This window comes from Alcaligenes sp. RM2 (genome assembly GCF_052931795.1).
In genome coordinates this window covers 401,661-514,758 of record NZ_JBRFIO010000002.1, presented here as the reverse complement: position 1 = coordinate 514,758, position 113,098 = coordinate 401,661, and the positions used below count along the sequence as shown (strand labels likewise).

Sequence of the window (113,098 nt, the reverse complement as noted above, 5' to 3'; positions counted from 1 at the left end):
TGCCTGGTTTTGCTTGTAAATGACAGTAACCGTTGCGGAGATCAACAACAGCCAGACCAACAGCACCCAAATCAGCAAAGCACTCAAACTGATTCGTCTTTGTGCATCCACTGGAACAGGCAGAGGTGATGATATGCACTGCTTTGCTGACATAGCGCCATTAAATAAAAAAATGCAGGCTAAGTGAGGGGCCTACAAAACGTAATTATTGCAGGTGAAATGTTACTCAACGAAGCATACCATCATTAGATTACAGAGCAGCGCAAATTTCTCACAAACCCTGCATTTATGCGCTTAAGAAGGGAATTAGACGATCCTGAAAGGGACAAAAAAACGACGCTAATAATTGAAAGCATTTCCTTCTATTGAGCCATAAATGAAATGTTATGACACAAAGAAGATACAAAACCCCGTATAAAACAAAAAGATACACGCCCATTTCAGGCACGCCCTTAGCCCTGTTTTCGGCTTCCGCACGCCGGGGGTATCGCCTCCTCTGCCTGCCCCCTGCCCCCCTCTGGCAGCCCCTCTGAAGTTTTTTCACTTTATTTTGGTTTTTTTCTTCAAAAGACTTGCACAAAGATAAAAACACCTTCATAATCTCAATTCTTCGTTGGTGGTCGACAAAAAGAACGCCGAAATGGGGGTATAGCTCAGCTGGGAGAGCGCTTGCATGGCATGCAAGAGGTCAGCGGTTCGATCCCGCTTACCTCCACCAAAAAACGAAGATTAGCTGTAGAGTCCTGTCCCCTTCGTCTAGAGGCCTAGGACACCACCCTTTCACGGTGGGTACAGGGGTTCGAATCCCCTAGGGGACGCCAAGATTCTTGGCAACCGCTGCGGAGCGGTAGTTCAGTTGGTTAGAATACCGGCCTGTCACGCCGGGGGTCGCGGGTTCGAGTCCCGTCCGCTCCGCCAAAAAATTTAAAAATCAGTCCTGGACTGGTTTTAGCAGTTTGAAGTGGCAAGCCTCGTCAAGCCTGACACTTATTTCGATACTTTGGTTTTTTGACGCAGTTAAAAAACGAAGTAAAGAAAATTGGGGGTATAGCTCAGCTGGGAGAGCGCTTGCATGGCATGCAAGAGGTCAGCGGTTCGATCCCGCTTACCTCCACCAAAACGACGATTTAGTTGTAAGTCCTGTCCCCTTCGTCTAGAGGCCTAGGACACCACCCTTTCACGGTGGGTACAGGGGTTCGAATCCCCTAGGGGACGCCAAGATTCTTGGCACCGCTGCGGAGCGGTAGTTCAGTTGGTTAGAATACCGGCCTGTCACGCCGGGGGTCGCGGGTTCGAGCCCCGTCCGCTCCGCCAAAAAATTCAAAAAGCCTGATAGATTTCGATCTGTCAGGCTTTTTTCATTGGTGGACTCCCGGCCTGCAAGCATGCGCACCAGAACACCTCTCTCAGCCTCTGGTGCCTATCGCTCGTCTACGAATACCGTGCAAAGAAAAACCGATAAGCACTAATGCCCCTCCAAACAGGCATACCGCATGCCACCCACCCAGACGCCAGGCAATACCAGCCCGACCAGCAAAACCACCGCCTGCCCCAGAATCAATTTTCTACGGTCAATCCGGTCTCCAAGAGGGACCAGAAAAAACAGGCCGCAAACAAACCCCAACTGGGTCGCCATCGGGGCCAGATTAATCAGCCCTCTTTCCTGCGAGAATGCCTGTTGCAACAGTTCCAGAAGCGGCTGGTTGTAATAGACATTCGAGACAAATACGCCGCAGGCAATGAGGCATCTCCCATCCGAACAACCATACGCATCAGCCACCTTGCAAAAAGCGCTATCCCTGGCACGCTCTCAACAAGCCAAAGCCCGGAAGGTCAGACTCAAAGCATGATCCCATCCTGCGGATGCCCTGCTGCCTGCTCAAGCCATCGGCTGATCTAAAAGGTTTGCCTGTCAAGAAGAGTCCCATCAAGCAAAAAAACGGGATATGTGGCCTCAATTTACTTGCCGCGGCTTAACAAGGAAGTTAATGTATTGCGTTATCGTTACTTCAACATTCAACTTCTATGCCAGCCAGTACCCTGGGCCAGCGTGGTCCGACCGAGCATCATCGCCGCGAACAGATCATTGAGCAGGCCAATACGCATTTCCGGCTCTACGGGTATCGCAAGACCTCTGTTGCCAGCCTGGCCAAATCCATAGGCGTGTCCAGCGCTTATCTCTATCGTTTTTTCGACTCCAAGCAGGCTATCGGCCAGGCGATCTGCCACTCTGTGCTCAAAGGCATGCACGTGCAGCTGCAACAGATTGTAGAGGGCGACTTGCCCCCTATCGAACGTCTGCGCCACTTCATTGAAACCGCCTGCACGCTAAGCCTGGAGCTGTTCTTGCAGGAAGGCCGCATGCAAGAAGTGGTCATTGAAGCGCTGCAAAACAATTGGGCAACAGTGGACCAGCACAGAGAAGATTTGCTGACCCAAATCACCGCCCTGGTGCGCGCGGGCCGTGAAAGCGGCGACTTTGAACGCCGCACGCCCTTGGACGAGGTGGTTCAAGGCATCCTGTTTGCCTTGACCGCCTGTCTACACCCTGTCTTGCTGGAAATACATCCGCCTGAAAAAACCCGCCAAGGTTTGCTGGTGGTCACGCAGCTTATCCTGCGTAGCCTGATGCCTTGAACGTCACGCCCCAAGTTACAGTTCATCCAACTATTCACCTACCCGGAGTCCTGCATGGCTCTTTTTCGCTCTCTTAGCCCTGTCTTGAGTTTGTCCGCCGCCCTTGTACTGATGGGGTGCAGCCAGCAGACACAGGAGGCCGACCCTCGCACTCAGGCTCCTTTGGTCATTCAAAGCGTGATTCAGCCCAAGGCCGATCAGCAACGACGTTTCCTGGGGCTGGTCAGCGCACGGGTGGAAAGCCCACTGGCATTTCGGGTAGGTGGCAAGATTGATACGCGCAAAGTTCAAAACGGCGAGCACGTTGAAAAAGGCCAACTCTTGATGACGCTGGACCCCAAGGATCTGCAACTGGATTACCGCGCCCGTCTGGCTGCCGTGCAGGCCGCCCAGGCTCAGGCCGAACAAGCCCAGTCAGATTACAAACGCTTGTCCCTGCTGGTGGAGCAAGGCGGTGTTTCCCGTCAGGCGCATGAACAAAGCCAGAAGGGACTGCGTAGCGCACAGGCAAATCTGAAGTCCGCCCAAGCACAAGCTGAAATAGCCCGCAACGCCGACCAATACAGTTCCCTGAAAGCAGAAGCCAGCGGCATCATTACCGCCCAGATTGCGGATGTTGGCCAAGTTGTCAGCCCGGGGCAAGCCGTGCTGCGCCTGGCCCAGGACGGCCCACGTGATGTCATTGTCAGCCTGCCCGAACAATGGGATATCCCGCTGGGTACTCGCGCCACCATTGAACTAACGGACTCCCAGGAAAGCCTGCCCGCCCAACTGCGCGAGTTGGCCCAATCCTCTGACCCTGCAACCCGCAGCTATCAGGCCCGCTTTTCCTTCGAGGGCGAGAATGTCACCGCAAGACTGGGTTCCAGCGCCATTGTGCATTTGACGCCCCCGGATGCAGACGCCTTGAATCAAGTGCCGCTGACTGCAATTTACGATGCGGGTAAAGGGCCCGGTGTGTGGGTAATTGATGATCAGAAAACCGTGCACTGGCAGCCCGTGACCATTGCCAAGCTTGCCCAGGAACACGCTTACCTGTCCCAAGGCCCTGAAGCCGGTACGGCCATCGTGGCGTTGGGCGCTAACCTTTTGCATGAAGGCCAGGAAGTTCGTCCTGAAACACGCGAGGTCAAGCAATGACAGGCCGCTTCAATCTTTCCGCTCTGGCGGTGCGTGAACGGGCCATCACGCTGTTTCTGATCATTGCTCTGGCAGCGTCCGGCATTTACTCCTTCGTGAAACTGGGTCGAGCCGAAGACCCGGCTTTTACCGTGAAAGTGCTGACCGTCACTGCCATGTGGCCCGGAGCCACCGCCCAGGAAATGCAGGATCTGGTGGCCGAGCCCATGGAAAAGCGCATGCAGGAACTGCGCTGGTTTGACAAGGTAGAGACGGTTACTCGTCCCGGCACAGCCTTGATGGTGGTGACCCTGAAAGACACCATGCCGCCCGCGGACGTTCAGAGCGAGTTCTATCAGCTCCGCAAGAAGCTGCAGGATCAGGCTCCGCGCTTGCCCAAAGGCGTGCAGGGGCCGTTTGTGAACGACGAATACTCGGACGTGTCCTTCAGCCTGTTCGCGCTGCAAGCCCCCGGTCTGCCACCGCGCCTGCTGACTCGCGAGGCCGAGAAAGTACGCAGTCAGCTACTGCAAGTCCCCGGCGTCAAGAAGGTGAATATTCTGGGCGAGCAAAGCGAGCGTATTTTTGTCGATCTGGACGAAGCCAAGCTGCACAATCTGCAGCTCAATCCTCAACAGATTCTGGAAGCCTTGTCCAAGCGCAGTGCCATGACAGCCAGTGGTGCCATCAGCACCGATGGCCCGCGTATTCACATGCGCCTTAGCGCCGGGCTGGAGGATGTGGAGGCCATCAGCAATACCTATATCTACGTGCAGGGTCATAATCTGCGCTTGGGCGACATTGCCACTATCAGCCGTGGTTACGAGGACCCACCCAGCTTCGAGATTCACCACAACGCACAATTTGCCATGTTGCTGGATGTGGTGATGCAGGAGGGCTACAACGGCCTGTATCTGGGCAAGGATCTGGAAAAGGCACGGGAAGATATTGCCGCTGCCCTGCCCCTGGGCTTCTCCCTGGAGACCGTCACCAACCAGTCGGTGAACATTGCCTCCGCCGTAGGCGAGTTCATGTTCAAGTTCTTCGCGGCGCTAAGCGTCGTGCTGCTGGTGTGTCTGGTCAGCATGGGCTGGCGGGTCGGGATTGTAGTGGCTGCCGCTGTGCCCCTGACGCTGGCCATGGTGTTCGTCATCATGATGATGACAGGCAAGGTGTTTGATCGGGTAACGCTGGGCGCGCTGATTATCTCGCTGGGCCTGCTGGTGGACGACGCCATTATTGCGATCGAGATCATGATCGTGAAAATGGAAGAAGGCATGGACCGCCTGAAAGCCGCCGCCTATGCCTGGAACCATACGGCAGCCCCCATGCTGTCCGGCACCCTGGTGACGATTATCGGCTTTCTGCCGGTGGGTTTTGCCCGTTCCTCTGCCGGGGAGTACGCCGGCAATATCTTCTGGATTCTGGCCGCTGCCCTGCTGACCTCCTGGCTGGTTGCGGTGGCCTTCACTCCCTATATGGGCGTGAAATTGCTGCCCGCCATTCCAGCCCGTCCCGGCGGCCATCAGGCCATTTACGACACCCCCAATTACATGCGCCTGCGCCGCATGATTGCCTGGTCGGTACACCACAAGTTTCTGGTGGCCGGAATTGTGGTGGCGGCCTTCGTGCTGGCGGTTGTAGGCATGGGTTTCGTCAAACAGCAATTCTTCCCCACCTCCGACCGACCCGAGCTGCTGGTAGAAGTGCAGTTACCCGAGGGCAGCAGTATTCAGTCCACGCAAGCCGTTACTCGCAAGGTGGAGAGCTGGTTGCGCGAGCAGCCCGAAACCAAGCTGGTCACCAGCTATGCCGGGCAAGGCGCACCGCGCTTTTTCCTGTCCTACAACCCTGAACTGCCTGATCCCTCCTTTGCTCGTCTGGTGGTGCTGACGGCTGATCACCACGACCGCGATGCGCTGCTGCAACGCTTCCGCCAAGTGGTGGCCGATGGCCTGACACCAGAAGCGCGTGTCCGTGCCACTCAGCTAGTGTTCGGGCCATCCACCAAATACCCGGTGGAGTTCCTGGTACGTGGCCCTGATCTGGACAAGCTACGTGATATTTCCGAGCAGGCCATGGCGGTGATGCGGGCCGACAAGGACATGCGTCAGGTGAACGTGGACTGGGGTTCGCGCGTACCCGTCCTGAAGCTGGACGTAGACCCACAACGTCTGCAAGCCTTGGGTTTGAATCGCCAGAGTCTGGCCGAACAAATCCAGTTGCAGCTGGATGGCACAACCGTTGCGGAATACCGCGAGGACCTGCGTAATGTGCTGGTTGTGGCGCGCAGCTCGGCCAGCAACCGCCATGACCCAACTCGCCTGTCCGGCCTGACCGTCATGAATGATCAGGGCCAGAACCTGCCCTTGGAGCAAGTCGGCAAGCTGGAAATCATGCAGGAAGAACCCAAGCTGGCCCGTCGCAACCGCCTGCCCACCATGACCGTGCGAGGGGATATTGCTCCGCACGTGCAACCGGCAGAAGTGGCCAACCGGGTGATGAAGGAGTTTGCCTCCTTGCAGGCTTCCCTGCCCCCTGGCTACCTGATCGAGATGAGCGGCATCACCGCCGAGGCCAAGAAGTCCAATGACGCGCTGCTGCCCGTCTTCCCGGTCATGATTGCCTTGATGCTGCTGGTCATCGTGATTCAGGTACGTTCGCTCTCGAACATGATCATGGTGTTCCTGACCGCCCCCTTGGGCTTGATTGGCAGCGTGCCCGCCTTGCTGATTTTCCAGCAACCCTTTGGTTTTACCGCGATTCTGGGGCTGATTGGTCTGGCGGGGATCCTGATGCGCAATACCTTGATTCTGATTGAGCAGATCAAGACCAACCGGGCTGAAGGTGCCTCGCCCTACGATGCCGTGATTGAAGCCACTGTGCAGCGTGCCCGCCCCGTCATTCTGACGGCGCTGGCGGCGGTACTGGCCTTCATTCCGCTGTCCTTCTCCGTGTTCTGGGGCTCCATGGCCCTGACGCTGATCGGCGGTACAGCCATTGGCACCATCCTGACGCTCTTGTTCTTGCCCAGCTTGTATTCGATCTGGAATCGAATCCAGGATCCACGCGCCTCATAACTTGCTTGAAGGCTGAAACTGTGTAAATAATGGATGCATGGTTTGAACACCAACAAACCATGCATCCCACTGCCAGTCTTGTGGGTCCGGAGAACAGAACGACGCAAGATAGCTTATGTCTACACAGAAAGACCTGCCCGCCGCCCTGTCTCACGCTTTCGAGAAGGCGATCTACCGTATACACAGCCCAAAGGGCGATATGGACGTGCGCATCGGCCAGCTCAACCGCCCTCTGAATCAATTACTGGAACAAGAAAACAGCCGTGGGGCGGCAATTTTGACCGCCTGCAATCCAGGCGCGCAAATTTGCAGCCGTGCCTTTAACGATGCGGTTCAGGAAAGCTTGCTGCGCGATTTGCAGAAACTGGATCTGCGCTGGTGGCCCGCCGTGAATCTGGACCCCAAGGGCAAATGGCCGGATGAACCCAGCCTGCTGGTGCTGGACATCAGCCTGCAACAGGCACGCTGGCAAGCACGCCTGTTCAAGCAATTGGCTTTTGTCTATATACCGCTCAATGGCAAGCCGCAGCTGCATCAAGTGCAGCAGCGCCTGCCGGTGTCTGATCAGGCCGCTTCAAACAGCCCCGTTCCCTTCTAAGCGCTGACGAAAGTCTTCAGCAATGGCGGCACCTTTCAGCCGCCCTTCCGGCAAGACCTGCGCCCAGGCGCGCCACTCGTGGCCGGTTGCTACCAGCACACCGTCCATATTGAAGACTTGATATTCAAGCTTGAAGCGCCGCTCCAGCCATTGAGCCACCTGCACGCAAACGCGAATCTCGCGATCATAGGTAACGGGTGCGCGGAAGTTGGCACCGACATCCACCAAGGGCGTTACCGCATCATATTCCTGGCGCAAGATACGCTGACTCAAGCCTGCTTGCCGCAGCCACGCCTGATACGTGCAGTCAAACCAATAAAAATAATTGGGATAGAAAACAATCCCGGCCTCATCGCAATCACCCCATTCCACGGTGATGCGGCGCTCGAACACGTGCATGTTTATCCTTTTGCAAAATCGCCTGCCAGTTTACCCCGGATAAAAAGATGGAAACCACGGTAATCAAGCACTGAATCAGCCGCTGAAACATTTTGCAAATACTGCCTTTGAAATAGTTTGTATCCCTCACAATAATTGAAATTAAGCGAAGTTAGCGACAATTTCGTCTAAAAATCACTGAAATAGGCCCCATAGCGAGACAAGCCTCCGGAGCCTGCCAGCCCCAGGAGTCGTCTTTCACAGGCAGAAAACCTAGCATAGCTGCGTCACTGAATAAGGTAGCCTGCCATGTCTGTAAATACCCCCGCACCCTGGACGATTCGTCGCATCATGGAGCTTTACGAGCTGCCCTTTATGGACCTCGTGTTCCAGGCGCAGACCGTACATAGACAGCACCACCCGGCCAATCAAATCCAGCTCTCCAGCCTGCTCTCCATCAAGACAGGCGCCTGTCCCGAAGATTGCTCCTACTGCCCGCAATCGTCCAAATACCAGACCGAGCTGGAACCTGAACCCTTGATGCCCCTGGAACAGGTATTGGAAGCGGCCCGCGCCGCCCAGGCACAGGGTGCTCAGCGTTTTTGCATGGGTGCCGCCTGGCGCTCTCCTACCGAAAAACAATTGGACCAGGTAGTTGAGATGGTCAGCGCCGTCAAAGCGATGGGGCTGGAAACCTGTGTCACCTTGGGCATGCTCAAAGACGGTCAGGCGCAACGCCTGAAAGATGCCGGGCTGGACTACTACAACCACAATCTGGACACTTCCCCCGAGTTCTATGGCCAGATCATCAGCACGCGCACGTACCAGGACCGCCTGGACACGCTGGAACGCGTACGCGCAGCCGGTTTGAACAGTTGCTGCGGCGGGATTATCGGCATGGGTGAAAGCCGTCGCGAGCGTGCTGGTCTGCTGGCTCAGCTGGCCAATATGCGCCCTTACCCCGAGTCCGTGCCTATCAACCAATTGGTGAAAGTACCGGGCACACCGCTGGATCAGGTCGATGATCTGGACCCCTTCGAGTTTGTACGCACAATTGCCATTGCTCGTATCCTGATGCCCACCAGCGCCGTGCGCTTGTCGGCGGGTCGCGAAACCATGGATGACAGCACCCAGGCCCTGTGCTTTATGGCCGGTGCCAACTCCATTTTCTATGGTGAGCAATTGCTGACTACCGGCAACCCGCAGTTTGTGGCGGACCAGGATCTGTTTACCCGCCTGCAACTGGAAGCGGCCAAAACCACGCTGTCCGAACCCCCTTTGTCATTGGAACAAACCCGTCCACGCGCTATGGTCGAGGCCCTCTAACATGCTCACTCTGATCGCCAGCATTCTGTGCAGTGTTGCCGTTTCCATTCTGCTGAAAGTCGCTCGCCAGCGGCAGATCGATGTCGCCCAGGCCATCATGGTTAACTACGGCGTGGCAGTCACCTTGAGTCTGGTATTGCTGCAACCGCATCCCAGCAGCCTGCTGAATCCTGCTACCCCCTGGTGGATTCTGATTGCCTTGGGTGTGCTCTTGCCCAGCGTCTTTCTGTTCATGGCGGCGGCAGTGCGGCAAGCCGGGATTGTGCTGAGCGATGCTGCCCAGCGCCTGTCCCTGTTCATTCCCTTGTTGGCGGCCTTTCTCTTGTTTGGCGAGCAACTGGCTGGTCAGAAACTGCTGGGCATCGCCCTGGCCCTGATTGCCTTGCTGTGCCTGCTGATACGTCCGCGGCAGGCCAGTAGCCAGGAAGCAGGCTGCGGGCATCCTGCCCTGATGCTGCTGGCTGTGTGGCTAGGCTATGGCGTGATCGACATCATGTTCAAGCAGCTCTCCAGAGCCGGTGCAGCTTTCTCCAGCAGTCTGGTGGTGTCCTTCTCGCTGGCCGGTGTGCTGATGCTGTGCTGGCTGCTGGCCAAGCGCACCAGCTGGCATAAAGGCAGCCTTTTAGCCGGTCTGGTGCTGGGCCTGCTGAACTTCGGGAATATTTTCTTTTATATCCGCGCCCACCAGATCTTCCCGGAGAACCCCACTCTGGTGTTCTCGGCCATGAATATTGGCGTGATTGCCATGGGTGCCGTCATCGGCGCGGGCTTCTTCAAGGAAAAGCTCAGCGCGCTCAATATGGTGGGGGTTGCCCTGGCCATTGGCGCTATCGTGGCCCTGATTCCGCGGTGAACAATATCGGGCATGTCTCATACATGCCCGCGTAAACGCACTATACGAGAATTCTTATATTTGACATTTAAAACTTCAGGAACCGCGGCTTTTCATCTCCTGTAGATTAGAAAAAAACGATTTTTACCGACGCCCACGTCGGAGACTACACAGGAGACATGATCATGACCGGATTTACCCGTCGACAGTTACTGCTGGCCGCCGCTTCCGCTGGAGCCGGCGCACTGGCTGCCCCTTGGCTTGGCCGCAGTGTGCTGGCGGCCAACAAACCCGTCGTTGCCGCCCTGTTCTGCGGCCACATTGATGACAACGGCTTCATGCAAGCTGGTTATCAGGGCTTCAAGAAGGCCATGGACCAGTTGCCCATTACCGGCCACTACAAAGATCAGGTGGCTAACGAAACCCAGGCGCAAATTGCCGCTCTGCGCGAACTGGCAACACGATACAAACCGGCCTTGCTGATCGCCCACGGCGGTCAGAACACCGATGCTGCCCTGGCCGTTGCCAAGGAGTTTCCGGATACCCGCTTTGTGATCACGCAAGGTGCCGTCACTGCCAGCAATCTGAGCAGCTATGACGTGCGTCAGGAAGAGTCAGCCTGGCTGGCCGGTGCCTATGCCGCCCTGATGACCAAGACCGGCGTGGTGGCCCACCAGTCCGGCATACGCGTGCCCCCTGGTTTGCGCGCCCGCGCTTCCTATGCCGCTGGCGTCAAGCATGCCAATCCGGATGTGAAGCTGCTGACAAACTTCTCCGGCAACCAGGATGATATTGAGCTGGCCGCGCGGGTCACCCAGGCACAGGCCAAAGCTGGTGCAGACATCATCTACACCATGCTGAACAAAGGCCGTAGCGGCACAACGCAGGCCTGCCGTGAACTGGGCATCAAAGAAATTGGTAATGTGATCGACTGGGTCGCCCGTGAGCCCGACGTATTCGTCGGTTCCGCCTGGGCCGATGTAGGCATTGGCGTATTTGAAGCTTGCAAGGATCTGAGCGAAAACAAGTTCGAGTCCGGCAAGATCTTCAAGGTTGGCCTGCAGCAACCGGATGCGGTGCGCCTGATCATGGCCCCGGACACACCGGATGCCGTGCGCCAGCGTATTGCAGCGCTACAGCAGGATATTCTGGCTGGCAAGATTGAGGTTGAGGCCGAATTCAACGGGCCTGAGTTCCAGACTTAAGATCCGGGCAGAAATAAAAAACCCAGGCTTGGCCTGGGTTTTTTTATGAGTGAATCATGCTCGTAAACCGCTATGAGAACATGCTCGATTCTGGCGGCGACCTAAGGGGCTGGATCTGAGGGTTTACGTGCTTTCTCTGCGTCTTTCTCAGCGCTCGAGCTTTCCACATCTGCCGCGCTCCCAAAAGCGTCCAAGCCTTCAGAATTCACAGAGCTTCCCGAGCTTCCCGAGCTTCCCGAGCTTCCCGAGCTTCCCGAGCTTCCAACAACAGGATCAGCCCGTTTGTCGTCCTCGGCAAGTGTCGCCTCTGCAGCCTCATCTTCCGCCTTGCGCTCCGCAGCCGTGCTTTCCGTCGTTGCGGGCACCCGCTCTTCAACTGGCGGCAGATCTTCGAAAACCGGATCATGCGACACGTCAGAGCTGATATCCACCCGTGGGTCCAGTGCCACCGCCGCAGCCGAGCTTTGCAAGCTGTCTGGCATAGGCACAAAGGTAGTAGGCGCATCCTGGCTCAAGTGATCACCCAGTACCTTTTGCGGGCGGACCAGCAGAACCAAAGCCAAGCCACAGGCTGCCACGAAGATGTAGTACAGATTGCTGCCAATATAAGACATCAGGCCGCCGGCAAGCAGCGGCCCCAGACAGGCCCCCAAGCCATAGACCATATACAAAATGGCGCTCAAGCCAACTCGCCGCTCCGGATCCACGTTGTCATTGGCGAAAGCCGCGCCCAAGGGGTACAGCGTAAATTGCAGAATCCCGAACAACGCCGAAAAAATCAGCAGAAACCAGAACGGGGCCTCAAACCAGCCCCACAAAGGAATGGCCAAGGCCAGCAAACAGATCGCGTTAATGCGGATCAGTTTGACGCGATTCATGCGGTCCGCCAGCCAACCCACCGGCCATTGGGCCAGCACACCGGCGGCCACAGACACGGCGACAAACAAGGCAGCCTGCTCATTGCTTAGATGAACGCGCACCGCATACACGGGCGCCAGACCATAAAAGGCCCCGGTCAACATACCGGCGACCAGCAGCACCATCATGGACAAGGGCACGCGGTCCAGGTAATAGCGTGCGTTAATGGGCGCGGGTACTTGCAAGGGTGGGTGACTGCGACGGGTAATCGCCACCGGCACCAGACTGAAGGCCGAACAGATCGCCACAAATACCAGCGGCTCGTAATTCAGATGCGGAAACAGAGTCAGCGACAACTGCCCCAGCACGGTGCCCAGGCTGGAGAACACCATGTAAAAGGCAAAAATGGTGCCGCGTTGACTATTGTCGCTTTGCTCGTTCAGCCAGCTTTCAATCCCCATGAACTGCACCACCATGGCCGCACCCGCCAAAAAGCGCAGCAGCAGCCAGACGTACATGGAATCAACCAGAATCTGAACCAGCACACAGATGGTGACAATAGCAGCACTGGCGGCGTACGCCCGAATATGACCCACGCCCATGATCAGGCGGTGACCCATACGAGCACCAAATACCAGGCCCAGGTAATACACCGCAATCAGCCCGCCAATCCATACCTCTGACACCGAGATGGCCGTCAGGCGCACCCCCATGAAGGTATTGAACAGGCCCGAGCTGAGCAAGAGCATCAGGGTCGCAAAGTACAGGGACGAAAACGCACCCACCGATGACAGCATCCAGACATCCTAAAAAAACCGCGGCACCGGCCCCCAACTCTCGCTACCATCCAGATTCCGGCCTGGGTTTTGCGACAGGAGCACGGTAAAAAAAAGCGCCAGCTTGCCGCCAGCGCCTTGTAATCCTTCTATCCCTCGCCACGCCGGACTGGCGGGGGATCAGATACTTACGACTTTACCTGTTTCAACAGGGTGTCTGCATCTGATGTGTGCAGGCCGCCGTCGTTATCAATGTTCAATTGTTTGACAACACCGTCTTCCAGCAAGGCAGAGAAACGCTTGGAGCGCACACCCAGGCCTTTGGACGTCAGGTCAAATTCCAGACCCAATGCTTTGGTCCAGACAGCACTGCCATCGGCCAGCAGACGTACTTTGCCATTGACGTTCAGGGACTTGCCCCAAGCGCCCATTACGAAAGGATCGTTCACTGCCACGCACCAGATCTCGTCTACGCCGGCAGCCTTGAACTCGTCTGCCTTGGCAATAAAGCCAGGCAAGTGCTGCTCGGAGCAGGTGGGGGTGAAAGCGCCAGGAACGGCGAACACGGCAATTTTCTTGCCTTTAACCAGATCAGCCACCTGAAAGTTGTTGGGGCCCATAGGGCAGCTTTCTGTGGCGGTTTCAATGTACTCGCTAAGGGTCGCGTCTGGAACGCGCGCACCGACTGAAATGGACATAAGGTCTCCGTATGAATAAATACCGCCAGTATGGCGGCCCGAACTACCTATGATACTAATAGACTGGCCTGTCTTAGCAAATAACACTTATCAGTACGTTTCACAGGGCTACAAAACCGCGCGGGGTCTGGACACAAAAAAAGCCCCCACGCTACGCCTTCGGCTTGCTGCCCCCCGAGGGGGAGTTTTTTGTCTTGGGACGGCCCAGCGACAAAAAAAGCCCCCACGCTACGCCTTTTGCTTGCCGCCCCCCGAGGGGGAGTGTTTGCCTTGGGACGGCCCAGCGACAAAAAAAAGGCCGGGCTTTTTGCCCGGCCTTCAAGGTGATTCACGTCTTGCGCAGCTTGCATCAAGCCGTACTGCCACATCAGGGGCTCACCTTGCCCTGCTCGCGGATAGCGATCAGGACTACTACAGCCATCCCATCATGCGGGGCAGCCAAAGCGTAATTTCAGGTACGAAGGTAATCATCAACAGGAAGGCCAAACCAGTCAGCAACCAAGGCAATGTGGACTTGGTAACTTCGGTCAGGCCCAACTTCGATATGCTGGACGCCACATACAGGTTCAAGCCCACTGGTGGTGTCGCCAGCCCAATCTCCATGTTCACCACCAGCATGATGCCAAAGTGAACCGGGTCCATGCCCAGCTTCATGGCGACAGGAAACAGGATGGGAGCCATGATCAGAATCAGTCCCGAGGGCTCCATCACCATACCGATCACCAGCAACAGGACGTTCACGAACAGCAGGAAGGCGATCAGGCCCATGCCTTGCGACACAATCCATTCCGCAATGGCTTGTGGAATCTGCTCGGAGGTCAGAATGAAGGCGAACATGACCGCGTTGGTGATGATGTACAGCAGCATGGCACTCATGGCTGCCGATTCCAGCACGATACGTTTGACCTCGCGCAGCTTCACATCCTTGTAGACCCAGACCGCAATCACAAAGGCGTAAACCGCACTGATAGCTGCTGCTTCGGTAGGCGTGAACACACCGGAGTAAATCCCGCCCATCACGATAACGATCAACATCAGCCCCCAGATGGAGTCCATGAAGGCGCGCCAGCGTTCTTTGTAGGAAGCACGCGGCATACGGGGGTAGCCCAGTTTCCAGGCGCGGAACATGGTCGTGGCACCCAGGAGAAACGCCAGGATTAAACCCGGAACCACACCGGCAATAAACAGCTGACCGATAGAAGCCGTGCCAACTTTGACCCCATCCGGACCTTCAACCATCATGCCGCTGGTTGCCACGGCATACATCACCATCACAATCGAGGGTGGCAGCAAGATGCCCAGACCGCCGGAGGTCGCCACAATCCCGGTCCCGAATTGCACGGGGTAGCCTTGTTTGACCATGGCCGGAATCATGATTGAACCAATGGCCGCCACCGTGGCAGGCGAGGAACCACTGATAGACGCAAACAGGGCGCAAGCCAGCACCGCAGCCAGACCCATACCGCCGGGCAAGTGGCCGACCATGGAAGCGGCAAAGCGAATCATGCGTTGTGCGACCCCGCCATGCGTGAGGAAGCTACCGGCCAGGATGAAGAACGGAATCGCCATGATCTCGAACTTCTCGATCCCGGTGAACAGCTTGAGCGCAATACTGTCCATAGGAACTTCGGTCATGGTGAACAGGAACCCCATCACCGTCAGACCCAGGGCAATCGATACCGGCATGCCTGTCAGCAACAGGATAGCCAGCAAGGCAAAAATAATCAGGGCGGTCATGCGCGCGCTCCTTCGGATTCAGACACACCGCGCTCTGTTTCAGCGATCAGATCCGCCGCAGGCTCGTGATGAGGCAAATGGCCCGTCTGGATAAAGTTCATCAAGGCTTGCAGGAAGCGGAAGCACATCAGCAAGGAGCCCGCAGGTACCGCCAGATACACAATCCACACTGGCACTTCCAGGTCAGCCGACACCTGGGCTGTCTGGGCAATGCCGTAGACAAAGCGGCCACCAATCCAGGCAACAATGGCTGTGAACAAGGCACCGGCGAACAGGGAAATCACCACCAGCAGATGACGCCAGCGTGGGCCCACAGCGTTCACCAGCACGTCCACACCCACGTGGATACCAACACGAACGCCGTAAGCGGCGCCGAATTTGGCCATCCAGACAAACAGGTAAATGCACAGTTCCTGTGCCCAGAGCAAGTTGACGCCGGCCACGCTTCGATAGGTAGAACGGGCCATGGCGGTAATGGACTCATAACCCTGAGCCCGCGACCAGGACACCAGATCCGCCAGCAGGCTGACCGAGTAGCGCTGGCAGACCGCTACAAAAATAATCACTACGGCCGCCACCATCAGAAATGAGATGAACATTTCCTCAAAGCGGTCCAGAAATCGTAAAAACATGGGTAGCTCCAGACTACAGTCTGCCCGCCCGGGGGCCGGGCAGACACAAGCATGTAGCGGGAAGAAAAGAAGAACAGGTCTGAATCAGACCTGTACAAGACAATCAGATGAAGCAGGCTTTATTCGGTAGCCTTGTAGAAGGCGTCGATCACGTCCTGGCCGATACGCGAAGCCATTTCCTTGTGCACGGGACGCAGCTGCTTGACCCATTCCTGACGCTCGGCATCGCTCAGTTGGTAGAACTGGGTCTTGCCGGACTCTTCCATAGCCTTCATGGAGTCGTTGTTCTCTTGCTCAGCAATGTCGTTGGCGTAAACCGTGGCTTCTTCCATGGCTTTTTCCATGCCTTGGCGAATATCGTCAGGCAGACCTTCCCAGAACTTCTTGTTTACGATCACGGCATAACCCAGGTAACCGTGGTTGGACACGGTGGCGTGCTTTTGCACTTCGTGCATTTTCTGGGTGTACATGTTCGATGGCGGGTTCTCGGTGCCGTCGACCACACCTGTTTGCAGAGCCTGGTATACCTCGGAGAAGGCCATCACCTGAGGCACAGCGTCCAGTGCCTTGAACTGGGCTTCCAGAACCTTGGAGGACTGGATGCGCATCTTCAGACCCAGGAAATCATCCACGCTTTTCAGGGGCGTGTTGGCGCTCATGACCTTGAAGCCGTTATCCCAGTAGGACAGACCCTTGATGCCCTTGGGCTCCAGCTTGTCCAGCAACATGCGGCCTACAGGACCTTCGGTCACCTTACGCAGGTCCTCACGGTTCTGAAAAATGAAAGGCAGGTCGAACACTTCAAATTCGCGTACGCCCAGAGGGCCAAACTTGGCCAGCGACGGAGCCAGCATGTGCACGGCGCCCAGTTGCAGGGCTTCCAGTTCTTCCTTGTCCTTGTACAGTTGCGAGTTCGGGTAGACCTCGACAACCACCTTGCCCTCGGTGTACTTTTCGGCCAGTTCCTTAAAGCGCACGGCGCCCTTGCCCTTAGGTGTATCTGGCGATACAACGTGGCTGAACTTGATGATCATGGGGTTAGCCAGAACAGGCGCGGACAAGAATACGGACGCCAGCAAGCTGGCCACAAGGGTCTTTTTCATGTTTGCCTCCGGTCGGTTAAGAGCCGACACGTTTTATTGATTGATGTGCTTGAAAGCGTGTAGCTTAAAAAAGCGGCCCCGAATTATCTATTGTGGAAATCCGAAACCTTTTGTCATGATGCGTCTTGCCCGTCCGTCCGGATTCATACGCCAAGCGGCCTCGCGCACTCTGGCGGCCTACCCGATCAGCACCTATGTGCCTATTTTGGCCATCCTGATTATTGTGCTGCTGATGGGCGTGTTTGCCTGGGCGGTCAATAAGGAACGGGATGAGGAGCAGTCCAACGAGCTGATACGCAATGCTTTGTGGGTGGAGCAATCCCTGTCCTTTCAGCTGCGCTCGCACGAGAACAATTTAAGCCGCATTGCCAGCGAAATTGAAGTCCAGTCCCAGCCCGTCACGACCCAGACCGCGCTGACGCAATTACAGCACTTCAAGACCATCCACCCGGATCTGCTGAAAGTGGCCGTGCAGGATCGATTTGGCACCACCTTGCTGGTGCGCCCGCCCGGTGCTGATACCCGGATTGCAGCCCACGTCAGCACGCCGCGCACGTCCACCTGGCTACCGGCCTACTACTCCAATGAACACCAGGAAAGCGTGCTGGACCTGGTGGTTCCGATCTACGAAGACAACGATATTGTCGGCACCTTGCGCGCCACCTTTTCGCTGGCCACCATCCTGATGGAAAACGTGCCCTGGTGGATTGCCGAGCAATATCACGTCTCCCTGATCGACCAAAGCGACCAGACGCTGGCCACACGCTCCAAAGGCGAGCCGGGCGAAAGCCAGTTGCGCTACGCCATGTCGGTAGACCCGCCCTTGCATGGTGTGCGTTTACTGATGACGCCTTACCCGCAAAAGAACATCCCCACCTTCACCTTGCTACTGACCGTGATTGCGGGCCTGGCCCTGCTGGCTGTGGTGAACCTGGCCATGCAACATCACTACGCCCGCAAGCGCCGTGAAGCCGAGCTGGCCCTGATGCAGGAGCAGGCCTTTCGCAGCGCAATCGAAAACTCCATGGTGACTGGCATGCGCGCCCGCGATCTGGACGGCAAGGTGCTGTATGTGAACCCGGCGTTTTGCGAACTGGTGGGCCGCAGCAGCGAAGAAATTATTGGTCTGGCCCCACCCATGCCCTGGTGGGTGCCGGAAATGATGGATGAAACACTGGAGCGTCGAGATCGACTGAAATCCTCCCGCTCGGTGCAAGTTTTTGACACCCTGTTCCAGCGCCCGGACGGCTCACGTGTCGATGTGCAGGTCTTTGAATCCCCGCTGATTGACGCGCAAAAACGGCACGTGGGCTGGATCAGTTCCATCATCGATATCAGCTCGCGCAAGCAGGCCGAAGCCCTGGCCAGTTCCCAATCCGAACAGCTACACCACACGGCCAAGCTCATTACCATGGGTGAAATGGCCTCCACACTGGCCCACGAGCTGAACCAGCCGCTCTCGGCCATTGCCAGCTATGCGGCTGGTTCCCTGAACCTGCTGGGTAATGAACCGCTGGACCCGAAACAGCTGCGTCGCGGTCTGGAAAGCCTGGCGGAACAAACCCGCCGCGCAGGGCAAATCATCCACCGCATTCACGACTTTGTGCGCAAGCGCGATCCGCAGCTTAGCCCTCTGAATTTGCCCGATGCCTTGCAAGGCGCCTTGGCCATGGCCAAGGCAGGTCTGCGCCATCACCAGATTCAATTGATTGTGCCCTCCCACCCCGAAAGCCTGCCCGTAATGGGCGACAAGGTACTGCTGGAACAACTGATTTTCAACCTGCTGCGCAATGCCGCCGAAGCCATGTCGGGCCTGGAGCCAGAACGCCGGGTACTGGAAGTGACCATGCAGGCCAGCAATGGTGTCGTGCTGGTGATGGTGGCCGACCAGGGCCCCGGCGTGGCAGCAACGATCATGGCAGAAGTGTTCCAGGCCTTTACCACCACCAAAGCCCAAGGTCTGGGTATTGGCTTGAATATTTGCCGCTCCATCGTGGAGTTGCACCATGGCAAACTCTGGTTTGAAAACGGGGTTCCCCACGGTGCCACTTTCCTGTTTTCCCTACCCTTGATCGAACATGACTAAGCGCGCTCCTTTGGTCCACATCGTGGACGACGACCCGGCCATCCGCGATGCCTTATCCTGGCTGTTCTCCACCCGTCAGGTCAACACCGAACTCTGGGACAGCGGCGAGGCTTTTCTAAATGCCCTGAGCCCCGAAACGCAGGGCTGCATCCTGCTCGACATACGTATGGATGGTCTGTCCGGCCTGGAAGTGTTCGAGCAATTGCGCGAGCGCCAATCCCGTCTGCCCGTTATTTTCCTGACCGGCCACGGCGACCTGCCGCTGGCCGTGACCGCGCTGAAACAAGGCGCGGCGGATTTCATCGAAAAGCCCTTTAACGATAACGATCTGGTGGACCGGGTACTGGATGTGCTGCGCAGCTACGAGGCCAGTCAGGAAGAACGGGACAACGAACAGGCACTGGAAGAGCGGCTGGACACCCTGTCGCAGCGCGAGCGCGAAGTGCTGGCCCTGGCCCTGGAGGGACGGCTGAACAAGCAGATTGCCCAGGACCTGAGCATCACCATGCGCACTGTGGAAGTGCACCGCGCTCGGGCACTGGAAAAAATGCAGGCTCGCACCCTGATCGAACTGGCCCGACTGCTGAACCCGGCCCGCTTGCGGGAAGACCGCAACCCGCCGGGGCCTTAGCCAGAGCCACCGCGCCGGGTGTATATAATGCAACCATAAACAATTAGAACCGCGCACTAGGCCCGGTCCCGGAGCGATCATGAGCACCACTACCGAAAACACAGATTTGCACCTTTCCCATCTGGATGAAGATGGGAAAGTTCAAATGGTCGATGTCAGCCACAAATCCGCCACCTCCCGCTCGGCCACGGCCCGCGCCGTGGTGCGTTTGAGTCCCGCTGCTTACCAGTTGCTGTCGGCTCAGCACAATGCCAAGGGCGAAGTGCTGAACACCGCACGCGTGGCCGGTGTGCTGGCCGCCAAGCGCTGTGCCGAGCTGATTCCCATGTGCCACAGCCTGCCCCTGGATTTTGTCGGCATTGATTTTGAAAGCGACGCCGCAGCAGGCACCATTGCCGTGCTGGCCACCTGCCGCACCCGCTACACCACCGGCGTAGAAATGGAAGCCATGACGGCCTGCTCCATTGCCGCCCTGACCATTTACGATATGTGCAAAGCGGCCGACAAAGGCATTGTGATCGAACAGACCCGTTTGCTGGAGAAAACCGGCGGCAAAAGCGGGACCTGGACTGCCCAGCTCTAAGCCCTTTCACGGAGATAGCATGACAAGCCCTTTGACATTGCGCGTCCTGTACTTCGCCCAAGTGGCCGAACGCACAGGCCAGCGCCAGGAAAACTGGGAATGGCCCCAGGAAGGCACCGTTCAGCAATGGACCGAGGCCCTGCTGCAACGCCACCCGAATTTAAGCGATATGGCCGGCCGCCTGCATGTGGCCGTCAACCAGTTTCACGCCAAGCCTACCGACCCTGTCCGCCCCGGCGATGAAGTGGCTGTGTTCGAGCCCGTCACCGGAGGTTGAGATGATTCGTATCCAGACTGAAGATTTTGATGTTGCCGCCCTGAATGCCGAGCTGCGCGCCACGGCTGGCGGCAAGGCTGGTGCCATGGTGACGTTTACCGGCTACGTGCGCGATCAGGCCGATGGCACCGCCACCGAATCCCTGTTCCTGGAACACTACCCCGGCATGTGCGAGCGCGAGATTGAAGCGGTTTGCGACCAGGCCCGTCAACGCTGGCCCATACTGGATACGCTGGTCGTGCACCGCGTGGGCGAGTTGCACCTGACCGAGCAGATTGTGTATGTTGGCGTCACCAGTGCCCACCGTGGCGACGCTTTTCGCGCCTGCGAATTCATCATGGACGTGCTGAAAACCCGCGCCCCTTTCTGGAAGCGCGAAACCCTGGCTGACGGCAAGCGTTTCTGGGTACAGCAGCGCGACAGCGACGCCCAGAAAACCGATTCCTGGAATACCTCTTCGGACACCGACAAGCATGTCTAAAGCCAAGACCGACCGCCCCGCCGCACGTTTGAACGCGGCTGTTCTGACGATTTCAGACCGCCGGGGCCCCGACGAGGACAGCTCGGGTGATTACCTGGCCGCCAGCTTGACGGAAAGCGGTCACCATTGCGTACAGCGCGCCATCAGCAAGGACAATATTTACGCTATCCGTGCGCTCTTGAGCCAATGGATTGTGGATCCTGACATTCACGTCATCATCTGCAATGGCGGCACCGGCTTCAGCCACAAGAAATCCACGATTGCGGCCGTCACCCCCTTGCTGGATCAGGTCATTACCGGCTTTGGAGAACAATTCCGCTACTTGTCCTATCAGGACATTGGCTCCTCGGCGCTGCAGTCCGATGCGCTGGCAGGAACGGCCAACCGTACCTTGCTGTTCTGCATTCCCGGTTCGGGCGGCGCCTGCAAGCTGGCCTGGGAAAAGATCCTGAAAGAGCAGCTGGACAGCCGACATCGGCCCTGCAATTTTGCCTCGGAATATCTGGAGCCACCCGCCCCTTCAGCCCAGGCTTGACCCCACATGCAACGGTACAGAGCAGCTTGCACGCACGGTGACGACCACACGGCCATCACTCGCTCCAAACCAGAACCCAGTTTTATCGAGTTTCCCCAAACCTATGATCGAATTTGACGTAGCTCAGCAGCGACTGGCCCAGGCAGGGCAAGTCCCCACCCAAACCGAAACCTGCGACTTGTCGCAAGCTTTGGGACGCATTCTGGCCCAGGATATTCAAGCGCAATTGGACATGCCGCCCGCCGACAATAGCGCCATGGACGGCTATGCTCTGCGCCTGGCTGACATTGCCGACGGCAAGGTACTGCCCATTCAGCAGCGCTGCTATGCCGGCGATATTCCTGAAACGCTGAAAGAGAACATGGCGATCCGTATCTTTACCGGCAGCATGTTGCCACCCGGGGCGGATACCGTGGTTATTCAGGAAAACTGCCAGGAAGACGAAGCAGGTGTGCGCATTCTGGAAATGCCCGAGGCTGGTGTGAACATCCGCCGCCGAGGCGAGGACATGCGCATTGGTGAAGTGCTGATCACCACAGGCACCAAGCTGACGGCGGCCCATATTGCCCAACTGGCTGCGCAAGGCCACGCTCAGCTGCAGGTCTACCCGCTGCTGACCGTCGGTATTCTGACCACCGGCGACGAGCTGACCCCTGCCGGCCAGCCTTTGAAAGCCGGCCAGATCTACAACTCCAACGCCCCCATGCTGCGTGCACAACTGCAAGCGCTAGGGGTTGAAACAGTCCACGCGGTTCATGCCAAGGACACGCTGGAAGCCATTCAGGACGCCCTGAAAGAGCTGCTGCAACGCTGCGACCTAGTGCTGACCGTAGGCGGTGTCTCGGTCGGTGAAAAAGACTTTGTGAAACCTGCCATCGAAGGCATAGGCGGCCAGCTGGATCTGTGGAAAGTGCGCATGAAACCCGGCAAGCCGCTGGCGCTGGCCTACATTGCCGACAAGCCTCTGGTCTGCCTGCCCGGCAATCCGGTATCTTCTTACGCCGTGTTTTCCTTGATGGTTTCGCCGCTGATTCGTCGTCTGCAAGGTCGCCAACACGTGCTGCCGACCACACGTTACGGCGTCCTGCAAGGTGAACGCCACTTTGAAGGTGACCGCGAAGAATTCATCCGCGTACAAGTAGACAACGACGAGCAAGGCCGCCTGTTGGTGCGCCCCTTCGACAATCAGGGTTCGGGCGTCATCAGCTCCTTGCCTTGGGCACAAGCGCTGGCACGTATCCCTGCTGACTCTCATATCGCCCCCGGCGATGTGGTGCGTCTGTACGAATACAGCCAGTGGCAGGCATAAGCTCGGACGCTTATTCACGCTTTGGCCTTGCCATACAAAAACCGCCCTGATCAGGGCGGTTTTTTTTTTGTGTTGTTTGTTTTGGTTTGGAGCTATTTAAAGGTACTTCACGTAAAGACAGCCTACTGCTCAGGAGGGCCGCATAACGGAACGCTCACGCACGAACAGCCAACCCCGCCTCTGTTTTCCTCTGCTCATCAATACTTGCCCAGCAAAGCCACTGCAACAGACTTACCAGCTTTGCGCCTGATCCAGATCCTGCGGCGTGTTGATATTGAAAAAAGCATGTTCAGGCGCATCGCGGAAATCCACTTCCACCGCACCTATGCTCTCCAGCCAGCTCATGACACGGCGCTCGCCGCTAAGCAGATAGTCTTTCAGGCCCGCAGCCTGATCGGTGCGCAGTAACAGGCATAAAGGGTGGCTACGCTCTGCCTGCGCGTAGGCAGCCACAGCGCCCTGCTCCTCAACGGCCTTGATCAAACGCTTGCCCAGATCCACTGGCACAAAAGGCAAATCCACCGGGCAGGACAAGGCCCACGGCGTACTGATCTGATCCAGCACACTGGCCAAACCGGCCAGCGGACCCAGATAGCCCTCCAGCTCCAAGACATCAGGAACCACACGTCCCCAATGGACATACTGCTCGGGATTGCGATTGGCACTGATCAGGATAGTCCCCACCTGCGGACGCAGGCGACGTACCAGATGCTGCACCAAAGGCTGACCCTGCAAGAGCAGCAAGCCTTTATCGATCTGGCCCGACAAATCAAAACGGCGGGCTCGTCCGCCCGCCAGCACAATACCGCTGATGTCCTGTGTGCTTATCATCCGCCGATATAACTCATTTCGATACGGTCACGACTCGTGGTTTGCTCACCCCGAATCTCGGAATATCGGTCCTGCCGTCCCGTCCAGACGCCGTGCATATAGGCAGCTAACTGTTCGTCGGACGCACCCGAGCGCAATTGCGCCCGCACATCATAACCCTGGGAAGCAAACAGGCACAGAAACAGGCGTCCTTCGGGCGAAAGACGCATGCGCGAACAGTCTCCACAGAAGGGTTGAGTGACGCTGGTGATCACGCCAACTTCGCCCGTCCCATCCTTGAAGCGCCAGCGGCTGGCGACTTCGCCACGGTATTGGGCGGCCACTGGCTCCAACTCGAAACGGGACTGGATACGTTCCACAATCTCCGCACCGCTGAGCACTTCTTGCAGATTCCAGCCATTGCTGGTGCCCACGTCCATATATTCAATAAAACGCAGAATCTGGCCCGAGCCTTTGAAGTGCTCCACCATGGGCAAGATCTGATCATCGTTCAGCCCTTTGCGCACCACCATATTGACCTTTACCGGGCTCAAACCCACGGCCTGTGCCTTGGCAATGCCATCCAGTACGGTGGAGACTGACACGCCGCTATCACTCAATTGAGTAAAACGGGCATCGTCCAAGGCGTCCAAGCTGACGGTGACACGATTCAGCCCCGCGTCTTTCAAGGCCTGAGCCTTGCGACCCAGCAAGGTGCCATTGGTGGTCAAAGTCAGCTCCACCGCATCACCTTCCGGTGTACGCAGCTTGGCCAACATGGCAATCAGCACTTCAATATTTCGACGCAATAGCGGTTCGCCACCCGTCAGGCGCAGCTTGCGCACGCCCAGAGCAACGGCCTGCCGTGCTACGCGCTCAATCTCTTCAAAACTGAGCAGGGAAGAATGAGGCAGGAACTCGTAGTCCGTGCCAAAGACTTCCCGCGGCATACAGTAGGTACAGCGGAAATTGCACTTGTCAGTCAGGGAAATGCGCAGGTCACGAAATGGGCGGTGACGCTTGTCCAAAGGTTGCCCTGACACAGCGGCAATCCGCACGGTCGGGCGGCGTGCAAGCTCTGCAGCACCCGCTTGCGCCCCCTGCTCGATGCCGGACGGCATAACTCCCGCTCCAGCAGGCTGCGGGTCACTCGGCTCCAAGGGCCGGGCCTCGGAACCTGGGGGAGCTGCTTCTTGATATGGCCTGTACTGAACCTGGTCTACAGACACCGGTTCACGTTTTGGCCCATGCTCATCGCTCATGGTGTTCTCTTTTTCAAGGACAGGGTTCGTCCCCGTCTCATGGTGTGTGTTTTCGTCATGCAATGGGGTCTAACGCCAGAGCATGTCGGCAGCCTGCCCGAATGCCTGTTCCAGCGTCATGATCTGTCCCAAACCCCGTGGGTCGTAACCCACCAGACCTTCCATGAATTGACTATACGCGGAACCGCCAATCACGTTCATCAGTTCCTGCATAGGAGCCTTATCCAGCGCTTCTTGCTCGACCGCAATGAAATAACGCTCCTGGGCCAGGGGAATGAACTCCAGCCCGCATCGACTGGCCGCTGTTTCCACACCCAGGCCGGTATCGGCCATGCCACTGGCAACGTGAGCCGCCACCGCCATATGTGTCAATTCTGTTGTTTCAAAGCCCAGCACCGCATTCGTGTTTACCCCTAACTGCCCCAGCAGCAAGGTCGCAAGAAAGCGGGTACTGGACCCCATCTGACGGTTCACAAAGCGCACATCGGGCCGCAACAAGTCGGCCATGCCGGTGATGTTCTTGGGATTGCCCTTCTCCACAAACAAGCCGGTCCGGCGAGTGGAAAGGAAAATCAGCCTGTGACGCGCCGGAGACAGCCACTGCCCATAACGGCGCATGGCAGCCACCTCGAACTCACCCACCGGAACCTGGAAACCGGCCAGATCGCAATCCCCGCGCTCCAGCGAAGCCAGCGCTTCAATGGCTGTGCGGTAGCGCAGCTCCAGCGGCAGACCATCGTGCTCATTGGCAAAACGCATCAGGCCTTCAATCGCAAATCCGTGACTGGCCTGAAAGCGCAAACGGTCCAGAGGCTGCGCATACAAGCGGCCCAGCTCCTCTTCCAGCTCGGAAGCCATGCTCTCCAGGGTCGGCGTCAGACGCGCATCCAGTCGCCGATTCGCCCACAGCAAACGCTGGGCGAACTCGGTCAGCTTGGTACCTTTGCGCCGGGAGGTTTCCAGCAAGGCCGCATCAAACTGTTTTTCGGCATTACGCAACAAGCCCCAGGCATGTCTGTAGGAAAACTGGCATTCCTTGCTGGCTCCCGCCAAGTGCCCCAGTCGCTCGATGGCACCCAACAAACGCAACACATCCCCCATGGGGAGGTCCACGCCATCTGCATTTTCCAGAATCCATTCAGAGCGCAGCCGGGCTTTGAATTTCTGTTTGGTCATGTGTTTTTGAAGACCTGTGTGTTTTCGTATTTATGTTCTGTGCTGCATGTACCAAACATTATATATGCGAAATATTGCTTATTGAAGTTATGGACTTAAGTGGTTAGATTACAAGGGAAAACACTGTCAAATAATATGCACGGCTGTGCATAAAAAATATGGAGGCGCAGGCACCCTATTCGGGCACCGCGCACACAGGACATGCAAACAACCCCTCATCACCAGGAGCAGGACCTGTCCGGTCTGACTCCTGAAGAGGTCGCCTTGCAGGCCGTGCAGGAGCACGCCGGCCAGAAAGGTAACCTGTTGCCTATTTTGCACACGATTCAGGACCGGATTGCCTGTATTCCCGAGTCCGTGGTGCCGGTGCTGGCCGAGCAGCTGGCGCTGTCCCGTGCGGAAATCCATGGCGTTATCTCTTTTTACGCCCATTTCCGCACCCAGCCCCACGCGACTCATACCCTGGAAATCTGCCGGGCTGAAGCCTGTCAGGCGCGGGGCGGACTGGAGCTGACGGCTCATGCCCGTCGCCGTCTGAACTGCGACTTCCATGAAAACAGCGACGACGGCCAGTACACACTGGAGCCCGTCTACTGTCTGGGTCTGTGCGCCCAATCCCCCGCTGTCATGCTGGACGGCGTACCCCATGCACGCGTCACCCCCGAAAAACTGGATGCCCTGCTAAGCAGCCAGGAGGCCCAGTCATGAGCACCATTACCGTTTACGTTCCGCGCGACACCGCAGCGGTCGCCATGGGCGCCCATGAGATTGCCCAGCAACTGGCGGCCCAGGCTCAGGAGCGCGGTCTGGATGTGCAGATTGTGCGCAATGGCTCGCGTGGTTTGCTATGGCTGGAGCCCATGGTGGAAGTGCAAACAGCTGAAGGCCGTGTCGCTTACGGCCCTGTCCAGACTGAAGATCTGCCCGGTCTGTTCGACGCTGGTTTTCTGCAAGGCGGTGCACATAAGTTGTGCCACGGTCTGACGGACGCCATCCCTTACCTGAAGAATCAGGAACGCCTGACTTTTGCCCGTGTGGGGATTATTGATCCGGTCAGCGTGGCCGATTACCAATCCTGTGGTGGCTTCGAAGGTTTGCGCAAGGCGCTGAGCATGGAACCGGCCGCCATTGTGAAAGAAGTGACCGACTCCGGCCTGCGTGGCCGTGGCGGTGCGGCTTTCCCGACCGGCATCAAATGGAACACGGTACTGAACACCCCGGCACAGCAGAAATACATTGTCTGTAATGCCGACGAAGGCGACTCGGGCACCTTCTCTGACCGCATGCTGATGGAAGGCGATCCACTGTGCCTGGTTGAAGGCATGGCAATTGCCGGGCTGGCTGTAGGTGCGACCTATGGCTACATCTACGTGCGTTCCGAATACCCGCTGGCTGTACAAGCGTTGAACGAAGCCATTGTGGCGGCGCGCGCCGCAGGCTGGCTAGGCAAGAGCATTCAAGGCAGCGGCTACGAGTTCGATCTGGAAGTACGCAAAGCAGCCGGCGCCTACATCTGTGGCGAAGAAACCGCCCTGCTCGACAGTCTGGAAGGCAAGCGCGGCATGGTGCGTGTGAAACCGCCTCTGCCCGCCATCAAAGGCCTGTTTGGTCAGCCTACAGTCATCAATAACGTGGTGTCCCTGGCTTCCGTGCCGGTGATTCTGGCCAAGGGCGGTGCTTACTACCAGAACTACGGCATGGGTCGCTCGCGTGGCACACTGGCATTCCAGTTGACCGGCAATCTGCAAAACGGCGGCCTGGTAGAAAAAGCCTTTGGCGTCACCCTGCGCGAATTGCTGTACGACTACGGTGGCGGTAGCGCCAGCGGTCGTCCCTTGCGTGCAGTGCAAGTCGGTGGCCCCTTGGGCGCCTATCTGCCCGAGCACCATTGGGATGTCCCGCTGGACTATGAGGCCTACATGAAGATCAATGCCATGGTCGGTCACGGCGGTCTGGTGGCCTTTGACGACACAGTAGACATGGCCCACATGGCGCAGTACGCCATGGAATTCTGTGCCATCGAATCCTGTGGCAAATGCACACCCTGTCGCATCGGCTCTACGCGTGGCGTAGAGACCATCCAGAAGATCCGTCGCCGCGAAGACATGGACAACCATGTCGAGCTGTTGCGCGACCTGTGCGACACCATGTTCTCCGGGTCCTTGTGCGCCTTGGGCGGCATGACCCCTTATCCCGTCCTGTCCGCGCTGGAACACTTCCCCCAGGATTTTGGACTGGCCCCGCAAACCGAGCAGGACCTGGCCAAGGTCTAAGACGGAGATCACCATGAAAGAAACAGTCGCCGTACGCGAACGTGACCTGGGCACCCCAGCCTCGACCCAGACCGAGATGGTCAACCTGACCATCGATGGCAAATTGATTGAAGTGCCCGTCGGCACTTCCGTGATGCACGCAGCCGCCTTGGCCGGCATCAATATTCCCAAGCTGTGCGCCACCGATTCGCTGGAGGCCTTTGGCTCCTGCCGTCTGTGCCTGGTGGACATTGAAGGCCGTCGCGGCCACCCTGCTTCCTGCACCACCCTGGTGGAAGAAGGCATGGTCGTCCAAACCGAAAACGACACCCTGCACAAGCTGCGCCGCAACGTGATGGAGCTGTACATCTCCGATCACCCGCTGGACTGCCTGACCTGTCCTGCCAACGGCAATTGCGAACTGCAAGACATGGCCGGTGTGGTGGGCCTGCGCAGCGTGCGCTATGGCTTTGATGGTGCCAACCACCTGGACGATACTACCGATAATTCCAACCCTTACTTTGCCTACGACTCCAGCAAATGCATTGTCTGCAATCGCTGCGTGCGCGCCTGTGAGGAAGTTCAGGGCACCTTTGCACTAACCATCGACAAGCGTGGTTTTGAATCGCGCGTCACCGCCGGTCAGAACGATGGCTTCCTGGGCAGCGATTGCGTGTCCTGTGGCGCTTGCGTTCAAGCCTGCCCGACCTCTTCCCTGATGGAGAAATCCGTCATCGATCTGGGGCAACCCGAGCACGCCGTCATCACTACTTGCGCCTATTGCGGTGTAGGTTGCGGCTTCAAGGCCGAAATGAAGGGCGACAAGGTCATTCGCATGACACCCTGGAAAGACGGCAAGGCCAACCGTGGCCACGCCTGCGTGAAAGGTCGTTTCGCCTGGGGTTACGCCACGCACCAGGACCGTATCCTGAGTCCCATGATACGCAAGAGCATTACGGACCCCTGGCAGGAAGTGTCGTGGGACGAGGCCATCAATTACGCCGCCTCCGAGTTCCGTCGCATTCAGGATCAGCACGGTCGTGACGCTGTGGGCGGTATCACTTCCTCGCGTTGCACCAACGAAGAAACCTATCTGGTGCAAAAACTGGTTCGTGCCGCCTTTGGTACCAATAACGTGGACACCTGCGCCCGCGTGTGTCACTCCCCGACCGGCTACGGCCTGAAGATGACCCTGGGTGAGTCCGCCGGTACGCAAACCTTTGACTCGGTGATGCACACCGACGTGGTGATCGTGATGGGTGCCAACCCCAGCGCCGCTCACCCCGTGTTTGCATCGCGCCTGAAACGTCGCCTGCGCCAAGGTGCCCGCCTGATCGTGATCGACCCGCGCCAGACCGAACTGGTCAGCTCGCCGCACATCCAGGCCGACTACCACCTGCCCCTGCGTCCAGGCACCAACACCGCCATACTGACCGCCATGGCCCACGTTATCGTCACTGAAAATCTGGTGAACGAGGCCTATGTGGCCGAGCGCTGCGATACCGCTGCCTTCAATGAATGGCGTAGCTTTGTCAGCCAGCCCCAGAACTCGCCAGAAGCCATGGCCGAGATCTGCGGTGTATCCGCCGACGACATCCGTGGCGCAGCCCGTCTGTACGCTACCGGCGGCAACGGTTCGATTTACTACGGTCTGGGTGTGACAGAACACAGCCAGGGCTCCACCACCGTAATGGCCATTGCCAACCTGGCCATGGCCACCGGCAACGTAGGCCGCGAAGGTGTGGGTGTGAACCCGCTGCGTGGTCAGAACAACGTGCAAGGCTCCTGCGATATGGGCTCTTTCCCGCACGAGTTCCCCGGCTACCGTCACGTCTCCGACACCAGCGTACGTCAGCAGTTTGAACAGGCCTGGGGCGTGTCCCTGCAATCTGAACCCGGTCTGCGCATTCCCAATATGTTTGATGCCGCCTTGAGTGGCAGCTTCAAGGGACTGTACTGCCAGGGTGAAGACATTGTTCAGTCCGACCCGAACACCCAACACGTAGCTGCTGCCATGGCCGCCATGGAGTGTGTGGTGGTGCAGGATCTGTTCCTGAACGAAACCGCCAAGTACGCCCATGTGTTCCTGCCCGGTTCGTCCTTCCTGGAAAAAGACGGCACCTTCACCAACGCCGAGCGCCGCATTTCGCGCGTACGCAAAGTGATGGAGCCCAAGGCGGGCATGGCCGACTGGGAAGTCACCTGCGCCCTGGCCCGTGCTTTGGGCTACCCCATGAACTACGAGCATCCCGGCCAGATCATGGACGAGATCGCCCGTCTGACACCGACCTTTGCTGGCGTGTCTTACGATCGCATCCAGGAACTGGGTGGCAGCGTGCAATGGCCTTGCAACGAACAGGCACCTGAAGGCACCCCCACCATGCACATCGACGAGTTCGTGCGTGGCAAGGGCCGCTTCATGCTGACTCAGTACGTACCCACCGAAGAGCGCAGCAGCCGCAAGTTCCCCTTGCTGCTGACCACCGGCCGTATCCTGTCGCAATACAACGTGGGCGCACAAACCCGCCGTACCGACAACGTGGCCTGGCATGCAGAGGACTTGCTGGAAATTCACCCGGTGGATGCCGAAGATCGCGGCATTCGCAGTGGCGACAAAGTCTCGGTCAAGAGCCGTGCGGGAGAGACCGCCCTGCGCGCGACGGTGACCGAACGAGTGCAGCCAGGGGTGGTCTATACTACTTTCCACTTTCCCGAGTCGGGCGCCAACGTGGTCACCACCAACAACTCGGACTGGGCAACCAACTGCCCCGAGTACAAGGTGACGGCCGTGCAAATTCAGCGCGTGACCTCCGAGTCGGCCTGGCAAAATCGCTGGAACCGTTTCCACGATATTCAGCAGCGTCTCCTGCAAGGCGAGACCGTCCCGGCCGAGGATTTGGCCCAGGCGGATCACAGCCATTCGCATGAGCATGCCGAGGCCGTCGCGAAAGTATGATGCGTCCCAACAGGCCCTAAGGAGTTGCCCACGTGAGCCAGGCAGATTTTCGTGATGCTAGCGCCCCTGCCACCGTATGGCGGCAGGCGCGTACCCCAGCTGAAACACAAGCTGACACCCTGCCCCAAGAGGATCAGGATGCGCTGGCGCGCGAACAAGCCGTGGCTCTGGAGTTCAATGGCATCAGCCATAGTGCCTTGTTGTGCAGCCCCAGTGATCTGGAAGATCTGGCCTACGGATTCTCCATGACCGAGGGCATTATTCGTACCGCTGACGATATACGCGGCGTGGATGTGCTGGAAGGCGAGCGCGGCAGCCTGCTGCAAATCGAGATTGCCAGTGCCTGCCAGCATCAACTCAAGGCGCGTCGCCGTCAGCTGGCTGGCCGTACAGGCTGTGGCCTGTGTGGTCTGGAAAGTCTGGACGAGGTACGCCGACAGCTACCCCGTCTGGACGCTCCCGAGCACCGCCCCGATGCTGCCGCCATCTTCCAGGCCCTGGATGCCTTGCGCTCCAGCCAACCCTTGCATCGTCTGACGGGCGCTACCCATGCGGCGGCCTGGTGCAATCTGCAAGGTGATATCCTGGCCGTGCGCGAGGATGTAGGTCGCCATAATGCGCTGGACAAGCTGCTGGGCCACATGCTGCGCAACGATATTGATCCCCGCTCTGGCATGGTGCTGATCTCCAGCCGTGCCAGCTTCGAGATGGTCCAGAAGGCCGCTGCCATGGGCATCAACTTTGTGGTGGCCGTATCCGCCCCCACCGCCTATGCCGTGCAGATTGCCGATGAACTGGGTGTCATGCTGGCCGCCTTTGCCCGTGACCGCAGCTTCACGCTGTACAGCCATCCCCACTATCTGAATTCTGCCGAGTCACGCTCGGCCACATCACCATGAACATTGTTCCTTTGATTCCCATGGCCAACCAGATCGGTCAGTTCTTTGAAATCCTGAGCAATCGGGAGCAAGGACTGCGCGAGATTGCGGAACATATCCAGAAATTCTGGGACCCGCGCATGCGCCGCTCCCTGCTGGATTTTGTGGAACAAAATCCCAGCGGTAAAAGCGAAGATGGCGAGCTGCTGCCTATTGTTTTGCAGGCAGTCGTGACCCATAAACAGCAGCTGGAGCCACGCAGCCAATAAGACGTGCCGCAGACACAGAAAAGCCCGCCTAGGCGGGCTTTTTCTTTGGGCTGAAAACGATTAATCGCTTTCTTTGACGCGGTACACCAGCACGGTATTCTTGGCCATATTCAGCACCTTGATGGTCACGCTACCCAGCAACAGGCGGGAAAGACCACTGCGGCCGTGGCTACCGATAAAGATCAGGTCGCAGCCTTCCTGCTCAGCGACCTGCACAATCCCATCGGCCACATTGAAATTCGATACGGATCTACCAGTGGCCTTGACGCCAGCGGTCTCGGCACGGTCCAGAATCTGCTGCAAGTACTTCTGCGACTGTTCCTTGGCAGTCTTGTCGTAGTCCTCGTCGGTGATGGCGTAGGCAGCAGCCATACCATCAAAACCAACGGTGGCAGCAAATGGCTGCGTCACGTGCAAAGCCAGAACCTCGGCACCAATTTGGCGGGCAAAGGTCACGCCTTTGTTGGCTGCTTGGGAGGAGAGCTCGGAACCGTCAGTTGGAATCAGAATTTTCTTGAACATGGCATAACCCCTTTGAATGGAGACAGATAGCTTACCGCTGCATACCGACACAGGACAAGCTAGTACAGACCTGAACCTTGAGCCAGGTCAGGATTCGTTCAATGCGCGGAACAATACGGCACAGCGAGTACCCGTGCGGCAGTAGGCCAAAGTCGGGCCTGGCAAGGCTTCAAGCAATTGACCAAAACGAGCAACATCAGCAGAAGTAATAGCGCTACCCACTACTGGCTGATATTCCACCTGCAAGCCTGCCGCCTGGGCGGCCTTCATCACGTCTGCCGACAAGGGCTGGTCGGGACCGCCTTCCATATCGGGACGGTTGATGATGACACTTTTAAAACCGGCATCGGCCACGGCTTGCATGTCCTCTCCCGATAATTGAGGGGCGACGGCCAATTGCTCGGTCAAAAACTGGTGCGGGAAGGACATAGAAACTCCTGAAATCGGGATAAACTAAATCAGTTCAAAGGAAAAATAGTATGTTCCCCCCCGATAGTACGCAAGTCCCTTTCTCTGCCTCCCTGCCGCAAGGCAATCACGCCAGTGCCTTGCTGATACGTCAGGCCACGTTGGACGATATGGCAGCGGTGCAAAACATCTATGCTTATCACGTACTGCACAGCACGGCGACCTTTGAACAACGCCCACCGGACGAACAGGAAATGCGTGCCCGCTTCACGCAAGTGCGCGAGCAGAATTTGCCCTGGCTGGTCGCAGAGCTGGACGGGCAGATCGTGGGCTATGCCTACGCAGGAACATATCGCTCCCGCCCGGCCTATCGCTTCACGATAGAAGACTCCATCTATCTGGCTCAAGGTCAGATTGGCAAAGGTCTGGGCAAAGCCTTGCTGGAACAATTGCTGCTGGAGTGTGAGAAAGGCCCGTGGCGGCAAATGGTGGCCATCATCTCCGGCCATGACAGCCGGGGCTCGATTGCCCTGCACCGTTCGCTGGGCTTTGCCCATGTAGGTACTCAGCCAGCCGTGGGCTATAAGTTCCAGCAGTGGATTGATGTGGTCATCATGCAGCGCAGTCTGGGTGACGGCAGCCAAAGCCAGCCAGCCCAGACGCCCTGATCTTCCTTCTCAGGCAATGCGCAGGCTGTATTGATCCAGCCATTGCTGCATCTCATCGCCAGCCAGCACCTCGTACTCTGCCTGACGTTGCAAGCCCACAGGATCGTCCTGCACGCTGCTCAAGGAGGGATGGCACATCATGCTGTCCCCGTGCTGCATCACCGCCAGCCAGGCTTTGACCAAGGCGCTGTAACGCTCCTTGCCACCCTGAAAGTCGTACACGCCGGTGAAGCCGGTATTCAAGGTGACGCCTTTGGCTCTGGCCAGGCGCAGCAAATCCTTGGAACCCAGCCCGGCAATAATCTGCGCCTTGAATCTGTCTTTAAACGCGAAACTCGTAGCCAGACGCTGGGCGCCGGTATAACGCAGCCAAGGCATGGAAGCGGCATAACGGCGCTCCATTTCTGCCAGCAAGGCCTCGCGTATCATGGGTAGCTGATGCACGTGCTGATGCCCGTCGATATAGTCCGGGCCCTGCCCCATCACCTCCTCAAAACGATCCAGCTGGCGAGCCACGCTATCCTTGACCTTCTGGGCATCCAGACGATGCAGCAGGCTGCGGATAATCACCTGCTTGAGCGGCATGGCATACACGCCCGCTTGGGAAGCAAACTCGGTAAAATTCAGGTGCAAACCTTTTTGCAGCGTGCTCTGGTGCAGTGCTGGTGCATTTTGCACAAAGCTGTCCCCATCGACCAGGCAGGATGTTCCTGTCAGGCGCCGGGCCTGGGCCAATTTCAGTATGGCCTCGTCCACGGCGGGGGCCATGCCAAAATCATCCGCGCATATACTGATCTGCCTGTCCTTGGCCACTGCTCGCTCCGCTTTATGTCTCGTCAAATCATTCTGTTCATACTGGTCGGCACTTTGGCCGCCTTCACGCACTGGGGCATTGTAATCGCCCTGGTGCAAACGCTGAGCCTGTCTCCGCTGCTGGCCAATCTTTTTGGCTGGCTGATTGCGTTCCTGGTGTCCTTTGGTGGCCACTACTGGCTGACATTCCGCTCCCAGAATGCCCGCTTTCTGCCGGCTCTGACACGTTTTTTTCTGGTGTCTGCCGCTGGCTTCGCCGTCAACGAAGCCAGCTATGCGTTTTTACTGAATCATTCCGGTCTGCGCTACGACTTGCTGCTGGGCCTGATTCTTATCGGTTTGGCTGTGCTGACGTTTCTGGCTGGGCGGCTTTGGGCGTTCCGCCGCACATAAGCTCGTACTCGTCGTGATCAAAGCGCCATAGAGCAATACGCTGATCTTCATACAGGCGCTGAGCATGGTTAAGCACCTGGCTTTGGCGCACGGCATCTGGCGAGCCGATCAACCAGACGACCGCCTTGCTGTCCCGACATAACTGCTGACGAAGGGTTGCCCGATCTATCAAGGTCAGCGCCCCACGTTGCGGCTCAAAGCGAGCTGCCTCCAGCAGCTCCTTGCGCCAACTATCGGTGCGCATGATTTCCGGATCATCCCAGCGCCCCATCACGCTGATGTTCTTCAGGCCCGGAACATAGAAGCCCAGGTCATAACGGTAATTATTCAGAAAGACGACACGGTCACCCTTTTGGTATTCACTGGCCAGTACACGGCCCAAGGCCTGACTGTTGACCTGTGGGCGCAGCATCATCGTCGCCACGGCAAACGCACAAATCGCAACACAAACACCCAGGCTCCAGACCGCAAAGCGCTCTACCTTTGCTTCTCCATCCCGCTGACTGCGGCGAATCACCACATCCGCCAGAAAAAAAGCCCAAGGGCCAATCGCAGGCAGGACATAGCCCACCAGCTTGGACGAAGGAATGGAAAAGAAAACCAGCACAGTCAGCAATGCCGACAGCATCAAGCCCCGTATCGCTCCCAAACCGTCGGAAGCATTAACAGAACCACGAAAGCGCTTGAACAAGAATGGCGTCCAACCCAAGGTGGCAACAGGCATCAGGGCAAAGTAGAACCAGAAAGGCTGAGGGTTGTTAAAGCCGGCTTCCAGAAAACGCTGGAAGTGCTGATAGACGATGTAATAGTCAAAAAAACCGGGGTAGCGCGCTTGCATGGCCCACATCCAGGGCGTGGCAACCAGCAGCAAAACCCCCAGGCCTGTCACAGAAAACAGACGCAACAAAGTACGCCACTGGCCTCGACCCAGCAGCCAGAACACCAAGATACCGCCGGGGATCAAAATCCCGATCAAGCCTTTTGCCAGAAAAGCCAGGCCTGCGGTGGCATACAGCCCCATCAAGGCCCAACGATAGGAGCGCCCTTGCTCCATCTGCAAGGCAGCATGACCACCCAAGAGCACACAGCTACTGATCAAGGCAGCAACCGTCATGTCCAGATTGGCGTAATGGGAAGCACCGAAAAGCAGGGGGCTGCTGACCAGAATCAAAGCCGTCCAGCCCGCATGTTGCTGGCTGGCATGACGCTTCAAGAACGCGTGCATACCGGCAATCAACAAGGCCGCCATCAAGGCAGGTACCAGACGAGCAGCCACAAAATTCACCCCCAACACTTTCAGGCTCAGGGCAGTCAGCCAATAATGCAAGGGGGGTTTATGGAAAAACGGCAGGCCGTCCAGACGCGGCACCAGATAATCACCGGATTCCAGCATGGACAGGGCCACGCCGACATAACGCCCCTCATCCGGAATCAATAAGGGGTACGCCCCCAGGGTCAGCGCAAACCACAGCAGTGCCAGCAGCCCCACGGACACACTAGAGAGCGTACCCAGGCGCTGGACGCCGCAACGTAAGCAATAGGCCGGTCCACGCGCTTGTCCAAGCGGTAGTGTTGCACCGGAAGAGGAAAAGGAATTATCGATACTCATCGCTCAAAGCCAAACCAATAGGGGTAGGCAGCTACTTGCGTAGCTGTCGAAGCGATTCAGAGTATCGATGTAGCGTTCAATTACAAATGAGAGCAGTTCGCCAATTAAACGATCCGGCCTGCCTTCAAAACCAGGCTTGCCTTCAGCCTTGCTGCGGGTCCTGATCGGGGGTCGCTAACTGCTTCTGGTCAGGTGCCGGTTCAGAGGCCTGAGCCAGTCCCTGCCCACGGCGACGATGCACCAGATACAAGGGCCGGTGCTTGACCTCGGCAAAGATGCTGGCGACATACTCGCCCACCACACCCAGCGAGAGCATATTCACCCCCGCGAAAAACAGTACCACCGTAATCAAGGTTGTCCAGCCCCGAACGGCATCCCCATACAACAAGTGCTTGAAGATAATGAACAAGCCGTAGCTGAAAGACAGCATGGCCAACACTGCACCTAACAAGCTTAACAAACGCAGTGGCCAGGTGGTGAATGCCGTCAAACCATCCACCGCAAAGCGCAATAGTTTAGTGGGACGGAATCGGCTGACACCATGCAAGCGTTCGGCAGGCGAGTAGTAAATGGGCTCGGACGGAAAACCCACCCAGGCAAACAAGCCTTTCATAAAGCGGCTGCGTTCGGGCAAGGCCATCAAGGCATCAACGACGCAGCGATCCATCAGGCGAAAATCGCCTGCATCACGCGGCACACGCAAACCGTTAGAGGTGCGCATCAGCTTGTAAAACAAACTGGTGCCCGCCCGCTTCATCCAGGTCTCGTCGTCACGGGTTTCCCGCACGGCATAGACCATTTCCAGGCCTGTAGACCAGCGCTCCAGCATAGCTTCGATCAAGGCAGGGGGATGCTGCAAATCCGCATCCATGCACACGACTACCTGCCCGCGGCTGGCCTCCAGCCCTGCCGTCAACGCTGCCTCTTTGCCAAAGTTGCGCGATAACTGCAAATAGACCAGTTGAGGGTAGGTTTGACGCAATTGCTCAATAACCAAAGGCGTTGCGTCTGTGCTGCCATCGTCAACGAAAATGATTTCAAAGTCCGGAACCAGTTCGCGCAACTTTGCCACCAAAACCGGCAGCAATGCGGGCAGGTTTTCTGCTTCATTCAAACCAGGGATAACGCAAGAAAGCGTTTGGGCCTGTCGTTTTGTAATCATTATTCCTTGAGCACCGTGCTGTAACAAAACCAAGGTCTAGCGAACAAAAAGTAATCGTAGCCCGCCAGACCGCCTAGTGCAATTTACCTTCGGTGATACTTGTCTTTCTTAAAGAGCACCGTTCAAGACTTGTACAGCCCTTGCAAGCCGGCCAGACTGGCCAAACACCGCAAACGCAACATCCATACGCTGAAACGTGCAAGCAGTGTAGGAAAGCAAGCGTTGAATCAGCGTGAAATCCGGCGTGAAAATGTTCCGTTCCCAAGCGTTTTCTTTCCGGCTTGACCCCGATGAGTCATACCAATAAGATAGATAAAATATATATCTTTAAATTCAAAATATTATGGCTCTCAACCCTTTGTGTACCCGCCAGGAAATTCATGACCTGGTCTGGGACTTTTACGATCGTATCCGCATGGACGATGTCCTTGGCCCCATTTTCTCCGAGCGCATCAAGGATTGGGATACGCATCTGGGCGTAATGGAAGAGTTCTGGTCATCTCTATTACTCAAGACCGATGGCTTCAATGGCAATCCCATGGCCAAGCATTTGTCGCTCAAGCATATTCAGGCCAGCCACTTTGAACAATGGCTACGCCTGTTCAAGGAAACCTGCCAGGAGCGTGAAAACCAGGCCATGGCCGCGCTGGCATTGGAATATGCCCAGCGCATCGCCCGCAGCTTCTGGTTTGGCTACCAGTTCCAGCACAACCCCACTCAAGTGGCCAGCGAGCTGCAACTGCCCTGATCATGCGTCTGACCAACCTTACCGACTACGCCCTGCGTCAATTGATGTATCTGGGTCAGAACGAAGACAGGCTCTGTACCATCGCGGAAATTGCCCAGTACCACCAGATTTCCCAAGCCCATCTGATGAAAGTCACCCACCTGCTCGCCAAGGGCGGATGGATTCAGACACAGCGCGGGAAAAACGGCGGAATGCGGCTGGCCCGTGCGCCGGAAGACATCAATCTGGGCGAGCTGGTGCGCTATACCGAAACCGATCTGGCGGTGGTGGAGTGCCTGGGCAGCGGCACCCACTGCATCCTGAGCGGTCGCTGCAACCTGAGCAACATCCTTAAACAGGCGCTGGTCCAGTTCCTGAGTTATCTGGATAACTACACCTTGCGCGACATTATTGTGCCCGGCAGCAGCCCGGAACAGACGATTGCCTGGCCCACCAAGTCCATGCACTCGGCCTGATAGCAGACGGACGGATAGCAGACGAGCAGACGGCCCCGGACTCAAAAGAATCCGGGGCCGTTTGTTTAGGGTCCGACTACCGCTTCAAGCCGGGAAAATCAGATCGCTCCGTACAGTACCAGGATGGGCACGCACAGCTTCCAGCAAACCCTGCTCGGGCACACGATCCAGATCCGTCATGGCATAACCCAACTCGCCTTGCGTTTGCAGCTGCTGGCGGGTGATGTTGATACCGTGCTGGGCCAGAATATTGTTCAAGCTACCCATCGCGCCGGGAACGTTGCGATGAACATGCAGCAGACGCACAGCACCCTGGATGTCGTAGTAAGACACTTCGGGGAAGTTCACCGCGCCCTTGGTAGCGCCGCTACGCAAGTAGCTAACCAGTTTCTCGGCCACTTCACGGCCAATGTTTTCCTGGGATTCCTGAGTACTACCGCCAATATGCGGCGTCAGGATCACATTAGGCATACCGATCAAGGGGCTCTTCAACGGTTCGTCCACGCTTTTCGGTTCGGTTGGGAACACGTCCAGCGCAGCACCCGCCAGATGACCGCTGACCAAGGCTTGGTGCAAGGCATCAATATCCACCACCGTACCGCGCGAAGCATTGATCAGGATGGAGCCGGGTTTCATGGCCGCAATCGTCTCGGCATTCATGATGTTATGCGTGCCCTGCCCGCCTGGTACGTGCAAGGTGACCACATCGGACTCGGCCAGCATCTGCTTCAGGCTGCCATAGACACGGGCATTGCTCAGCGGCAGTTTGGATTCCACATCATGGTAGAGCACACGCATACCCAGCGCTTCGGCCAGAGTACCGACTTGGGAACCAATATTGCCGTAACCAATCACGCCCAAAGTCTTGCCACGGATCTCGAAAGCGCCATCGGCACTTTTGTCCCAGAAACCCTGGTGTACGCGCAGGTTCTTCTCGGGGATACGACGTAGCAACAAGATGGCCTCACCCAGCACCAGCTCGGCAACGGAGCGGGTATTGGAGAACGGCGCATTAAAGACCGGTACACCATAGTTCTGGGCTTGATCCAGATCCACCTGGTTGGTACCAATACAAAAGCATCCCAGCACTTTGAGCTGGTCTGCGTGCTCCAGCACCCGCCTGTCAAACTGGGTACGGGAACGAATTCCGACAACTTCGGCGCCTTTGACAGCGTCCAGCAGCTCCTGACCCGACAAGGCTCCCTTGTAGGTCTGAATATCGGTCAAACCCGCAGCCTCAAAAACTTCACGGGCGCTAGGATGAATGTTCTCAAACAGGACAATGCGACTCATGATGGTTCCAGTCATTGAAATAGTATCTAAATGGTACTATTTTTTTAGCCCGCCTGATCGAGCATCAACAATAACAGCAGGGGATTCTTGTCTTGAACGCCAAGCAAGGCCATGAATCCACAGCCAAATACAAAAACCCAGGCCAGGAAAATAAAAAATCCAGGACCTGGGTCACTTCAAGGCGGCCTAGCTCATGAAAAGCCGCCTGAATAGCCTGCTATCAAGAACCAAATGGCACCGGACGTGGTGTGTTGTCACGCGAAGGTGGCAGGATTGGCAGCACGATTTCAGGCTGTTTGCCCGTCAGCGTTTTCAGGAACGCGACGATCTGGGCATTTTCCTCTGCAGAGAAACTGCGACCCAACTGCAGACGACCCATTGTATCCACGGCTTCAGTCAAGGTATTGACGGCACCATCGTGGAAGTAAGGGTAGGTCAGCTCGACGTTACGCAAGGTAGGAACCTTGAAGTTGAAACGGTCAGCATCCTTACCCGTCACAGCCGCACGGCCTTCAGCCGGGTTGGTGGTTTGGTACGGCTCGATCAGACCCATTTTCTGGAAGGAGGTACCGCCCAGATTAGGACCGTTGTGGCAGGCCACACAACCACTATTCTTGAACAGTTGATAGCCAGCCAGCTCCTGATCGGTAATGGCTTTCTTGTCGCCCTTCAGCCAAAGGTCAAAGCGCGAATCAGGCGTCACCAAGGTTTCTTCAAAGGCGGCAATTGCGGAGGTGACTTCATCAATGCCGAAGTCGGCCTTGCCAAAGACTTGCTTGAACTCGGCCTTGTACTCGGGGATGGAGCTCAGGAACTCCATGGCCAGCTCGTGTGTGAACGCCATTTCCTTGGGGTTGGCAATCGGGCCACCGGCCTGCTCTTTCAGGTCGCTGGCACGGCCGTCCCAGAACTGGGCCACGTTCAGGCTGGAGTTCAGGACGGTAGGCGAGTTGATGGGGCCTTCCTGCCAGCGATCCCCGATGGAGGTACGGATATTGTCCGTGCCACCCATGCTCAGGTTATGACAGGAGTTACAGGAGATGAAACCAGAACGGGACAGGCGAGGTTCAAACCACAGTTTCTTGCCCAGTTCAACGCGTGCCGGATCAGTGACAACTGCGGCGGGAATCGGCTGTACAGGCTCATTTTCCTGAGCTTGCGCGGCACTGCCGAGCAGTAGACCGGCGGCCAGAGCAGAGAGAGTGAACAGGCGTAATTTCATAACAACTTCCTTATGGGATGACAGAGCTTCCTGCCAGTGAGTGGTCCGGATAGGACCCATAACCCTGCTGGCCTTATGGACATCGTAAGGAATGCCATTTCATTACACATTGATACATCGCAAGGAAATAATCTTTCCAGAGATGCTTAGGGAACTTTCAGAAGAAAGTGCAACTCCTCCGCCACAATCCCCTATAGCGCCTTGACGATAAGCATAAAAAATGCCGCCTGCAATCAAGCAGGCGGCATCTTGGGATTGTTGCAGTTTGTTTTTTTTACACGCCCAGATAGCGCGTCCACAAGGTGCGATCAGCCCCCAATGCTTCGGAGTTCCCCTGCCAGACCAATTTGCCACGTTCCAGAATAATGTGGTGATCCGACAAGGCCATCAGCCGCTCGACATATTTGTCGATCAGCAAGATGGTTTGCCCTTCTTCACGCAAGACGGCCAGACAGTTCCAGATTTCTTCACGCACCTTGGGCGCCAGTCCCTCGGAGGCTTCATCCAGAATCAGCAGCTTGGGGTTGGTGACCAGCGCACGGCCAATGGCTAGCATTTGCTGTTCACCGCCCGAGAGCTGGTTGCCCATATTGGACGCACGCTCACGCAAGCGCGGAAAAAAGTCATAGACACGCTCGGGCGTCCAGGTCTTGTTGGCTTTGGGGTTGCGGTTGCAAGCAAAGGCCGTCAAGTGCTCGGCCACGGTCAGGTTGGGAAAGCACTGACGCCCTTCGGGCACAATGGCAATCCCGGCACGGGCAATACGGTCCGGATTCCAGCCCGCAATGGACTGGCCGTCGAACTTCACATCGCCGCCGCGCACCGGCAACTGGCCCAGAATGGTTTTCAGCAAGGTGGTCTTGCCCATGCCATTACGGCCCAGCACAGTCACAACCTGCCCGCTACGAATGGACAGATCTACCCCGAACAGCACCTGGCTGGCGCCATAGCCGCTTTGTAATTGAGTCGTTTCAAGCATGGCTTTCCACCTTGGTTGGAACTGGCGTGTCGTCGTCGCCCAGATAAGCTTGACGCACAGCCTCGTTATCGCGGATTTCGGCAGCCGTGCCGGTAGCAATAATGTGCCCCGCCACCAGCACAGAAATCCGGTCAGCCAGACGGAAAACGGCTTCCATATCATGCTCGACCAGCAACATGGTGGCTTTGCCACGCATGGTTTCGATCAATTCAGTCAGGCGCAGCGTTTCGTCCGGCCCCATCCCGGCCATAGGCTCATCCAGCAGCAGAACTTGCGGACGGCTGGCCAAAGCCAGGGCGAATTCCACCTTGCGCTGCTCGCCATGCGGCAACACACCGGCCTGGGTATGCAGCAAGGACGCATCAATGGCACATTCGGCAGCCAAAGCACGGGCTTGCTCGTACAGCTCGGTTTCCGCCTGGCGCGCACGCCAGAAGCGGAAGCTGCTGCCACTGCATGCCTGCAAAGCCAGCACCAGGTTATCCAGCACCGTGTAGTTCTTGAAGATGTTGGTGATCTGGAACGAACGAGCCAGACCGGCAGCCACACGCTGGTGACCCGACAAGGAAGTCACATCCCGGCCACCCAGCAAGAGCTGGCCCGAATCCGGGGTCAAGGTGCCCGACAGCAAGTGAATCAGAGTCGATTTACCTGCGCCGTTCGGGCCGATCAAACCATGAATTTCACCGGGCACCAGGTCCAGGGACACATCATTGGTAGCCTGCAAAGCACCAAAGCGCTTCATCAGACCACGCGCTTGCAAAGCGGCCGAGCCGCTGCCCGCCTTGGAGGCGGTTGCTATCGTGTTCGTCATGCTTGCTCCTTGGCGGTAGTAGCGGGATCAGCGGCCGAGCGGATACGCACCAGTCCGGCCAGCCCCTTGGGTGCAAAAAACACCACCAGCAGCAACAAGATACCCAAAGGCATGTGCCAGTACTCGGTCCAGTTGCGCAGCAACTCTTCCAGCACCAACATCACGAACGCGCCCAGAGCACCGCCATACAGCAAGCCAATCCCCCCCACCAGCACCATGATGATCAGGTCAGCCGACTGGGTCCAGTTCATCAGGCTAGGCGAGACAAACAGGTTGTGGTTAGCCAGCAAGGCACCGGCCAGACCCATGATGGCTCCGCTCAAGGTGTAAGCCGTCAGGCGAATGCGGTAGACGGGGTAACCCAAGGTTGTCATGCGGCTTTCGTTTTCACGCGTGCCCATCAAGGCCTGCCCGAAACGGGCTTTAACCAGACGATTGAACAGGAACAGCACCGCCACCAGAATAGCCAGAACCAGGTAGTAAAAGCTCAGCTCATTGCTCAGATCAATCCCGGGCAAGGAGGAATGGCTGTACATGTTCAGGCCGTCCTCGCCACCGTACTGGCGCAAGGAAATGAACAGATAAAAGATCATCTGGGCAAACGCCAGCGTGATCATGATGAAGTACACACCACGAGTACGCAGCGACACGGCACCGGTCAGGAAAGCCAGCAAGCCGGAGATCACCATGGCGGCAGGCCAGGCAATCAGGCCGCTTTGCACGCCTTCGGTAGCCAGGATACCCACGGTGTAGGCCCCTGCCCCGAAAAACGCGGCATGGCCCAGGGCCACCATCCCGCCATAACCCAGCACCAGATTCAAGGCGCTAGCAGCCAGGGCATAGATGAAGATACGGCGTACAAACGAAATGTAGAACTCAAGTCCGTACATCGGTGCAATCAAGGGGAAAGCCAATAAGGCCACCAGCACCAGGGCGGAAAAAATACGCGAAGTAGACATACATTAACCTCGCGCCGGGAACAGGCCCGAAGGACGGAAAACAAGAACAACCGCCATCAGGACATAGATCGAAATGGCAGCAATCGTAGGACCGACGCTGGAAGCCACATCTGCCGGGAAAACGTTACGCAGCAACATGGGCAGGAATGCACGGCCAGCGGTATCAACCATACCCACCAGCAAGGCCCCTACAAACGCGCCACGAATCGAGCCAATCCCGCCAATCACGATGCAGACCAGAACCAGGATCAGAATGTCCTCGCCCATACCGATCTGAACCGCGGTAATCGGACCCAACAAGGCACCGGCCAGCGCAGCCAGAGCGGCTCCCAGAGTGAACACACCCAGGAACAGAATAGGCACACGCACCCCCATCAGGGTGGCCATTTGTCGATTGGAGGCTCCTGCACGCACCAGCACCCCAGCCCGTGTTTTGGTCACGAAGGCATACAGGGCCAGCGCCATCACCAGACCGACCGCAATAATCATCAGACGGAAGGCGGGATAGAGAAAGTCAGGCAAGAGTTCTACCGGCCCGGACAACAAGGCAGGCATATTCAACATAACGGGGGTTGGGCCCCAAATCATTTTGACCACATCATTGGCGATCAAAATAACGGCATAGGTTCCCAGTACCTGAGCCAGGTGATCACGAGTGACCAGCTTGCGCAGAATGAGAATTTCCAAGGCAATACCGACCAGGGCTGTCACCGCCACCGCCACCACAATGGCGGCGGTAAAAGACCCTGTACGCTGCATGGTTTCCGCGGCCACATAGGCTCCCGCCATATAGAGGGAGCCGTGGGCCAGGTTCATGATATCCATAATGCCGAAGACCAACGTCAGGCCCGCGGCAATCAGAAACAACATCAAACCAAACTGCAAACCATTCAGCAATTGCTCGCTAATCAGAATGAGCGACATGCTTTTACCACCTGTGAATCTTAATTAAGTTTGCATTCTTTGGCGTAGACGTCCTGGTAGGAGTCAAACACCTTGCTGACCATACGGTTCACAAGACGTCCGTCCTGATCCTTGACCACTTCACGCAAGTAGTAAGCCTGCACGGGGAAGTTGTTGTTGCCGTAGGTAAATGGGCCACGAACCGAGTTGTAGTCGGCGGCTTTCAGTGCCTTGAGCACCGCTTCGCGGTCGGATACCTTGCCATCAACCTGTTTGACGGCGGCGTCAATAGCCAGAATCACGTCATAGGCCTGAGCAGCGTAAACCGATGGATAGCGGCCGTCGTAGGCTTTGCGGAACTCTTCCACAAAGGTCTTGTTGGCAGGAACATCCAGGTCAGGCGACCACTGAGCCGTGTTCAACATGCCCAGGATAGGCTCGCCCACGGCGGGGATGATGTCCTCGTCACCCGAGAAGGCTGGGCCCAGCAACACCACATCTTTATTCAGGCCAGCGGCCACGAACTGTTTGATGAAGTTGATGCCCATGGCACCGGGCAGGAAGAAGAACACGGCCTGGGGCTTGGCCGCACGGATCTGTGCCAGTTCAGCCGAGTAGTCAATCTGGCCCAGCTTGGTGTAGAGCTCGTCGTTGACGGGTTTGCCGTAACCACGCTTGAAGCCGTTCAGGTGATCCTTGCCGGCCGGATAGTCAGGGGCAATGATGAACATTTTTTCGTAGTTGCGATCCGCAGCCACTTTACCGGCGGCCTCGTCAAAGGCGTCGTTCTGGTAGGACACACCAAAGAAGTACGGATTACAACCGGCACCGGCCAGTTGGCTGGGGCCCGGGTTGCTGGTCAGGTAAGGCACTTTGGCCGAGAACAGGGCGGGAGCCACTGCCAGTGCCACGTTGGAACCCACGGGGCCGGTAAAGAAGTCGATCTTGTCGCGCTGCACGAAGCGATTGACCAATTGGCGGGCCTGGTCGGGGTTACCGGCCATATCCTGTTGAATGAACTCGGCCGGGAAACCGCCCAGCTTGCCGTCCAGTTGTTTGATGGCCAGATTAAAGCCATCACGAACTTCACCACCAACGGCAGCGAACGGACCGGATGTGTCCATTGCCATCCCCACTTTGATGGTATCGGCATGAGCCAAAGAACCGCCAAAAGCCGCCGCCAGAGCTACGGTCAATGCAATACGTTTCATGTTATCTCCTTGCGCCACCGCGCTTATAGGCTGTCTTTAAATAAGATGCACAGCAGATCGAACTACAAATTCAACTATGCCAACCATTCATTTATAAATAGTTTAGTTATGAAACAATTTTGCTGGCAAGCTGTGGTTTTTACCTACACCCCTCAAATGCCCTGGTAATTCGACAGGAAACAAAGCCCCGTGCCAATCCCATGGACGGATAAGCACTATAACGACTGTAGGGATAGCCGTTTATGCAGGTTTTCCTTGATTTTGTTAACAATCCCGCACTAAGCGCGCTGCTAAACTGAAGGCTCGCCTCATTATTGGAGATCCCATGCGTATTTCCCATTCTCTGTGCCGCCTTGTCCTTGGCAGCGCCCTGCTCGCCCCTTTCCTGAGCAATGCACAGTCCTCGGAATCCGTTTATCTGGCTGACCTGGCCAAGTCCAACAAGCAAGTGGCCCAGCAGTATCAGAGCCTGATGCAGGACGTCGCCAAAAACGCCAGCTGGGTTAAAGATTTCGGTACGGCTTCGCCGGGCGAAACCGTTTCTCTGGATGGCCACGACTACCAGGTTTTCCAGGGCTGCAAACCCCATGACTGCACCAGCTCCAGCTACGTAGTGCTACTGGACACTCAAAAGCAGACCATCTCCTACGGTGCTTTTGTGGAAAACAAGGAATCAGGCCCAGGTTTGGCCAGCAGCCAGATTCAATGGCTGGGCAATCCCGAGTTTGATCAGATCCGCCTGATGTCACCGGCCCTGTTTTAAAAAAAACAGCACTTGACCTTGCCCCCGTGGCAAGCCTTAAGCTGACTCCATTGTTTTTATCAAAGGAGTCAGCTATGTCCACCTTCTCCGTACCCGACATGACCTGCGGCCACTGTGTACGCAGCATCACTGAAGCCATTCAGGCTGTTGCCCCTCAAGCCACCGTCAGCACGGATCTGGAAAAACACCAGGTTACCGTTCAAGGTCTGGATGGCGCACAAGCCCTGAAAGTGATTGAAGAAGCGGGTTACACCCCCAGCGCCCTGTAAGCACAATGCGCCTTTCAAGGTGCCAGCGCTTCAGAGCCAATAAAAAGGCCGGTTGATACCGGCCTTTTTTTCATGCTGCTTCGTTTAGCACGCACATACCGTCAACAACTGACAGGCTCTTGTGTGGTGTCAGCCGGGTCTGTCAATATTGACCGCAAGAATCGGAGTGCTTGCGATGAAAGACCCGCGTATTCTGGCTTCGTAATTGATGATGTCAGGATCCCTGCCCTATGACTACGAACTCTGCTTACAAAACCGACGATCAGCGCTGGGCGGCTGTGCAGGCACGAGACCCCGCTGCCGATGGCCAGTTCGTCTATGCGGTGCGTACCACAGGCGTGTACTGCCAACCCAGCTCAACAACACGCTTGCCCAAGCGCGAGAATGTCGAATTTTTCGATTCGCCCCAGAACGCTGAAGCAGCAGGCTATCGTTATAGCCGTAGGGCCCATGGCTCTCAAACCAGCGCCGCAGCCGAACGGGCCGCCATCGTGGCTCGTGCCTGCCGCCTGATCGAAACCTCGGAGACGCCGCCATCGCTGGACACGCTGGCAGCCGCGGTGGGCAAAAGCCCCTTCCATTTTCATCGGCTGTTTAAAGCCGAAACAGGTCTGACGCCCAAGGCATACAGCTCGGCCTATCGTGCTCGCAGACTGCGCGAGGAACTGAGCAGTCCGGATACGACCATCACCAATGCGATCTACGACAGCGGATTCAACTCCAACAGCCGATTCTACGAAGCCTCTGAACAGCTGTTAGGCATGCGTGCACGGGACTACCGGGCTGGAGGGGCCGGTGCTGTCATCCGTTTCGCTGTAGGTCAGTGCTCTCTAGGAGCGATTCTGGTAGCCCAAAGCCAACGCGGCATCTGCGCCATCTTGCTGGGCGACGATCCCGATCAACTGGTTCGTGACCTGCAAGATCAGTTTCCCAAAGCCGAAATCATCGGCTGCGACGGGGAGTTCGAGCAATTGATCGCTCAAGTCGTGGGCTTCATCGAAACGCCCTCTATTGGCTTGCACCTGCCACTGGATGTACAAGGAACGGCCTTCCAGGAACGAGTCTGGCGCGCGCTCTGTGAGATCCCGCCAGGCGTCACCGTCAGCTACACCGACATCGCCGAACGCATAGGCTCGCCCAAAGCTGTGCGTGCCGTGGCCCAGGCTTGCGCCAACAACCACATTGCCGTGGCCATCCCATGCCACCGCGTCGTACGACGCGATGGCGATCTGGCCGGTTACCGCTGGGGGATAGACCGAAAACGTGAACTGCTACGCCGCGAAGTACAAGACTGATAGTCGGCTGCCTGCCCAATCATCAAGAACGAGTTTTGAAGGCAAGAAACGGAGTTCCCCGTCAGGCCAGGACACATACGATGTGAGCTCCCAATAGAAATACAGGAGATTTCACTCATGGCTTTGCTTGATGGAAAGGTTGCCCTTGTTACCGGCGCATCCTCTGGTATTGGACGCGCCATCGCATTGAAGTTTGCTGAGCAGGGAGCGGCACTTGTTCTTACGGCAAGGCGTAGCGCATTGCTTGATGCCGTCGCCAAGGAGATCCGGCAGTCTGGCGGCCGTGCCGAGTTTGTGACGGGGGACATTACGCAGGCTGAAACCCATGAGCAACTGATCGAAGCCGCGAACAGCAGATTCGGTGGGCTGGATATTGCGATCAATAACGCCGGTATTGTCGGTGCCCTCAAGCCGCTGGCCGAGATGTCACTGGAAGAATGGCAAACAACACTGGATACCAATCTTGAGGCAGCCTTTCTGGGTGCCCGTAGCCAGATTCCAGCCATGCTCCATCGCGGTGGCGGTTCGATTGTTTTCACCTCGAGCTTTGTGGGCACCAGTGTCGGCCTACCCGGGATGAGCGCTTATGGTGCCGCCAAAGCGGCACTCATGGGACTGGTCAAAGGCATCACTGCAGACTATGCGGCGCAAGGAATACGAGCTAACGCTCTATTGCCTGGCGGAACTGACACAGACATTGCCGGGGATCAGAGCACCAAGGATTGGGCGGCGGGGCTGCACGCCATGAAGCGAATCGCCCAACCTGAAGAAATTGCGTCCGCAGCGCTCTTTCTGGCCAGCTCCATGTCCAGTTTTGTGACCGGATCAGCCCTGTTCGCCGATGGCGGCAATGCTGCCGTGAAGTGATAGACGACGGTTCAGCCCAGTTGTCCTAACACCGGGAATGTCTTGAGCACCCAGATCGCAAACCGCGCCAGCTCGCCGGTTGCCATGGCCCAACCCATCACAATCAGCACCAGACCCGCCCCCCAGCGCACATAGCGCCCGATCTTCCTGATCTGGGTCATGCGCTGCAAGAAGGGGGTCAGGAAGCAGGCGGCCAGGATGAAAGGTACGCCCAGACCCAAAGCGTAGACGGACAACAGGATACTGGCCTTGCCCGCACTGGCCGTGCTGGCTCCCATCATCAAAATGCCCGCCAGAATCGGGCCGATGCAGGGAGTCCAGCCAAAGCCGAACGCCAGCCCCATTACCGTTGCCCCGCCAGGGCCTGCCGCTTTGCCGGATTCAAAGCGATAGTAGCGTTGCAGGCTCATGGGCATGCGCAGCACCCCCATCACACTCAAGCCCGCCAAAGCCACCATGACACCTGCCGCCACATTCAACTCATAGCGATAGGCCATCAACAGCTGACCAAGGTAAGAGAGGCTGGCTCCCAAGGCGATAAAAACCAGCGAAAAGCCAGCCACAAAACAAACGCTGCGGCCCAGTAGCTGGCTGCGCTTGACCTGCGTATACACCTGCCCGTCCCCGGCCAGATAAGACAGATAGCCGGGAACCAAGGGCAAGACGCAGGGGGAGAGAAACGAAGCCATCCCCGCCAGAAACGCCGTTATCAGGGCGATCAGGCCCAAATCCAAAGACACTATTTCCATATCAAGGGGCCGTGGCAGGTTCCGCTGCAGGGGCGGCCGGCATACGCATACGTTCGCGCGCCAGTTGCAAGCCCTGGTTCACGACCTTGGCGGTTTCCGAATCGGGTGGAAACTGCGCCAGCAAACGCTGCCAGTAGTCGATCGCAGCCGGATACTCCTCTTTATGCAAAGCGGCAGCGCCGGCCAGCATCAAGCCCAATGGCTCTTCGGGATACAGCTCCAGCGATCGCTTGACCAAACGACCCGGCAAACCGTCCAAGGTATCGACACCGGCCAGCAGCATGGATTCCGCATACTCAGCCAATGCCGTCGGGTCTCCATCCACCACGGCCATGGCCTTGGCATACGCCTGTGTCGCTTCCTGATGGCGGCCGTAATAGCGATGTGAACGGGCCATCATCAACCAGGCGCCCGGATCGTCCGGGTTTTCTTTCAGACGCTGCTCCAGACGGGCCACCATGGCCTCAATATCCACGGGCTGTGCGTTGGCTTGCTGCTGCACGGCGGCAGGATCGAGCATGGCCGGATTGCCCAGATAAAAGTACAAGGCGATAGCCGCGACCGGAATGCTGACCATCAAGGTCCAGGCCAGCTTCGGTGCGCCTGCTTGCTGCACAGATTCCGTTTTCAGCCCTTCGTTTTCTTCCAGCACACGCTGGCGCAAATCCATCTGCGCCTGTTCAAAGTCCTGGGCAGACAAGACACCGGCCTGCTTGTCCCGTTCGATTTCCTTGAGCTGCTCACGCAAAATCGCCAGATTGGCCTGCTTGTGTTCAACCACACGCTGCACGGCGGGCTTGCGCTTGACGCTCAACATCAAATACACCGCGCACAGCAGCACCAGTAGCGCGGCCACAATATAAAAAACAATAGTCACGATTGTTCATCCCGAGAAGAGCCCTGCAAGAGAGCATCGGCTTGACGACGTTGTTCCTCGGTCAAGGCCGTGTCATCACCCGCGCGGCGTCGACGGCGCAGCGTAAAGGCATAGACCAGAAAGCCAGTCAGCAATAACAGAGCTGGCCCGAACCAGAGCAGCAAGGTGGTGGATTTAAAGGGCGGGCGATACAAAATGAAGTCGCCATAGCGATCCACCATATACGTGCGAATCTGATCGGGGCTGCGCCCCTGCCCCAACTGCTCCATGATCTGCTGACGCAAGTCCACCGCCAGCTCGGCACGCGATGCCGCAATGGATTCGTTCTGGCACACCAGACAACGCAGCTCGGCCGCAATTTCCAGCATCACCGATTCCTGGGCGCCCTGTTCCCCCGACTGGGCCTGCGCCGCCGGCACCAGAAACCACACACTGGCCATCAAGGCCACCATCCATTGACGCATCATCATGGCTGCTGCTCCAAACGACGGATCAAAGGCAACAAGGTTTCCTCCATGGATTCACGCGACACGGGGCCTATGTGCTTGAAGCGCACAATGCCCTGCTTGTCGATCACAAAGGTTTCCGGCACACCGTACACACCGAAATCAATGCCCACACGACCGTCCCTGTCCATGACAGAGACTTCATAAGAATTGCCATTGCGTAGCAGCCACTCGCGGCTTTCTTCAGGTACGTCCTTGTAGTTCAAGCCCACAATCGGCACCTTGTGCTTGGTGGACAGCTCTTTGATGAAAGCATGTTCGGTCAGGCACGGGTAGCACCACGAGGCCCACACGTTCAGCAACCAGACGCGTCCCTTCATTTGCTCACCCGAAAAACTGGCTTCGGGATTGTGCAATTGAGGCAGGCTGAACGCCGGAGCCGGTTTATCGACCAAGGGCGAAGGCACTTCGCTGGGCTTCAAGGTCAAACCAATGCCCAGAAATACCAGCAACAGTACAAAACCGATCAAGGGAACAGTAAAACGGTTCATGCCTGCACCTGCGTATTCATGGCTTTGTTTTGCACAGCGGCACGGGTTTGCTTGGCGCGATAACGTCGATCACTGATTGCCAGCGCACCGCCCAAGGCCATCAGCAAACAACCCAGCCAGATAAAGTCCACCAGAGGCTTGTAGTACAGACGAACACTCCAACCGCCCTGATCAAAGTTGTCGCCCAGCGCCACGTAAATATGACGCAAGCCATTGGCGTTGATGGCCGATTCCGTCATGGGCAAGGCCGAGGACAGATAGGTGCGCTTTTCCGGATACAAGGTGGACACCACCTTGCCATCCTGCAGCAGTTCTACCGTGCCGCGTTCGGCCGAATAGTTCGGGCCCGGCACAATACGCACGCCCTGGAAGCGCGCGTCATACGCGCCCACCTGCGCCGTCTGACCGGGTTGCAACAAGACATCGGTTTCTGTCTCGTAGTGGCTGACCATGGTCACCCCCAGGACAAAGACAGCGACCCCGATGTGGGCCAGGTGCTGACCCAGCCAACTGCGTGGTTGCGAGAACACGCCGGAACGCGTGGCGCGCACACGCTTGACCACATCAAACAAGCTGCCCAAAACAATCCACATGGCCAGACCCGCGCCCAAGGCGGCGGTGCCCTGCCACTGGCCGTACAACAAAGGAATGGCTGCACCCAGCACGATGCTGAACACGATCACCAGGGCCAGTTGGCGCACCATATCCATCATGCTGGCACGCTTCCAATTCGCCATGACGCCAAACACGATCAGAACCAGAGCCGGGATCATCAAAGGCACAAACACCTTGTTGAAATAAGGTGGCCCCACGGAGATTTTGCCCAGGCCCAGCGTATCCATAATCAGGGGATACAAGGTGCCCAACAGCACCGTGCCCGTCACCACTACCAGCAAAACGTTGTTGACCAGCAGCAAGGACTCACGCGACACCACGGCAAACTGCCCACCTGCTCCGACACGCGGTGCGCGCCAGGCAAACAGGATCAGGGAGCTGCCCACAATGACGGCGAACAGACTCAGAATGAACACACCTCGGGCCGGATCTGTAGCAAACGCGTGTACTGAGGTCAGCACGCCGGAGCGCACCAGGAAAGCGCCCAAAATGGACAGCGAGAAGGTGCTGATTGCCAGCAACACGGTCCAGTTCTTGAAGCTGCCACGTTTCTCCGTGACCGCCAGCGAGTGAATCAGGGCGGTCCCCGCCAACCACGGCACAAAGGAGGAGTTCTCTACCGGGTCCCAGAACCACCAGCCGCCCCAACCCAGCTCGTAGTAGGCCCACCAGCTACCTACGGCAATACCCAAGGTCAGAAACAGCCAGGCCGAGGTTGTCCAGGGACGCGACCAACGCGCCCAACTGGCGTCCAGACGGCCTGCCAGCAAAGCGGCAATCGCAAAAGCAAAGGCCACCGAAAAGCCCACATAGCCCATATACAGCAAGGGAGGGTGAACAATCAGGCCAATATCCTGCAAGAGCGTATTCAGATCCAGACCTTCAGCCGGAACCGGGAACATGCGCTCAAAGGGGTTGGAGCTAATCAACACAAACAGCAGAAAACCGGCGGTAATCAGACCCAAGACGCCCAGCACACGGGCCAGCATGGCTTCCGGCAAGGAACGCGAATAAATGCTGACAGCAAAGGCCCAACCCGTTTGCATGAACATCCACAGCAGCAGCGAGCCCTCATGCCCGCCCCACACAGCAGCAATGCGGTAGAACAAAGGCAGTTTGGTGCTGGAGTTCTGCGCCACATAGGCGACAGAGAAATCAAAGCTCACAAAGGACCAGGCCAGACACAGCAAACTGAAGGCCACCAAACCGAATTGCCAGCGGGCTGCGGGACGTGCAAAAGCCATCCAGGCCAAATTGCCACGCCAGGCACCATACAAGGACACAATGCCTTGGGCCAGCGCCAGTACAAAAGTCAGAATCAGGGCAAAGTGTCCAAGCTCCGGGATCATGGCTGGGCTCCTTGTTTCGCGCGCTCGGCCTGCTCCATGGCATGCATGGCCTCGGGCGGCATGTAGTTTTCATCGTGCTTGGCCAGCACTTCTTCCGCCACAAAATGGCCCTGCTCGTTCAAGCGACCTTGGGCCACCACGCCTTTCCCCTCTTGAAACAGGTCCGGCAAAATTCCCGTATAGCTGACAGGCACCTGGGCCGCGCCGTCTGTCACCACAAAGTTCACGGCCATGCCTTGGGCGCCACCACGGCGGATGCTGTCCATCTGCACAATGCCACCCACCCGGAAGGTCCGGTTTTCAGGGCTTTGCCCCTGGCTGACTTCAGTAGGGGTAAAAAAGAACACCAGGCTGCTTTGGAAGGCATTGAGGATCAGGGCGGTTGCCGCCCCCAGCACGATCAATGCGCCCAGAATCAGGACCAGACGATTTTGTCGCTTAGTCATGGCGCTGGCCCCCCAGGGCGCGCTCGTCACGTACCCGCTGCCAGGCCCGTGCCCGCCCTGCCCGGACGCTGAGCACTTCACCCAGCATCAACACGGTACAGGCCAGCACCGAGCCCCACACATACACGGCATAGCCGCCCATAGCGAAAAAATCGCCCACACTCGACCAATGCATCATCAGCCCTCCGTCAAGTTGCGAACCCAGGCGGTATGCGCCTCACGTTCAAGAATCAAATTGCGCACCCGGTACAGTGCGATGGCAATGCTGTAGCACCACATGGCCAGACTCATCAGCAACATGCCCGTCAGCATGACGGTGGCCATGGATGGCGAGCTGGTCAGCGATACCGAAGCCCCCTGATGCAAGGTGTTCCACCACTGCACCGAGAAATAGATAACGGGCACATTCACCACCCCGACCAGGGCCAGGATGGAAGCGGCTTTGTCAGCGCGACGTGGGTCGTCAATGGCACCACGCAAGCCCATGAAACCCATGTACAAAAACAGCAGCAGCAATTCGGAAGTCAGACGGGCATCCCAGACCCACCAGGCGCCCCACATAGGCTTGCCCCACAGGGCTCCGGTTACCAGGGACAAGACCGTACAGATCGCCCCGGTCGGGGCCAGCGCGGCTGCCATCATGGCGGCGGTGCGACTGTTGAAAACCAGGCAGATCAAGGACCAGAAGCCCATGGCCAGATAGATCAGCATGGACATCCAGGACACGGGCACATGCAGAAAAATGATGCGATAGCCTTCGCCTTGCTGGAAGTCGGTAGGGGCCAAAAAGAAGCCTACATAAGCGCCGACCAGAAACAGCAGAAAGGCCAGGATGGCAGCCCAAGGGATAATGCGTCCGGCCAGAACATAGAAGTTTTGAGGAGCGGCGTAGCGATACAGAAAGTTCATGGAATTTACTCAAGAGCAAGGCGCAACGCCGCTGCCGTGGCAGGTGGCGCAAAGAACAAAGCCAACAGTAAAAAAGCGGCCAGAACGGACAGATGCGCTTGCGCACCCAATCCTGCCTGAACCGCTTGCACCGCCCCCGCCCCGAAAACCAGCACGGGCACGTAAAAGGGCAAAATCAATAAAGCCAGCAAAACCCCTGCCGAGCGCAGGCCCAACACCAGAGCCGCGCCAATCGCCCCCAACAAGGTCAGAACGGGCAGGCCCAGCGCCAGGGACAGCATCAGCACGCCCAGGCTGGACGTAGGCAGGCTGAATTGCAGCCCCAGAATCGGAGCCAGCAAAAGCAAGGGCAGGCCTGTCAAAAAGGTATGCGCCAGCACCTTGCCCAAAACCCAAAGGCTAAGCGGCAGGTGAGAAAACAGAACCTGCTCCAGTGCACCATCCTGCTCGTCCTGTTCAAACAGGCGGCTTAGCGACAGCATGGTCGCCAGCAAGGCCGACACCCACAGCACGCCAGGCGCCATCTTGGACAGCAAGGCCGCATCCGCCCCCACACCCAAGGGAAACAGGCTGCACACCACCAAAAAGAAAACCAGTGGAATCAGGACATCGCCGGGGCGACGCATCGCCAGGCGCCACTCGCGCTTCATCAAGGCTAAAAAGAGACTCAACATGCCTGCCCCAGATCCAGATGCTGCACCTTCAAATCCCAGGGCAAGGTCTGGTGGCTAGTTAGAATGACAGCGCCCTGCTTATGCAGATGCTGCGCAATCAACTCGCCCAGAAACTTCTGACCGGCGCTGTCCAGCGCAGTCAGCTGCTCGTCCAGAATCCACAAGGGGCGATTGCTCAGAGACAGGCGCACCAGAAACACGCGGCGACGTTGTCCGGCTGACAGTTGCCGTACAGGCACACGACGGTAAGCCAGCAAACCGCCAGCCAACAACGCTTGGTCGCAAGCGTCCCGCTCTAGGGGAACGCGATCCTGCATAAGCAGGCTGTCCAGATTTTCTTGCACCGACAAGCTGCCATTCAGCCCCGGCGCATGCCCGCCATACACCAGCTGCCGTCGGTAATCGCTATCGTTGCTTTGCACGGGACGGTCGTGCCAGATCAGTTGGCCTTCGTCGGCCTGGGCGATATTGGCCAGGATACGCAACAAGCTGGTTTTGCCGCTGCCATTGGGCCCACTGACCAAACAACATTGGCCAGCTTCAAGCCTTAGGCTCAGCTCGGAGAACACACGACGCTGGCCCCGTCTACAGGTCAGCGAAACAGCTTGAAGCACAGCAACCCCTTGTCAAGAAAGCAAACAGAGCGAAGCCGCCCCTGAAAAAAGGCGGCTTGCTTAGCTCGCTAAGTAAAGACGAGCCCTCTTCAAGACAGGGGATGTTTTACTTAGTTCCACAATACCCACGAGAAACTCAAGCTTATTGATCTAGGCCAATCCGGGTTCAAGGCTGCATTCTTGATAAGATGCTGCCTTAGTACTTTCTTTGAGCAATAAACCATGAGCACCCCAATCACCCTGACTCCCCAGCCCCTCAGCCCCGAGGCTTTTGCTCCTTATGGCTGGATGTTGGGTAAAGGTCTGGCCACGGCGCCAGCGACGGCCGCCTTCAGCAATGCCGCCACTGACTTCTGGCACGAACATGCGTTTGACACAGGTCCAAGCGGTCAGACCGAAGTGCTATGGGTGAATTACCGCATTCAAGACCCCAACATCACGACCCTGGAAAACCACCTGCTGACGCAACAGGCACTGATCCCGCTGACTGGCGAAGTGATCCATATCGTGGCTGACAGCAAGCCCGAAGGAGGTCCGGATTTGTCGACCCTGAAAGCCTTTCGCATTCCTCAAGGGCAAGGCGTCTGCATGCGCCCCGGTTGCTGGCACAGCAGCCGTGTAGCCGGAGGTGAAGTCGCCTGTCTGATGCTGACGCGTATCTCTACCACGGTAGATCTGGTCGCCCATTTGAACGAGGGCAAACCCGCCACGGAAAGCGAGTTGCGTCCTCTGGAACAAAGCGTGGTGGTGGCGCTATAAGGTGCCCGCAGCAGAGCGCGACCATCGCTCTGCCCGACACCCGCATCAAAACGTCGATGCCGCGCCGTATTTCAGCGCCAGCTCAATAAAGGCGCGCATTGCAGCAGATTGATAGGCACCCTTGCGCTGCATCAAAATGGCCCGCCGTTGCGGCGGGGCCGGGTCCAGACTCACAGCCACCAAATACTCGCTATTGCCGGCAATCGCGGCAGGCAACAAGGTCGCCAGACCCGTGCGCCGAACCACCTCGATCACGGCATTGAGCGAGTTCGACTCCATCGAAACCTTCAAATCCAGATCATGCTGACGGCAATGGCGTTCGATCTGCCCACGCGTGGCGAACTCGGGCGTCAACAAAACCAAAGACTCACGCATCAGCGTGTCCCTATCGATGCTGCGGCGCTCGGCCAAGGGGTGCGTGCGGCTCATCACCAACGCCAGCGTCTCCACCAGTAAAGGCTGAAACTCCACGGCAGCCGAAGTCGGCTTTTCAAAAGCGATACCAATATCCAGCTCGTCTTCGACCAATTGCGTTTCCACACGCTCCTGCAGCATTTCCTGCACCACCAGGCGCACATTGGGATAACGGCGGTAAAAGGCCTCTACCAGAGGGCCAATCAAGTAAGACGTAAAGGTAGGCGCCACCGCCACTCGCAAGGAGCCTCGACTCAAATCGCTGACGTCATGCAAGGCCCGCCGCCCTTCTTCCAGATCCTGCAAGGCTTGCCGGGCATAGCGCAAGTAGACCTCGCCCGCATCCGTCAAACGCACAAGACGTCCGGTGCGATCAAACAGTTGTGCGCCCAGATGTTCTTCCAGCTGGCGTACCTGCTGAGACAAGGCCGGTTGAGACACGTGCAAGGCGCGTGCGGCGCGGGTAAAGCTTTGATACTGGGCAACCGCCAGAAAATAATTAAGATGGCGCAAAAGCATAAGGGACCCTTCTATAAGCAAATCCAATGCAAAGCATCAGAAATCGGTATTTTACCTTATGACCCTGAAGGGTTAATCTTCTATCCAAGCCGAACTACAAGGACAAGGATGAAAGACATTATCGACGGTTTCCTGAAATTCCAACGGGAAGCCTATCCCAAGCGCGCCAAGCTCTTCAAAAATCTGGCCACACAACAAAACCCCCGCGCTTTGTTTATCTCTTGCTCCGATAGCCGTCTGGTCCCCGAGCTGGTAACACAACGTGAACCCGGCGATCTGTTCGTGATTCGTAACGCTGGCAACATCGTTCCCTCCTATGGTCCGGAACCCGGTGGTGTGACCGCCTCCGTGGAATACGCCGTGTCCGCCCTGCGTGTATCCGACGTTGTGATTTGTGGACACTCGGATTGTGGTGCCATGACCGCCATTGCCTCCTGTCAGTGCCTGGACCATATGCCCGCTGTAGAACACTGGCTACGCTACGCCGACTCGGCCCGTCTGGTGAATGAAGCCCGCACCCACGCCAACGAGCAAGAACGAATTTCCTCCATGGTGCGTGAAAACGTGGTAGCCCAACTGGCCAATATTCAGACTCACCCTTCCGTGCGGCTGGCCATGTCCGAAGGCCGTTTGACCCTGCACGGCTGGGTCTACGACATTGAATCGGGCACGATCGACGCCTATGACGGTGGCAGCATGAAATTTGTGTCCCTGGCTGACAACCCGGATGTATGTGCTGCTCCCTTGGTACGCCGATAAGTTCCTAGCGGACAAAATAAAAAACGCCATGCAAATGCATGGCGTTTTTTTTTGCTACCTGCCTACGTTTATCCCCCCCTCAAAAACCTGTGCCTGTCTGTGTCAGGAATAAACGCCTCCCCACTATGATGGTCCTGATCCGATGATCTTTTCATCCCTCTGTTCCATCCGGGTCGCGCGTTCATCTTGAACATCACGATATAACAAGCAAAGCGCTGTTCAGAACATGCCGCTCGGAGACTCTTTTTTAATGGCTGAACAATGAAAAAAACATGTCTTGCCCTGGCCTTGATGGCCTTGCATGCCGGGACACAGGCACAAGGCTTCTCCAACACCTACTTTATCGGCGACAGCCTGACTGACAGTGGGCAGTTCGGCTCGCGCCTTACCACCAATCCAGGCCAGGTCTGGTCCCAGGTACTGGCTCAGAAACTGGGAACCGACGCGGCCCCTAGCAGCCAAGGTGGTAACAACTATGCCGTCGGCGGAGCCCGCGTGGCTATCGATGAGCTGCTGGATCCCAGCAAGCCTCCCAGCCCCACTAATCCCCCTTTGCCCGCCATGACCACGCAGACCGCTCAACTGCTGGCCATGCACAATGGACGCCTGGACGGACAGGCCCTGTACACCGTCTGGGGTGGCGCAAATGACTTGTTTGCCGCCGTAAAAGATCCGTTCAATATGTCCCAAATCGTGGCTGATTCCGTCGGCAATCAAGCCGCCTTGATCAACACGCTATCGCAAGCGGGCGCTCGCTACATTCTGGTCCCCAACATTCCTGATCTGGGCATGACTCCAGAGTTCGCCGGCTCCCCTATCAGCGCGGGTATCGCCACCTTGCTCAGTGACAGCTACAACCAGGCGTTTACCCAGCAGCTCAGTTCCAGTGCTGCCAATATCATCCCCTTGAACGTCTCGGCGCTATTGCACGAAGTGGCTGCCGACCCGCAGGCCTACGGCTTCAGCAACGTCAATACAGCAGCTTGCGGCAGTGTGTCCTCTCGCCTGTGTACGCCTGCCGATCTGGTGGCTCCTGGTGCGGACCAAAACTATCTGTTTGCTGATGGTGTCCACCCCACGTCAGGCGGCCATGCTGTTATTGCCGACTATGCCCACGCTGTCGTCAGCGCCCCCAGTCAGGTCGCCATGCTGGCCTCCGCAGCCAATACCGCCGGGCAGATGCAAATGCAGCACATTGACCGTCGTCTTCAAACCGTCAGTTCGTCACAAGACAGGGATCTGGCAGTCTGGTTCCAGGGCGAGGCCATCACGCGTAATGGCAGCAGTGCGAACTCACGTCTGGATGGCGCGCAGGCAGCCTGGAAGCTGGGTTTGGATAAGCGTCTGGCTGATTGGACGATAGGTGCCTACCTGTCTTACGACAATCTGGATGGCGATACGGACGAAAAAGGCACTTATAGCCAGAAGCGTCAGTCCGCTGGTCTGTACGGCCGCTGGCAGACCGAGAATCTATGGGTGAACGCCCAGCTTTTCTACAGCGATCTGGACAATAAAACCCGCCGTCATATCCGTCTGGGTGCCACCACACGCGAACACCAGGCCAAAGCAGGCGGCAGCCAATACGGCGGCAAGATCAGCACGGGTTACGACTGGCAGGCCGGTGCCGTCACCCATGGCCCGCTGTTAAGCCTGAGCATGCAGAAATCCAAGATCAAGGCTCTGTCGGAAGATGGCCGAGGTTTGTCTACCTCCATGGGTTTTGATGCTCAGGACCAGACCTCGGTACAAAGCAGCCTCGGTTACCAGATCAATGTTGCTGTCAGCAATCAGTGGTCCGTTCATGCCTCCGCACAGTGGCTGCATGAATTCAAGAAACCGGCAGAGCTGCTGGGCGCGCGCTTGCAGGACGGCGTCTACAACCACCGCCACTTTTATCTGCCTACGGATCAGGAGCGCGTGCGTGACACAGGCCTGTTGGAATTGGGTGCGACGGGTCAGCTCAGCAATAACTGGACGCTGGGAGCCGGTGTCAGCACCCAAGTGGGTAAAGGCACCAGCGCTCAAACAGCCTTGTATCTGAATACGGCTTACCGCTTCTAAGTTGGCAAGTCTTCAAAACTATTGCGGCATCCTGGCCTGGCCCGGATGCCGCAATTTCAATCTGCTTTATGTACCGAACTGCTAGTCAGCCCAATAAGGAATCCAGGGTCTGATTCAGCGTTTCCAAAGTGGTACCAACCGCCGGTAGCTTTGTCACTTTTCGACCATCCACAAACAGCAAGGTCGGATAGGATTGCGCGCCCAAAGCCCGAGCCAGGGCAAAATCAGCCAAGGCTTGTTCCCGGCCTGAACCGTCAGTCAAATGGCGTCGCACAGCATCTACGTCCAGGCCATTGACAGCAGCAATCCCCTGGCAGACCTCCGGATCAGACAAGCTGCGTCCGTTCAAGTAGAAAGCCTGCTGCAACTCGTGCACCCAATGAATGGCCTGCTCCGGATCTTGCGCTCGCAGCACCGCCAAGGCCGTGGCCGCTTCCAGTGAATCCATAACAGTCGAGCCCTCCTCTGCCAAGGCCTTATAAGCAGCCCCAAACGTCGCCCCCGTCATTTGCGCGATGCGCTCGTTGGATTCGGAAATATAAGGGTAGCGGGACATGGGAGCAGCCCGGTCACCCACGAACAAGCCACCCGAGACAGCGGTAAAAGGAATGCGATGCTTGTTAGCCGCCTCGAACTCGACCATGCGTTCGGCAAAACCCCAGCACCAACCGCAATACACATCCTGCACATACACAATCGAACGAGCGGGTAAATTGAATGTGTTCATGACATTCCCTAAAAATGGTGTAGCTTCCCGGAATGGGAGAGAAACGGCACTCCTGATCCTAGCCCCCAGACATGAAATGACGCAGAGGATAAAAAGACGAGGACTCCACTTTATTGAATAAACGTCAGGCAATAAACTTCATTTCCTGACGGGTGGCAGCCTCTCGCGGCTCGATATTTCAAGCGGCCTGCAGCAGCACAGGCCTCACCGCGCTGAAGCTTGTAAAACAAGATCCCAAAACTGTGAGACAAGCCCAGGCTTCTGAGCCCAAACCCGCTCCTGTGTTGGAATCACACGACCTTCATGGCTCCCTTGAAAGCCCGACCGGCTTTACCTTCCCGGCAAAATGCTTTTATAGTGTGGCTTCGATTCATTTCCCGTGAGGTATTCGTCCAATGCGCCACTAATGCCGCCGTCCCCTAGACGGCCAGTCTCCACCCGCCCCCACTACGACTCAGGGGGAGTTCCTGGCATTAATGGAAGCATGACGCGTGACGAATCCTTATCTGACGCTGGAAGGCGTGTCCTATACCTTGCCGCAAGGCAAGACCCTGTTTTCCCAACTGAACGAAACCTTCGACTCGCGGCGCACTGGCCTTGTCGGACGCAACGGTGCAGGCAAAACCATTCTGGCTCGAATCCTGGCCGGAGAAATTCAGCCTAGCAGCGGCCGTTGCCTACGCTCGGGAAAAGTGCATTATCTGGCGCAGCAAGTGGCTTCTGTCAGCGGCTTGCGCGTCGCCGATCTGGCGGGCGTAGGACCGGCACTGGACGCCCTTGCCCGGATTGAATCCGGCAGTAGCGCCGTAGAAGACTTCAATCTGATCGAAGACCGTTGGGATATTCGACAGCAATTGCAGGAAGCGCTGGAGCGCAATGGCCTGGGTCATCTGACTGCCGAGACGCCTGCCGAAACATTAAGCGGCGGCCAGGCCATGCGGGTGTCGCTGATCAATGCCTTGCTGTCTCAGGCCGATTTCCTGATTCTGGATGAACCCAGCAACCACCTGGATCGCGACAACCGGCTTGCGCTGATTGAGCAGCTACGACACTGGCCCCACGGCCTGCTGGTCATCAGCCATGATCGCCAACTACTGGACACGATGGAGCGCACTGTGGAGCTGTCTTCCCTGGGGCTGCGTAGCTATGGCGGCAATTACAGCCACTACGCCGAGCAGAAAGCCTTGGAGCAGCAAAGCGCCATGGACCAGCTGGAGCACCGCAAGCTGGAGCGTCAGCGCGCAGAAAGCACCATGCAAGAGCAGCGTCAACGTCAGGAGCGTAGACAGGCACGCGGCAATCAACAGGGCAAGCAGGCCAATCAGGCCAAAATCCTGCTGGACAGGCAAAAAGGTCGCAGTGAAGCCACCACCGGCAAGCTGCGCCAGCAACACGTGACGGCTCAAAAGCAGTTGGCACAACGCGTACAGGAGGCTGCCGAGTTGATCGAGCAGGACACCGCTATCAATCTGCACGCCCTGCCCTTGATGCCGCTGACCCGCCAGCGCGTTGTGGAACTGGATGAGGTGAAGCTCCCCTATGTCCCGGCCAACCAAGCCCTGGTCACACTGCTGTTAAGCGGCCAGCAACGAGTAGGAGTCATAGGTCCGAACGGCTGCGGCAAATCCACGCTGCTCAAGGTCATTACAGGCCAATTGGAGCCCCTTGCTGGCCACTGCAAAATAGTGCCACAACATGTTTACCTGGATCAGGGCTTGGCCGATCTGGACCCGCAGCAAACCGTGCTGGAACAAATACAGGCAGTCAACCGCAAAAGCAGCGAGGGCGATTTACGCATGCGTCTCGCACAGCTGGGACTGGACGCCCAAAAAGTCACCGGCCCCAGCGCTGCCCTGAGCGGTGGCGAACGCCTGAAAGCCGCCCTGGCCTGCGTGCTGTACGCAGATCCTCCACCACAACTGCTGCTTCTGGATGAACCCAGCAACCATTTGGATCTGCCTTCAACCTTGGCCCTGGAAACCATGTTGAGCAGCTACCAGGGCACGCTGATGGTGGTCTCGCACGACGATGCCTTCATGAACAATCTTGGGCTGACGGAACGGCTGGAATTTAGTGAAGAAGGCTGGAGATTGCTACCTTGGTAGCGGCGCAAAACATAAGTGGCGCTTTCCCGCTATCTGAACGACAACCACTTATAGCGGTGGGACCGAGGGCCAAATTCAGGGCGCACTCTTACAAAACCTGCTTAATGTTCCCAAGTAGTGCCTGCGCCAAACGCTCTGCTTCCTTGCCCCTTGTGTCCCAGCGATCAACCACCGCACCCACATAGGCCAGACGCGCATACTCCAAAGTCTTGGCTAGCTCCGCAGGTAGTTTAGGGATAGCCCACTCAGCAGCCTGCTCCTTAGTCACAAAATCCCCATGAACACCTGTTCGCCACATGCGCGCCAAGGTCAGCAGAACATTGCGCTCGTCTCCACGCAGCCCTTCATACAAGGGATCTACACCCTCCCGCATTGCTTGGCGTATATGCTCGATCGGCGTGGCAGGCATATCGGCCAGCACATCCCTACCCCACAACAACTGCGCCTGCTGGCGGGCCTGGGCCAAGAGCAAGGTGTATTCCGGGTCAGCAGCGGCGTCGGACAAGTAGCCCTCCTTGAAGGCATCCCGCAGCCATTCACCGTAAATGAACTCCACCTGGGCCGGATGAACATTGCGTTGAATATCTGCCAGACGACACACCACCAGCTCGATACAACGCGGACCACCAGGCGTGGCCGGATGAGGGGCTGAAACAGACAATAAAGCCGCAATCAGATCCTGACGCTGTTCATCTGACAGGGGAGCATCAACGACCGCCAATACATCCAGATCGCTTTGTGGCCGGAGCCCTCCGGCCACAGCGGAACCGTGCAGATAAAGAGCTTGCACATTAGGGGTCAAGATTTTTTGTACGAGTTCCAAGGTAGCGCGCAACTGGCTGTTTGGATTTTCTGAATCCAGCATTCAACAAAGTCTCTTCAAAAACAGGATTAGCGACATAAGACAGCCATCAAGGTTGGTGGCCCCTTCCTGCCATGCACCCTCACAAACCCCGACTGCCCGTCAAACTCTTAGCGCGTCGCTGGATACGAAACCGGACGCACCGGCCCTTTATAAAGCCCAAAGGCCAGACCCGCAATAATCGCGCAGATCGACAAGGCCTCCACAAAACTTACTTGCTCGCCCAATATCAGCATGGAACTGCCCAAACCAAACACCGGAATCAGCAAGGACAAGGGGGCTACCGTGGACACCGGATACAGCTTGAGCAAGGAATTCCAGCCCCAGTAAGAAAAGTGCGTAGCCAGATAAACCTGAAACAGAATCGACATGACCGACATCAGGTTGATCGCCTCTGGCAGAGTCGTGAAGGGTTCGGCCCCGTGCAGCCAGTAAGAAACCAGAAAAAGTGGAATAGGTGGAAACAGGCTGGCCCACACCATGAACGAGAAAATCTCCTTCACACCGGACAGTTTGATGATCACATTCCCGATACTCCAGGACACGGCACTCAACACAACCAGCACCAACCCGAAGGTGGCATCCCCACCACCCTGAGACAAGATAATGCCCACCAGGCCCACAAACGCGATCAAGGCTCCCAGCAGTTGCGTCGCTCGCAAGCGTTCCTTGAACAGCAAAGCGCCCCAGCCCATCGTAAAGAAGGCACTAAGCTGAATCAGCAGCGAGGCCACGCCCGGATGGACACCCACCTGAATGCCATAGTTGATAATCCCCCACATGCCCAGGCCAAAAATAAAGCCATAAATCACCACATAGCGAAACGGGATATTGGGTCTGGGAATGAAGAACACCAGCGGCAAGGCCGCCAGAGTAAAACGTATCCCCGTAAGCAGAAAAGGCTCCATGGAAAGCAAGCCCAGCTTGGTGATCGGGAAATTCACTCCCCAAACCAGAGTGACCAAAATGGCAAGAATCAGGTGTTTTTTTTGCATGTCCGACAGCTCCAGACAAGGCCGGGGGGTCAATTCCCCCGGCCTGCTCCACTAGTTGATTGAAAACCGCTTCTGCATCAGGCAAAGCCCCGCGATTTCCATCAACAAGTGATCAGCAGACAAGCGCTGCTCACTAGAGAGCGTGGGGATTTTCTTCAGGAAATTTCTGACTCGACCGGCATCGAAAAAGGGCACCCGATTCAAGAGATCGCTATGAAGGGTGTCACTGACAAACTGATGCAGCCGCGACTGAGGTGCCAGGCTGGCTGGCGGCGCACGGAAGTACTGTTTTTTGCGCTCGTAGATTTCAGCAGGCAGGTAAGGCCGCATTGCTTCACGCAAGGCGTACTTCTCCGTTTTGCCGCGTACTTTCATGGGAATGGACAGGTTGCACGCATACTCCACGACACGGTGATCCAGCAGCGGAGGACGTCCCTCCAGACTGCCTGCCATCTCCATGCGGTCACCCAGCGACGTCAGCACCAGATTGGGCAAACTGGATTTGGCCACCATATACAGGGCCCGATTCACAGGCGACCAGGACGCAAAGGAATGCGGCTTGAGGCGGTTATAGAACTGGCCATAGGGATCGCGATACGCATTTCTGTCCATAAAGCCCGTGCTGTACAGGCTGGCCAAAGGATCAAAAATTCCGGCCTGCCCATCCAGCCAGGAGACTTTGTGCCCCAACTCGCGATTCACCCAGGCCGTCCCTACTTCCTGACTGTCCAGATAGCGACCAGAACCTGCCCCCATCTGCTGCAACAACTCGGACACTACGGTCTGGTCCTGGCCCTGGTTGTCGTACAGCAGCATGTCACGGCGGCTATAGGGATAACCGGCAAACACCTCGTCTGCCCCTTCGCCGGTAATAACGGCTCGCATCCCATTGCTCTGTATAAATTTGCACAATAGATACTTGCCTACGCTATGAGCATTGGTGAAGGGCACTTCAGCGTGCCAGAGGGCATGTTCGTAATTGTCTGCAAGGTCGTTAGAGCTGACGCTAAGCACATTCATGTGTGCTTGATTGTGCCGGGCAGCGATCTCGGCAAAATGACGCTCGTCGTAGCCTTCTTCACCCTCAAAAGACAGGTGAAATGCTTGCAATTTCTGACCTTGCAGTTGCGTGCACATGCCCAGCATGGCTGAAGAGTCCAGGCCGCCACTCAGGCAAACCCCAATTGGTACATCCGCATGCAGACGCAGTTTGACCGACTCCTCGACCACTGCGCGCAGCCCCTCAATCTGCTCTTGTTCAGAACGCACTTCCTGAATCTGGCCTGAATCCGGAAAGCTCCAATCCCAATAGCTCTCGGTCTGAACGCCGCTTTGATCCACGATCAGCCAAGAGCCTGGTCGCACGCTGCGGATCTTCTGGAACACGGTACGATCGCGCAAAATGAAATAGCGATTCGCGTACGAATCCTCATCCCACTGAGCCGGCACACCAGCTGCCAGCAAGGCTTTGATTTCGGAGCCGAAGTACCACCGGCCATTATGCTCGGCATAGTACAGGGGCTTGACCCCGATCCGGTCCCGGATCGCAATCAGTTGGCGACGCGCACGGTCATACAATAGAATCGAGAACTCGCCGCGCAGCTCTTTAAGAGCACGCACACCATGTCGCCGGTACAAATGCAGCGCAATTTCACTGTCTGACGATGTTTTAAAGCGGCAACCACTGTCTTCCAGTTCTTTGCGAATGCGCTTGTAGTCATAAAACTCGCCATTCACCATCAGAACCAGATCACCCTCGTCCGCGACAATAGGCTGGGTGCCATTTCCCAGGCCCACCAAACCCAGTCGCACATAACCAAAACCCACTTGCCCCATGGGGTCAAACCAGGTGCTGGAACTATCAGGCCCGCGATGGTGAATTTCGCGCAAAGCCTGATCAAACATACTTCGGGGCAAGTCCGTAGGGACTGCAGAGAACACACCGACATAACCACACATACAGCTCTCCCTTACTGCTCATTTATTTTTGATGCCAAGTCACAGCGCCATCGCTTGATTGGCGATTTAATTGAGAAACTTCTGCTTCTTGCTAATGCCGGGCTTAGCTCACCTTGTTCTTTTTCTTATCCAGAAAATCTGCCAGCCTGGCACTGGTTTCCGGATCAGACTGAACCACGGCGGCAATCAAGGCCTCAGTTAGCAAACCGTCTTGCTGGCTTTGATCCGTGATGCGCGGCAGAACATGGGTAATGGCGTAATTGGTCATGGGCAGATTGGAGGCAATCGTCCTGGCCAGCTCCTTGGCTTTGGCCAGGGCCTCGCCTTCGGGCGTCAGATACTGGGCAATACCTTTGGTGATGCTCTCCTCGGCATAGACACTACGGCCTGTCAGCATCATGTCCGTCATCAGGCTCAAGCCCGCCAGACGAGGCAAGCGCACAGAACCACCTACCCCCACGTAAAGACCACGCATGCCTTCAGGCAAAGAGAAAAAGGCAGTCTCGTCGACCACGCGGATATGGCATGCCGTGGCAATTTCCAGACCGCCACCAATTGCCGCGCCCGACATGGCCGCCACGACAGGGACCTTGCCGTACTGAATCAGCTCGAAGGTCTCGTGCCACTCACGGAAGAAATGCACACAATCAATCACCGACTGATTGCGCACTTCACCCAGATCCAGGCCCGCACAAAAATGCTTGCTGGTGCTGTAGAGAACAGCGGCCCCAATGTCGCTGCCTATCGTGGAAAAAACCCGACGCAATTCATTCATCACCGCCAAGGACATGGCATTGCGCTTTTCTGGCCGGTTCAAGCCCACCAGCAGCACCGCGCCTTCCTGCTGCACCGTTAAATACTCAAAATCGTCCATTCCCTCTTATCCCCAAGTAATTAATGTTTGCTGATCTTATGGGGACTGCTGGATTCCCACCTTTAAAAGCGGGTCAGTTTTTGGCAAAATTGGGCCATGAGCATTTCTTTGAATGACTACCCTCTGGAAAACTCGAACTGGGATGTGGAAGTCAGCCTGCGTGCCTTCACATCAGGGTCGATCTTTCCCAAGCACGTGCACCAGTGCGGACAGCTTGCTTATGCCGCATCGGGGGTTTTGTCGATGTTCACGGAAAAGGGAAACTGGGTCGTGCCCAGCAAAAGGGCACTGTGGGTGCCGCCGGGCGTGGCGCATGAAATGCATATGCGTGGCGATGTCACGATGGTGAATACTTATCTGACACGACAGGCAATCGAACAGGCGCAACTGCCTGACGACTGCCAGGTGTTCGGCGTCTCGCCCTTGTTGCGGCATCTCTTTAGCGCAGCCATGGAACTACCTGCCGAACGGCCGGATTGCGAACGTACTCATCACGTCATTGGTCTACTGGTAGAAGAAATCCGGCTGATGCCCAGGCTGGGCCTGAGTGCCCCCCTACCCTCTAACAGCAGACTCGGGGCCGCCTGTCAGCGCTTTCTGGATAATCCCACCCAGAATATCTCTACTGATGAGATGGCCGCCTGGGCCATGCTAAGCCGCCGCACCTTCACCCGCCGCTTCAAGGAGCATATGGGCATGACGTACCTGGCCTGGCGACAGCAAATGTGTCTGCTGGTGTCGATTACTCGTTTGGGAAATGGGGAGCCGGTCACCCGAGTGGCCTCGGATCTGGGTTTTAGCAGCCCCAGCGCATTTTCTACTATTTTTCGTCGCGCTTTGGGGCAACCGCCTAGCCAGTATCTGGCGACGAGCAGGGAAGTGCCGGTTTATTAAGTCTAACGCTTGCTTTTCATTAGCTTAATTTTCTGGCTTTTTTTATAAACTTTAAGAGCAACGTCACGCGTCATAAAAAAACAGGCCTTTGGAATATCCAAAGGCCTGCTATTTACTCTGCACGTCAAAAGACGCTCTAGGGTATTAGACGTTGATCACACGTTTAAACGTTGATCGGTCGGCAAAGGCCTGTGAATGCTTGGTTTCGCGGAGAAATCGGGCTGCGGCCTTTGCGGGAATCGTTGGAAGTACCCCCAGTTGTACCCCCATAGGGGTATCGGGATGATAGATCAGTCTGGATGCGGGTGCCAGCGCTGCGCCTGCCGGATAAAACGGTTATGGCGCAGACCACATTGTTGGCTGACGCCTGGAGCGGTACGCGATGAGATGCAGGGGAACGGGCCGCTGTGGCCCAGACCTTGGAGAACTCTCATGGCAGACCAGCACACCCGCCACAACTCGCTGGGGCAAGATGCCCTGTTCACTACGCCGGCCTCTCTCATGCTCGATGCCCGCCTCACGCCGTTGGAGCGCAACGGCTGGCAGGTTCTGCGCATGCTGCGCTCTGCGGAAGGCATCAGCCCGCTGGCGAACCTGGGGCAGTTGCGCCGCTATCTCACCTCTACCCCGCTGGGGCAGCGGGCCGGGTACGAGACGGCCCGGCGTGTCCTCGTCGTGCTTCGGCTGACGGGGTGGATCAGTCTGGTGGGCCAGCAAAGCGATCCTCTGACCGGCCATGTGCTCAGCGAGCTGTATCAAGTTCACGAAAGCGCCCTGCACTTCCAGCAGGCCTGCGCACTCGATGCTAGTCTGCCCGCGCTTTTGCAAGCCTCCATCGGCCACGAAAACAACCAGGTGGATCGGGTGGCCGTCCACATTCAGGCAACGCTGGCGCAGGCACCTGAAGCCGCCTCCATTGCGACCCACGATCAGCGCCACGACGACGATGATTTGCCCCCCTACTCCGCCGCCGCAGGCGAGCGAGGCAGCCGCCCCACTGCCAATGTCTGGCGATTCCGCTGGCACCACGCTTGTTCCGCAACAGACCGGACACGCTCGCCACGTGACGGCTGAGCAGGGCAGTACGTATAAGACGTATATGTATAAAAAAGAACGTACGTACCGCGCGCGCGAAGGCGACGGCAATACGGCATCGCAGTCGGTGAGCTTGCCGCCTTGCCTGAGCAATGCCCAGGCAGATCAGCAAAAGGACGTGCAGGCCGCCTTGCGGCGGCTGCCGCCTCACGGCCTGTCAAAAATCGGCCTGCTGGTGTGCCACGCACCGAACACCGCCCAGAACCGACTGCGCCACCGGCATCGCGTGAAACCGCCCTGGCACACATCGCCAGCATCCGCAAGATGCTGAGTGCCCCGACGAACGCTGGGGACATCGCGGCACAGGCAATGCAGGCCAGGGGATGGCAGCCGCATCCTGCGTAGCAAATGCTGCCGCGAAACGGGTCGTCACTGCACGCCGCAGTGACGACCCCGCCCACGCCAGCAACAATGCGGGCAAATGCCGAATCCTATTGCGTGCGGCAGACATGATGATGGCCGCCCTACACTGACCGGGCAGTTGCCAAGACCGATGGGCTTCGTACATCGGAAACCCCAACAGCGCAGGTTCCTGCAAGCGCTAGCCCGACAGGGTGGAACCGCCCCAGGTATGCCCAGGCTCCGACCGCATACCGGCCCTACCCAGGGCGGAGCCTTCTTCGTCTGTTTGAACTCATCCCTACCGCGCCACCTGGCGCACTGTCCCTTGCGGCAATTACTTGTGTGCAACGCACAGGGTTACCGCTGCATTTCTCATCCCACTCACTTCATAGGAGGGCTCGTCCACGTTCACATCACTTTCGTCTTGCAGTACCTCCGTCCGGGCTTCCAACAGGGAGCAAGACGGACGCCTCATTCGAGGCTCTGGTGTGTCTCCTGAACACCATGCCCTTGCCCTCACGGGATCTCGCCTTGACGAGCTGGCACCAACACTAACCACTGAATTTCAGGACAACGCAGTACGGCGCTTTGCTTGGAGGCCGGACGATGGACGACTTGACCTACACCCTGCGGCAGCTTTGCCAGCGCAACCGTGACGGCAGCCACAACACACAGGCCGACCGGATGCGTTCGCTGTCGCTGGCCGCGCGGCAACTGCGGGAGGCCGGTTTCCGGCAGATGAAAGCCCCGTCGTTCAAGGGCAAGCACGTCCAGGCGCTGCTGGATCGCTGGCAGGGAGAAGGCTTGTCGTCCGGCACCATCAAGAATCGGCTCTCTCACCTGCGCTGGTGGGCCGAGAAGATCGGCAAGGCTGGCGTCCTGCCGGCGGACAACACGCAACTCGGCGTGGCCGAGCGCCGCTATGTGACCAACATCAGCAAGGCCCAAAAACTGGGCACAGGTCTTGAACAGGTCACCGACGCGCACGTACGCATGAGCCTTCAGCTACAGGCCGCCTTCGGATTGCGTCGGGAGGAAGCGATCAAGTTCCAGCCCAGTTACGCAGATCGGGGCGACCACATCGCCCTCAAGGGATCGTGGACCAAAGGCGGTCGGGAGCGAACGGTGCCCATCACCACGACAGAGCAACGCGACGCGCTCCACGCAGCACACCGCCTAGCGGGCACAGGATCACTGATCCCGGCAAACAAGACCTACATCCAGCAGCGGCACGTCTACGACGGCCAGTGCAAAGCGGCCGGGTTGAGCAACATGCACGGACTGCGGCATCGATATGCGCAGATGCGATATGAAACATTGACGGGATGGAGGCCACCGGCAGCAGGCGGACCTGACAAGGCTCAATTCGGGCTGTCGCAGCGCTTGGCTGACCAACAAGTCCGACAGCAGATCAGTCGTGAACTTGGGCATGAGAGGATGAAGGTGACAGCGATCTATCTGGGAAGCTGATTCAAGCCCGAGCCTCCAAAGATCCGCAGCCGAATTGTCGGCTGCCTAAAATCCATCAAAAAGCACCAATCTGCTGGCAAGCATCGAGAAACGGCTTTTTGAGGAAGTTGCAACCACCGTACGGGTTATTCTGCACCTGTCGCGCTAGCGTGGCCATGAAGTCGGAGGGGTTTCTACCGTCCTCTTTCCACTCGTCCAGCACCTGCGTCAACCAGTATTTGCCGTCGTTCTCCGCGCAGAACTTGGCTTTGTAGCGTTCTTCAATCCCGTATGCGTCCTTCCATGTGTCGAGTTCTTCAGCCAATGCCGCAGGGCCGAGTTGAATTGTGATGTCGGCAGGCCCCAATTTATCGAGGTCTGCATGCAGCAAAGCAACCTGCAATTCAACGATATGGCTGACAGCGGCATACGGATAGAAGGCCTTGCGCCGTCCAACTGCATTGTGTGCGGGGTCTTTGCTCAGCTTATAGGTGCTATTGCACTCGTGGCAGGCGGGTGCGAGATTGCGAAAGTTGATGGAATTGAATGGATATAGCGCTTTCGGCAGATAGTGGTCGTAGGCTTCGCGTTTGCTGTGATTCTCACCCTTGATATCGCCTATGCCGCAGAACGGACACTTCCCTGTTTTGTTGGTGGACACGAAGGCCTGATAGTGATCGTCGATATCACCGATCTTGGCGCGCAGTGCAGTGAGACCCAGAAGCGATTGCGAATACAGTCCCTTGAAGAAGATACCGAGTTGAGCTGCAAGGTCTTTGTGATTGACGGCGATGTCGGCGTAACGGGCGAGGTGCGTTGCCGGATCATTGGCGCAGACTTTTTCCAGATCGTTATTGCCCTGATACCACAGCTTGAACTGGTCAATCTCTCGTGGTGAGAGTGATGCGAAAAGATCGTAGATTGCCTTCACATCTTTGTAAAACGCCTTTCCGCGCTCTGCCGCTTGCGCGGAAAAACCGAACTCGCCCATGACCTCCTTGAGTTCCGGGTTGCCGTCAAAAAGGTTCGGATGGAAGACCAAGCCAATCGGTGCTTTGCACCAGACCTCATGAAAAATGAAGTCAATGAACACCTGCATCTTCTCCATCTGGTGTGGCACATAGGTATACGAGAATAACATCAGCCCTGCTGCTCCCCATTGTCTGGCTGATCGCTGTCGAGGATAGCCTTGATCAGCAGCACTTTCTCCACTGAGTCGCCGAGCTGCTGGTTAATCTCCGCTATCAACGCTTCGTTATCCTCGCCGCCCTGCTCAAAGCGCGTCCGTAACGCCTCCAATAGATCCTGCGCGTGGCCGCCAATGGTTTCGCGCTTCCCAAACACCTTACTCATTGTGATCTTGTTTATCGAAGCACCAAACGTATTAAAGCCGGGAGGCTCAATACTGACCGTGCCGCTGGTTTTGTCCTTGGCGAACACCAACACTTTCTCTGGCTTGCTGTCGGAGATCAGAAAAGGCGTGTGAGTAGTAATCAGCATTTCCTGCGCGTATTCACCCTTGCCCGGCAGACATTGGCGCAGGCGACTGATGAAGTTGGCGCGCCAGTCCGGGTTGAAGTGCGTCTCGGGCTCGTCGAGCAAGAATAGGCTGTTGGTCTCACGAAACAGCAGGCACAAACCGAGGCTGTGCAGCAATTGATGCTCACCGTCCGACAACTCCTTGAGCATCATCGGTTGAACCACACCTTGTTTGGTGAAGCGTACAAACTTGAAGCGCATGATGCGCTGGTCGGAAGCCAGGATCGGCACTGTCTCGCTGACGTAGTGGCTGGTCGAGGTGTATAGATCCGCCTTGAGCGCATCGCTGACTGAATACAGATTCAGCGTCAGCAGGACTTGCAGCGCCTGGAACAGGGATAACGCGGAACCATCGAAATTGTCGCGGAAGGCGTCTCTCGTCCGTTCATTGACCCAATAGTCCAAAATCAACGTATCGGTGGCCTCATCATGGAAATACAGCGTGGCGCAACGCTTGAGCTTTTCGATGATGGAGGTCCGCTCGTCGCCCTCCAGCCCATGCAGCAACTTGAGGCGGTAATCCCCTGTCTCCGGGTCAAGGTTGATGGAGGCGTTGTCTGCAAAGTAGCCATCCTGCGTGTACCCGGGCAGGGCGTAGTCGCCGGAGGTAAAAGCCTCGGCTTGTTGCCGTGTAAGAGGAATACTCCGCCGCAGAATGATGCGAAACTCCTTGAGCTCCTCAATACCGACATCTTCCCGGAAGGGTTGAAGTGTCATCTCATCCTGAAACAATAGGTTGCACAGCAGGATGGCCTGGCTGAACCCGCTATCCAGATAAGCCAGCCGAGCATCGGGAAAGCCGGAATAAGAATCCTGTTTGACCAGTGCATCCCAGTACTCGTCAAATTGCACGAAGCGCATTTTAAAGAAGGGCAGGCTGAGGATTTCGTTCTCGCCTGAAGAGTAGCCCAGCACGTACTGCGGCAGCAGGATATCGGCATGGCCACCCTTGAACGCCTCGTACACATCGGTACTGAAGTCGCTCTGATTTTCCCAAAGAAAGCGCACTGATTCGCCAGCATTCTTCCACACGCCCACTTTCGCCCACTCCGGGCTACCGGGGCTACGGTACTCGGAGGGCACACGGATCAGGTAATCCAGCTCAAAGGCAACAGGTGAAAAATCCAGCGCCTCGTCTTGCAAAGCTTCAGGTAGAAAGCTGCGGCGCACGCGCAGCACTTCCAGCTGATAGAAGATCGCCGCCAGAGCTTCAAGCAAGTTGGACTTGCCGCTGCCATTCGGCCCGGCACAGACGAAGGGGGCAAAGTGGTCTGCTTGCGCCAGTTCATCCTGCAAGCTCCATTCAGTGCGGAAGTAGTGCTCAAAACCACAGGGCAGGCTACGAAAGCCTGCCGGGTCAGTGATCTTGAGACGCAGCAGTTTCATGCCTGCACGGCCTTAAGTTCGATGCAGTTGCCCGCGTCGTCAAACGCCTGCGCAAGCTGGCCAACGGTCAGCGCCTCGAACACCCAAGACTTAATGTGTTCGTAGTCGTTGGCACCCAGCGCGAAGTCATTGTTCGGGTGCAATTCCGTCAGCCGGGCTTGTGCCGCCGCCATGAAGTGCTGCACTGAAAACGGCGTGCTGCCCAGTTGGGCACGATAGACCTCCAGCCACTGCGACATCAATATCTGTCGCTCCTCAACATTCTCAAGTACATCAAGCAATTTGCCGGTGTCAGGCAAGTTGATGGCCAAGTCTTGTTCGGCGGGTGCTTGCAATGGTTCTGCTGCCAAGATTTCTTCCTCTGCTTTTATGCTCGGCATGGGTACACGCGAGAAATCTAACATGCCCTTGAATACCTTCTCATTCAGGGCGATGTACAGAGATTCAAAATCGGTGATGTTTTGCTCGTATGTGTCCCGGGCAGCCGAAATTCGGCTTGCAATCAAAGAAAACTCCTGTTGCCGAGTTATCGGTGGCAACATTAGGGGAAGTTCCTTTTGCTTTGTGATGCCCAAGTAAGCCCTTGTTGCCTGATTGCCACCTTCTTTCCGAAGCAGCCATTGAAAGTAGTCTGAATCAAAGTATGCCTTCAGATAAGTGGGGAGGATTTTTTCAGGGTTGACTCTGTAGTAGGTGGTCTGCGGGCTAAAAATGTAAGTATCAAATTTGTTACTCAGGATGGCCGTCAATCCCAGTGTTCCTTTGTGCGACAAAAGCACATCCCCTGCTCGAGCAAAACCAATGCGGAGCTTTTTTAGCCAAATGGGTGGCAAGTAATAGCATTTATTAAAGAGTATCCGGCCATTCCTAACAACATTTGCCGTAACAAATGGCAAGCCTGTGTCGGAAAAGTCGGAAACCTTGGGGTGATCGTTTCCATGATTTCCGTCCTGGATTCCCAGAATTGCCCCCTCTTTGACAAAATGGCCGAACGTCGCTTTATCCCACCCTTTCTCATTCCGCACCGGATCGCCAAACATCTCCAAAAACACGCTCTTTAGCAGGTCATCGAGGTGTTGCAGGTGTTGTTTGCGCTGGGTGATCAGCCCTTCGACTTTGCCGAGCAGATGGGCGATGCGGATTTGGTTGTCGAATTCTTCGGGGACAGGGATTTCGAAGTTCTCAATTTCACCAAGACCGATGGCTGGATATGCCGGGTCTTTAATCAGTGACGACGGCGGGAAGCGCTTCAAAGCCAGTCGTAGGTAATCGACATGGGCACCATCTTTGGGGATCAATGTCGCCAGATGGCTGACAACGTGGGCTGGATTTTGAAGGATGTAAACACGATCTTTGGTGGCAGACATGCCACTTTTAGCAAAGAGGATGGTGCCCTTCGGATAGGTTTTCAGCTTCCGTCGCTTGGCTGTTTCTTCGCTGACAAGTTCAAGGCCAGACTCGGGTTCACCTGACAGCAGTCTATCCAGGCTACCTGCTCGGACAAATGGTGTTCCGTAGTCGGAAAATTCGTCACTCTTTGGCGCTGCTTGCCCTGCTGACACAATCGCCAGTTGGCTCAATGGAGTTGGTTTCATTGGGATCATTCCACCATCCCCTTCAGCTCCAATAGTTCACGGACGATTCCGCTCTGCACCTTGGCCAGTTCCGCTTCATCCACATCACCTACTTCCGCCTGAATCAGCCGATCCAGAATCACGCCTGGCGCGTCGTACCGAACTTCTTCGAACACGTCTTCCTTGTATCGCGACAGGGAGAGATCGTAGTTCTCGGACTCAATATCGGCTCGCGGCACCATAAAGCACTTGGCGGTACGGTTGGTGTCGGTGGTAGCGTCGCGGGCGTGGTATTTGGCAATGATGTCTTGTAGGTCGCCGTAGCCTTCCTGCTTGGTGCGCTTGTCATCCAGCGAGTAGCCATCGGCGACCATTTCGTAGAACCAGACATGCTCGGTGGCGGGTTTGGCCACCTTGTCCTTCGGTCCCCAGACCTTCGTGAACAGCAAAATGGCGGTGCTGACACCGGCATAGGGTTTGAACACCCCGCTGGGTAGGGTGATGACGGCCTTGAGGTCGCAGCGTTCCACCAGCAGTTGACGCAGCGTCCTGAATGCCCCGCTGGAGCCGAACAGCACGCCCTGCGGTACGATCACGCAGGCAGTGCCGCCCTTCTTGAGCAGACGATAGATGTTCTCGACAAATAGCAGTTCGGTCTTGGTGGTAGAGAGCTGCAGGTTTTCGTTGATATCGCCCTTGTCGATGCTGCCGGTAAAAGGTGGGTTGGCCAGCACGATGTCGTATTCGGCTTCTTCGTTGTAGCTCTTGCTCAGGGTGTCCTGATAGTCGATGTTCGGCTCGTCGATGCCGTGCATCATCAAATTCATCAGACCCAGGCGCACCATGGTGGCGTCGATGTCGTAGCCGTACAGGCTTTCCTGCAGGATGGTCTGGGCCTTTTCGGTCAGTGCGGCAGCAACCGAGGTGCGAACAAAACCGTCTTCATCGGGCTCAAGGCTCTTGGCGCCTGCCTTGATGGCCAACTGGGTGACGATGTACTGGTAGGCACCCAGCAGGAAGCCACCGGTGCCGCAGGCCGGGTCGGCGATCTTGTGACCTAGCTGTGGCTGTACCAGCTCGGCCATCAGCTTGATGATGTGGCGTGGGGTGCGGAACTGGCCGTTCTTGCCTGCAGTGGCGATTTCGGAAAGCAGGAATTCGTAGACATCGCCTTGGATGTCCTGGAAGGCTTGGCCGTTTTCCTGTGAATCCCTTTCCATCACTTCGAAAATTTCGTCAATGGTCTTCACCGCCTCCACCAGTAGCGCTGGCTTGGGGATGATGAACACGGCGTTTTTCATGTGGTGGGTGAAGTTGGATTCGGCACCGTTCAGGTCTTTCAGGAAGGGAAACACCTTGCCCTGAACGTGTTGCAGCATCTCTTCAGCCTGCATGCGCTTGAACTCGCTCCAGCGCAGCGTGCGTTTGTCGATGCCGTACTTGCGCTCGTCTTGCGCACGAATGTCGATCAACTCCAGTGCGCTTTCACGACCACTCAGCTTTGTCCGATACTCGGGCGGCACCCAGATACCCTCAAACTTGGAGGTGTATTTCTCGCCGATCCACTCGGCATTTGCCTGTCTCTTTTGATCCAGTTCGTCCAGCCGTTTCATGAACAGCAGGTAGGTAATCTGCTCGATAGCGGTAAGCGGGTTGCTGATGCCACCACTCCAGAATTTGTTCCAGAGCTGGTCAATCTTGCTTTTGAGTTCGGGATTGTTTTGAAGCATGGTGTGCTCTGCTATTTAGGCTGCCAACCGTTCGGTCAGCTGCAGGATTTCGTTAATTTCAAGTGGACTGAACACGCCACGGATGCCTTGCGGATGGATGACCGTGAAAGGGGCGTTGATCAGGTCTTTCTTCTCCACCTTTTCGCGCTGGATGATGAAGCCCTTCAGCAGATTGAGAAATTCCATCTGCCGGCTGCTGAGCGTAGTGTGGGCGCGGATGAATTGGTCAAAGGCGGCGCTGACTTCGTCAGGGAAGCTCCTGAGCACCTCAATACCCAGAATGTGACGGATGAACTGGATGAAGCGCGCCTTGCGGTTCTTGTAGACCTGACGCAGCAGGTCTTCGGTGATGTGCGGGTGTTCTTCGTGTAGCAGTTCGGCCAGCTCTTTGGCCTCTTCACTGCTCACTGCCTCGCCGTTCTTGACCTTCTGCAGCACCGGGTTGTGCGCGGTGAGTTCGGCGATCAGGTTTTCCACCATTTCGCGGTAGCGGGTGATACTGACCGCCTCGTGCTGTGGGCCGAACTCCACCCATTCCTTCTTGTGCAGTTCATCGGCCAGATCGAGGTGGGTCTGCTCCTGGCTGCTGGATTGCTCGCGGAATTTCATGAGCGGGCCGAGCTTGGCGACCAGTTCGTCGAAGGCGTCTTCATCCGCCTTGGCCCAGTAGTGGCTGGTTTGCGCTGCGCGGATCAGGTCCTCTTCCTGCTTGACGAAGCCGACCGAGAGTGGCAATTCGCCGATCTGCTCGACGATGCCTTCCTTGAGGGTGTCGGCTTGTTCCTTCTCCTCGCTCAAAACGGCCAGTGAATATTCCAGCAGATCGCGCTCGAAGCGCATGGCCTTAAAATCGGCCTCGGACACGGTGCGGAACAGCGGCTTGATTTCTGCGCGCAGGAACTCAAGGCGCTCGTGGCTGAGGCTGATCCAGAAATTGTCATCGTCCAGCCGCGCCAGCGCGGCTGCGGCTTCCTTGATCACCACCGACTCTTTGGGTAACGCGGCAATCTGCAGGCGGAGCTTGGCGACTTCACGCGTGGCGATGTCGGCATGGCCGCTGTCATTGGCTTTTTCAATCTTGTCGAGGCGCAGGCCCACCAACCGCACCGGGAGCGGCAACTGCGGTTTCAGTTCCTTGCCCTTGGGGTTGAGCTTGAAGTATTCGAAGTTATCCCAGCAGTCGAGGATCAGGAACACATCCTTCTCAAGACACCAGGGCTTGGGCTTGCTGGTTTCCAGCAGGCGTGTGCCGCGCCCGACCATCTGCCAGAACTTGGTGTAGGAGTAGACCGGCTTGGCGAACACCAGGTTGACAATTTCACGCACGTCGATGCCGGTATCGAGCATGTCCACGCTGATGGCAATGCGAGGCATGTCGTTGTTGGTGAACTGATCGAGCAGGCCACCTTTGCCGTAGACGCGTGGGTCGTCTGACACCAGCACCTTGGCCAGCTCACCGTGGTGTTGCGGGTAGAGCTTGTCGAAGATTTCTTCCATGCGCCGGGCGTGGGCCTTGGTGGCGCAAAAGAAGATGGTCTTGCCAGGCAGCACACCATTGGCGTCCTTGATGGCTTCTTCCATGAACTCACGGACGATCAGGGTGTTGGTGCCCTTGTTGACCACCTGCTTTTCAAGCTGAGTGCCTTCGAAGTTGATGTCTTCAACTTCCTTGCCCTGGAAGATCAGCTTCTTCTGGTCTTCCAGCGAAATAGTGCGCTTGCTGATGCCCTCCATCTGAAACTTGGTCTGAATTTTCATGACCTGGAAGTTGCAGAGGTAGGGCGGCACGTTGTTCACGGCTTCTTCATAGGTGTAGGCAAACGTGGGAATGCCATCTTCGCAATGAAAAAGCTGGAAGGTGTTGTGGTCAATGATGTCGGTCGGCGTGGCCGTCAGGCCCAGCGTGATGGTCTTGAAGTAGCCCAGCACTTCGCCAAAGGTGTTGTATATGGAGCGATGGCTTTCATCGACGACGATGAAATCGAAGAAGTGCGGCGACAAGTGCTGTGCCTCGTCCCGGATGATGTTGAGCATCGTCGGGTAGGTGGCGACATACACACGGCGATCCGTCGCGATCAGCTTTTCACCCACATTGGGCCAGCGCGGCTCGTTGGGCATGTGCTCCTTGAAGGCGGCCAGTGCCTGTTCACGCAACGCGATACGGTCCACGAGGAACAGCACTTTTTCTGCATGGCCAGCCCGCATCAAGGCATCGACCATGGCGATGCAGGTGCGGGTCTTGCCGGTGCCGGTGGCCATCACCAGCAGGAAATCGCGCTTCTTCTTTTCGATGCCTTCGAGCACCGAGCGTATCGCGCGGATCTGGTAATCACGTCCGGCAATCGAAGTGTTGATGAATTCCTGCGTCAGCGACTTGCGATTGCGACGGATGTAGGCGAAGCGTTCGAGATCGTCGCGGGTGGGAAAGCCAACCACCTTGCGCGGCGGCGCGTTCTCCAGATCCCAGAAATAGAGCTCGTGGCCGTTGGTGTAGAAACAGAATGGCAGCTCACCACCCAGCTGGGTCTGGATGTTGTAGCAATATTGCTTGGCCTGCTCGCGGCCAATGGCAGCATCGCGGCTGGTCTTCTTGGCCTCGATCACTGCCAGGGGTTTGCGGTCTTTGCCGAGCAGGACGTAGTCGCTGAACTGGTGGCCCTCGTAGGGCGTGCGCGGCTCGGCCACGCCCAATGGCAAGGCGGTGAGGATGTCGAATTCCTCGACGACCTGGGTGGGGTCTTTGACGTTCCAGCCTGATAACGCGAGTTGCTGGTCAATCAAGTCGGCTCGTGTCTGTGCCTCGGATTTAGACATGCCTAACCTCCTTGACAATGAAGAAGTAGACTAGCTACGACCACTCCTTCGATCTGGAGCGCGAGCACATTAACAAAAGTGTAGTGATCATAAACGTCGAGGTTGTAATTACCTTGTCCAGTCTTCACCTTCCCCCCCTTGATCAACGCGAAACTACTTTTCCTCACGTCCTCAGTCAGCCACACAACCTCCGGCGTTATTCACACCACTATGAACAACAGCAGCGCTCACCATGCAGGTCTATTCAGCAAGCCCTTGATCTCAAAGGACTCACTCAATTTGCCAGCACTACTGAAGACTCCTGAGCCCTAAAAAATCCTTAGACGTTGAACAAGAAGTTCAGCACGTCACCATCTTTCACAACGTATTCCTTGCCTTCAGCGCGCATCTTGCCGGCTTCCTTGGCACCTTGTTCGCCCTTGCAGGCCACAAAGTCATCAAAAGCGATAGTCTGTGCACGGATGAAGCCGCGCTCAAAGTCGGTGTGGATCACGCCTGCAGCTTGGGGGGCGGTATCGCCCACGCGGATGGTCCAGGCGCGGACTTCTTTAACACCTGCAGTGAAGTAAGTTTGCAGGCCCAGCAGGCTGTAGGCAGCGCGGATAACGCGGTTCAGGCCTGGCTCTTCCATGCCCAGATCAGACAGGAATTCGAGCTTGTCTGCATCATCCAGCTCAGCGATTTCGGCTTCTACAGCAGCACAGACAGCCACAACAGGAGCACCATCGGCAGCAGCGTAGTTCTGCACAGCTTCCAGGTGTGGGTTGTTGGTGAAGCCGTCTTCTTTCACGTTGGCCACGTACATGGTGGGCTTGGCGGTGATGAAACCGTAGGATTTGATCTGGTGCAGCTCTTCAGCGTCCAGTTTCAACGAACGCACGGACTTGCCTTCGCCCAGTGCTTTCTCTATACGCTCCAGCAGGGCTACCAACTTGGCAGCGTCTTTATCGCCCGAGCGAGCCAGTTTCTGGTTACGGTGCACGGCTTTTTCAACCACGCCCAGGTCGGCCAGCGCCAGCTCGGTGTTGATGATTTCAATGTCAGCCAAGGGGTCAACCTTACCGGCAACGTGAATGACGTTGTCATCGGCAAAGCAGCGCACCACGTGCACGGTGGCGTCGGTTTCACGGATATTGGCCAGGAACTGGTTACCCAGGCCTTCGCCCTTGGAAGCACCGGCGACCAGACCAGCGATGTCTACAAATTCCACCACGGCAGGCAAAATGCGCTCGGGGTTCACGATCTTGGCCAGATCTTGCAAACGCTGGTCAGGAACTTCGACCACACCGACGTTCGGTTCGATGGTGCAGAAGGGGTAGTTTTCAGCCGCAATGCCGGCTTTGGTCAGAGCGTTGAACAGAGTGGATTTACCAACGTTGGGCAAGCCAACGATGCCGCATTGCAGTGCCATGAGTATCCTGAAAATCAAAGAGTTATATAAACGATGCGCTATTGTAGCGCCCTTGGGCGCTACAGAGCCTGCAGACAGATCAGAACAGTCGTGCCGGGGACACAGGATAGCGCCTTGAGACGCGGGCTTGTCTAGACTGGAATGCCGTCAAACAGCTTGAGCAAGCCAATAATCAGCAAGACCGGGCCACCATTGAAGATGGCATGCAGCACGATCGATGCACCAATGCCTCGACGCACTCGCAGCCAGGCCAGTACCAACCCTGTCAAACATTGGGGCAGCACCAGCATGGGCAGCAAATACCAGCTCATACTGTTGAGCTGGAAGTTATACAAATGCAGCGCTCCAAAAGCCAGCGTTGCACCATAAAACACCCAGGGAAAGAAACGCCAATAGCGTCGCATGGATGAAAAGCGCCATGCCCTTCCCTGCAAGGCGCCCACCAGTTTGCGCCACCAGCTGCTGCCTGCGGGCAAGGCTTGGCGTGGCATGCCGGTATAACGGCTGATCCAGATTGCCAGACAAAAGACCAGCAAGCCTTGTATCAACCACCAGCCTGGTCCCTGAAACATCAGGAACACCGCCAGCGGAACAACCGTCAGCCATTGTGACGGCCGTCTCAGCACGAAACGAAAGACCAGCTCTTCCACAATAGGTGCCCAGATAATGGCTTGCACCCAAGGAATACGCGTCGGGTCCAGGCGATGCTGCGCACCGCCCACACCTGCTACCGATACTGCGATCGGCCCCAGCACCAGCGCATTGATCAGCCAAAGCATGCCCGCCCATTGCAGCAGACGCTTCCAGGGCAAGGGAGCAAACCAATCCAGATACCAGCCGTCACCCTGGACTCTGCCAGGCAAACGCCGGGCGCTACGAGGGTGACGCAGAAAATAGAAGAAATCTTTAAGCTCGTCCCGGAAACGCATCTGGCTGCTTGGCGCTGGCTTCATGCGTCAAGCCTTCTGGGGCGCGTAAAGCTGGCGGGTCGCCTGCTCAAAGTCGCCACGCAGCAAAGCAGGCATCATGACGCGGCAACGGTTCATACCGTCCTCGATCTCGCGCAGCTCTTCATTGCGAGGGGTATGCAGTACAAAGTTCACCACTTGCTGGGCCAGGCCCAAGGTGCGAGGGTGACCAATGCCCAGGCGCAAGCGCCAGAAATCCGGTGTCCCAAAGGCGGACTGGATGTCGCGCAGGCCGTTATGCCCGGCGTGCCCACCGCCTTTTTTCATCTTCACCTGACCGGGCAGCAAATCCAGTTCGTCATGCAGGACCAGCACCTGTTCGGGTTTGAGCTTGTAGAAACGCATCAAGGCACCGGCGGCTTGCCCGGACTTGTTCATGAAGGTAATGGGTTTGGCGATGATGACGTTTTCACCTTCAAAACGCGCTTTGGCCACCCAGGAGAAAAAGGATTTTTCCAGGTTGAACGTTGCATGCAGATCATCAGCCAACTGGTCTGCCAACCAAAAGCCCGCATTGTGACGGGTGGTTTCGTACTCAGGGCCAGGATTACCCAGGCCAACAATCAAACGGATAGGCTCAGACATGAATGTTTTCGCAGAAAGCGCCTGCTCCGGCAAAGGCGCAGGCACAAATAACAAACCCCCGCCAGCATACGCTGACAGGGGTTGATTCGCCAAGCTGCAAGCCGACCGAAGCCGGCTGGCAATCTTGATTACTCGGCGCTTTCTTCTGTTGCTTCCGAAGCAGCAGCACCACCGCCAACTGGCAAGGCAGCAGCCAGCAGAGGGTTGGCTTCGTTACCAGCGTAAGTAACACCACGTGGCAGCTTGATGCTGTCCAGGTGCACGTTGGCGTTGGCAGTCATGCCGCTCAGGTCCACAGTGATGGACGCTGGCAGGTTAGCTGGCAAGCAGGTGATTTCCAGCTCAGTCAGGATGTGGCTGATAACTTGGCTGCTCAGCTTGACGGCTGGGGACACATCGCCACCTTCAAAGTTCAGAGGAACTTTGGTGGTGATGGCTTGCGAAGCCAGAACGCGCTGGAAATCAACGTGCAGAACTTGCTGCTTGTAGGGGTGCCACTGAACCGAGCGCAACAGCACTTTTTCAGCTTTACCGTCCAGTTCCATCGTCAGGATGGAAGCGTGGAAGGCTTCTTTGCGCAGGTTGTGGTAGGTCTCGTTGTGATCCAGAGCGATCACGACGGGTTGTTCGTCGCCACCGTAAACGATAGCTGGAACCTGGCCAGCGCGACGCAGGCGGCGGCTCGCACCCGTACCCTGTACATCACGCGAAGTAGCGGTGAATTTCATGTAGAACTCCAATTGCAGAACGCTGAATACGTACTGCGGAAAGTGGTAGCGAACTACCAAGTTGACGTGCGCCGCGACCAGCGCACGCTAAAAAACTTAATCAGTGAACAAGGAGCTGACGGACTCGGCGTTGGAGATACGCAAGATGGTCTCGCCCAACAGTGCTGCACAGGACAGCTGGCGAATCTTGCTGCATTCACGTGCCTTGGCGGACAAAGGAATGGTGTCCGTTACAACCAGCTCGTTCAATTGGGACTGCGTAATACGTTCGATAGCTTCGCCCGAGAGCACAGGGTGCGTACAGTAGGCGTAAACCGCCTTGGCACCGCGCTCTTTCAGAGCTTCAGCCGCTTTGCACAGCGTACCGGCCGTATCCACCATATCGTCCATCAGGATGCAGGTGCGTCCATTGACATCACCAATGATGTTCATGACTTCGGAGACGTTGGCACGTGGGCGACGCTTGTCGATAATGGCCAGGTCCACTTCCAGTTGCTTGGCCAGTGCACGTGCGCGCACCACACCACCGATGTCAGGCGAGACAACCACCATATCCTGGTAGTTACAGCGCCAGATATCGCCCAGCAAAATGGGGGAAGCGTAGATATTGTCGACAGGGATATCGAAGAAACCCTGGATTTGGTCAGCGTGCAGATCCATCATCATGACGCGATCGACACCGACCACTTGCAACATATTGGCCACGACTTTGGCAGAGATCGACACACGCGCCGAACGGGGGCGTCGATCCTGGCGGGCGTAACCAAAGTAAGGGATGGCGGCGGTGATGCGACCGGCCGAAGCACGGCGCAAGGCATCGACCATCACCATGATTTCCATCAGATTGTCGTTGGTGGGAGCACAGGTGGGCTGCAGAACGAAAACATCGCGACCGCGCACGTTCTCGTTGATTTCAACCATGGCTTCCCCATCAGAGAAGCGACCCACCGTCATTTTCCCCAGCGACATATCAAGGTGGTTGACGACATCGACAGCAAGGCGAGGATTAGCCGTGCCGGTGAAGATCATGAATCGGTCTTGTGCCATGATGGGAGATAGATTTTGATGCAGGAAAAGCAAAGCTGTTGATCGAAACCCCTACAAGGAAACGACTCAACAGCTTTACATTATCGCAGGCTAGGCCTGAAAGGTGGCTGGGGAAGAAGGATTCGAACCTTCGCATGCTGGAATCAAAATCCAGTGCCTTAACCAGCTTGGCGATTCCCCAAATACTTACTTAATCCAGTCGCGTAGCGGATGATCTTGCAAACCTGAACAAACCCAAGTTTGTTCGACCAGCAATTTACCACTATTTGATTCTTCGCTACCAGAAAAATCTATTTTACTGCTATTTTGGTCAATTTCAAACTGACCTGTCTTGGCGCTTTGTTCGTCTCTGCACTCAACAAACAAACAAGAACCTGAGCCCGTAATTCTAGCATTCAATTTTAATCTTTGCAAGCCCTGTTTTAAATTTTTTAAACCAGGATAAAGACTGAATGCTACTGACTCCAGATTGTTTCTGCCAAAATAAGGATTGTCGTCCTTGGCTTGCCAGAATTTTTCTTGCCAATCAGTAAAGAACGTCATTGTGATGGGTTTTTCATCACGTGTCAAGCATTTGGAGGTAAATATTTCCCCCGTGGATATAAATTGCGGCGGACGGATGATGATGTAGTGTCGTGGCGGCATTTGAATGGCCTGCAACTGCTCGCCTATCCCTTGCGCAAATGCGGCCTGTCCGAATATAAAAACCGGCACATCAGCACCCAGGGGCAGGCCAATATCCATCAAGGCCTGACGGCTCAGCCCCAGGTTCCACAAACGGTTCAAGGCAATCAAGGTCGTGGCCGCATCGCTGGAGCCACCGCCCATCCCCGCTCCCGAAGGGATGTTCTTGATACAAGAGATGTCTACGCCTTGCCGAGTGCCCGTCGCTTGTTGCAGGGCACGAGCCGCTTTGATCACCAGATCCTGCTCAGGCTCCACATCGCTCAAGGTACTGTGTGCCCGATGGATCTGCCCATCGCTACGTGGTACGAAGCTCAGGTAATCATTCAGGTCGACAAAACGAAAAGCAGTTTGCAAGAAATGGTAGCCGTCCTCACGACGACCCGTGACGTGCAAAAACAGATTGATCTTGGCCGGAGCCGGGACGTTGTAGAGCGCCATTACACAAACCTGCTCGGGGCTTTACTGATCCACGACCAAACGCACGCTGATGGAGCGATTGGCCTCATGACGATTCAATTGCAGCAGGCGCGGGCCTTGTTCGTCGTAACGCGAGAGCGTCACACGCCAGCCGGACTGCTCGAAACTGCTTAGCTTTTGCTGATCATCCCGGCGTTCGCTTTGAACCGGGGCACTACCCGTGCGGCCATGCAGCCAGTCACGCAAGCCTGCAACAGGAACAGGACTGCCCAAGACCTGTTCAACCAGGGCATCGGGATGGGAGGCCATTTCCTGACTACCGTCTGTGCGTTCCAGAATGGCGCGCCCCGGTAACACCCAGACTCGCGCCAAGGTATTACCCAAAGGATTGCTCAAATCCAGCATCAGCTTTTGGCCGTCGTCGCGCCAGGAAAAGCCACCCTGCACGGCTTCGACCTGCGAGCTGGAGTGAGTCACGCTCAGCGCAAAACGGCCTGAACGAGACAAGGCGCTTGCCTCTTGCAACGCATCCGTAACGCTGCCAAGGTCAGATTTGGGCGGTGTCGCACAAGCACTGAGCAAAGCAACCAGGACCAAAGCCCCTGCTCGGGTCCAAGCCCGCTGTTTCAAGATACTCACGGCAGCGGTACTCCCAGACGCTTGATGGTTTCTGTCAGTGTTCGGTTTTCGGGGTCTTTGCTCAAGCCAGCCCGAAAGACCAGCATGGCATCATCACGACGGCCTTTGACCCACAGTACTTCACCCAAGTGGGCGGCAACGTCCGCTTCAGGCAGGCGCTCGTAGGAACGCTGCAAGTATTCCAGCGCGGCTTGCAGATCGCCAACACGGAACAGATACCAGCCTACGCTATCCAGAATATAAGGATTGTCCGGCTCCAGTTCCATGGCGCGTTCCAGCAAATCCTGGGCCTCGTCCAGACGGCGATTCTGATCCGCATAGGTGTAGCCCAAAGCGTTATACGCATTGGCATGGTCCGGGCGCAGCTCAATAACACGACGCATCAAGGTTTCAAACTTGTCGTGCTTGGCGCGCTGCTCGTACAACATGGCCAGGTTGTATTTGATCTCGGCGCTATCAGGCAACTCACGGTCCGCCCGCTCCAGCACTTCCAGAGCCTGGTCCGTACGACCGCTGTCTTGGTAGATAGAGGAATACGTCAAAGCCACAACGACCTGCTCGCTCATGTCGCGTGGGCGAGAGTTCTCCAGGGTACGACGTGCTTGCGGCAGATTGCCTTGGCGGGCTTGCAGGACGGCTTTATGAATCTGGGCCTGGAAACGCAGCGCGGGCTCTTCAATCAAGTCCAGCTGGCGAATGGCTTCGTTCATATCGCCCTGAGTTTCAGCAATTTGCACCAAGGACAAGCGGGCTTCAGAAATACTGGCCAAAGCCGTGTTGACGGCGTCGTTCAAGGACTGGCGGCGCTGCTGCTGGACCGCAATGTATTGCTCCAGCAATTTACGGGCCTGGTCAAACTCCTGGGCACGAATATGAATTTCGGCCTGGGTGTAGAGCAGATCAAAATCTTCAGGATTGGCGCGTTGCAAGGCGCTGACGATGGATTGGGCTTCGTCGAACTGCTGGCGCTCTACCAGACGGTTGGCCAGCAGCAGTTGCAACTTGCGGCTATCCGGATTGGCTCGCACAAAGATACGTGCACTTTGCAAGGCAGCCGAAGGATCAATCTTGATACCGTATTCCAGCACGCGCTGCGCGGCGGCTTCGGAATGCGGGTCCAGCTTCAGGGCTTCCCGTGCTTCGCGCTCGGCCCGGCTCATGTCCCCGGCGCTCCAGGCGGTATCCGCCAAGGCCAGACGGGCAATGGGCAAGGAGCGCACGGGTTGCTGCAAGGCCTTGTCCAGCACTTCCAGCGCCAAACGGCGATCCACCATCTTGCTGACCATGCTCATGGCTTGGACCACGGCCTGCTCTTTATCCTGGGCGCGAGAGATACGCAGCCACAAGGCATCGGCCAAGCCTTCGGTCTGACCGCTGGAGGCTTCCAGGGCCAGAGCCGTTGCTTTAGCTTCGGGATCATTCGGGGCCAGCAAGGCCCATTCTTTAGCGGCACGCAGCGCACGACCCAAATCACGGTCGGCCATGGCGTATTGAAAGGCGTTTTGAGCCAGGCGAGGATCGCTGGTGTCACGCGCCAAAGACAGGAAAGTCTGGCTGGCAACGTCGTATTCACCACGCGAAGCAGCCACTTCGGCAACCAGAATGCGATACAGAATGTCCGAAGTCAGGCTGACCAAAGGCAATTGCCCGCTGCGCAAACGAATCTTGTCAGCAGGCGGCTCCGCCTTGAGTATGGGAAGTGAGGGTTGGGCTTGCACCGAAACCGCTGCAAGCAACGACATCAGGCCCAGCTTTAGTGCTAAGGTCAGAGCATTCATCCAGAAAAACCCGTGCCCTGATACGCGCGACAAAACGCCCGATGGCACAATAAAGGAATCAGATTTGTTGATGGTATCACCCCCCCATGCCTGAACTGCCAGAAGTTGAAACAACTCGTCGCGGAATTGCGACGGTTATCCAGGGAAAAAATGTCCGACAATTCCTGGTTCACGAGCCCCGTCTGCGCTGGCCCGTGCCTGCCTCTTTGCCACAATGGATTGAAGGCCAGGTCGTCCGGAATTGCACGCGTCGAGGCAAATACTTGTTGTTGCATTTTGAACAAGGTGTCCAGATCGTCCATTTAGGAATGTCCGGCTCCTTGCGTCGTGTGGATCTGGATGAAGAACGCCGCAAGCATGATCATGCGGAATGGATCTTTGATGAGGCCCGCTTCCTGCTGCACGACCCACGACGATTTGGTGCGATATTATGGCATGCCCATAGGGACGGCCCTCTGGAAAACCACCTTTTACTACGTACTTTAGGCGTAGAGCCTTTCGATCCCCTGTTCACCCCCGAGTATCTGCACCGACATCTGCAAGGGCGGCGCGTCGCCATCAAACAGGCCCTGCTGGGCGGCAAGATTGTGGTGGGAGTCGGCAATATCTACGCTTCCGAATCCTTGTTCCTGGCCGGTATTCACCCCGAACTGCCCGCCGGTGAAGTTTCCTTGCATCGTTGCGAAAAACTGCACTCGGCCATCTTGAGCACCTTGCAATCCGCCCTGGACTCCGGGGGCAGCACCTTGCGCGATTACGTCAATGCAAGTGGTGAACCGGGCGCTTACTTCGACATTCACGCCAATGTGTATGAGCGTGCCGGCAAACCCTGCCCACGCTGCCAACAACCTATCAAACGGATAGTCCAAGGCCAACGCGCGACCTATTACTGCTCGCGCTGCCAGCGCCGCTAAACCCTCCCCCTTTTTTCTGACAGCGTCTGATGCCGGTTCCGGCAGGCAGGCGCTCGTCTGCTTTTTTTCCAACTAAGCCTACCCTATTCAGGTATTCACCTATATCTAACTGATTCGCCATAAACTAATCTGACACCATCCCTATCGACTGTGGAGTCATTTTCATGAGCAAGTCCTTCGCCTCGCATAACGACCTGGAAGACAAAGTCGTTGCCTTTGAAAAACTGTCCGACAACGCCTACGCCTACACGGCTGAAGGTGATCCCAACACGGGCATCATCATTGGTGACGAGGCCATTATGGTGATCGACACCCAGGCCACGCCTGTCATGGCTGAAGACGTGATTCGCCGCATCCGCGAAGTCAGCGACAAACCCATCAAGTATGTCTTGCTGTCGCACTACCACGCCGTACGGGTGCTGGGTGCCTCGGCCTACAACGCCCAGGAAATCCTGGCCAGCCGCGACACCTACGACCTGATCGTGGAACGTGGCGAGCAGGACAAGGCCAGCGAAATCGGCCGTTTCCCCCGCCTGTTCCGCAACGCCGAATCCATTCCTCCCGGCCTGACCTGGCCCACCATGACCTTTGAAGGTCATATGACGGTGGACCTGGGCAATCTGGAAGTACACCTGATGCAAGTGGGTCGTGGCCACACCAAGGGCGACACCATCGCCTGGCTACCCAAGCAAAAAATCCTGTTCGCCGGTGACCTGGTGGAATACCAATCCACCCCGTACGCAGGCGACTGCTACTTCCGCGAATGGCCCCGCACACTGGACCGTCTGGGCGACTTCAAAGCTGAACAAATGGTTCCTGGCCGTGGCCCTGCACTGAAAAACGCCACTGAAGTGCGTCAGGCCCTGGCCGGCACGCGCGCGTTTTTGACAGACCTGTACTCCAGCGTGCAGCAAGGCGCGGCAGCCGGTAAAGATCTGAAGACCATTTACCGCGAAACCTACGATTTCATGAAGCCTCGCTACGCAGACTGGGTCATTTTTGATCACTGCATGCCCTTTGACGTGTCCCGTGCCTACGACGAAGTCAACGGCCACGAAGACCCACGCATCTGGACCGCCGAACGCGATCTGGAGATGTGGAAACAACTCGAAGGTCAGTAAGACGCAAGGCCAGGGAGAAAGAAAATGGGAGACATTAATTACCAGACCCTGGAGCTGACGCAAGCGCCCCCACCGGCTACCCATGCCCGCCACCCCGTTGTGGTGGTGGGTGCCGGCCCGGTGGGGCTGACCATGGCCCTGGATCTGGCGGCCAAAGGCCACCGGGTCGTGATTCTGGACGACGACACCACGCTGTCCAAAGGGTCACGGGCCATTTGCTTTGCCAAACGCACCCTGGATATCTGGGATCGATTGGGCGTGGGCTCGCGCATGATGGACAAAGGCGTGTCCTGGAATGTGGGCAAGGTTTTTTTCCGCAATCAGGAAGTCTGGAGCTTCAATTTGCGGCCCGAAGAAGGCCACCAGCGCCCCGCCTTTATCAATTTGCAGCAGTATTACTGCGAAGGTTATCTCTACGAAGCAGTCTGCGCTCAGCCCCTGATCGAACTGCGTTCCGGCCATAAAGTGCTGAACGTGGTGAATCAGGCAGAAGGCGTGCATCTGGACGTAGAAACGCAGCAAGGCAATTACACCCTGGAAGCAGAATGGCTGCTGGCCTGCGACGGCTCGCGCTCGGCCATTCGCCGTGCTTTGGGTGAAAGCAGCAGCGGACGCGTATTCAAGGACCGTTTCCTGATTGCAGACGTGCGCATGCAAGCCGACTTCCCCGCCGAGCGCTGGTTCTGGTTTGACCCGCCCTTCCACCCCAATCAATCTGTCTTGTTGCACAGCCAGCCGGACAACGTCTGGCGTATCGACTTCCAATTGGGCTGGGATGCCGACCCGGTTGAAGCCGTCAAACCAGAAAACGTGCTGCCCCGCATTCGTGCCCTCCTGGGTGCCGACGCCCCCTTTGAGCTGGAATGGGTCAGCATTTACACCTTTGCCTGCGAGCGCATGGAGCGCTTTCGCCATGGCCGTATTCTGTTTGCCGGAGACTCGGCCCACCGTGTCTCGCCTTTTGGCGCACGCGGCGCCAACAGCGGTATCCAGGACGCCGACAACCTGGCCTGGAAGCTGAATCTGGTTCTGAATGCCCAGGCTCCCGACAGCCTGCTGGACAGCTACAGCCATGAACGTGAATTGGCTGCAGACGAGAACATTCGCCATTCCAGCCGTTCAACAGATTTCATCACGCCTAAAAGCGAAGTCAGCCGCCTGTTCCGTGATGCGGCCCTGATTCTGGCGCGTCGCCACGCCTTTGCCCGTGTACTGGTCAATAGCGGCCGCCTGTCCTTGCCCAGCGCCTACCCGGACAGCCCCTTGAATACGGCTGACACACACGAGTTCTCCGCCACGGCCACACCGCTAGGAGCCTGCGTCCCCGATGCACCTATAGAACAAAACGGTCAGCAAGGCTGGTGGCTGGGTCAATTGGGCAGCGGCTTCACTCTGCTGGAATTTGGCGAAGGCCAGGCCAGCCAGTCTGAAGTGGTAAACGAACTGGTCGCCCAAGGTCTCTTGACCCGCCTGCGTGTCTGGCCTGCTGGCACCAGCGCTACCCAGGCCCAGGGCGGCATCATCGACAGCCAGGATATGCTGCGTCAGCGTTACGACGCCCAACCCGGTTCCTGCTATCTGATTCGCCCCGATCAACACCTGTGCGCCCGCTGGCGTCATCTGGATGGGCAAGCTGTCCGGGCTGCCTTGCACAAAGCCTGTGGCCATTTCCTGGAGAGTGCTTCATGTCTACACTGAATACCGATACCCCCCTGGAACGGGCTGACGATTTCTACCAAATGTTGATCGATGCCCACCAAGGCCTGAGCACAGCACAAAGTCATGCCATGAATGCCGCTTTGGTGCTGTTGCTGTGCAATCATGTCGGCTCGCTGGATGTGATCAAGCAAGCCTTGGACGCCGCCCGCCAGACCTGCCTGGAGCAGGCTGCCTGAATCTGGAGACCCCTAATGAGCTCTTTGAATTATCAGATTGGTTTTGGTAACGCTTTTGCCACCGAGGCTCTGCCCGGTGCGCTGCCACTGGGACGCAACTCGCCGCAGCGCTGCCCTTACGGGCTGTATGCCGAGCAGTTGTCCGGCACGGCCTTTACCGCTCCGCGCGCCGATAACCGCCGCTCCTGGCTGTACCGCATTCGCCCCAGCGCCAAGCAAGGAGCATTTACGGCATTTGAAGGCGCTCCCCACTGGAACGAAGACTTTGGACAAGGCCCGGCCAACCCCAATCGCCTGCGCTGGAGCCCGCTGAATCTGCCCAGCAAGCCGACCGATTTTCTGGCTGGTGTCCATACCTGGGCAGGCAATGGCAGCAGCGACTCGCAAAGCGGCGTTGCCATCCATCTGTACGCCATCAACCAGTCCATGGGGCGGCGCGTGTTCTACAACGCCGACGCCGAAATGATGTTCGTGCCTGAACAGGGCCGCCTGCGTCTGGTCAGCGAATTGGGCATCATGGAAATCGAGCCTTGCGAGATTGCCGTCATACCGCGTGGCGTCCGCTTCAAGGTGGAGTTACTGGACGATGTGGCTCGCGGCTATTTGCTGGAGAACTTCGGTGCGCCTCTGCGCCTGCCGGAACTGGGCCCGATCGGCTCCAACGGCCTGGCCAATGCCCGTGACTTCAAAACGCCGGTAGCCTGGTACGAAGATGTCAGCGAGCCTCATGAGTTGGTCACCAAATTCACAGGCGGCTTCTGGGTTGCGCAACTGACGCACTCGCCGCTGGACGTCGTGGCCTGGCATGGCACGCACGCCCCCTACAAATACGATTTACGCGACTTCAATGTGATCGGCTCGATCAGCTACGATCACCCCGATCCCTGCATTTTCAGTGTATTGACCTCGCCCTCCGACACCCCCGGCACGGCCAACCTGGACTTTGCGATTTTCCCGCCACGCATTCTGGCCATGGAAAACACCTTCCGCCCACCGTGGTTCCACCGTAACTTCGCCAGCGAATTCATGGGCCTGATCCAGGGTGTGTACGATGCCAAGGCCGATGGCTTTGCACCCGGCGGCTCCAGCCTGCACAATTGCATGAGCCCGCATGGCCCCGATGCCAACACCTTTGACAAGGCCAGCAGTGCGGACTTGAGCAAGGCAGACTATCTGCGCGGTACCATGGCCTTTATGTTCGAAACCCGCAAAGTCATCCGCCCCTCGCCACAGGCCTTGCAAAGCGGCAGCCTGCAAGCCAATTACGATGCCGTCTGGGACGGACTGGAAAAACACTTCTCTACGGAACAAAAGGCATGACCCGACCTTATCTGAATGACACTCACGACCCCACGCTGCAAAGCTGGGTGCCCGGCGCCAACGAGGCCGATAACGGTTTCCCTATCCAGAACCTGCCCTTTGCCGTGGCCCGTCGCCGTGACAGTCAGGAAGACTTCCGCGTCATGGTGGCCATTGGCCCCTACGCGCTGGACCTGGGCCTGCTGGCCTGCGATACCCCCTGGCACGGCAAAGCCGCCGACGCCCTGGCCGCTTGCGTCAAACCTGCCCTGAACGGCCTGATGGCCTTAGGCCAGGAATACTGGAGCGCGCTGCGTGCCGCCTTGTCACATGACTTGCGCCAAGGCTCCTCAGCCGAGTCGCGCCTGCGCCCCATGCTGATCGAGCGCAGCAAGCTGGAATACGCCCTGCCCGCCCAAATTGGGGACTACACCGATTTCTATATTTCCGTGCACCACGCAACGGCGGTAGGCAAACAGTTCCGCCCTGATGCTCCCTTGCTGCCCAACTACAAGTGGGTACCCATTGGCTACCACGGCCGTGCCTCCAGCATCGGTGTGTCCGGCCAGCAATTCCCACGACCCGTCGGCCAGACCCGCCCACCCGAAGGGCAGGAGCAGCCCAATTTTGGTCCTTGCCAACGCCTGGACTTCGAACTGGAAATGGGCATTCTGATTGGCAAAGGCAACGAAGCCGGTCGCCGTATCCCTATCGCTCAGGCAGACGAGCACGTTTTTGGCCTGTGCCTGTTCAATGACTGGTCGGCGCGCGATCTGCAAGCCTGGGAATACCAGCCTCTGGGCCCCTTCCTGGCCAAGAACTTTGCCTCGACGATCTCCCCCTGGGTAGTGACGCTGGAAGCCCTGGCTCCCTTCCGTCGCCCCTTCAGCCGCCCCGAGTCTGATCCCCAGCCTCTGCCTTATTTGCAGGATCAGACCAACCAGGAAAGTGGCGTTCTGGACGTGGAACTGGAGGTGTACCTGAGCACCGAGCAGTCTCGCCAGCAAAAGAAAGACCCCGCTTTGCTCTCGCGCAGCAACTTCAAGGAAGCGTATTGGACTGTGGCCCAATTGGTCGCCCATCACAGCGTCAACGGCTGCAATCTGCAAACTGGAGACCTGCTGGGCACCGGCACCTTGTCCGGCCCGGCCAAGGGTCAGGAAGGCTCCTTGCTGGAAATGAACCAGGGCGGCAAAAACCCCATCGACCTGCCTTGGGGCGAACAGCGTAAATTCCTGGAAGATCAGGACGAGATCATCTTGAAAGGCCTGTGCCGTCAAGATGGCTACCCGACCCTGTCTTTTGGTGAATGCGCCGGTCGAGTATTACCTGCCGTGCCTTAAGTTCAAGGCACCAAAACCTGCGAAGGTCTGATTGGCAAGAGACGCTTGCTTGTGAACAACACCCCGCAGCCGCTACCTGGCTTCGGGGTGTTGTTACGTAAAACCTATAGAAACAGGCTCGCAAAAACAAAAAAGGGACTTGAATTCCCCTTTTGCAGATTCATAGAGCCACTAGGCAGGCAATTGCTTATGTCTGGCCCAAGACCAGAGGATATAAAACAGAACGCAGCCATACAGCCCCAGCACAGCGCCTGAAGCCAGCACCTGGCTAAGAAAATGGTAGCCCTGCATGATGCGTAGAAAGCCGAACAGCAAACCGGCGCTGATACCCAGCACAAAGCCCCCGGCGGCCAGTTTGCGGCAGCCTGTCATGACGCCCACAAAGAACAGGGACAGGAGCACAAAGCCGGATGCGGCATGAGCACTGGGCAAGGCATTGCCTGCCTCAGCCCAGGAATGCGCCCAGAAGTAGGTGGGCATGGATTCTGTACCGCCAAACATGGCCAGATTAAAGGGTCTTGGCATGGCGGTCAGATGTTTCAGGACGCCTACCATTAACGGGCCACTACCCATGAAGAAAGCCGCCCCCGCCCAAGCCAGTTGGCGGCGGGAACCCTTGGGCTGCCGCCAGGCCACGATCGTCCATACCACTGCGCCGCCAAAGGGAACGAACCACACCAGCCTGCGCCCGAATAAATCGACAAAAGGCTGCAATCGCCAGGAAAAATCCTGGACTTGTGGGTCATAGAAATAGGCACTGAGTGACAGGTCCGTTGCTGAACCCATCGTCACTGCCGCAACGATTCCCAAAACAGTAAAAAAAACGGCACTGGCAACGATATAAGGACGAAAAAACATCTACACACCAAGTAGCTTCAATCAATCGGGCAATACTTTACCGGGGTTCATGATCCCCAAAGGATCCAGCGCCGTCTTGATCTGCTTCATCAAGGCCAGGGAAACCGGGTCTTTATAACGGGGCAGCAGTTGGCGCTTGAGCTGGCCTACGCCATGTTCGGCACTGATGGAGCCATGGAAACGGTGCACGCTGTCATGGACCAGCGCATAGATCTCATCCTGACGCTTCAGCAGCTCTTCCTCCGTGAAGGCCGTGCCGCGCGCGACGTTGTAGTGCAGGTTGCCATCACCCAAGTGCCCGAATGTCACGTTTTCCAGACCCGGGAAGGCTTCTTGCAAAGCCTTGTCCGTCTCGTGCACGAACTGGGACATCACAGACACAGGGATGGACACATCATGCTTGATGCTTTTCCCATAGGCTTTCTCTGCCAGTGGAATGCTTTCACGCAAATGCCAGAGCGCCTTGCTTTGTGCGATGGTCTCGGCGATAACGGCGTCTTGCACCAGATCTTGCTCCAGAGCCTGACCGATCACGCTTTCAAAACGCTCGCGGGCATGCTCCAGGCTTTCGCTATCAGACAGCTCCAGCAAGGCATACCAAGCTGCTTTTTCAGCTGGGCCCTGGAAAGGCATGCGTTGATCGGGGTAGCAGTGCAACACAGCTTGCAAGCAGTTGCCTGCAATCAACTCAAAGCCCGTCAAGGAAGCGGCCAGACCCTGACGGGCCAGAGCCAGCACTTGTACGGCATCTTCAATTGTGTTGAGCGCCAGCAAAGCGGTGCACGCTGCTACAGGCTGGGGATACAGCTTGATGGTCGCGGCGGTGATGATACCCAGGGTGCCTTCGCTACCAATAAACAGGTTGCGCAGGTCGTAACCGGTATTGTCTTTGCGCAGCCCAAGCAGCCCATGCAGAATTTCACCTTGGGCAGTCACCACTTCCAATCCCAGGGTCAGGTCACGAGCATTGCCGTAACGCAAAACCTGTGTACCGCCTGCATTGGTGGCCAGATTGCCGCCAATCGTGCAGCTGCCTTCTGCGGCCAGACTCAAGGGGAACAGACGCTGATGATCGCGGGCGGCCTGCTGCACATTTTGCAAAATGCAGCCTGCTTCCACCACCATGGTATCGTTGTCGGTATCCACGCTGCGAATCTTGTTCAGGCGCTCCAAAGACAGCACCAGCGCAGTGGCGCTGTTGTCCGGCGTTGCGCCCCCGCACAAACCGGTATTGCCGCCTTGAGGGACAATAGGCACGCGGTGCTGCGCGCATAGACGCACAACCTGGGCCACTTCTTCCGTCGTTGCAGGCCGGGCCACCGCCAAGGCAGTACCGGTATAGCGTCCACGCCAATCCTCCAGGTACTGCTGCATGGATTGTCCTGTCAGCACATGTTGCTGACCAATACGCTGTTCAAGTTCGTTCAGAAAAGTCATGACCCAAGCCACTCAAGAAAAACAATCAGGCGCTCTTGCTGTCGCGCTACAGCTCTTAATGGTAACTCACGAAAGCCGGTGGCATTCGCGCTAAACTTCTTTCTTTGTGTATTCGTTCAGGACGTGACAGTGACCCACATTCCCGCTCTACCGACCGCTGTATTCAAAGCCTACGATATTCGGGGCACCGTTCCCGAGCAACTGAATCCCGACTTCGCCTACCAATTAGGTCTGGCCCTGGCGGCCTTGGCCCGTGAACAAAGCGTGCAAACCCTGGTAGTGGGTTACGACGGCCGCCACAGCAGCCCTGCTCTGTCTCGTGCCCTGCAACAAGGGATCCAGGCAGGCGGAATCAACACAGTCGATCTGGGTATGGTTCCTACTCCCGTCGTCTATTTTGCGGCCAATGTACTGGAAACCGGCTCGGGCGTAGCCATTACAGGTAGCCATAATCCGTCCAACTACAACGGCTTCAAGATGATGATGGCCGGCAAGACCTTGCACGGCCAGGATATCCAGGGCCTGATGAAACGCATGCAAGCCGGTATTGAGCCTGCGGCTCAAGCAGGTACTGGCGAGAAAAAGGACTTGCTGGACCAGTACGTCAGCACCATCGCCGAACGTGTCAAACTGGCCCGTCCCATGAAAATCGCCCTGGACTGCGGCAACGGCGTGGGTGGCGTCGTGGCTGCTCGCCTGTTCAAGGCCCTGGGTTGCGAAGTGGACATGCTGTTTGAAGATGTAGACGGCAGCTTCCCCAATCACCACCCGGACCCGGCCGAGCCGCACAACCTGCAAGACCTGATCTCCCATGTTCAAAACACGGACTGCGAAGTGGGTCTGGCCTTTGACGGCGATGCCGACCGCCTGGGTGTAGTGACTCGAACGGGTCAGATCATCTGGCCTGATCGTCAATTGATTCTGTACGCGCGCGATATTTTGCAGCGCGAACCTGGTTCCACGATTATTTTTGACGTGAAATGCAGCCGCCACGTCGCCCTGGAAATTGCCAAGGCCGGGGGTGAGCCCTTGATGTGGCAAACCGGCCATTCGCTGATCAAGGCCAAACTGGCCGAAACGGGTGCCCCTTTAGCTGGCGAAATGAGCGGCCACGTGTTCTTCAAGGAAGGCTGGTACGGCTTTGATGATGGCTTGTACACAGGCGCACGTCTGCTGGCGATTCTCTCGCGCGGTGACAACCCGACGGCAGAGTTGGAAGCCTTGCCGCAAGACCTGTCCACACCGGAACTGAAACTGCCGCTGGCCGAAGGTGAGCCTCATGCCTTGATCGCCCGCCTGCAAAAAGAAGGCCGTTTCCCCAGTTCCAATCAGCTCAACACGATTGATGGTGTACGTGCCGAGTACCCGGACGGCTTCGGTCTGGCTCGCGCCTCCAATACCACTCCAGTGATTGTGCTGCGTTTTGAGGCCCAGTCCCAAGAGGCGCTGGATCGGATCCAGGGAGAATTCCGGGCGGCACTGTTGGCTTTGAAGCCGGATGCAGCATTGCCTTTCTAAGGCCGTGGAAGTGCACTCATACCCAGATCCCTGCTCGCTGGTCTCTAGTCTCTAGTCTCCAGCGCAGTATAAAAATGCCTCCACGCGGCAACTTTGGCTTGCTGTCCCCCAAGGGGGCACTTTTTACCGGGACGACCAGCCTTGGGGCAGCCCAGCGATAAAAAAAGAGCTGCACTGCCTCTGAAACCTTGGATTCAACCCTAAGTCACAGCAAGCAGTTCAGCCCGTTTTTTATGCTTTGGCCCAGGACCAAGGCAGCCAAAGCCTTAACGGCTCAAATACTGATACAGATCCAGATGAGCCTCGCTGATACGGCCTATATCAAAAGCCTCTTCAGCCAGACGGCGGCTTTCCGCCCCCATGGCTTGCCGCTTGGCCGTATCTTCACCCAAGTCCATCACAGCCGCCGCCAAAGCCTGTGCATTACGTACTGGCACCAGCACGCCCGTTACTCCAGGTTCGATGGCATCACGGCAACCGGGTACATCCGTTGTAACCACCGCGCGCCCGCAGGCTGCGGCTTCTACCAAGGACTTAGGCAGGCCCTCACGGTAGGACGGCAGCACGGCAATGTGTGATTGAGCGTAAAGCTGCGCAATATCGCTACGTTCGCCCAGACACTCCACCACGCCCTGCTTTTGCCAGCTCTGCCACTCCTGATCGCTGATACTGGCCGGATTACCGGGGTCGGGACTGCCAGCCAGTACCCATTTAACCGGGCTACCTTGAGCAGCGCTGATGCGTGCAGCTTCAACAAACTCACGCACACCTTTATCTACCAGCAGGCGCGATACCATCAGGGCAACGGGCGGGCCTTCGGGCTCCGGCAAAGCCTGAAACTGATTCAAGTCCACGCCTGAGCCACGAATCAGGACGCACTGATCGCGTTTGACAACACGGTCTTCCAGCAAGACATCACGGTCATTGCTGTTCTGGAAAATCACGCGGCTATTCGGATGTCCCAAGGCAATGCGGTAAAGCTGCAGGGCAATCCAGCGCACCGGATCAAAGGACTTGTCGCGCTTGGTAAATACATAGCCCAGCCCGGATACAGCGGCCAGAAAACCAGGCACACCGGCCAGTCGCGCTGCAATCCCGCCGTACAGAACCGGCTTGATGGTGACCGCATGCACCAGCTCCGGACGCTCACGGCGAAACAAGCGCCATAGAGCCCAAATGGTGTGCAGCTCTTGCAATGGGTTGGTCCCGCTGCGTGTCATGGGCAAAGCATGGTGATGCAGGCCGTGACGCTCGATCTCGGCAACCGCCGGGCCGTCCATGGTGGCGACATGCACGTCATAACCCTCACGTTGAGCGGCTTGCGCCAAAGGCAAACGATGTGACAGGAAAAAAGCGGGGTTATTGACCACGAACATCAGCATGCGCGTTTTCTTGCTGGTTTCGTCCGTCAAGGCACTCAAGGCCTGACGGCTGCGCTTGCGCTTGGGGGGATACTGCGCCGTCAAGGTCTTCCAGGCCTGCGTGTAATTCTTGACCATGCCTTCCAGGGAGAACAGGCGGGCAACCCGTTCACGCGCATGCTCATGACGAGCCTGCCAGGAAGGCGCACCCAGTTCATCAACCGCGCTATTGATCGCGCCTGCCAAGGCTTCAGCATTGCTGGGGGGAACAATCCAGCCCTCATTACCGACGATCAAGGCAGCATCACCCACATCGGTGACCACATTGGACACCCCCGCAGCCATTGCTTCGCAGACCACGTTGGGAAAACCTTCTGCCGAGCTGGACAAGACATGCACGTCCAGCGCATTCATCAGGCGAGGGACATCGCTGCGTCGTCCCATCAGGATGACGCTCTCGCGCAACTGATGCTGATCCAGCAAGCGCATCAAGGTTTCGTTATTGCTGTCCATGCCATCGCCAATCAAAAGGCAACGCAAGCCCGGATGACGGTGCAGGCTGCGAGCTAAGGCGGCCAGCAGATTGGGATGATCTTTAAGCGGATTCCAGCGGGCCACACTGCCAATAACAGGCGTATCCAGTGACAGGCCCAATTCTTCGCGCACTTCTTCACGTGCCTGCGGGTCAGGATGCCAACGGCTTAGATCGTAGCCATTGGGAATCACTTTCATGATGTCCGCACGATAACCCCACTGCTTGTGACGTCGGGCGGCATTTTCTGCGCAGGACACAATCAAATTGGGAATAAAGCGTGACAGGCGGGCGCACAGCCAGGCCACCATACGAGCTTTCGGGCTGCCTTGATACAGATTCGCGCCGGAATTACGAATACCCCAGGACACAGCCGGAATCCCGACCAGTCGCGCTGCGGCACCACCGATCAGATCGGAGTGATACATCCAGGTCTGCACCACATCGGGCTGCAAATCGCGCAGCAAGCGCGTCAGCGATCGCAGACCTTTCAAAAAGCCCAGCGGCGAGTGCATGTGCAGGCAGTACAAAGGAATGTCTGCAGCCCGCAATTGCGGCCCGAAAACGTCTTCCTCGCCCAGAGAAATCACAATATGCTCGGTTTCTTGACCTGGCGCCGTCACCAAGCGAAACAAGACGGTTTCTGCCCCCCCCTGCCCCAGCCCAGCAATAATATGCACGACTCGCAAAGGCGGCGTTACTTTTTCCAGCTTGTCATCCACGGCGTCTGTTTCCTGATTCAACGACCTTGGCTGCATTGCACTCATGCTTTGGCTCCCTCTTCGATACCGCCACGGGCGGCCTGAAAGACCTGGTCCCAGTTAAGCAAAACCTGCTCTAGTTCATAACGCTGACGCACCGCTGCAGCGGCACGACGGCCCAAGACGCCCCGAAAGACGCCATCCCCCATCAGCTCGGCCAGGGCGGCAGTCAAGGCACCTTCATCCCCTACCGGCACCAGCAGGGCATCCTTGCCATCGGAACTGATTTCGCGCGGGCCGCTGGGGCAATCAACCGTCACGGCGGGCAGGCCCATGGCCATGGCTTCCAGCAACACGTTCGGAAAGCCCTCTACTTCCGAAGTCATGACAAAGGCATGGGAGCGCGCCATTTCCTGCCAGGGCTCAGCGGTCTTGCCGGCCAGTTCGATACGGTCGCCCGCGCCGGACATGGCAATCTGCTGCACCAATTGGGCTCGCTGCGGGCCATCACCCCAGATTTTCAATTTCCACTCCGGATGCTCGGCGGCCAGGCCTGCAAATACGCGGATCAAGACATCAAAACGTTTGGAGGGCACCAGACGCCCCATGGCCATCAAGGTGCAGTGACGGTTCTCCTCCACCCGCACCTCGCGCTGCACGGCATTCAAGGCCTGCGGCAAGGGGTTGGGAACCACCATGACCTGCTTCATGCCCGGCACCATGGCCTGGAACGCCGCCACACTGGCTCGGGTTTGCACAGTCACTACCTGCGCCTTGGGGTACAGACGGCGGCGCAGGCTTTGCAGCAGCTTGCCTGCGCTGCTGCTAAAGGCCGGGTTGGTGCGTTCACCCACCACAATAGGGACGCCCATGCCGCCCAGCCCCAGCAACACATTGATATTCACATTGGTCAGAAAAGACACGATGACATCAGGCTGTTTTTCATGCACCAGCTTGCGCATGGCGCGCAGCTTGGCCAAGGGTTTGGGCAACCAGCTACCGCGCATGCGATGGGCCAGCCACACCAGTTCCACCTTGGAGTCAATAGGGTAAAAGGCGCTGCCTCCTCCACTATAAGTAGGCACCAGGGTGACCTGATCGCCCCGCAAACCCCAGGCATTGGCCAGGGTGGAAGCGACGCGCTCGGCGCCGCCTGCGTTCAGGGAGCTGACGAAAAACAGAATATTCACTGGGCCTCCGTGGGCTCATCGACCGGGTAGCTTGGGCCTGCTGGCACTAGGCAAAGCGCCATTTTAAGGCCGACGCAAGCACTGTTCCAACACTTGCTGCCATAGCGCCAGAACTCGGGCCGAGGAAAAACGATCGCGCACATCCGTGGCGCGGCGTGCCAATCGCTGACGCTTGTCGTCGTTGGACATCAGGTCGGATAAATGGGCTGCCAGGGCTTCCACGTCTTCAATCGGGCGTACCAAGACGCCGTCAATATTGGCGCGGATAATCTCGCGCGGGCCGGTATCGCAATCAAAGGCAACCGCGGTCAAACCGCTGGCCATGGCTTCCAGCAGGCTGTTGGACAAGCCTTCCATGCGGGAGCTGAGTACATACAGATCAGACTGCTCGTACCAGTCCGCCATATTGCCGACGCGGCCGGGAAGCTGAATCCGCTCTTGCAGCTCCAACTCTTCAATTCGTGCTTCCAGAGGAGCACGCTGCTCGCCTTCGCCCAGAATCACCAAGTCCCAGTCCGGGAAATAGTTGGACAACATGGCAAAGGATTCGATCAGGGTGTCAAACCCTTTAACCGGGTGCAGTCGCCCCACAGCCAGCAAACGTTTGCGGCCTTCTGGCAGTTCGGGCACCGGCACGACAGGCTCGGCACTATCCATAGGCCAGCGTACGGCATTAGGAATTACCTGAACCTGGCTGCCGGGCACATGCTCGCGCAACCAGTCTGCAGTACCAGCAGTCAGCGCGATCACGGCATGAGCTTGCGGATAGGTACGCAAACGGGCTTTTTGCCAGAAAGAGGACAAGGACTGGGAGGGCGGATGCGTATGCTCGGTAGCAATCACCTTGCAGGGCAAGCCTTTGGCGGCAGAAATGGCCAGCACAGAAGAAGTCGTCATCATCCCCAGCACCACATCGGGCTTGTTCTTGCGTATCAGGGATCGCACCCGGCTCACGCGCCGCCAGTTCTTCCACAAGGCATCCAGGCGGCCACGACTGCTGCCTGCCGTTCCCAGCACGTGGCGCTCTACGCCCTCTGCTACGGTATACGCGTCTTTGTCACGGCCGGCCTGCGTCACCAGAGACACTCGATAGCCGCGTGCCACCCAGGCTGCGCTTAAATCGACGGCGACACGTTCTGCCCCGCCCCCACCCAAAGAGTGGATAAGCAGCATGATATGAGGGCGAACTCCCGAATGACTGTGCACGTTTTCCTATTCCTGCGAACCAGACGCAAAGGCACTGGCTGGCTTCAAAGCCAAGATGAAATAACAAGTGAAAGAAGCCGCATACATCAGGCTGGTCGCCAGCATGATGCCCGACGGACCCATGCGCGCCGCCAGAATCGGGTTCAGGGCCGCTTTCACCAAAAAATTGATCACGGCAATAATTGCCATGGATTTATACCGGTTCTGACTGGCCAGTAACTGCACCAGAATCAGCACCCCAAAATAAAAAGGCAGTTGCACCAGTCCCCAGCTAAAAACCTGGGCGACGGTAGCCGTATCCTGCGCGGTAAACGCGCCACGTTCAAACAGCAGTGCCACGCCCCAAGGAGCCAGCAGGACGCCGATGGCCGCCGCTACTCCACCAGCCGCCAACATCATGACCGACCATTTCAAGGCCATGGAACGAGCACGGGCGTTATCGCCCCGGCTTTGAATATCAGCCAGCACAGGCAAGGCAGCACGGCCTACAGAGGCCGCCCCCACACCTAGAACCAGGGCCAGCAAGCGCGTGGCATAACCCAAGGTCGCGTTGGCATTCGCGCCCAGATTGGCCGCCGTATATTGGTCGATAGGGCCGACAAAGCTCATGGCAACCTGCCCCACCAGCATGATCGTGGCGGCCTTGAGCAAATCCGGCCACTGTTCGGCACGCAAGCTGATCGTGGGACGAGCCCAGATCTGATCAGCCCGAGAAGCCAGAATCATCAGCCACACGGCCTGGATCGTCATACCCAGCAAGGTGCCCCACAACAAGGGGCCAATGCCGGCATTGGCCCCTGCGGCCAGCACCCAGATCAGGATGACAAAGGCAGGAACACTTTCCAGCAGGGTGTTGATGTGACGCTCATGCGCCCGCAAACGGGCGGCACTCAGGCCAATCATCAGGGTCAGAACCGCCGCTGGCGCAAAGGCAAACAGCAGTTCCTGGCTCATTTCATGGACTGCAGGACTTAAACCCTGTCCCGTCCATTGCAGCACCCAGGGCCAGCTAATCCAGATCAATGCACCCAGCACGCAGCCCAGCACAATGCACCAGGCCTTGAGTTCACCCAGAAAACGGCTGCGCGCTGCCGGTTCCAGACGATGCAAGCGCACCAGAACGGGAATCAGCACAACGGACATGGAGCCAACGATTGTCACTGGCAGCCAATTGGCCATGACCATCGTGAACTGATAGGCATCGACTACATCGCTCACACCGTAGCGATAAGCCACCGCCATTTCTTTGAAAGCGCCCGCTGCCTTGCCCAGCAACAGAAAAAACGCCACCCGCATCGCCCCCAGGGCGATGCGACGGTGGTCGTCATGCAAACTAGACAGACGTGCTTTCAGGCTGGCCCAAATCAACTCAGAAACGCCACGTACCAGGGCATGGCTGTATTCAGGCCCTGCAAAATCGTGTGAGTCGGCTCGTAACCCAATTGGGTGCGAGCCTTAGTGATATCGGCTTGAGAGTGCAGCACATCGCCCGCGCGGAAGTCCGCATAGATGGGCTGTTTGGTGTAGTTCACACCATTTGCACTCAAGGTCTGCTTCAAGTGCTCGAACAGCTCATTCAAACTGGTGCGAGCATTGACGGCCACGTTATAGACTTCGGCCACAGCAGGTTTTTGCTGCACGGCGGCCAGGATATTCATCTGAATAACGTTGTCGATAAAGCAGAAATCGCGGCTGGTTTGGCCATCCCCATTGATTTGCACATCCTGGTTCTGGATCATGGCCGATACCCATTTGGGGATCACCGCAGCGTAAGCACCATTGGGGTCCTGACGTTTGCCAAATACATTGAAGTAACGCAGGCCCACGCTGGAAAAGCCATAGGCACGGGCAAACACGTCCGCATACAGCTCGTTCACGAACTTGGTGACGGCGTAGGGAGACAGTGGACGACCAATCGTATCCTCCACCTTGGGCAAACCGGGATGGTCGCCATAGGTGGAACTGGAAGCCGCATAAACAAAGGCTTTAACCTGTTCGTCACGCGCAGCCACCATCACGTTCAAGGCGCCGTTCACGTTGACCTCATTGGAAGTCAGCGGATCGTTCAAGGAACGAGGCACCGACCCCAAAGCGGCCTGGTGCAGCACATAGTCCACGCCTTTAACAGCTTCGCGACAGGTATCCAGATTGCGGATATCGCCTTCAATAAAGCGAAAACGGGCCCAGCGCTCGGCACCAACCTGATCGCGCACTTCGTCCAGGTTGTATTGATGGCCGGTTGCAAAGTTATCCAGACCTACCACCTGCTGATCCATTTTCAGCAGGGCTTCCAGCAGGTTGGAACCGATAAAGCCGGCACAACCCGTAACCAGCCAGGTTTTAGGCTGATTACGCAGTTGCTGGCTCGCCTGTTCAAATGCAGCGCTCATAATGCTTTCCAAAATTAAAGACGCAGATCGGATTGTTCGCGATCAAACACATACTTCAAGTCGTAGAGCACATGCTCGGGCTTGCCCCATTGGCGCACACCTTCCACACCCAATTCCTTGAACTGCTTGTGGGCCACAGCCACGATCACCCCGTCGTACTCACCCGCTTTAGGAGTCTCGACCGGAGTAATACCGTATTCATGTTGCGCTTCTTTAGGGTCAACCCATGGATCGTATACATCTACGTGAACATCGTATTGCTTGAGTTCATGCACGATATCGACAATACGGGTGTTACGCAGGTCCGGGCAGTTTTCTTTAAAGGCCAGACCCAGCAACAAGACGCGCGAACCTTGCACCTGAATGCGGCGCTTGGTCATGGCTTTAACCAGTTGGGAGGCCACATAGCCGCCCATGGAGTCGTTCAGACGGCGGCCAGCCAGAATGATCTCGGGGTGGTAGCCAATGGCTTGCGCCTTGTGGGTCAGGTAGTACGGGTCCACGCCAATGCAGTGACCACCCACCAGACCAGGACGGAAAGGCAGGAAGTTCCACTTGGTGCCCGCCGCTTCCAGCACGTCCAGGGTATCGATGCCCAGACGGTTGAAGATCAGAGCCAATTCGTTGATCAGGGCGATATTCACGTCGCGCTGGGTGTTCTCGATCACCTTGGCCGCTTCTGCCACACGAATGGAGCTAGCCTTGAAGGTACCCACCACAATGATCTCGCGGTACAAGGCGTCGACCAATTCAGCGACTTCAGGGGTCGAGCCGGAAGTGACTTTCTTGATGGTGGAGACGCGGTGTTCCTTGTCGCCTGGATTGATACGCTCCGGGCTGTACCCCGCGTAGAAATCTTCGTTAAAGCGCAGGCCCGACACTTGCTCCAGCACAGGCACACACACTTCTTCGGTCGCACCGGGGTAAACCGTGGACTCGTAAACCACGATGTCACCACGCTTGAGCACTTTACCGATGGTCTCGGAAGCGCGGACCAGAGGAGTCAGATCAGGCTGTTTGAATTCATCGATAGGCGTGGGCACCGTCACAATGAACACATTGGCCTGGGCCAGTTCATCGGCCTCGCAGGAGTAGCTCAAGCCACTGGCCTGGGCCAGTTCTTCGCTCTCGACCTCCAACGTGCGGTCTACCCCTTCCTTGAGTTCGGCGACACGACGCGCGTTAATGTCAAAACCAATAACGGAACGCTTTTTGCCAAACTCTACAGCCAAAGGCAAACCGACATATCCCAAGCCGATGACGGCCAGTTTCACATTCTCAAGTTGCAACTTCATTCTCCAGTTAGCGCTATGCGCAAGGAATAATCTCGAACGCCTGACAGTATCAGTCCCGATCTATCCGCCGCCGTACCGAGGGTAGCAGCAGCCAGGAAGGGCGACGCCACGAAACCAGACGGGAATAGAGCCAGATATAAACCAGTGAGAAGGCCAGCATGCTGGCACACAAAGCCCAAGTATTGTCCCACCAGATCGTGGCTGGTACCAAACCGATCAGGGCCAGTACCCACAGGTAAGGCGAGGTCATGGCATTACAAAACGCGGGCAAGGCTCCGCCACTGTCACGACTGAACGTGGAACGCACCAGACGACGGAACACCAGTTGATGCAGGTGCAGCGCGTCCGGCTGATCCACAGGCACACCGCGTTTGAAACGGCGACGCCAGATCGAAAACATGGTTTCAAAAACAGGGTAAAACAGCACGGCCAAGGCGTAAAACGGCGACACACTGGGGTTGCGCACCACCAGTTGCACAGCCAGTTCAGCCAGCATGAAGCCCAGGAAATATGCGCCCCCATCCCCCAGAAAGACCCGTCCAAAAGGAAAGTTCCATACCAGAAAGCCCAGGGTGGCCGACGCCAGCGAGGCGGCAATCAGGAAAATCGGAATGTCCTGCACCTGCAAGGCCACCAGAGCCAGGGACAGCGCCATCAAGGTGGCGATCATGCCGGCCAGGCCATTCATACCGTCAATAATATTCAGGGCATGGGTACAGCCGCCTACCGCAATCATGGTAAAGAGCAGCGAAATGGGCCAGAAACCCAGAACCCAATCAGCCCAGCTCACCCCAACACGCGACACACCACCCAACAGCCACCAGGCAATCGCGGCCGACAGGAAAGCGGCCAGCAAGCGTTTCAGAGAACCTACGTCCTTGGTGATGTCCTCGACCAGGCCCGCCACAAATACCGGCATGGCAGCCAGAAACAAGACCGGCCACAGCCAGGTCAGTGTCATATTGCTGGGCCCAAGGACCAGCAAGCCAGCCAAACTGCCTGCCACCACGGCCAGACCACCCACACGCGGGGTAGGACGAGAATGGGACGCTTGGGGTTTACTAAGGTCGCTGTCCCCGGTCAGACGGCCATGCCAACGTTCGGAGGCCACGATCAGCCCGCCGACCATAAAAGCCACGACACAGATATACAACCAGGTAAGAGACTCCCCCATCTGAGGTAAAGACACCGCAAAACACCTGCTAGGTTAGGAACTACACATTATCAACCTGCCTTCCGGCTTGTGTCCGTGACCAGTCGCATTAAATGCAACAATTTCCGTCAAGTCCCGTATCACTTTCGTGTAGGCAGGAGTAGCTCGCTAATTTGCCCGAGCGCGAGCCCGAAAGCAAGTATTTTGCGGGATTGGGGCTCAGGAATCGGGTTGCGGCAACGGTTCTGTCGAGGCCAGTTGATTACCGCACTCGGTCAGGAGTCGCCGTAACCAGCGATGGCTGGGCGAATGCCGGTTACGTTCATGCCAGAGCTGATAAAAGCGCATGGGCGGAAACTCCAGCGGGGCCTCCAGAATCGCCAGGGGCAATAGTCGACAATAAAACTCGGCGAAATGACGCGAAGTCGTAAAAATCAGGTCTGTATTCTGTAGCAAATACGGTGCTGCCGAGAAGGACTGCACCGCCACACTTTCATCACGCTGAATACGCAGGGTCGCCAAGGTCGTATCGATGACACCGCGCTGGTTGATGGAATACGGCATAGGCACCACATGGCGCGCCCGCACGTAATCATCCATGGTCAACCCCTTGCGAGCCAAGGGGTGCGTTGCCGCTACCAGGCAAACAATCTGATCTTCCAGCAGCACGGACAGGTGCATGCGATCGGGCGGTTCGGGCCAGTTCCCAATGACCATATCCAGGTCGCCTTCCGCCAAAGAACGCTCAAAATCAAAGCTGGCATCCAGAGAATGCAGATTCAAGCGTGCCCCCGGTGCCTCGCGACGCATACGCTCGACCACTCCGCCAATAAAGACAGGCGCCAGATAATCTGGCGCTCCGATATGAAACTCACTGCGACTTACCTGAGGGTCGAAACTGTCTGGTGCATTAACCATACAGTCAATCTCGGCCAAGGCTCCTTTGGCATGAGCCAGCAGGCCAATGGCGCGCTCGGTAGGCACCATGCCCCCTTTTTCACGCACCAGCAAAGGATCGCCAATAATGTCACGCAAGCGTCGTAAGGCCGCACTGATAGCAGGCTGCGACTGGTTCATTTTGAACGCGGTACGCGAGACACTGCGCTCGGTAACGAGTAAGCAAAATACCCTCAAGAGATAGGTATCAAGCGGGTTATCCCCACGTCGGGCGGCCATCTTATTCTCTCCTTCTTACGCTTTTTTCCACCATGATAATGACATACATGCACAATACGAGATGGCATATATCATTTATACGCCTAATTCTATTTTATTTATAAACAGAAAACTTAAACTGGTCCCATATAAGAAAATCATAGCCCACAGGCGGTGGTTTATAAGGGTTTGAATAAATCAAACATACCGTGTAAACGCCCACCCACTACCCTTGATAAAACGGCCTCCAGGCCTGGTCCTGGAGCCGCCTCGGCTCGCACTATTTACGCTTAGATAATCGGACTGACACATGACTACTCAAACCCTTACCACCACACAGGCGCTCACCGAACTCTCCAGCCTGGATCAGAGCCAATTCGTGGAAAAGCTCGAAGGTATTTTTGAACATTCCCCCTGGGTCCCTGAGCGTAGCTGGAACCAGCGTCCCTTTGAAAGCGTGGATCAGTTGCACGCCTGCATGGTGCAAGTGGTCCAAGAAGCATCGCACGAAGAACAGAAGAACCTGATCTGTGCTCACCCCGAGCTGGCTGGTAAAGAAGCCGAGCAAGGGACCCTGACCACCGCATCGACAGGCGAACAACGTGGCGCCGGCCTGGATCAGTGTTCGGCCGAAGAGCTGGCCCGTCTGCGTGGCCTGAATGCCCAATACCGTGAGCGCTTCGGTTTTCCCTTCGTGATTGCCGTCAAGGGTTTGAGCCGTTACCAAATCATGGATACAGTAGAAGCTCGTCTGAACAACAGTGCTGAAACCGAGTTTCAAGCTTGTCTGACTGAAATCGGCAAGATTGCCCGTTTCCGTCTGGATGCGCTGCTGGGCTGATTTTGCTGCCTGCCGGGTCTTGTTGACCCATCCAGTTCACGGGGTAGCGCCAGCCTGCGGGCACGCTGCCCTTTGTTTCCTCTGACCCTTCGTGGCGCGGCTGCTTTCAGCCCCACGCGGGTCTGCCCTACCAAGGACCTCTACCATGACAATCACATTGAAGTTGGAAACCCTGACAGCCGAAGCCTTCGCCCCCTTTGGTGATGTCATCGAGGCCTCCGACACGGTTCAGCACTTCACCATCAATGAGGGCAATACCGAGCGCTACCACGACCTGGCCAAGATCGAGCCGGGTGCAGACGGCCACGCGATTGTGTCCATTTTCCGTGGTCAGCCACGCACCCTGCCCTTTACCGTGGAAATGATGGAACGCCACCCCAAAGGGAGCCAGGCCTTCATTCCGCAGTCCGGCCAACCGTATCTGGTGATTGTGGCCCCTGCTGGCCCGACTCCCAAGGCAAGCGATCTACGCCTGTTCCTGGCCCGTGGCGACCAGGGCGTGAACTACGCAACTGGCGTTTGGCACCACCCCTTGATGGCACTGAATCAAGTGGCCGACTTTATCGTGATTGACCGCAAAGGTCCCGGCGACAACTGCGATGTGATTCAGCTGGAAGAAAAAGCCATCATTGCTGAACTGGAAACCACAGCAGCGTGAGCCAGTCCTGTCCCATCACGCCGGACATAGCGGCCATTTACGCCCAT

107 protein-coding genes, 7 tRNA genes and 1 pseudogene (2 of these 115 only partly in view) are annotated in these 113,098 nt (G+C 57.0%); 51 read left to right on the top strand and 64 right to left on the bottom strand.

The window, feature by feature from the left end:
• Positions 1-87, bottom strand: partial view of an EAL domain-containing protein gene (locus ACU6HM_RS09200; protein ID WP_336972556.1) — the start only. The gene continues 2,736 nt to the left of window position 1, outside the view; the window shows 87 of its 2,823 coding nt (coding positions 1-87); its start codon is at positions 85-87; its stop codon lies beyond the left edge, outside the window.
• A gap of 555 nt (positions 88-642) precedes the next feature.
• On the opposite strand from ACU6HM_RS09200, the gene ACU6HM_RS09195 reads away from it, so the two are divergent.
• From ACU6HM_RS09195 to ACU6HM_RS09170, 6 genes are all read left to right on the top strand, one after another.
• Positions 643-718 (top strand) — tRNA-Ala (locus tag ACU6HM_RS09195).
• Positions 719-745: 27 nt separating this feature from the next.
• Positions 746-821, top strand: a tRNA-Glu gene (locus tag ACU6HM_RS09190).
• A 20-nt stretch (positions 822-841) separates the two neighbouring features.
• Positions 842-918: transfer RNA gene (locus ACU6HM_RS09185), tRNA-Asp, on the top strand.
• Between the two features lie 123 nt (positions 919-1,041).
• Positions 1,042-1,117 (top strand) — tRNA-Ala (locus ACU6HM_RS09180).
• 25 nt (positions 1,118-1,142) lie between these two features.
• Positions 1,143-1,218, top strand: a tRNA-Glu gene (locus ACU6HM_RS09175).
• A 19-nt stretch (positions 1,219-1,237) separates the two neighbouring features.
• Positions 1,238-1,314: transfer RNA gene (locus ACU6HM_RS09170), tRNA-Asp, on the top strand.
• Positions 1,315-1,465: 151 nt separating this feature from the next.
• On the opposite strand, the gene ACU6HM_RS09165 is transcribed toward ACU6HM_RS09170, so the two are convergent.
• Positions 1,466-1,780, bottom strand: a complete 315-nt coding sequence (locus tag ACU6HM_RS09165; RefSeq protein WP_250756732.1) for a hypothetical protein — start codon at positions 1,778-1,780, stop codon at positions 1,466-1,468.
• Between the two features lie 245 nt (positions 1,781-2,025).
• Between ACU6HM_RS09165 and ACU6HM_RS09160 the strand changes: the two genes are divergently transcribed.
• From ACU6HM_RS09160 to ACU6HM_RS09145, 4 genes are all read left to right on the top strand, one after another.
• A complete protein-coding gene (locus tag ACU6HM_RS09160) occupies positions 2,026-2,637 on the top strand; it encodes a TetR/AcrR family transcriptional regulator (protein ID WP_035271186.1) in 612 nt (203 codons plus the stop codon).
• A 54-nt stretch (positions 2,638-2,691) separates the two neighbouring features.
• Complete coding sequence (locus ACU6HM_RS09155) at positions 2,692-3,777, top strand: efflux RND transporter periplasmic adaptor subunit (protein WP_446763701.1); 1,086 nt, start codon at positions 2,692-2,694, stop codon at positions 3,775-3,777.
• Complete coding sequence (locus ACU6HM_RS09150) at positions 3,774-6,836, top strand: efflux RND transporter permease subunit (RefSeq protein ID WP_446763700.1); 3,063 nt, start codon at positions 3,774-3,776, stop codon at positions 6,834-6,836. The genes ACU6HM_RS09155 and ACU6HM_RS09150 overlap by 4 nt, the downstream gene beginning before the upstream one ends.
• Positions 6,837-6,951: 115 nt before the next feature.
• Positions 6,952-7,434, top strand: a complete 483-nt coding sequence (locus tag ACU6HM_RS09145) for a DUF3293 domain-containing protein (protein ID WP_009463860.1) — start codon at positions 6,952-6,954, stop codon at positions 7,432-7,434.
• Here the strand turns inward: ACU6HM_RS09145 and ACU6HM_RS09140 are convergent.
• Complete coding sequence (locus ACU6HM_RS09140) at positions 7,411-7,833, bottom strand: acyl-CoA thioesterase (RefSeq protein ID WP_009463861.1); 423 nt, start codon at positions 7,831-7,833, stop codon at positions 7,411-7,413. The genes ACU6HM_RS09145 and ACU6HM_RS09140 overlap by 24 nt on opposite strands.
• Positions 7,834-8,121: 288 nt before the next feature.
• On the opposite strand from ACU6HM_RS09140, the gene bioB reads away from it, so the two are divergent.
• The 3 genes from bioB to ACU6HM_RS09125 all read left to right on the top strand — a co-directional run bounded on the left by bioB (position 8,122) and on the right by ACU6HM_RS09125 (position 11,175).
• A complete protein-coding gene (gene bioB / locus ACU6HM_RS09135; RefSeq protein ID WP_254499730.1) occupies positions 8,122-9,138 on the top strand; it encodes a biotin synthase BioB in 1,017 nt (338 codons plus the stop codon).
• 1 nt (position 9,139) lies between these two features.
• Complete coding sequence (locus tag ACU6HM_RS09130) at positions 9,140-9,991, top strand: EamA family transporter (protein ID WP_022983422.1); 852 nt, start codon at positions 9,140-9,142, stop codon at positions 9,989-9,991.
• Positions 9,992-10,155: 164 nt separating this feature from the next.
• Positions 10,156-11,175, top strand: a complete 1,020-nt coding sequence (locus tag ACU6HM_RS09125) for a BMP family protein (protein ID WP_446763699.1) — start codon at positions 10,156-10,158, stop codon at positions 11,173-11,175.
• A gap of 101 nt (positions 11,176-11,276) precedes the next feature.
• Here ACU6HM_RS09125 and ACU6HM_RS09120 read toward each other — a convergent pair whose 3' ends face one another.
• The 5 genes from ACU6HM_RS09120 to ACU6HM_RS09100 form a co-directional block, all read right to left on the bottom strand.
• A complete protein-coding gene (locus tag ACU6HM_RS09120) occupies positions 11,277-12,830 on the bottom strand; it encodes an MFS transporter (RefSeq protein WP_446763698.1) in 1,554 nt (517 codons plus the stop codon).
• A 167-nt stretch (positions 12,831-12,997) separates the two neighbouring features.
• The gene (locus ACU6HM_RS09115; RefSeq protein WP_009463866.1) at positions 12,998-13,507 is read right to left on the bottom strand and encodes a peroxiredoxin; all 510 of its coding nucleotides are present in this window, start codon (positions 13,505-13,507) and stop codon (positions 12,998-13,000) included.
• Positions 13,508-13,918: 411 nt separating this feature from the next.
• Positions 13,919-15,244 carry a TRAP transporter large permease gene (locus ACU6HM_RS09110; protein WP_022983420.1) on the bottom strand — a complete coding sequence of 442 codons (1,326 nt, stop codon included), beginning with the start codon at positions 15,242-15,244 and terminating at the stop codon, positions 13,919-13,921.
• Positions 15,241-15,876: a TRAP transporter small permease gene (locus ACU6HM_RS09105; RefSeq protein ID WP_035271196.1), complete on the bottom strand. Its 636-nt coding sequence runs from the start codon at positions 15,874-15,876 to the stop codon at positions 15,241-15,243. Before ACU6HM_RS09105 ends, ACU6HM_RS09110 begins: the two co-directional genes overlap by 4 nt.
• Before the next feature lie 119 nt (positions 15,877-15,995).
• Positions 15,996-16,979, bottom strand: coding sequence for a TRAP transporter substrate-binding protein (locus ACU6HM_RS09100; protein ID WP_026485094.1), 984 nt, complete (start codon positions 16,977-16,979; stop codon positions 15,996-15,998).
• 115 nt (positions 16,980-17,094) lie between these two features.
• Here ACU6HM_RS09100 and ACU6HM_RS09095 point away from each other — a divergent pair, with 115 nt between their 5' ends.
• The 7 genes from ACU6HM_RS09095 to ACU6HM_RS09065 all read left to right on the top strand — a co-directional run bounded on the left by ACU6HM_RS09095 (position 17,095) and on the right by ACU6HM_RS09065 (position 22,881).
• Complete coding sequence (locus ACU6HM_RS09095; RefSeq protein ID WP_336972529.1) at positions 17,095-19,065, top strand: PAS domain S-box protein; 1,971 nt, start codon at positions 17,095-17,097, stop codon at positions 19,063-19,065.
• Positions 19,058-19,696: a response regulator transcription factor gene (locus ACU6HM_RS09090; protein WP_446763697.1), complete on the top strand. Its 639-nt coding sequence runs from the start codon at positions 19,058-19,060 to the stop codon at positions 19,694-19,696. Before ACU6HM_RS09095 ends, ACU6HM_RS09090 begins: the two co-directional genes overlap by 8 nt.
• 79 nt (positions 19,697-19,775) lie before the next feature.
• Positions 19,776-20,279: a cyclic pyranopterin monophosphate synthase MoaC gene (moaC, locus tag ACU6HM_RS09085; RefSeq protein WP_009463872.1), complete on the top strand. Its 504-nt coding sequence runs from the start codon at positions 19,776-19,778 to the stop codon at positions 20,277-20,279.
• A 19-nt stretch (positions 20,280-20,298) separates the two neighbouring features.
• On the top strand, positions 20,299-20,556 hold the full coding sequence (gene moaD / locus ACU6HM_RS09080) for a molybdopterin converting factor subunit 1 (protein WP_009463873.1): 258 nt from the start codon (positions 20,299-20,301) through the stop codon (positions 20,554-20,556).
• Position 20,557: 1 nt separating this feature from the next.
• Complete coding sequence (locus ACU6HM_RS09075; protein ID WP_446763696.1) at positions 20,558-21,037, top strand: molybdenum cofactor biosynthesis protein MoaE; 480 nt, start codon at positions 20,558-20,560, stop codon at positions 21,035-21,037.
• Positions 21,030-21,572: a molybdenum cofactor biosynthesis protein B gene (moaB, locus tag ACU6HM_RS09070; protein ID WP_336972519.1), complete on the top strand. Its 543-nt coding sequence runs from the start codon at positions 21,030-21,032 to the stop codon at positions 21,570-21,572. Before ACU6HM_RS09075 ends, moaB begins: the two co-directional genes overlap by 8 nt.
• Before the next feature lie 103 nt (positions 21,573-21,675).
• Positions 21,676-22,881 carry a molybdopterin molybdotransferase MoeA gene (locus ACU6HM_RS09065; protein WP_446763695.1) on the top strand — a complete coding sequence of 402 codons (1,206 nt, stop codon included), beginning with the start codon at positions 21,676-21,678 and terminating at the stop codon, positions 22,879-22,881.
• A gap of 231 nt (positions 22,882-23,112) precedes the next feature.
• Here ACU6HM_RS09065 and mobA read toward each other — a convergent pair whose 3' ends face one another.
• The 3 genes from mobA to ACU6HM_RS09050 all read right to left on the bottom strand — a co-directional run bounded on the left by mobA (position 23,113) and on the right by ACU6HM_RS09050 (position 26,129).
• On the bottom strand, positions 23,113-23,712 hold the full coding sequence (mobA, locus tag ACU6HM_RS09060; RefSeq protein ID WP_268380865.1) for a molybdenum cofactor guanylyltransferase MobA: 600 nt from the start codon (positions 23,710-23,712) through the stop codon (positions 23,113-23,115).
• The gene (moaA, locus tag ACU6HM_RS09055; protein ID WP_446763694.1) at positions 23,709-24,812 is read right to left on the bottom strand and encodes a GTP 3',8-cyclase MoaA; all 1,104 of its coding nucleotides are present in this window, start codon (positions 24,810-24,812) and stop codon (positions 23,709-23,711) included. Before moaA ends, mobA begins: the two co-directional genes overlap by 4 nt.
• Before the next feature lie 210 nt (positions 24,813-25,022).
• On the bottom strand, positions 25,023-26,129 hold the full coding sequence (locus ACU6HM_RS09050) for a helix-turn-helix transcriptional regulator (protein WP_022983231.1): 1,107 nt from the start codon (positions 26,127-26,129) through the stop codon (positions 25,023-25,025).
• A 201-nt stretch (positions 26,130-26,330) separates the two neighbouring features.
• Between ACU6HM_RS09050 and ACU6HM_RS09045 the strand changes: the two genes are divergently transcribed.
• The 5 genes from ACU6HM_RS09045 to ACU6HM_RS09025 are packed head-to-tail and all read left to right on the top strand — an operon-like array spanning position 26,331 to position 32,484.
• Complete coding sequence (locus ACU6HM_RS09045) at positions 26,331-26,837, top strand: formate dehydrogenase subunit gamma (protein ID WP_042483136.1); 507 nt, start codon at positions 26,331-26,333, stop codon at positions 26,835-26,837.
• Positions 26,834-28,402, top strand: coding sequence for a formate dehydrogenase beta subunit (locus ACU6HM_RS09040; protein WP_336973288.1), 1,569 nt, complete (start codon positions 26,834-26,836; stop codon positions 28,400-28,402). Before ACU6HM_RS09045 ends, ACU6HM_RS09040 begins: the two co-directional genes overlap by 4 nt.
• A 13-nt stretch (positions 28,403-28,415) precedes the next feature.
• Complete coding sequence (gene fdhF, locus ACU6HM_RS09035; RefSeq protein ID WP_324577100.1) at positions 28,416-31,337, top strand: formate dehydrogenase subunit alpha; 2,922 nt, start codon at positions 28,416-28,418, stop codon at positions 31,335-31,337.
• 32 nt (positions 31,338-31,369) lie between these two features.
• Positions 31,370-32,236 (top strand): formate dehydrogenase accessory sulfurtransferase FdhD, encoded by an 867-nt coding sequence (gene fdhD, locus ACU6HM_RS09030; RefSeq protein ID WP_022983232.1) that lies wholly within the window; start codon positions 31,370-31,372, stop codon positions 32,234-32,236.
• A complete protein-coding gene (locus tag ACU6HM_RS09025; RefSeq protein WP_009463888.1) occupies positions 32,233-32,484 on the top strand; it encodes a formate dehydrogenase subunit delta in 252 nt (83 codons plus the stop codon). The genes fdhD and ACU6HM_RS09025 overlap by 4 nt, the downstream gene beginning before the upstream one ends.
• 60 nt (positions 32,485-32,544) lie before the next feature.
• On the opposite strand, the gene ACU6HM_RS09020 is transcribed toward ACU6HM_RS09025, so the two are convergent.
• Together ACU6HM_RS09020 and ACU6HM_RS09015 are read right to left on the bottom strand one after the other, a co-directional pair.
• On the bottom strand, positions 32,545-33,006 hold the full coding sequence (locus tag ACU6HM_RS09020; RefSeq protein WP_009463889.1) for a universal stress protein: 462 nt from the start codon (positions 33,004-33,006) through the stop codon (positions 32,545-32,547).
• 87 nt (positions 33,007-33,093) lie between these two features.
• Entirely contained in the window at positions 33,094-33,435 is a 342-nt protein-coding gene (locus ACU6HM_RS09015) for a TIGR01244 family sulfur transferase (protein ID WP_009463890.1), read from the bottom strand.
• A 50-nt stretch (positions 33,436-33,485) separates the two neighbouring features.
• On the opposite strand from ACU6HM_RS09015, the gene ACU6HM_RS09010 reads away from it, so the two are divergent.
• The gene (locus ACU6HM_RS09010; protein WP_022983233.1) at positions 33,486-34,082 is read left to right on the top strand and encodes a GNAT family N-acetyltransferase; all 597 of its coding nucleotides are present in this window, start codon (positions 33,486-33,488) and stop codon (positions 34,080-34,082) included.
• Between the two features lie 9 nt (positions 34,083-34,091).
• Here ACU6HM_RS09010 and ACU6HM_RS09005 read toward each other — a convergent pair whose 3' ends face one another.
• Positions 34,092-34,850 (bottom strand): ChbG/HpnK family deacetylase, encoded by a 759-nt coding sequence (locus tag ACU6HM_RS09005; RefSeq protein ID WP_250756719.1) that lies wholly within the window; start codon positions 34,848-34,850, stop codon positions 34,092-34,094.
• Between the two features lie 60 nt (positions 34,851-34,910).
• On the opposite strand from ACU6HM_RS09005, the gene ACU6HM_RS09000 reads away from it, so the two are divergent.
• Positions 34,911-35,288, top strand: a complete 378-nt coding sequence (locus ACU6HM_RS09000; protein WP_022983235.1) for a GtrA family protein — start codon at positions 34,911-34,913, stop codon at positions 35,286-35,288.
• Here ACU6HM_RS09000 and ACU6HM_RS08995 read toward each other — a convergent pair.
• Together ACU6HM_RS08995 and ACU6HM_RS08990 are read right to left on the bottom strand one after the other, a co-directional pair.
• Positions 35,227-36,897 (bottom strand): ArnT family glycosyltransferase, encoded by a 1,671-nt coding sequence (locus ACU6HM_RS08995; protein ID WP_250756718.1) that lies wholly within the window; start codon positions 36,895-36,897, stop codon positions 35,227-35,229. The two genes, ACU6HM_RS09000 and ACU6HM_RS08995, sit on opposite strands and share 62 nt — an antisense overlap.
• Before the next feature lie 142 nt (positions 36,898-37,039).
• A complete protein-coding gene (locus tag ACU6HM_RS08990) occupies positions 37,040-38,059 on the bottom strand; it encodes a glycosyltransferase family 2 protein (protein WP_009463894.1) in 1,020 nt (339 codons plus the stop codon).
• Between the two features lie 343 nt (positions 38,060-38,402).
• Between ACU6HM_RS08990 and ACU6HM_RS08985 the strand changes: the two genes are divergently transcribed.
• Positions 38,403-38,807, top strand: coding sequence for a group III truncated hemoglobin (locus tag ACU6HM_RS08985; protein ID WP_009463895.1), 405 nt, complete (start codon positions 38,403-38,405; stop codon positions 38,805-38,807).
• 2 nt (positions 38,808-38,809) lie between these two features.
• Entirely contained in the window at positions 38,810-39,262 is a 453-nt protein-coding gene (locus tag ACU6HM_RS08980; protein ID WP_009463896.1) for an RrF2 family transcriptional regulator, read from the top strand.
• Positions 39,263-39,346: 84 nt separating this feature from the next.
• On the opposite strand, the gene serA is transcribed toward ACU6HM_RS08980, so the two are convergent.
• From serA to ACU6HM_RS08945, 7 genes are all read right to left on the bottom strand, one after another.
• Positions 39,347-40,555 carry a phosphoglycerate dehydrogenase gene (gene serA, locus ACU6HM_RS08975; protein ID WP_250756717.1) on the bottom strand — a complete coding sequence of 403 codons (1,209 nt, stop codon included), beginning with the start codon at positions 40,553-40,555 and terminating at the stop codon, positions 39,347-39,349.
• A 220-nt stretch (positions 40,556-40,775) separates the two neighbouring features.
• Entirely contained in the window at positions 40,776-41,777 is a 1,002-nt protein-coding gene (locus tag ACU6HM_RS08970) for a cytochrome-c peroxidase (protein WP_009462237.1), read from the bottom strand.
• A 274-nt stretch (positions 41,778-42,051) separates the two neighbouring features.
• Positions 42,052-42,756, bottom strand: a complete 705-nt coding sequence (locus tag ACU6HM_RS08965; RefSeq protein ID WP_009462239.1) for an ABC transporter ATP-binding protein — start codon at positions 42,754-42,756, stop codon at positions 42,052-42,054.
• Complete coding sequence (locus ACU6HM_RS08960) at positions 42,749-43,570, bottom strand: ABC transporter ATP-binding protein (RefSeq protein ID WP_009462241.1); 822 nt, start codon at positions 43,568-43,570, stop codon at positions 42,749-42,751. The genes ACU6HM_RS08965 and ACU6HM_RS08960 overlap by 8 nt, the downstream gene beginning before the upstream one ends.
• On the bottom strand, positions 43,567-44,529 hold the full coding sequence (locus ACU6HM_RS08955) for a branched-chain amino acid ABC transporter permease (protein WP_250756716.1): 963 nt from the start codon (positions 44,527-44,529) through the stop codon (positions 43,567-43,569). Before ACU6HM_RS08955 ends, ACU6HM_RS08960 begins: the two co-directional genes overlap by 4 nt.
• A gap of 3 nt (positions 44,530-44,532) precedes the next feature.
• Entirely contained in the window at positions 44,533-45,453 is a 921-nt protein-coding gene (locus tag ACU6HM_RS08950) for a branched-chain amino acid ABC transporter permease (protein ID WP_022983237.1), read from the bottom strand.
• A gap of 20 nt (positions 45,454-45,473) precedes the next feature.
• Complete coding sequence (locus tag ACU6HM_RS08945) at positions 45,474-46,643, bottom strand: ABC transporter substrate-binding protein (protein WP_009462245.1); 1,170 nt, start codon at positions 46,641-46,643, stop codon at positions 45,474-45,476.
• 325 nt (positions 46,644-46,968) lie between these two features.
• Between ACU6HM_RS08945 and ACU6HM_RS08940 the strand changes: the two genes are divergently transcribed.
• The 4 genes from ACU6HM_RS08940 (at position 46,969) to ACU6HM_RS08925 (ending at position 49,837) form a co-directional block, all read left to right on the top strand.
• Complete coding sequence (locus ACU6HM_RS08940; protein WP_446763693.1) at positions 46,969-47,406, top strand: Ivy family c-type lysozyme inhibitor; 438 nt, start codon at positions 46,969-46,971, stop codon at positions 47,404-47,406.
• A 74-nt stretch (positions 47,407-47,480) separates the two neighbouring features.
• A complete protein-coding gene (locus ACU6HM_RS08935) occupies positions 47,481-47,675 on the top strand; it encodes a heavy-metal-associated domain-containing protein (RefSeq protein WP_022983238.1) in 195 nt (64 codons plus the stop codon).
• 230 nt (positions 47,676-47,905) lie between these two features.
• Complete coding sequence (ada, locus tag ACU6HM_RS08930; RefSeq protein ID WP_446763692.1) at positions 47,906-48,970, top strand: bifunctional DNA-binding transcriptional regulator/O6-methylguanine-DNA methyltransferase Ada; 1,065 nt, start codon at positions 47,906-47,908, stop codon at positions 48,968-48,970.
• 117 nt (positions 48,971-49,087) lie between these two features.
• The gene (locus tag ACU6HM_RS08925) at positions 49,088-49,837 is read left to right on the top strand and encodes an SDR family oxidoreductase (protein WP_336973273.1); all 750 of its coding nucleotides are present in this window, start codon (positions 49,088-49,090) and stop codon (positions 49,835-49,837) included.
• 11 nt (positions 49,838-49,848) lie between these two features.
• Here the strand turns inward: ACU6HM_RS08925 and ACU6HM_RS08920 are convergent, their stop codons facing one another.
• From ACU6HM_RS08920 to ccmA, 10 genes are read right to left on the bottom strand one after another with little or no spacing between them, the layout of a single operon-like run.
• Positions 49,849-50,586: a cytochrome c biogenesis CcdA family protein gene (locus tag ACU6HM_RS08920; protein WP_022983239.1), complete on the bottom strand. Its 738-nt coding sequence runs from the start codon at positions 50,584-50,586 to the stop codon at positions 49,849-49,851.
• Between the two features lies 1 nt (position 50,587).
• Positions 50,588-51,463: a c-type cytochrome biogenesis protein CcmI gene (gene ccmI, locus ACU6HM_RS08915; protein WP_022983240.1), complete on the bottom strand. Its 876-nt coding sequence runs from the start codon at positions 51,461-51,463 to the stop codon at positions 50,588-50,590.
• Positions 51,460-51,933, bottom strand: coding sequence for a cytochrome c-type biogenesis protein (locus tag ACU6HM_RS08910; RefSeq protein ID WP_009462259.1), 474 nt, complete (start codon positions 51,931-51,933; stop codon positions 51,460-51,462). The genes ccmI and ACU6HM_RS08910 overlap by 4 nt, the downstream gene beginning before the upstream one ends.
• Complete coding sequence (locus tag ACU6HM_RS08905; RefSeq protein WP_009462261.1) at positions 51,930-52,460, bottom strand: DsbE family thiol:disulfide interchange protein; 531 nt, start codon at positions 52,458-52,460, stop codon at positions 51,930-51,932. The genes ACU6HM_RS08910 and ACU6HM_RS08905 overlap by 4 nt, the downstream gene beginning before the upstream one ends.
• On the bottom strand, positions 52,457-54,424 hold the full coding sequence (locus ACU6HM_RS08900; RefSeq protein ID WP_088451144.1) for a heme lyase CcmF/NrfE family subunit: 1,968 nt from the start codon (positions 54,422-54,424) through the stop codon (positions 52,457-52,459). Before ACU6HM_RS08900 ends, ACU6HM_RS08905 begins: the two co-directional genes overlap by 4 nt.
• Positions 54,421-54,870, bottom strand: a complete 450-nt coding sequence (gene ccmE / locus ACU6HM_RS08895) for a cytochrome c maturation protein CcmE (protein WP_022983242.1) — start codon at positions 54,868-54,870, stop codon at positions 54,421-54,423. The genes ACU6HM_RS08900 and ccmE overlap by 4 nt, the downstream gene beginning before the upstream one ends.
• On the bottom strand, positions 54,863-55,048 hold the full coding sequence (gene ccmD, locus ACU6HM_RS08890) for a heme exporter protein CcmD (RefSeq protein WP_009462365.1): 186 nt from the start codon (positions 55,046-55,048) through the stop codon (positions 54,863-54,865). Before ccmD ends, ccmE begins: the two co-directional genes overlap by 8 nt.
• On the bottom strand, positions 55,048-55,779 hold the full coding sequence (ccmC, locus tag ACU6HM_RS08885; protein WP_009462363.1) for a heme ABC transporter permease CcmC: 732 nt from the start codon (positions 55,777-55,779) through the stop codon (positions 55,048-55,050). The genes ccmD and ccmC overlap by 1 nt, the downstream gene beginning before the upstream one ends.
• 5 nt (positions 55,780-55,784) lie before the next feature.
• Positions 55,785-56,453 (bottom strand): heme exporter protein CcmB, encoded by a 669-nt coding sequence (gene ccmB, locus ACU6HM_RS08880; protein WP_022983243.1) that lies wholly within the window; start codon positions 56,451-56,453, stop codon positions 55,785-55,787.
• Positions 56,447-57,067, bottom strand: coding sequence for a cytochrome c biogenesis heme-transporting ATPase CcmA (gene ccmA, locus ACU6HM_RS08875; protein WP_088451148.1), 621 nt, complete (start codon positions 57,065-57,067; stop codon positions 56,447-56,449). Before ccmA ends, ccmB begins: the two co-directional genes overlap by 7 nt.
• 222 nt (positions 57,068-57,289) lie before the next feature.
• Between ccmA and ACU6HM_RS08870 the strand changes: the two genes are divergently transcribed.
• Positions 57,290-57,826, top strand: coding sequence for an ureidoglycolate lyase (locus ACU6HM_RS08870; protein WP_446763691.1), 537 nt, complete (start codon positions 57,290-57,292; stop codon positions 57,824-57,826).
• Positions 57,827-57,871: 45 nt separating this feature from the next.
• Here the strand turns inward: ACU6HM_RS08870 and cynR are convergent, their stop codons facing one another.
• Positions 57,872-58,759 carry a transcriptional regulator CynR gene (gene cynR, locus ACU6HM_RS08865; RefSeq protein WP_009462356.1) on the bottom strand — a complete coding sequence of 296 codons (888 nt, stop codon included), beginning with the start codon at positions 58,757-58,759 and terminating at the stop codon, positions 57,872-57,874.
• 108 nt (positions 58,760-58,867) lie between these two features.
• On the opposite strand from cynR, the gene ACU6HM_RS08860 reads away from it, so the two are divergent.
• Both ACU6HM_RS08860 and ACU6HM_RS08855 read left to right on the top strand, forming a co-directional pair.
• Complete coding sequence (locus ACU6HM_RS08860) at positions 58,868-59,518, top strand: carbonic anhydrase (RefSeq protein WP_022983244.1); 651 nt, start codon at positions 58,868-58,870, stop codon at positions 59,516-59,518.
• Between the two features lie 261 nt (positions 59,519-59,779).
• Complete coding sequence (locus ACU6HM_RS08855) at positions 59,780-61,579, top strand: autotransporter domain-containing esterase (protein WP_009462350.1); 1,800 nt, start codon at positions 59,780-59,782, stop codon at positions 61,577-61,579.
• An 85-nt stretch (positions 61,580-61,664) separates the two neighbouring features.
• Here ACU6HM_RS08855 and ACU6HM_RS08850 read toward each other — a convergent pair whose 3' ends face one another.
• The gene (locus tag ACU6HM_RS08850) at positions 61,665-62,306 is read right to left on the bottom strand and encodes a DsbA family protein (protein ID WP_009462348.1); all 642 of its coding nucleotides are present in this window, start codon (positions 62,304-62,306) and stop codon (positions 61,665-61,667) included.
• 491 nt (positions 62,307-62,797) lie between these two features.
• Here ACU6HM_RS08850 and ACU6HM_RS08845 point away from each other — a divergent pair, with 491 nt between their 5' ends.
• Positions 62,798-64,411: an ABC-F family ATP-binding cassette domain-containing protein gene (locus ACU6HM_RS08845; RefSeq protein ID WP_009462345.1), complete on the top strand. Its 1,614-nt coding sequence runs from the start codon at positions 62,798-62,800 to the stop codon at positions 64,409-64,411.
• Between the two features lie 88 nt (positions 64,412-64,499).
• Here the strand turns inward: ACU6HM_RS08845 and ACU6HM_RS08840 are convergent, their stop codons facing one another.
• The 4 genes from ACU6HM_RS08840 to ACU6HM_RS08825 all read right to left on the bottom strand — a co-directional run bounded on the left by ACU6HM_RS08840 (position 64,500) and on the right by ACU6HM_RS08825 (position 69,101).
• The gene (locus ACU6HM_RS08840; protein ID WP_446763690.1) at positions 64,500-65,276 is read right to left on the bottom strand and encodes an aminoglycoside adenylyltransferase domain-containing protein; all 777 of its coding nucleotides are present in this window, start codon (positions 65,274-65,276) and stop codon (positions 64,500-64,502) included.
• A 107-nt stretch (positions 65,277-65,383) separates the two neighbouring features.
• The gene (locus ACU6HM_RS08835) at positions 65,384-66,268 is read right to left on the bottom strand and encodes an EamA family transporter (RefSeq protein WP_247965960.1); all 885 of its coding nucleotides are present in this window, start codon (positions 66,266-66,268) and stop codon (positions 65,384-65,386) included.
• A gap of 51 nt (positions 66,269-66,319) precedes the next feature.
• A complete protein-coding gene (asnB, locus tag ACU6HM_RS08830) occupies positions 66,320-68,227 on the bottom strand; it encodes an asparagine synthase (glutamine-hydrolyzing) (RefSeq protein ID WP_446763689.1) in 1,908 nt (635 codons plus the stop codon).
• A gap of 103 nt (positions 68,228-68,330) precedes the next feature.
• Positions 68,331-69,101 carry a crotonase/enoyl-CoA hydratase family protein gene (locus tag ACU6HM_RS08825; protein WP_446763688.1) on the bottom strand — a complete coding sequence of 257 codons (771 nt, stop codon included), beginning with the start codon at positions 69,099-69,101 and terminating at the stop codon, positions 68,331-68,333.
• A 96-nt stretch (positions 69,102-69,197) separates the two neighbouring features.
• Here ACU6HM_RS08825 and ACU6HM_RS08820 point away from each other — a divergent pair, with 96 nt between their 5' ends.
• From ACU6HM_RS08820 to ACU6HM_RS08805, 4 genes are all read left to right on the top strand, one after another.
• Positions 69,198-69,995: a helix-turn-helix domain-containing protein gene (locus ACU6HM_RS08820; protein ID WP_446763687.1), complete on the top strand. Its 798-nt coding sequence runs from the start codon at positions 69,198-69,200 to the stop codon at positions 69,993-69,995.
• Between the two features lie 195 nt (positions 69,996-70,190).
• The gene (locus ACU6HM_RS08815; RefSeq protein WP_446763686.1) at positions 70,191-71,069 is read left to right on the top strand and encodes an STY4528 family pathogenicity island replication protein; all 879 of its coding nucleotides are present in this window, start codon (positions 70,191-70,193) and stop codon (positions 71,067-71,069) included.
• A gap of 25 nt (positions 71,070-71,094) precedes the next feature.
• Positions 71,095-71,361, top strand: coding sequence for a hypothetical protein (locus ACU6HM_RS08810; protein WP_446763685.1), 267 nt, complete (start codon positions 71,095-71,097; stop codon positions 71,359-71,361).
• 677 nt (positions 71,362-72,038) lie between these two features.
• Positions 72,039-72,902, top strand: coding sequence for an integrase domain-containing protein (locus ACU6HM_RS08805; protein WP_446763684.1), 864 nt, complete (start codon positions 72,039-72,041; stop codon positions 72,900-72,902).
• 55 nt (positions 72,903-72,957) lie between these two features.
• On the opposite strand, the gene ACU6HM_RS08800 is transcribed toward ACU6HM_RS08805, so the two are convergent.
• The 14 genes from ACU6HM_RS08800 to ACU6HM_RS08735 form a co-directional block, all read right to left on the bottom strand.
• Positions 72,958-74,022, bottom strand: a complete 1,065-nt coding sequence (locus tag ACU6HM_RS08800) for an HNH endonuclease (protein ID WP_446763683.1) — start codon at positions 74,020-74,022, stop codon at positions 72,958-72,960.
• Entirely contained in the window at positions 74,022-75,806 is a 1,785-nt protein-coding gene (locus ACU6HM_RS08795) for a restriction system-associated AAA family ATPase (RefSeq protein ID WP_446763682.1), read from the bottom strand. The genes ACU6HM_RS08800 and ACU6HM_RS08795 overlap by 1 nt, the downstream gene beginning before the upstream one ends.
• Complete coding sequence (locus ACU6HM_RS08790) at positions 75,803-77,401, bottom strand: restriction endonuclease subunit S (protein WP_446763681.1); 1,599 nt, start codon at positions 77,399-77,401, stop codon at positions 75,803-75,805. Before ACU6HM_RS08790 ends, ACU6HM_RS08795 begins: the two co-directional genes overlap by 4 nt.
• Before the next feature lie 5 nt (positions 77,402-77,406).
• Positions 77,407-79,110 carry a type I restriction-modification system subunit M gene (locus ACU6HM_RS08785; protein ID WP_446763680.1) on the bottom strand — a complete coding sequence of 568 codons (1,704 nt, stop codon included), beginning with the start codon at positions 79,108-79,110 and terminating at the stop codon, positions 77,407-77,409.
• A 15-nt stretch (positions 79,111-79,125) separates the two neighbouring features.
• Positions 79,126-81,924: a type I restriction endonuclease subunit R gene (locus ACU6HM_RS08780; RefSeq protein ID WP_446763679.1), complete on the bottom strand. Its 2,799-nt coding sequence runs from the start codon at positions 81,922-81,924 to the stop codon at positions 79,126-79,128.
• Positions 81,925-82,243: 319 nt separating this feature from the next.
• Positions 82,244-83,335: a redox-regulated ATPase YchF gene (gene ychF, locus ACU6HM_RS08775; protein WP_026485056.1), complete on the bottom strand. Its 1,092-nt coding sequence runs from the start codon at positions 83,333-83,335 to the stop codon at positions 82,244-82,246.
• 131 nt (positions 83,336-83,466) lie between these two features.
• Positions 83,467-84,288 carry a CPBP family glutamic-type intramembrane protease gene (locus tag ACU6HM_RS08770; RefSeq protein WP_009461082.1) on the bottom strand — a complete coding sequence of 274 codons (822 nt, stop codon included), beginning with the start codon at positions 84,286-84,288 and terminating at the stop codon, positions 83,467-83,469.
• 3 nt (positions 84,289-84,291) lie between these two features.
• Positions 84,292-84,888: an aminoacyl-tRNA hydrolase gene (pth, locus tag ACU6HM_RS08765; protein WP_009461083.1), complete on the bottom strand. Its 597-nt coding sequence runs from the start codon at positions 84,886-84,888 to the stop codon at positions 84,292-84,294.
• Positions 84,889-85,016: 128 nt separating this feature from the next.
• Positions 85,017-85,616, bottom strand: a complete 600-nt coding sequence (locus tag ACU6HM_RS08760) for a 50S ribosomal protein L25/general stress protein Ctc (RefSeq protein ID WP_009461084.1) — start codon at positions 85,614-85,616, stop codon at positions 85,017-85,019.
• A gap of 96 nt (positions 85,617-85,712) precedes the next feature.
• Positions 85,713-86,663, bottom strand: a complete 951-nt coding sequence (locus ACU6HM_RS08755; RefSeq protein WP_009461085.1) for a ribose-phosphate pyrophosphokinase — start codon at positions 86,661-86,663, stop codon at positions 85,713-85,715.
• 104 nt (positions 86,664-86,767) lie between these two features.
• Positions 86,768-86,844, bottom strand: a tRNA-Gln gene (locus tag ACU6HM_RS08750).
• Positions 86,845-86,849: 5 nt separating this feature from the next.
• Positions 86,850-87,788, bottom strand: coding sequence for a 4-(cytidine 5'-diphospho)-2-C-methyl-D-erythritol kinase (gene ispE / locus ACU6HM_RS08745; protein ID WP_336973235.1), 939 nt, complete (start codon positions 87,786-87,788; stop codon positions 86,850-86,852).
• A 21-nt stretch (positions 87,789-87,809) separates the two neighbouring features.
• Positions 87,810-88,400 carry an outer membrane lipoprotein LolB gene (locus tag ACU6HM_RS08740; protein WP_128831687.1) on the bottom strand — a complete coding sequence of 197 codons (591 nt, stop codon included), beginning with the start codon at positions 88,398-88,400 and terminating at the stop codon, positions 87,810-87,812.
• A gap of 2 nt (positions 88,401-88,402) precedes the next feature.
• Positions 88,403-90,148, bottom strand: coding sequence for a tetratricopeptide repeat protein (locus ACU6HM_RS08735; RefSeq protein ID WP_446763678.1), 1,746 nt, complete (start codon positions 90,146-90,148; stop codon positions 88,403-88,405).
• A gap of 122 nt (positions 90,149-90,270) precedes the next feature.
• Between ACU6HM_RS08735 and mutM the strand changes: the two genes are divergently transcribed.
• The 6 genes from mutM (at position 90,271) to fahA (ending at position 96,756) form a co-directional block, all read left to right on the top strand.
• Positions 90,271-91,098, top strand: coding sequence for a bifunctional DNA-formamidopyrimidine glycosylase/DNA-(apurinic or apyrimidinic site) lyase (mutM, locus tag ACU6HM_RS08730; RefSeq protein ID WP_009461089.1), 828 nt, complete (start codon positions 90,271-90,273; stop codon positions 91,096-91,098).
• Positions 91,099-91,262: 164 nt separating this feature from the next.
• Positions 91,263-92,219, top strand: a complete 957-nt coding sequence (locus ACU6HM_RS08725) for an MBL fold metallo-hydrolase (protein ID WP_009461090.1) — start codon at positions 91,263-91,265, stop codon at positions 92,217-92,219.
• A gap of 24 nt (positions 92,220-92,243) precedes the next feature.
• The gene (locus tag ACU6HM_RS08720; protein ID WP_088451163.1) at positions 92,244-93,917 is read left to right on the top strand and encodes an FAD-dependent oxidoreductase; all 1,674 of its coding nucleotides are present in this window, start codon (positions 92,244-92,246) and stop codon (positions 93,915-93,917) included.
• Positions 93,905-94,114, top strand: coding sequence for a DUF2783 domain-containing protein (locus tag ACU6HM_RS08715; protein ID WP_009461092.1), 210 nt, complete (start codon positions 93,905-93,907; stop codon positions 94,112-94,114). Before ACU6HM_RS08720 ends, ACU6HM_RS08715 begins: the two co-directional genes overlap by 13 nt.
• A gap of 15 nt (positions 94,115-94,129) precedes the next feature.
• Entirely contained in the window at positions 94,130-95,434 is a 1,305-nt protein-coding gene (gene hmgA, locus ACU6HM_RS08710) for a homogentisate 1,2-dioxygenase (RefSeq protein ID WP_446763677.1), read from the top strand.
• Positions 95,431-96,756 carry a fumarylacetoacetase gene (gene fahA, locus ACU6HM_RS08705; protein ID WP_446763676.1) on the top strand — a complete coding sequence of 442 codons (1,326 nt, stop codon included), beginning with the start codon at positions 95,431-95,433 and terminating at the stop codon, positions 96,754-96,756. The genes hmgA and fahA overlap by 4 nt, the downstream gene beginning before the upstream one ends.
• Positions 96,757-96,927: 171 nt before the next feature.
• On the opposite strand, the gene ACU6HM_RS08700 is transcribed toward fahA, so the two are convergent.
• Positions 96,928-97,614, bottom strand: coding sequence for a phosphatase PAP2 family protein (locus tag ACU6HM_RS08700; protein WP_446763675.1), 687 nt, complete (start codon positions 97,612-97,614; stop codon positions 96,928-96,930).
• A gap of 21 nt (positions 97,615-97,635) precedes the next feature.
• Positions 97,636-99,051 carry an FAD-binding oxidoreductase gene (locus ACU6HM_RS08695; protein WP_009461095.1) on the bottom strand — a complete coding sequence of 472 codons (1,416 nt, stop codon included), beginning with the start codon at positions 99,049-99,051 and terminating at the stop codon, positions 97,636-97,638.
• Positions 99,052-99,180: 129 nt separating this feature from the next.
• Between ACU6HM_RS08695 and ACU6HM_RS08690 the strand changes: the two genes are divergently transcribed.
• A complete protein-coding gene (locus tag ACU6HM_RS08690) occupies positions 99,181-100,569 on the top strand; it encodes a phosphomannomutase/phosphoglucomutase (RefSeq protein ID WP_060186277.1) in 1,389 nt (462 codons plus the stop codon).
• 266 nt (positions 100,570-100,835) lie between these two features.
• Here ACU6HM_RS08690 and ACU6HM_RS08685 read toward each other — a convergent pair whose 3' ends face one another.
• The 9 genes and pseudogenes from ACU6HM_RS08685 to ACU6HM_RS08645 form a co-directional block, all read right to left on the bottom strand.
• Positions 100,836-101,951, bottom strand: coding sequence for a glycosyltransferase family 4 protein (locus ACU6HM_RS08685; protein WP_031232434.1), 1,116 nt, complete (start codon positions 101,949-101,951; stop codon positions 100,836-100,838).
• Positions 101,952-102,158: 207 nt separating this feature from the next.
• Positions 102,159-103,220: pseudogene (locus ACU6HM_RS08680) on the bottom strand (glycosyltransferase family 4 protein); the annotation flags it as partial.
• Between the two features lie 5 nt (positions 103,221-103,225).
• Entirely contained in the window at positions 103,226-104,353 is a 1,128-nt protein-coding gene (locus ACU6HM_RS08675) for a glycosyltransferase family 4 protein (protein ID WP_009461098.1), read from the bottom strand.
• A 63-nt stretch (positions 104,354-104,416) separates the two neighbouring features.
• Positions 104,417-105,526, bottom strand: coding sequence for a glycosyltransferase family 4 protein (locus tag ACU6HM_RS08670; RefSeq protein WP_060186276.1), 1,110 nt, complete (start codon positions 105,524-105,526; stop codon positions 104,417-104,419).
• Positions 105,527-105,565: 39 nt separating this feature from the next.
• A complete protein-coding gene (gene murJ, locus ACU6HM_RS08665) occupies positions 105,566-106,927 on the bottom strand; it encodes a murein biosynthesis integral membrane protein MurJ (protein ID WP_009461100.1) in 1,362 nt (453 codons plus the stop codon).
• Entirely contained in the window at positions 106,924-107,949 is a 1,026-nt protein-coding gene (locus ACU6HM_RS08660) for an SDR family oxidoreductase (protein ID WP_022983250.1), read from the bottom strand. Before ACU6HM_RS08660 ends, murJ begins: the two co-directional genes overlap by 4 nt.
• Before the next feature lie 14 nt (positions 107,950-107,963).
• Positions 107,964-109,244: a Vi polysaccharide biosynthesis UDP-N-acetylglucosamine C-6 dehydrogenase TviB gene (gene tviB / locus ACU6HM_RS08655; protein WP_022983251.1), complete on the bottom strand. Its 1,281-nt coding sequence runs from the start codon at positions 109,242-109,244 to the stop codon at positions 107,964-107,966.
• A gap of 49 nt (positions 109,245-109,293) precedes the next feature.
• Positions 109,294-110,418 (bottom strand): MraY family glycosyltransferase, encoded by a 1,125-nt coding sequence (locus ACU6HM_RS08650; RefSeq protein ID WP_009461102.1) that lies wholly within the window; start codon positions 110,416-110,418, stop codon positions 109,294-109,296.
• Between the two features lie 198 nt (positions 110,419-110,616).
• Positions 110,617-111,573, bottom strand: a complete 957-nt coding sequence (locus tag ACU6HM_RS08645; RefSeq protein ID WP_009461103.1) for a LysR family transcriptional regulator — start codon at positions 111,571-111,573, stop codon at positions 110,617-110,619.
• A 289-nt stretch (positions 111,574-111,862) separates the two neighbouring features.
• Here ACU6HM_RS08645 and uraD point away from each other — a divergent pair, with 289 nt between their 5' ends.
• The 3 genes from uraD to ACU6HM_RS08630 form a co-directional block, all read left to right on the top strand.
• Positions 111,863-112,393: a 2-oxo-4-hydroxy-4-carboxy-5-ureidoimidazoline decarboxylase gene (gene uraD, locus ACU6HM_RS08640; RefSeq protein ID WP_009461104.1), complete on the top strand. Its 531-nt coding sequence runs from the start codon at positions 111,863-111,865 to the stop codon at positions 112,391-112,393.
• 145 nt (positions 112,394-112,538) lie between these two features.
• Positions 112,539-113,051 (top strand): ureidoglycolate lyase, encoded by a 513-nt coding sequence (locus ACU6HM_RS08635; protein WP_035271249.1) that lies wholly within the window; start codon positions 112,539-112,541, stop codon positions 113,049-113,051.
• Positions 113,048-113,098, top strand: partial view of a class II aldolase/adducin family protein gene (locus ACU6HM_RS08630; protein WP_446763674.1) — the beginning only. 741 nt of this gene lie beyond the right edge of the window; 51 of the gene's 792 nt are visible here — the first part of the coding sequence; the start codon lies at positions 113,048-113,050; the stop codon falls past the right edge of the window. Before ACU6HM_RS08635 ends, ACU6HM_RS08630 begins: the two co-directional genes overlap by 4 nt.

What these genes read in the sequence shown, in the direction of transcription:
- ACU6HM_RS09160 (WP_035271186.1), top strand. Translation starts at nt 2,026, where the DNA reads ATGCCAGCCAGTACCCTGGGCCAGCGTGGTCCGACCGAGCATCATCGC.
- ACU6HM_RS09155 (WP_446763701.1), top strand. Translation starts at nt 2,692, where the DNA reads ATGGCTCTTTTTCGCTCTCTTAGCCCTGTCTTGAGTTTGTCCGCCGCC.
- ACU6HM_RS09150 (WP_446763700.1), top strand. Translation starts at nt 3,774, where the DNA reads ATGACAGGCCGCTTCAATCTTTCCGCTCTGGCGGTGCGTGAACGGGCC.
- ACU6HM_RS09145 (WP_009463860.1), top strand. Translation starts at nt 6,952, where the DNA reads ATGTCTACACAGAAAGACCTGCCCGCCGCCCTGTCTCACGCTTTCGAG.
- ACU6HM_RS09140 (WP_009463861.1), bottom strand. Translation starts at nt 7,833, where the DNA reads ATGCACGTGTTCGAGCGCCGCATCACCGTGGAATGGGGTGATTGCGAT.
- bioB (WP_254499730.1), top strand. Translation starts at nt 8,122, where the DNA reads ATGTCTGTAAATACCCCCGCACCCTGGACGATTCGTCGCATCATGGAG.
- ACU6HM_RS09130 (WP_022983422.1), top strand. Translation starts at nt 9,140, where the DNA reads ATGCTCACTCTGATCGCCAGCATTCTGTGCAGTGTTGCCGTTTCCATT.
- ACU6HM_RS09125 (WP_446763699.1), top strand. Translation starts at nt 10,156, where the DNA reads ATGACCGGATTTACCCGTCGACAGTTACTGCTGGCCGCCGCTTCCGCT.
- ACU6HM_RS09120 (WP_446763698.1), bottom strand. Translation starts at nt 12,830, where the DNA reads ATGCTGTCATCGGTGGGTGCGTTTTCGTCCCTGTACTTTGCGACCCTG.
- ACU6HM_RS09115 (WP_009463866.1), bottom strand. Translation starts at nt 13,507, where the DNA reads ATGTCCATTTCAGTCGGTGCGCGCGTTCCAGACGCGACCCTTAGCGAG.
- ACU6HM_RS09110 (WP_022983420.1), bottom strand. Translation starts at nt 15,244, where the DNA reads ATGACCGCCCTGATTATTTTTGCCTTGCTGGCTATCCTGTTGCTGACA.
- ACU6HM_RS09105 (WP_035271196.1), bottom strand. Translation starts at nt 15,876, where the DNA reads ATGTTTTTACGATTTCTGGACCGCTTTGAGGAAATGTTCATCTCATTT.
- ACU6HM_RS09100 (WP_026485094.1), bottom strand. Translation starts at nt 16,979, where the DNA reads ATGAAAAAGACCCTTGTGGCCAGCTTGCTGGCGTCCGTATTCTTGTCC.
- ACU6HM_RS09095 (WP_336972529.1), top strand. Translation starts at nt 17,095, where the DNA reads ATGATGCGTCTTGCCCGTCCGTCCGGATTCATACGCCAAGCGGCCTCG.
- ACU6HM_RS09090 (WP_446763697.1), top strand. Translation starts at nt 19,058, where the DNA reads ATGACTAAGCGCGCTCCTTTGGTCCACATCGTGGACGACGACCCGGCC.
- moaC (WP_009463872.1), top strand. Translation starts at nt 19,776, where the DNA reads ATGAGCACCACTACCGAAAACACAGATTTGCACCTTTCCCATCTGGAT.
- moaD (WP_009463873.1), top strand. Translation starts at nt 20,299, where the DNA reads ATGACAAGCCCTTTGACATTGCGCGTCCTGTACTTCGCCCAAGTGGCC.
- ACU6HM_RS09075 (WP_446763696.1), top strand. Translation starts at nt 20,558, where the DNA reads ATGATTCGTATCCAGACTGAAGATTTTGATGTTGCCGCCCTGAATGCC.
- moaB (WP_336972519.1), top strand. Translation starts at nt 21,030, where the DNA reads ATGTCTAAAGCCAAGACCGACCGCCCCGCCGCACGTTTGAACGCGGCT.
- ACU6HM_RS09065 (WP_446763695.1), top strand. Translation starts at nt 21,676, where the DNA reads ATGATCGAATTTGACGTAGCTCAGCAGCGACTGGCCCAGGCAGGGCAA.
- mobA (WP_268380865.1), bottom strand. Translation starts at nt 23,712, where the DNA reads ATGATAAGCACACAGGACATCAGCGGTATTGTGCTGGCGGGCGGACGA.
- moaA (WP_446763694.1), bottom strand. Translation starts at nt 24,812, where the DNA reads ATGCCGTCCGGCATCGAGCAGGGGGCGCAAGCGGGTGCTGCAGAGCTT.
- ACU6HM_RS09050 (WP_022983231.1), bottom strand. Translation starts at nt 26,129, where the DNA reads ATGACCAAACAGAAATTCAAAGCCCGGCTGCGCTCTGAATGGATTCTG.
- ACU6HM_RS09045 (WP_042483136.1), top strand. Translation starts at nt 26,331, where the DNA reads ATGCAAACAACCCCTCATCACCAGGAGCAGGACCTGTCCGGTCTGACT.
- ACU6HM_RS09040 (WP_336973288.1), top strand. Translation starts at nt 26,834, where the DNA reads ATGAGCACCATTACCGTTTACGTTCCGCGCGACACCGCAGCGGTCGCC.
- fdhF (WP_324577100.1), top strand. Translation starts at nt 28,416, where the DNA reads ATGAAAGAAACAGTCGCCGTACGCGAACGTGACCTGGGCACCCCAGCC.
- ACU6HM_RS09025 (WP_009463888.1), top strand. Translation starts at nt 32,233, where the DNA reads ATGAACATTGTTCCTTTGATTCCCATGGCCAACCAGATCGGTCAGTTC.
- ACU6HM_RS09020 (WP_009463889.1), bottom strand. Translation starts at nt 33,006, where the DNA reads ATGTTCAAGAAAATTCTGATTCCAACTGACGGTTCCGAGCTCTCCTCC.
- ACU6HM_RS09015 (WP_009463890.1), bottom strand. Translation starts at nt 33,435, where the DNA reads ATGTCCTTCCCGCACCAGTTTTTGACCGAGCAATTGGCCGTCGCCCCT.
- ACU6HM_RS09010 (WP_022983233.1), top strand. Translation starts at nt 33,486, where the DNA reads ATGTTCCCCCCCGATAGTACGCAAGTCCCTTTCTCTGCCTCCCTGCCG.
- ACU6HM_RS09005 (WP_250756719.1), bottom strand. Translation starts at nt 34,850, where the DNA reads ATGGCCCCCGCCGTGGACGAGGCCATACTGAAATTGGCCCAGGCCCGG.
- ACU6HM_RS09000 (WP_022983235.1), top strand. Translation starts at nt 34,911, where the DNA reads ATGTCTCGTCAAATCATTCTGTTCATACTGGTCGGCACTTTGGCCGCC.
- ACU6HM_RS08995 (WP_250756718.1), bottom strand. Translation starts at nt 36,897, where the DNA reads ATGAGTATCGATAATTCCTTTTCCTCTTCCGGTGCAACACTACCGCTT.
- ACU6HM_RS08990 (WP_009463894.1), bottom strand. Translation starts at nt 38,059, where the DNA reads ATGATTACAAAACGACAGGCCCAAACGCTTTCTTGCGTTATCCCTGGT.
- ACU6HM_RS08985 (WP_009463895.1), top strand. Translation starts at nt 38,403, where the DNA reads ATGGCTCTCAACCCTTTGTGTACCCGCCAGGAAATTCATGACCTGGTC.
- ACU6HM_RS08980 (WP_009463896.1), top strand. Translation starts at nt 38,810, where the DNA reads ATGCGTCTGACCAACCTTACCGACTACGCCCTGCGTCAATTGATGTAT.
- serA (WP_250756717.1), bottom strand. Translation starts at nt 40,555, where the DNA reads ATGAGTCGCATTGTCCTGTTTGAGAACATTCATCCTAGCGCCCGTGAA.
- ACU6HM_RS08970 (WP_009462237.1), bottom strand. Translation starts at nt 41,777, where the DNA reads ATGAAATTACGCCTGTTCACTCTCTCTGCTCTGGCCGCCGGTCTACTG.
- ACU6HM_RS08965 (WP_009462239.1), bottom strand. Translation starts at nt 42,756, where the DNA reads ATGCTTGAAACGACTCAATTACAAAGCGGCTATGGCGCCAGCCAGGTG.
- ACU6HM_RS08960 (WP_009462241.1), bottom strand. Translation starts at nt 43,570, where the DNA reads ATGACGAACACGATAGCAACCGCCTCCAAGGCGGGCAGCGGCTCGGCC.
- ACU6HM_RS08955 (WP_250756716.1), bottom strand. Translation starts at nt 44,529, where the DNA reads ATGTCTACTTCGCGTATTTTTTCCGCCCTGGTGCTGGTGGCCTTATTG.
- ACU6HM_RS08950 (WP_022983237.1), bottom strand. Translation starts at nt 45,453, where the DNA reads ATGTCGCTCATTCTGATTAGCGAGCAATTGCTGAATGGTTTGCAGTTT.
- ACU6HM_RS08945 (WP_009462245.1), bottom strand. Translation starts at nt 46,643, where the DNA reads ATGAAACGTATTGCATTGACCGTAGCTCTGGCGGCGGCTTTTGGCGGT.
- ACU6HM_RS08940 (WP_446763693.1), top strand. Translation starts at nt 46,969, where the DNA reads ATGCGTATTTCCCATTCTCTGTGCCGCCTTGTCCTTGGCAGCGCCCTG.
- ACU6HM_RS08935 (WP_022983238.1), top strand. Translation starts at nt 47,481, where the DNA reads ATGTCCACCTTCTCCGTACCCGACATGACCTGCGGCCACTGTGTACGC.
- ada (WP_446763692.1), top strand. Translation starts at nt 47,906, where the DNA reads ATGACTACGAACTCTGCTTACAAAACCGACGATCAGCGCTGGGCGGCT.
- ACU6HM_RS08925 (WP_336973273.1), top strand. Translation starts at nt 49,088, where the DNA reads ATGGCTTTGCTTGATGGAAAGGTTGCCCTTGTTACCGGCGCATCCTCT.
- ACU6HM_RS08920 (WP_022983239.1), bottom strand. Translation starts at nt 50,586, where the DNA reads ATGGAAATAGTGTCTTTGGATTTGGGCCTGATCGCCCTGATAACGGCG.
- ACU6HM_RS08910 (WP_009462259.1), bottom strand. Translation starts at nt 51,933, where the DNA reads ATGATGATGCGTCAATGGATGGTGGCCTTGATGGCCAGTGTGTGGTTT.
- ACU6HM_RS08905 (WP_009462261.1), bottom strand. Translation starts at nt 52,460, where the DNA reads ATGAACCGTTTTACTGTTCCCTTGATCGGTTTTGTACTGTTGCTGGTA.
- ACU6HM_RS08900 (WP_088451144.1), bottom strand. Translation starts at nt 54,424, where the DNA reads ATGATCCCGGAGCTTGGACACTTTGCCCTGATTCTGACTTTTGTACTG.
- ccmE (WP_022983242.1), bottom strand. Translation starts at nt 54,870, where the DNA reads ATGACTAAGCGACAAAATCGTCTGGTCCTGATTCTGGGCGCATTGATC.
- ccmD (WP_009462365.1), bottom strand. Translation starts at nt 55,048, where the DNA reads ATGATGCATTGGTCGAGTGTGGGCGATTTTTTCGCTATGGGCGGCTAT.
- ccmC (WP_009462363.1), bottom strand. Translation starts at nt 55,779, where the DNA reads ATGAACTTTCTGTATCGCTACGCCGCTCCTCAAAACTTCTATGTTCTG.
- ccmB (WP_022983243.1), bottom strand. Translation starts at nt 56,453, where the DNA reads ATGTTGAGTCTCTTTTTAGCCTTGATGAAGCGCGAGTGGCGCCTGGCG.
- ACU6HM_RS08870 (WP_446763691.1), top strand. Translation starts at nt 57,290, where the DNA reads ATGAGCACCCCAATCACCCTGACTCCCCAGCCCCTCAGCCCCGAGGCT.
- cynR (WP_009462356.1), bottom strand. Translation starts at nt 58,759, where the DNA reads ATGCTTTTGCGCCATCTTAATTATTTTCTGGCGGTTGCCCAGTATCAA.
- ACU6HM_RS08860 (WP_022983244.1), top strand. Translation starts at nt 58,868, where the DNA reads ATGAAAGACATTATCGACGGTTTCCTGAAATTCCAACGGGAAGCCTAT.
- ACU6HM_RS08855 (WP_009462350.1), top strand. Translation starts at nt 59,780, where the DNA reads ATGAAAAAAACATGTCTTGCCCTGGCCTTGATGGCCTTGCATGCCGGG.
- ACU6HM_RS08850 (WP_009462348.1), bottom strand. Translation starts at nt 62,306, where the DNA reads ATGAACACATTCAATTTACCCGCTCGTTCGATTGTGTATGTGCAGGAT.
- ACU6HM_RS08840 (WP_446763690.1), bottom strand. Translation starts at nt 65,276, where the DNA reads ATGCTGGATTCAGAAAATCCAAACAGCCAGTTGCGCGCTACCTTGGAA.
- ACU6HM_RS08835 (WP_247965960.1), bottom strand. Translation starts at nt 66,268, where the DNA reads ATGCAAAAAAAACACCTGATTCTTGCCATTTTGGTCACTCTGGTTTGG.
- asnB (WP_446763689.1), bottom strand. Translation starts at nt 68,227, where the DNA reads ATGTGTGGTTATGTCGGTGTGTTCTCTGCAGTCCCTACGGACTTGCCC.
- ACU6HM_RS08825 (WP_446763688.1), bottom strand. Translation starts at nt 69,101, where the DNA reads ATGGACGATTTTGAGTATTTAACGGTGCAGCAGGAAGGCGCGGTGCTG.
- ACU6HM_RS08820 (WP_446763687.1), top strand. Translation starts at nt 69,198, where the DNA reads ATGAGCATTTCTTTGAATGACTACCCTCTGGAAAACTCGAACTGGGAT.
- ACU6HM_RS08815 (WP_446763686.1), top strand. Translation starts at nt 70,191, where the DNA reads ATGCTTGGTTTCGCGGAGAAATCGGGCTGCGGCCTTTGCGGGAATCGT.
- ACU6HM_RS08810 (WP_446763685.1), top strand. Translation starts at nt 71,095, where the DNA reads ATGTATAAAAAAGAACGTACGTACCGCGCGCGCGAAGGCGACGGCAAT.
- ACU6HM_RS08805 (WP_446763684.1), top strand. Translation starts at nt 72,039, where the DNA reads ATGGACGACTTGACCTACACCCTGCGGCAGCTTTGCCAGCGCAACCGT.
- ACU6HM_RS08800 (WP_446763683.1), bottom strand. Translation starts at nt 74,022, where the DNA reads ATGTTATTCTCGTATACCTATGTGCCACACCAGATGGAGAAGATGCAG.
- ACU6HM_RS08795 (WP_446763682.1), bottom strand. Translation starts at nt 75,806, where the DNA reads ATGAAACTGCTGCGTCTCAAGATCACTGACCCGGCAGGCTTTCGTAGC.
- ACU6HM_RS08790 (WP_446763681.1), bottom strand. Translation starts at nt 77,401, where the DNA reads ATGAAACCAACTCCATTGAGCCAACTGGCGATTGTGTCAGCAGGGCAA.
- ACU6HM_RS08785 (WP_446763680.1), bottom strand. Translation starts at nt 79,110, where the DNA reads ATGCTTCAAAACAATCCCGAACTCAAAAGCAAGATTGACCAGCTCTGG.
- ACU6HM_RS08780 (WP_446763679.1), bottom strand. Translation starts at nt 81,924, where the DNA reads ATGTCTAAATCCGAGGCACAGACACGAGCCGACTTGATTGACCAGCAA.
- ychF (WP_026485056.1), bottom strand. Translation starts at nt 83,335, where the DNA reads ATGGCACTGCAATGCGGCATCGTTGGCTTGCCCAACGTTGGTAAATCC.
- ACU6HM_RS08770 (WP_009461082.1), bottom strand. Translation starts at nt 84,288, where the DNA reads ATGAAGCCAGCGCCAAGCAGCCAGATGCGTTTCCGGGACGAGCTTAAA.
- pth (WP_009461083.1), bottom strand. Translation starts at nt 84,888, where the DNA reads ATGTCTGAGCCTATCCGTTTGATTGTTGGCCTGGGTAATCCTGGCCCT.
- ACU6HM_RS08760 (WP_009461084.1), bottom strand. Translation starts at nt 85,616, where the DNA reads ATGAAATTCACCGCTACTTCGCGTGATGTACAGGGTACGGGTGCGAGC.
- ACU6HM_RS08755 (WP_009461085.1), bottom strand. Translation starts at nt 86,663, where the DNA reads ATGGCACAAGACCGATTCATGATCTTCACCGGCACGGCTAATCCTCGC.
- ispE (WP_336973235.1), bottom strand. Translation starts at nt 87,788, where the DNA reads ATGGCGCTCTACAACGTCCCGGCTCCGGCCAAGATCAATCTGTTTTTG.
- ACU6HM_RS08735 (WP_446763678.1), bottom strand. Translation starts at nt 90,148, where the DNA reads ATGTCGTTGCTTGCAGCGGTTTCGGTGCAAGCCCAACCCTCACTTCCC.
- mutM (WP_009461089.1), top strand. Translation starts at nt 90,271, where the DNA reads ATGCCTGAACTGCCAGAAGTTGAAACAACTCGTCGCGGAATTGCGACG.
- ACU6HM_RS08725 (WP_009461090.1), top strand. Translation starts at nt 91,263, where the DNA reads ATGAGCAAGTCCTTCGCCTCGCATAACGACCTGGAAGACAAAGTCGTT.
- ACU6HM_RS08720 (WP_088451163.1), top strand. Translation starts at nt 92,244, where the DNA reads ATGGGAGACATTAATTACCAGACCCTGGAGCTGACGCAAGCGCCCCCA.
- ACU6HM_RS08715 (WP_009461092.1), top strand. Translation starts at nt 93,905, where the DNA reads ATGTCTACACTGAATACCGATACCCCCCTGGAACGGGCTGACGATTTC.
- hmgA (WP_446763677.1), top strand. Translation starts at nt 94,130, where the DNA reads ATGAGCTCTTTGAATTATCAGATTGGTTTTGGTAACGCTTTTGCCACC.
- fahA (WP_446763676.1), top strand. Translation starts at nt 95,431, where the DNA reads ATGACCCGACCTTATCTGAATGACACTCACGACCCCACGCTGCAAAGC.
- ACU6HM_RS08700 (WP_446763675.1), bottom strand. Translation starts at nt 97,614, where the DNA reads ATGTTTTTTCGTCCTTATATCGTTGCCAGTGCCGTTTTTTTTACTGTT.
- ACU6HM_RS08695 (WP_009461095.1), bottom strand. Translation starts at nt 99,051, where the DNA reads ATGACTTTTCTGAACGAACTTGAACAGCGTATTGGTCAGCAACATGTG.
- ACU6HM_RS08685 (WP_031232434.1), bottom strand. Translation starts at nt 101,951, where the DNA reads ATGCTGATGTTCGTGGTCAATAACCCCGCTTTTTTCCTGTCACATCGT.
- ACU6HM_RS08670 (WP_060186276.1), bottom strand. Translation starts at nt 105,526, where the DNA reads ATGCTGCTTATCCACTCTTTGGGTGGGGGCGGGGCAGAACGTGTCGCC.
- ACU6HM_RS08660 (WP_022983250.1), bottom strand. Translation starts at nt 107,949, where the DNA reads ATGAGCGCTGCATTTGAACAGGCGAGCCAGCAACTGCGTAATCAGCCT.
- tviB (WP_022983251.1), bottom strand. Translation starts at nt 109,244, where the DNA reads ATGAAGTTGCAACTTGAGAATGTGAAACTGGCCGTCATCGGCTTGGGA.
- ACU6HM_RS08650 (WP_009461102.1), bottom strand. Translation starts at nt 110,418, where the DNA reads ATGGGGGAGTCTCTTACCTGGTTGTATATCTGTGTCGTGGCTTTTATG.
- ACU6HM_RS08645 (WP_009461103.1), bottom strand. Translation starts at nt 111,573, where the DNA reads ATGGCCGCCCGACGTGGGGATAACCCGCTTGATACCTATCTCTTGAGG.
- uraD (WP_009461104.1), top strand. Translation starts at nt 111,863, where the DNA reads ATGACTACTCAAACCCTTACCACCACACAGGCGCTCACCGAACTCTCC.
- ACU6HM_RS08635 (WP_035271249.1), top strand. Translation starts at nt 112,539, where the DNA reads ATGACAATCACATTGAAGTTGGAAACCCTGACAGCCGAAGCCTTCGCC.